Origin of the sequence: Streptomyces sp. NPDC056222 (assembly GCF_042264065.1) — a bacterium.
GTDB lineage: Bacteria > Actinomycetota > Actinomycetes > Streptomycetales > Streptomycetaceae > Streptomyces.
In genome coordinates, this window is record NZ_JBHJTL010000003.1 from 1 (window position 1) to 114,247 (window position 114,247).

At 71.7% G+C, this 114,247-nt stretch carries 97 protein-coding genes, 1 tRNA gene and 1 pseudogene (1 of these 99 cut by a window edge); 40 read left to right on the forward strand and 59 right to left on the reverse strand.

Going from position 1 to position 114,247, the window contains the following annotated elements; all coding sequences use genetic code 11:
• Positions 1-29 precede the first annotated feature (29 nt).
• Positions 30-114: transfer RNA gene (locus ACFC0D_RS02190), tRNA-Leu, on the reverse strand.
• Positions 115-369: 255 nt separating this feature from the next.
• Between ACFC0D_RS02190 and ACFC0D_RS02195 the strand changes: the two genes are divergently transcribed.
• On the forward strand, positions 370-1,638 hold the full coding sequence (locus tag ACFC0D_RS02195; protein ID WP_376430709.1) for a DUF2254 domain-containing protein: 1,269 nt from the start codon (positions 370-372) through the stop codon (positions 1,636-1,638).
• A gap of 10 nt (positions 1,639-1,648) precedes the next feature.
• On the opposite strand, the gene ACFC0D_RS02200 is transcribed toward ACFC0D_RS02195, so the two are convergent.
• From ACFC0D_RS02200 to sucC, 3 genes are all read right to left on the reverse strand, one after another.
• Positions 1,649-3,241, reverse strand: coding sequence for an aldehyde dehydrogenase family protein (locus tag ACFC0D_RS02200; protein ID WP_376430554.1), 1,593 nt, complete (start codon positions 3,239-3,241; stop codon positions 1,649-1,651).
• A 167-nt stretch (positions 3,242-3,408) separates the two neighbouring features.
• Positions 3,409-4,311, reverse strand: a complete 903-nt coding sequence (gene sucD, locus ACFC0D_RS02205) for a succinate--CoA ligase subunit alpha (protein WP_376430555.1) — start codon at positions 4,309-4,311, stop codon at positions 3,409-3,411.
• Between the two features lie 14 nt (positions 4,312-4,325).
• A complete protein-coding gene (gene sucC, locus ACFC0D_RS02210) occupies positions 4,326-5,462 on the reverse strand; it encodes an ADP-forming succinate--CoA ligase subunit beta (RefSeq protein WP_376430556.1) in 1,137 nt (378 codons plus the stop codon).
• A 145-nt stretch (positions 5,463-5,607) separates the two neighbouring features.
• Between sucC and ACFC0D_RS02215 the strand changes: the two genes are divergently transcribed.
• The 4 genes from ACFC0D_RS02215 (at position 5,608) to ACFC0D_RS02230 (ending at position 12,229) form a co-directional block, all read left to right on the forward strand.
• Positions 5,608-7,302, forward strand: coding sequence for a thiamine pyrophosphate-binding protein (locus tag ACFC0D_RS02215; protein ID WP_376430557.1), 1,695 nt, complete (start codon positions 5,608-5,610; stop codon positions 7,300-7,302).
• A gap of 13 nt (positions 7,303-7,315) precedes the next feature.
• The gene (gene frc, locus ACFC0D_RS02220; RefSeq protein ID WP_376430558.1) at positions 7,316-8,560 is read left to right on the forward strand and encodes a formyl-CoA transferase; all 1,245 of its coding nucleotides are present in this window, start codon (positions 7,316-7,318) and stop codon (positions 8,558-8,560) included.
• Positions 8,560-10,731, forward strand: a complete 2,172-nt coding sequence (locus ACFC0D_RS02225) for an acetate--CoA ligase family protein (protein ID WP_376430559.1) — start codon at positions 8,560-8,562, stop codon at positions 10,729-10,731. Before frc ends, ACFC0D_RS02225 begins: the two co-directional genes overlap by 1 nt.
• A gap of 112 nt (positions 10,732-10,843) precedes the next feature.
• Positions 10,844-12,229: an OFA family MFS transporter gene (locus ACFC0D_RS02230; RefSeq protein ID WP_376430560.1), complete on the forward strand. Its 1,386-nt coding sequence runs from the start codon at positions 10,844-10,846 to the stop codon at positions 12,227-12,229.
• Between the two features lie 18 nt (positions 12,230-12,247).
• Here ACFC0D_RS02230 and ACFC0D_RS02235 read toward each other — a convergent pair whose 3' ends face one another.
• The 19 genes from ACFC0D_RS02235 to ACFC0D_RS02325 form a co-directional block, all read right to left on the reverse strand.
• On the reverse strand, positions 12,248-13,312 hold the full coding sequence (locus ACFC0D_RS02235) for a sugar phosphate isomerase/epimerase family protein (RefSeq protein WP_376430561.1): 1,065 nt from the start codon (positions 13,310-13,312) through the stop codon (positions 12,248-12,250).
• 49 nt (positions 13,313-13,361) lie between these two features.
• Positions 13,362-14,759 carry a nucleotide pyrophosphatase/phosphodiesterase family protein gene (locus ACFC0D_RS02240; protein ID WP_376430562.1) on the reverse strand — a complete coding sequence of 466 codons (1,398 nt, stop codon included), beginning with the start codon at positions 14,757-14,759 and terminating at the stop codon, positions 13,362-13,364.
• Positions 14,756-15,925, reverse strand: a complete 1,170-nt coding sequence (gene eboE, locus ACFC0D_RS02245; protein ID WP_376430563.1) for a metabolite traffic protein EboE — start codon at positions 15,923-15,925, stop codon at positions 14,756-14,758. The genes ACFC0D_RS02240 and eboE overlap by 4 nt, the downstream gene beginning before the upstream one ends.
• A gap of 13 nt (positions 15,926-15,938) precedes the next feature.
• Positions 15,939-16,787, reverse strand: a complete 849-nt coding sequence (locus tag ACFC0D_RS02250; protein ID WP_376430564.1) for a TatD family hydrolase — start codon at positions 16,785-16,787, stop codon at positions 15,939-15,941.
• Entirely contained in the window at positions 16,787-17,341 is a 555-nt protein-coding gene (locus tag ACFC0D_RS02255) for an EboA domain-containing protein (protein WP_376430565.1), read from the reverse strand. The genes ACFC0D_RS02250 and ACFC0D_RS02255 overlap by 1 nt, the downstream gene beginning before the upstream one ends.
• Positions 17,335-18,225, reverse strand: coding sequence for a sugar phosphate isomerase/epimerase family protein (locus ACFC0D_RS02260; RefSeq protein WP_376430566.1), 891 nt, complete (start codon positions 18,223-18,225; stop codon positions 17,335-17,337). Before ACFC0D_RS02260 ends, ACFC0D_RS02255 begins: the two co-directional genes overlap by 7 nt.
• Positions 18,222-19,136, reverse strand: coding sequence for an SCO3242 family prenyltransferase (locus tag ACFC0D_RS02265; protein ID WP_376430567.1), 915 nt, complete (start codon positions 19,134-19,136; stop codon positions 18,222-18,224). Before ACFC0D_RS02265 ends, ACFC0D_RS02260 begins: the two co-directional genes overlap by 4 nt.
• Entirely contained in the window at positions 19,133-20,278 is a 1,146-nt protein-coding gene (locus tag ACFC0D_RS02270) for an inositol-3-phosphate synthase (RefSeq protein WP_376430568.1), read from the reverse strand. The genes ACFC0D_RS02265 and ACFC0D_RS02270 overlap by 4 nt, the downstream gene beginning before the upstream one ends.
• Before the next feature lie 83 nt (positions 20,279-20,361).
• Positions 20,362-24,045: a ThuA domain-containing protein gene (locus tag ACFC0D_RS02275; protein WP_376430569.1), complete on the reverse strand. Its 3,684-nt coding sequence runs from the start codon at positions 24,043-24,045 to the stop codon at positions 20,362-20,364.
• 268 nt (positions 24,046-24,313) lie between these two features.
• Positions 24,314-25,318, reverse strand: a complete 1,005-nt coding sequence (locus ACFC0D_RS02280) for a sugar phosphate isomerase/epimerase family protein (protein ID WP_376430570.1) — start codon at positions 25,316-25,318, stop codon at positions 24,314-24,316.
• Between the two features lie 13 nt (positions 25,319-25,331).
• Positions 25,332-26,540, reverse strand: a complete 1,209-nt coding sequence (locus ACFC0D_RS02285; RefSeq protein WP_376430571.1) for a Gfo/Idh/MocA family protein — start codon at positions 26,538-26,540, stop codon at positions 25,332-25,334.
• 47 nt (positions 26,541-26,587) lie between these two features.
• Positions 26,588-27,625 carry a substrate-binding domain-containing protein gene (locus ACFC0D_RS02290; protein ID WP_376430572.1) on the reverse strand — a complete coding sequence of 346 codons (1,038 nt, stop codon included), beginning with the start codon at positions 27,623-27,625 and terminating at the stop codon, positions 26,588-26,590.
• Positions 27,626-27,681: 56 nt separating this feature from the next.
• A complete protein-coding gene (locus ACFC0D_RS02295) occupies positions 27,682-28,689 on the reverse strand; it encodes an ABC transporter permease (protein ID WP_376430573.1) in 1,008 nt (335 codons plus the stop codon).
• Positions 28,686-30,221, reverse strand: coding sequence for a sugar ABC transporter ATP-binding protein (locus tag ACFC0D_RS02300; RefSeq protein ID WP_376430574.1), 1,536 nt, complete (start codon positions 30,219-30,221; stop codon positions 28,686-28,688). The genes ACFC0D_RS02295 and ACFC0D_RS02300 overlap by 4 nt, the downstream gene beginning before the upstream one ends.
• Positions 30,222-30,385: 164 nt before the next feature.
• Positions 30,386-31,567, reverse strand: coding sequence for an ROK family protein (locus ACFC0D_RS02305; RefSeq protein WP_376430575.1), 1,182 nt, complete (start codon positions 31,565-31,567; stop codon positions 30,386-30,388).
• 168 nt (positions 31,568-31,735) lie between these two features.
• Positions 31,736-32,344, reverse strand: a complete 609-nt coding sequence (locus tag ACFC0D_RS02310; RefSeq protein WP_376430576.1) for a class F sortase — start codon at positions 32,342-32,344, stop codon at positions 31,736-31,738.
• A 136-nt stretch (positions 32,345-32,480) separates the two neighbouring features.
• Positions 32,481-33,071 (reverse strand): hypothetical protein, encoded by a 591-nt coding sequence (locus tag ACFC0D_RS02315; RefSeq protein ID WP_376430577.1) that lies wholly within the window; start codon positions 33,069-33,071, stop codon positions 32,481-32,483.
• Positions 33,072-33,298: 227 nt separating this feature from the next.
• Positions 33,299-33,976, reverse strand: a complete 678-nt coding sequence (locus tag ACFC0D_RS02320) for a GntR family transcriptional regulator (RefSeq protein ID WP_376430578.1) — start codon at positions 33,974-33,976, stop codon at positions 33,299-33,301.
• A gap of 121 nt (positions 33,977-34,097) precedes the next feature.
• Positions 34,098-35,045 carry a beta-ketoacyl-ACP synthase III gene (locus ACFC0D_RS02325; RefSeq protein WP_376430579.1) on the reverse strand — a complete coding sequence of 316 codons (948 nt, stop codon included), beginning with the start codon at positions 35,043-35,045 and terminating at the stop codon, positions 34,098-34,100.
• Positions 35,046-35,307: 262 nt separating this feature from the next.
• Between ACFC0D_RS02325 and ACFC0D_RS02330 the strand changes: the two genes are divergently transcribed.
• The 6 genes from ACFC0D_RS02330 to ACFC0D_RS02355 all read left to right on the forward strand — a co-directional run bounded on the left by ACFC0D_RS02330 (position 35,308) and on the right by ACFC0D_RS02355 (position 44,055).
• Positions 35,308-36,285 (forward strand): 2-dehydropantoate 2-reductase, encoded by a 978-nt coding sequence (locus ACFC0D_RS02330; RefSeq protein WP_376430580.1) that lies wholly within the window; start codon positions 35,308-35,310, stop codon positions 36,283-36,285.
• A gap of 19 nt (positions 36,286-36,304) precedes the next feature.
• Positions 36,305-38,245, forward strand: a complete 1,941-nt coding sequence (locus ACFC0D_RS02335; RefSeq protein WP_376430581.1) for a molybdopterin oxidoreductase family protein — start codon at positions 36,305-36,307, stop codon at positions 38,243-38,245.
• Complete coding sequence (locus tag ACFC0D_RS02340; RefSeq protein ID WP_376430582.1) at positions 38,226-40,319, forward strand: NADH-ubiquinone oxidoreductase-F iron-sulfur binding region domain-containing protein; 2,094 nt, start codon at positions 38,226-38,228, stop codon at positions 40,317-40,319. The genes ACFC0D_RS02335 and ACFC0D_RS02340 overlap by 20 nt, the downstream gene beginning before the upstream one ends.
• Positions 40,316-41,176 carry a 2Fe-2S iron-sulfur cluster-binding protein gene (locus tag ACFC0D_RS02345; RefSeq protein ID WP_376430583.1) on the forward strand — a complete coding sequence of 287 codons (861 nt, stop codon included), beginning with the start codon at positions 40,316-40,318 and terminating at the stop codon, positions 41,174-41,176. The genes ACFC0D_RS02340 and ACFC0D_RS02345 overlap by 4 nt, the downstream gene beginning before the upstream one ends.
• A gap of 5 nt (positions 41,177-41,181) precedes the next feature.
• Positions 41,182-42,030: a formate dehydrogenase accessory sulfurtransferase FdhD gene (gene fdhD / locus ACFC0D_RS02350; protein WP_376430584.1), complete on the forward strand. Its 849-nt coding sequence runs from the start codon at positions 41,182-41,184 to the stop codon at positions 42,028-42,030.
• Positions 42,031-42,189: 159 nt separating this feature from the next.
• Entirely contained in the window at positions 42,190-44,055 is a 1,866-nt protein-coding gene (locus tag ACFC0D_RS02355; protein WP_376430585.1) for a hypothetical protein, read from the forward strand.
• 28 nt (positions 44,056-44,083) lie between these two features.
• On the opposite strand, the gene ACFC0D_RS02360 is transcribed toward ACFC0D_RS02355, so the two are convergent.
• From ACFC0D_RS02360 to ACFC0D_RS02370, 3 genes are all read right to left on the reverse strand, one after another.
• The gene (locus ACFC0D_RS02360) at positions 44,084-44,488 is read right to left on the reverse strand and encodes a (2Fe-2S) ferredoxin domain-containing protein (protein WP_376430586.1); all 405 of its coding nucleotides are present in this window, start codon (positions 44,486-44,488) and stop codon (positions 44,084-44,086) included.
• On the reverse strand, positions 44,485-45,006 hold the full coding sequence (locus ACFC0D_RS02365) for an isochorismatase family protein (RefSeq protein WP_376430587.1): 522 nt from the start codon (positions 45,004-45,006) through the stop codon (positions 44,485-44,487). The genes ACFC0D_RS02360 and ACFC0D_RS02365 overlap by 4 nt, the downstream gene beginning before the upstream one ends.
• A gap of 120 nt (positions 45,007-45,126) precedes the next feature.
• Positions 45,127-46,176, reverse strand: a complete 1,050-nt coding sequence (locus ACFC0D_RS02370; protein WP_376430588.1) for a bile acid:sodium symporter family protein — start codon at positions 46,174-46,176, stop codon at positions 45,127-45,129.
• Positions 46,177-46,300: 124 nt separating this feature from the next.
• Between ACFC0D_RS02370 and ACFC0D_RS02375 the strand changes: the two genes are divergently transcribed.
• The 7 genes from ACFC0D_RS02375 (at position 46,301) to ACFC0D_RS02405 (ending at position 55,889) form a co-directional block, all read left to right on the forward strand.
• On the forward strand, positions 46,301-47,176 hold the full coding sequence (locus ACFC0D_RS02375; RefSeq protein WP_376430589.1) for a LysR substrate-binding domain-containing protein: 876 nt from the start codon (positions 46,301-46,303) through the stop codon (positions 47,174-47,176).
• A 335-nt stretch (positions 47,177-47,511) separates the two neighbouring features.
• Positions 47,512-49,341 (forward strand): AMP-dependent synthetase/ligase, encoded by a 1,830-nt coding sequence (locus ACFC0D_RS02380; RefSeq protein ID WP_376430590.1) that lies wholly within the window; start codon positions 47,512-47,514, stop codon positions 49,339-49,341.
• A gap of 135 nt (positions 49,342-49,476) precedes the next feature.
• Positions 49,477-50,727 (forward strand): ABC transporter substrate-binding protein, encoded by a 1,251-nt coding sequence (locus tag ACFC0D_RS02385; RefSeq protein ID WP_376430591.1) that lies wholly within the window; start codon positions 49,477-49,479, stop codon positions 50,725-50,727.
• Positions 50,728-50,739: 12 nt separating this feature from the next.
• Positions 50,740-53,640, forward strand: coding sequence for an ATP-binding cassette domain-containing protein (locus tag ACFC0D_RS02390; RefSeq protein ID WP_376430592.1), 2,901 nt, complete (start codon positions 50,740-50,742; stop codon positions 53,638-53,640).
• A complete protein-coding gene (locus ACFC0D_RS02395; protein ID WP_376430593.1) occupies positions 53,637-54,434 on the forward strand; it encodes an ABC transporter ATP-binding protein in 798 nt (265 codons plus the stop codon). Before ACFC0D_RS02390 ends, ACFC0D_RS02395 begins: the two co-directional genes overlap by 4 nt.
• Before the next feature lie 100 nt (positions 54,435-54,534).
• Positions 54,535-55,329 carry an aldo/keto reductase gene (locus tag ACFC0D_RS02400; RefSeq protein WP_376430710.1) on the forward strand — a complete coding sequence of 265 codons (795 nt, stop codon included), beginning with the start codon at positions 54,535-54,537 and terminating at the stop codon, positions 55,327-55,329.
• 95 nt (positions 55,330-55,424) lie between these two features.
• Complete coding sequence (locus ACFC0D_RS02405; RefSeq protein ID WP_376430594.1) at positions 55,425-55,889, forward strand: RICIN domain-containing protein; 465 nt, start codon at positions 55,425-55,427, stop codon at positions 55,887-55,889.
• Positions 55,890-55,904: 15 nt separating this feature from the next.
• Here the strand turns inward: ACFC0D_RS02405 and ACFC0D_RS02410 are convergent, their stop codons facing one another.
• Positions 55,905-56,765: a class I SAM-dependent methyltransferase gene (locus ACFC0D_RS02410; protein WP_376430595.1), complete on the reverse strand. Its 861-nt coding sequence runs from the start codon at positions 56,763-56,765 to the stop codon at positions 55,905-55,907.
• Positions 56,766-56,826: 61 nt separating this feature from the next.
• Positions 56,827-57,759, reverse strand: coding sequence for an AraC family transcriptional regulator (locus ACFC0D_RS02415; RefSeq protein WP_376430596.1), 933 nt, complete (start codon positions 57,757-57,759; stop codon positions 56,827-56,829).
• Between the two features lie 83 nt (positions 57,760-57,842).
• Between ACFC0D_RS02415 and ACFC0D_RS02420 the strand changes: the two genes are divergently transcribed.
• Positions 57,843-58,676: an NmrA family NAD(P)-binding protein gene (locus ACFC0D_RS02420; protein WP_376430597.1), complete on the forward strand. Its 834-nt coding sequence runs from the start codon at positions 57,843-57,845 to the stop codon at positions 58,674-58,676.
• Between the two features lie 117 nt (positions 58,677-58,793).
• Here ACFC0D_RS02420 and ACFC0D_RS02425 read toward each other — a convergent pair whose 3' ends face one another.
• Entirely contained in the window at positions 58,794-59,537 is a 744-nt protein-coding gene (locus ACFC0D_RS02425; RefSeq protein ID WP_376430711.1) for a methyltransferase domain-containing protein, read from the reverse strand.
• A 37-nt stretch (positions 59,538-59,574) separates the two neighbouring features.
• Positions 59,575-59,880 carry a 4a-hydroxytetrahydrobiopterin dehydratase gene (locus ACFC0D_RS02430; RefSeq protein ID WP_376430598.1) on the reverse strand — a complete coding sequence of 102 codons (306 nt, stop codon included), beginning with the start codon at positions 59,878-59,880 and terminating at the stop codon, positions 59,575-59,577.
• A gap of 91 nt (positions 59,881-59,971) precedes the next feature.
• On the opposite strand from ACFC0D_RS02430, the gene ACFC0D_RS02435 reads away from it, so the two are divergent.
• Entirely contained in the window at positions 59,972-60,781 is an 810-nt protein-coding gene (locus ACFC0D_RS02435) for a helix-turn-helix domain-containing protein (protein WP_376430599.1), read from the forward strand.
• Here the strand turns inward: ACFC0D_RS02435 and ACFC0D_RS02440 are convergent.
• Together ACFC0D_RS02440 and ACFC0D_RS02445 are read right to left on the reverse strand one after the other, a co-directional pair.
• Entirely contained in the window at positions 60,771-61,187 is a 417-nt protein-coding gene (locus tag ACFC0D_RS02440; RefSeq protein WP_376430600.1) for a hypothetical protein, read from the reverse strand. The two genes, ACFC0D_RS02435 and ACFC0D_RS02440, sit on opposite strands and share 11 nt — an antisense overlap.
• 355 nt (positions 61,188-61,542) lie before the next feature.
• On the reverse strand, positions 61,543-61,716 hold the full coding sequence (locus ACFC0D_RS02445) for a hypothetical protein (RefSeq protein WP_376430601.1): 174 nt from the start codon (positions 61,714-61,716) through the stop codon (positions 61,543-61,545).
• Between the two features lie 215 nt (positions 61,717-61,931).
• On the opposite strand from ACFC0D_RS02445, the gene ACFC0D_RS02450 reads away from it, so the two are divergent.
• On the forward strand, positions 61,932-62,186 hold the full coding sequence (locus ACFC0D_RS02450) for a DUF6332 family protein (protein WP_376430602.1): 255 nt from the start codon (positions 61,932-61,934) through the stop codon (positions 62,184-62,186).
• Positions 62,187-62,548: 362 nt separating this feature from the next.
• Here ACFC0D_RS02450 and ACFC0D_RS02455 read toward each other — a convergent pair whose 3' ends face one another.
• Both ACFC0D_RS02455 and ACFC0D_RS02460 read right to left on the reverse strand, forming a co-directional pair.
• On the reverse strand, positions 62,549-62,692 hold the full coding sequence (locus ACFC0D_RS02455) for a hypothetical protein (protein WP_376430603.1): 144 nt from the start codon (positions 62,690-62,692) through the stop codon (positions 62,549-62,551).
• Positions 62,689-62,910 (reverse strand): hypothetical protein, encoded by a 222-nt coding sequence (locus ACFC0D_RS02460; RefSeq protein WP_376430604.1) that lies wholly within the window; start codon positions 62,908-62,910, stop codon positions 62,689-62,691. Before ACFC0D_RS02460 ends, ACFC0D_RS02455 begins: the two co-directional genes overlap by 4 nt.
• 722 nt (positions 62,911-63,632) lie before the next feature.
• Between ACFC0D_RS02460 and ACFC0D_RS02465 the strand changes: the two genes are divergently transcribed.
• Positions 63,633-64,844, forward strand: a complete 1,212-nt coding sequence (locus ACFC0D_RS02465) for a low temperature requirement protein A (RefSeq protein ID WP_376430605.1) — start codon at positions 63,633-63,635, stop codon at positions 64,842-64,844.
• 31 nt (positions 64,845-64,875) lie between these two features.
• On the opposite strand, the gene ACFC0D_RS02470 is transcribed toward ACFC0D_RS02465, so the two are convergent.
• The 6 genes from ACFC0D_RS02470 to ACFC0D_RS02495 all read right to left on the reverse strand — a co-directional run bounded on the left by ACFC0D_RS02470 (position 64,876) and on the right by ACFC0D_RS02495 (position 71,789).
• Positions 64,876-66,681 (reverse strand): alpha/beta hydrolase, encoded by a 1,806-nt coding sequence (locus ACFC0D_RS02470; RefSeq protein WP_376430606.1) that lies wholly within the window; start codon positions 66,679-66,681, stop codon positions 64,876-64,878.
• A 37-nt stretch (positions 66,682-66,718) separates the two neighbouring features.
• Positions 66,719-66,859, reverse strand: coding sequence for a hypothetical protein (locus ACFC0D_RS02475; protein ID WP_376430607.1), 141 nt, complete (start codon positions 66,857-66,859; stop codon positions 66,719-66,721).
• A gap of 52 nt (positions 66,860-66,911) precedes the next feature.
• Positions 66,912-67,319 carry a hypothetical protein gene (locus tag ACFC0D_RS02480; protein ID WP_376430608.1) on the reverse strand — a complete coding sequence of 136 codons (408 nt, stop codon included), beginning with the start codon at positions 67,317-67,319 and terminating at the stop codon, positions 66,912-66,914.
• Positions 67,320-67,637: 318 nt separating this feature from the next.
• Positions 67,638-69,089, reverse strand: coding sequence for an amino acid permease (locus ACFC0D_RS02485; RefSeq protein ID WP_376430609.1), 1,452 nt, complete (start codon positions 69,087-69,089; stop codon positions 67,638-67,640).
• A 65-nt stretch (positions 69,090-69,154) separates the two neighbouring features.
• Entirely contained in the window at positions 69,155-71,284 is a 2,130-nt protein-coding gene (locus tag ACFC0D_RS02490; protein WP_376430610.1) for a phage holin family protein, read from the reverse strand.
• Between the two features lie 100 nt (positions 71,285-71,384).
• Positions 71,385-71,789, reverse strand: a complete 405-nt coding sequence (locus ACFC0D_RS02495; RefSeq protein ID WP_376430611.1) for a recombinase family protein — start codon at positions 71,787-71,789, stop codon at positions 71,385-71,387.
• Positions 71,790-72,099: 310 nt separating this feature from the next.
• On the opposite strand from ACFC0D_RS02495, the gene ACFC0D_RS02500 reads away from it, so the two are divergent.
• Positions 72,100-72,873, forward strand: a complete 774-nt coding sequence (locus ACFC0D_RS02500; protein ID WP_376430612.1) for an MBL fold metallo-hydrolase — start codon at positions 72,100-72,102, stop codon at positions 72,871-72,873.
• An 8-nt stretch (positions 72,874-72,881) separates the two neighbouring features.
• Positions 72,882-73,520, forward strand: a complete 639-nt coding sequence (locus tag ACFC0D_RS02505; RefSeq protein WP_376430712.1) for a DedA family protein — start codon at positions 72,882-72,884, stop codon at positions 73,518-73,520.
• On the opposite strand, the gene ACFC0D_RS02510 is transcribed toward ACFC0D_RS02505, so the two are convergent.
• From ACFC0D_RS02510 to ACFC0D_RS02525, 4 genes are all read right to left on the reverse strand, one after another.
• Positions 73,500-74,669, reverse strand: coding sequence for an MBL fold metallo-hydrolase (locus ACFC0D_RS02510; RefSeq protein ID WP_376430613.1), 1,170 nt, complete (start codon positions 74,667-74,669; stop codon positions 73,500-73,502). The two genes, ACFC0D_RS02505 and ACFC0D_RS02510, sit on opposite strands and share 21 nt — an antisense overlap.
• 72 nt (positions 74,670-74,741) lie before the next feature.
• Positions 74,742-75,974: an aminotransferase class I/II-fold pyridoxal phosphate-dependent enzyme gene (locus tag ACFC0D_RS02515; protein WP_376430614.1), complete on the reverse strand. Its 1,233-nt coding sequence runs from the start codon at positions 75,972-75,974 to the stop codon at positions 74,742-74,744.
• An 84-nt stretch (positions 75,975-76,058) separates the two neighbouring features.
• Positions 76,059-77,255 carry a sulfite oxidase gene (locus ACFC0D_RS02520; protein WP_376430615.1) on the reverse strand — a complete coding sequence of 399 codons (1,197 nt, stop codon included), beginning with the start codon at positions 77,253-77,255 and terminating at the stop codon, positions 76,059-76,061.
• Positions 77,256-77,467: 212 nt separating this feature from the next.
• Positions 77,468-79,318, reverse strand: coding sequence for a transketolase (locus ACFC0D_RS02525; RefSeq protein ID WP_376430616.1), 1,851 nt, complete (start codon positions 79,316-79,318; stop codon positions 77,468-77,470).
• Between the two features lie 218 nt (positions 79,319-79,536).
• On the opposite strand from ACFC0D_RS02525, the gene ACFC0D_RS02530 reads away from it, so the two are divergent.
• Both ACFC0D_RS02530 and ACFC0D_RS02535 read left to right on the forward strand, forming a co-directional pair.
• Positions 79,537-80,373, forward strand: coding sequence for a methyltransferase domain-containing protein (locus ACFC0D_RS02530; RefSeq protein WP_376430617.1), 837 nt, complete (start codon positions 79,537-79,539; stop codon positions 80,371-80,373).
• A gap of 21 nt (positions 80,374-80,394) precedes the next feature.
• Positions 80,395-80,745 carry a VOC family protein gene (locus ACFC0D_RS02535; RefSeq protein WP_376430618.1) on the forward strand — a complete coding sequence of 117 codons (351 nt, stop codon included), beginning with the start codon at positions 80,395-80,397 and terminating at the stop codon, positions 80,743-80,745.
• Positions 80,746-80,772: 27 nt separating this feature from the next.
• Here ACFC0D_RS02535 and ACFC0D_RS02540 read toward each other — a convergent pair whose 3' ends face one another.
• Together ACFC0D_RS02540 and ACFC0D_RS02545 are read right to left on the reverse strand one after the other, a co-directional pair.
• Positions 80,773-82,746 (reverse strand): DUF5107 domain-containing protein, encoded by a 1,974-nt coding sequence (locus ACFC0D_RS02540; RefSeq protein WP_376430619.1) that lies wholly within the window; start codon positions 82,744-82,746, stop codon positions 80,773-80,775.
• A 40-nt stretch (positions 82,747-82,786) separates the two neighbouring features.
• Positions 82,787-83,692, reverse strand: a complete 906-nt coding sequence (locus ACFC0D_RS02545; protein WP_376430620.1) for an arginase family protein — start codon at positions 83,690-83,692, stop codon at positions 82,787-82,789.
• 69 nt (positions 83,693-83,761) lie between these two features.
• On the opposite strand from ACFC0D_RS02545, the gene ACFC0D_RS02550 reads away from it, so the two are divergent.
• A complete protein-coding gene (locus ACFC0D_RS02550) occupies positions 83,762-84,094 on the forward strand; it encodes a DUF6204 family protein (RefSeq protein ID WP_376430621.1) in 333 nt (110 codons plus the stop codon).
• A gap of 38 nt (positions 84,095-84,132) precedes the next feature.
• On the opposite strand, the gene ACFC0D_RS02555 is transcribed toward ACFC0D_RS02550, so the two are convergent.
• Both ACFC0D_RS02555 and ACFC0D_RS02560 read right to left on the reverse strand, forming a co-directional pair.
• Complete coding sequence (locus ACFC0D_RS02555) at positions 84,133-84,522, reverse strand: hypothetical protein (RefSeq protein WP_376430622.1); 390 nt, start codon at positions 84,520-84,522, stop codon at positions 84,133-84,135.
• Between the two features lie 141 nt (positions 84,523-84,663).
• A complete protein-coding gene (locus ACFC0D_RS02560; RefSeq protein WP_376430623.1) occupies positions 84,664-86,091 on the reverse strand; it encodes an MFS transporter in 1,428 nt (475 codons plus the stop codon).
• 154 nt (positions 86,092-86,245) lie between these two features.
• Between ACFC0D_RS02560 and ACFC0D_RS02565 the strand changes: the two genes are divergently transcribed.
• Positions 86,246-86,995 (forward strand): GntR family transcriptional regulator, encoded by a 750-nt coding sequence (locus tag ACFC0D_RS02565; RefSeq protein ID WP_376430624.1) that lies wholly within the window; start codon positions 86,246-86,248, stop codon positions 86,993-86,995.
• 77 nt (positions 86,996-87,072) lie between these two features.
• A complete protein-coding gene (locus tag ACFC0D_RS02570; RefSeq protein WP_376430625.1) occupies positions 87,073-88,173 on the forward strand; it encodes an adenosine deaminase in 1,101 nt (366 codons plus the stop codon).
• A 138-nt stretch (positions 88,174-88,311) separates the two neighbouring features.
• On the opposite strand, the gene ACFC0D_RS02575 is transcribed toward ACFC0D_RS02570, so the two are convergent.
• The 8 genes and pseudogenes from ACFC0D_RS02575 to ACFC0D_RS02610 form a co-directional block, all read right to left on the reverse strand.
• Entirely contained in the window at positions 88,312-89,076 is a 765-nt protein-coding gene (locus ACFC0D_RS02575) for a GNAT family N-acetyltransferase (protein ID WP_376430626.1), read from the reverse strand.
• Positions 89,077-89,227: 151 nt separating this feature from the next.
• On the reverse strand, positions 89,228-90,997 hold the full coding sequence (locus ACFC0D_RS02580) for a CocE/NonD family hydrolase (RefSeq protein WP_376430713.1): 1,770 nt from the start codon (positions 90,995-90,997) through the stop codon (positions 89,228-89,230).
• Between the two features lie 166 nt (positions 90,998-91,163).
• A complete protein-coding gene (locus ACFC0D_RS02585; protein ID WP_376430627.1) occupies positions 91,164-92,096 on the reverse strand; it encodes an LD-carboxypeptidase in 933 nt (310 codons plus the stop codon).
• Positions 92,093-94,084 (reverse strand): prolyl oligopeptidase family serine peptidase, encoded by a 1,992-nt coding sequence (locus ACFC0D_RS02590; RefSeq protein ID WP_376430628.1) that lies wholly within the window; start codon positions 94,082-94,084, stop codon positions 92,093-92,095. Before ACFC0D_RS02590 ends, ACFC0D_RS02585 begins: the two co-directional genes overlap by 4 nt.
• Positions 94,085-94,095: 11 nt before the next feature.
• A complete protein-coding gene (locus ACFC0D_RS02595; protein ID WP_376430629.1) occupies positions 94,096-95,430 on the reverse strand; it encodes a M20/M25/M40 family metallo-hydrolase in 1,335 nt (444 codons plus the stop codon).
• Positions 95,423-96,256 (reverse strand): M55 family metallopeptidase, encoded by an 834-nt coding sequence (locus ACFC0D_RS02600; protein WP_376430630.1) that lies wholly within the window; start codon positions 96,254-96,256, stop codon positions 95,423-95,425. The genes ACFC0D_RS02595 and ACFC0D_RS02600 overlap by 8 nt, the downstream gene beginning before the upstream one ends.
• Positions 96,257-96,357: 101 nt before the next feature.
• A pseudogene (locus ACFC0D_RS02605) lies at positions 96,358-96,795 on the reverse strand (MFS transporter); the annotation flags it as partial.
• Positions 96,796-96,856: 61 nt separating this feature from the next.
• Entirely contained in the window at positions 96,857-97,453 is a 597-nt protein-coding gene (locus ACFC0D_RS02610; RefSeq protein ID WP_376430631.1) for a TetR/AcrR family transcriptional regulator, read from the reverse strand.
• Between the two features lie 195 nt (positions 97,454-97,648).
• On the opposite strand from ACFC0D_RS02610, the gene ACFC0D_RS02615 reads away from it, so the two are divergent.
• Positions 97,649-98,686, forward strand: a complete 1,038-nt coding sequence (locus ACFC0D_RS02615) for a hypothetical protein (protein WP_376430714.1) — start codon at positions 97,649-97,651, stop codon at positions 98,684-98,686.
• 6 nt (positions 98,687-98,692) lie between these two features.
• On the opposite strand, the gene ACFC0D_RS02620 is transcribed toward ACFC0D_RS02615, so the two are convergent.
• Both ACFC0D_RS02620 and ACFC0D_RS02625 read right to left on the reverse strand, forming a co-directional pair.
• Complete coding sequence (locus ACFC0D_RS02620; protein WP_376430632.1) at positions 98,693-101,143, reverse strand: MFS transporter; 2,451 nt, start codon at positions 101,141-101,143, stop codon at positions 98,693-98,695.
• 237 nt (positions 101,144-101,380) lie between these two features.
• Entirely contained in the window at positions 101,381-101,824 is a 444-nt protein-coding gene (locus ACFC0D_RS02625; protein WP_376430633.1) for an SRPBCC family protein, read from the reverse strand.
• Positions 101,825-101,974: 150 nt separating this feature from the next.
• Between ACFC0D_RS02625 and ACFC0D_RS02630 the strand changes: the two genes are divergently transcribed.
• From ACFC0D_RS02630 to ACFC0D_RS02640, 3 genes are all read left to right on the forward strand, one after another.
• Positions 101,975-103,006, forward strand: a complete 1,032-nt coding sequence (locus tag ACFC0D_RS02630) for an Rv2578c family radical SAM protein (RefSeq protein WP_376430634.1) — start codon at positions 101,975-101,977, stop codon at positions 103,004-103,006.
• 71 nt (positions 103,007-103,077) lie between these two features.
• Positions 103,078-104,694, forward strand: coding sequence for an alpha/beta hydrolase (locus ACFC0D_RS02635; protein WP_376430635.1), 1,617 nt, complete (start codon positions 103,078-103,080; stop codon positions 104,692-104,694).
• A 51-nt stretch (positions 104,695-104,745) separates the two neighbouring features.
• Positions 104,746-105,159 carry a RidA family protein gene (locus tag ACFC0D_RS02640; RefSeq protein WP_376430636.1) on the forward strand — a complete coding sequence of 138 codons (414 nt, stop codon included), beginning with the start codon at positions 104,746-104,748 and terminating at the stop codon, positions 105,157-105,159.
• Here the strand turns inward: ACFC0D_RS02640 and ACFC0D_RS02645 are convergent.
• Positions 105,156-105,752, reverse strand: coding sequence for a HEAT repeat domain-containing protein (locus tag ACFC0D_RS02645; RefSeq protein ID WP_376430637.1), 597 nt, complete (start codon positions 105,750-105,752; stop codon positions 105,156-105,158). The two genes, ACFC0D_RS02640 and ACFC0D_RS02645, sit on opposite strands and share 4 nt — an antisense overlap.
• Before the next feature lie 312 nt (positions 105,753-106,064).
• Here ACFC0D_RS02645 and ACFC0D_RS02650 point away from each other — a divergent pair, with 312 nt between their 5' ends.
• The 7 genes from ACFC0D_RS02650 to ACFC0D_RS02680 form a co-directional block, all read left to right on the forward strand.
• Positions 106,065-107,846, forward strand: coding sequence for a 3-hydroxyacyl-CoA dehydrogenase family protein (locus tag ACFC0D_RS02650; RefSeq protein WP_376430638.1), 1,782 nt, complete (start codon positions 106,065-106,067; stop codon positions 107,844-107,846).
• A 109-nt stretch (positions 107,847-107,955) separates the two neighbouring features.
• The gene (locus ACFC0D_RS02655; RefSeq protein WP_376430639.1) at positions 107,956-108,801 is read left to right on the forward strand and encodes a TetR family transcriptional regulator; all 846 of its coding nucleotides are present in this window, start codon (positions 107,956-107,958) and stop codon (positions 108,799-108,801) included.
• A gap of 417 nt (positions 108,802-109,218) precedes the next feature.
• The gene (ccrA, locus tag ACFC0D_RS02660) at positions 109,219-110,556 is read left to right on the forward strand and encodes a crotonyl-CoA carboxylase/reductase (RefSeq protein ID WP_376430640.1); all 1,338 of its coding nucleotides are present in this window, start codon (positions 109,219-109,221) and stop codon (positions 110,554-110,556) included.
• Between the two features lie 14 nt (positions 110,557-110,570).
• A complete protein-coding gene (locus tag ACFC0D_RS02665) occupies positions 110,571-112,583 on the forward strand; it encodes a protein meaA (RefSeq protein ID WP_376430641.1) in 2,013 nt (670 codons plus the stop codon).
• Complete coding sequence (locus ACFC0D_RS02670; RefSeq protein WP_260226713.1) at positions 112,580-113,545, forward strand: CoA ester lyase; 966 nt, start codon at positions 112,580-112,582, stop codon at positions 113,543-113,545. Before ACFC0D_RS02665 ends, ACFC0D_RS02670 begins: the two co-directional genes overlap by 4 nt.
• Before the next feature lie 5 nt (positions 113,546-113,550).
• The gene (locus ACFC0D_RS02675) at positions 113,551-114,063 is read left to right on the forward strand and encodes a MaoC family dehydratase (protein ID WP_329114003.1); all 513 of its coding nucleotides are present in this window, start codon (positions 113,551-113,553) and stop codon (positions 114,061-114,063) included.
• A 2-nt stretch (positions 114,064-114,065) separates the two neighbouring features.
• Positions 114,066-114,247, forward strand: the 5' portion of a protein-coding gene (locus ACFC0D_RS02680; protein WP_329114005.1) for an acyl-CoA dehydrogenase family protein. The gene runs 1,024 nt beyond the window's last position; only the first 182 of its 1,206 coding nucleotides appear in the window; it begins with the start codon at positions 114,066-114,068; the stop codon falls past the right edge of the window.

Sequence of the window (114,247 nt, forward strand, 5' to 3'; positions counted from 1 at the left end):
AGCCACGACCCGCCTTCATATTTCTCCGGTGTCCGAGGGGGGACTTGAACCCCCACGCCCGATAAAGGGCACTAGCACCTCAAGCTAGCGCGTCTGCCATTCCGCCACCCGGACCAGGTGTTGTGTCGTTTTGGGGTGTTCCCCGCGGCGACATGGATAACTCTACCAGGGGTTCGAGGTGCCTTTCACCCACGTTTCCCGTGGTCAGTGGGGTGCGGTGGCCTGGATGTCCTTGATCCAGTCCGCGCCCGCCGAACGTCGCACAGAGTGTCGCCGTACGCATACGCGGAGTGGCGAGCCGTGCCGCCTAGCCTGCCCTGGGTGAGCAACCGATCCGAGAACCACAGGTCGACCCACCGCAGGCCCCGGATGCTGTCGCCGCTGCGGGAGCATCTGCGGGACACGTTCTGGTTCGCCCCGATCCTTTCGATGGTGGCGATCGTCGCGCTGTGGATGGGTGCGACGGCTCTGGACGAGGCGATCGTCGACTGGCTCCGCGAGGACGAGGCGTACGACGAGATCGCCGAACTCATCGGGATCGCCGACGACGCCAAGACGATCGTGACGACGATCTCCTCCGCGATGATGACCTTCATCGGTGTCGTCTTCTCCATCTCGCTGGTCGCGGTACAGATGGCGAGCGGCCAGTTCAGTCCCCGGATCGTGCGGATCTTCATCCGGAGCCGGATCACCAAGGCGACCTTCTCCGTCTTCCTGTCGACCTTCCTGCTCTCCCTGCTCGTCCTGGCCTCGTACGAGAGCGAGACCGATCCGCGGTACGTGAAGGTCGTGCCCTTGGTGCAGGCCGTACTGACGCTGATCATGGTGGCGCTGAGCCTGCTGCTCTTCGTCGCGTATGTGAGCACGACGCTGCAGCTGATGCGGGTGGGGCACGTGGTGGAACGGATCACGACCGAGGCCCTGTCCGTGCTCGTGAAGCAGCCGCTGTACGGGGACGAGGTCGGCGAGCTCGGGGAGCCCACGGCGTTCCTGGTGCACCGGGGCCGTGCCGGCGTGCTGCGGGATTTGAATGTGGCCTGGCTCGTCGGAGGCGCGCAACGGCACGGAGTGGTGTTGCGGTTGGTCCCCAAGATCGGGGACTTCGTGGTGCCCGGGACCCGCATCCTCGCCGTGCACGGAGGGCAGGTGCCGCGCCGGCTGGCCTCGGCGGTCTCCCTCGGGGTCGAGCGGACGTTCCACCAGGATCTCGGCTTCGGGCTGCGGCAGCTCGCCGACATCGCGCTGCGGGCTCTCTCCCCCGCCGTGAACGACCCGACGACGGCCGCGCAGTGTCTGGACCGGATCGTCCAGATCCTCGCGGTGCTGGCGAACCGGCCGCTGGGGTCCGTCCAGCACCGGGACCGCGCGGGCTCGGTCCGGCTGGTGCAGGACGGACCCGAGTGGACCGATCTGGTGGATCTGGGCTTCACCGAGGTCCGCGGCTGCGCCGCCGACAGCCCGCAGGTGTCCCGGCGGATGCTGGCGGGGATCGACGACCTCTTGTCGCTGGTCCCCGAGGAGCGCAGGGCACCCCTGCTCCGGCACCGCGCGCTGCTGACGCAGCTGGTGGAGCGCTCGGTGCCGGAGGCGGCCGACCGGACCTTCGCCCTGGAGCCGGACCGTCAGGGCATCGGGTGAACGGCCCCGGTCAGGGCATCAGGTGGTAGTCGGGGAAGTTGCCCGGCAGCCGCGCCCCGTCGGGTCCGTCCCGTCCTTCGGTGACGGCCTTGACCAGCAGGTCGCCGCCGACGAAGGCCCCGCGCCAGGAGGCGCCGAAGCCGCCGAAGAGCTCTTCGCGGTCCCCTCGCGAGCGGGGCTTTCCGTGACCGGTCTTGAACGCACGGATCTGCGGCGCGAGGCGGTCGTACGTCTCCTGGTCGTCCGTGGAGAGCGTGGCGACGAGGGCCCCGTTGGAGGCGTTCATCGCGGCGAGCAGCTCCGCCTCGGTGTCGACCAGGACGATCGTGTCGACCGGCCCGAAGGGTTCGGCGTGATGGAGAGGTGAGGAAGGGGGCGGGTTCAGGAGCGTGACGGGCGGTAGGTAGGCGGAGGTGTCCTGGCCCGGCAGGAAGCGGCCGTCCGCGAGCGAACCGTGGTGCAGCGGGACGGCGCCCCGGTCGACGGCCTCGGAGACCAGGTCGCCGAGCTCCTTGGCCTTGGCCGCGTTGATGAGGGGACCGAAGTCGAGGTCGGGGAGGTCGTCCTCCGGGTGTTCGACGGCGAGCGGGTGGCCGAACCGGATGGCGCGGACGGGTGGCAGGTAGGCGGCGAGGAAGTCGGCGAAGAGGGTGCGCTGGACGACGAAGCGCGGATAGGCGGTGCAGCGCTGCTTGCCGTAGTCGAAGAGTTTGGGGATCACGGAGGTGAGGGCGGGCCAGTCGGTGTGGTTCCAGACGCCCCAGGTGTTGAGTCCCTCCTGCTCCAGGATGTGGCGTTTCCCCAGGTCGGCGACCGCGGTGGCGATCCGGGCGCCGGTGTCGCGGCCCCCGACGAAGGAGACGCAGCCGATCTCGGGGGCGCGGACGAGTGCTTCCGAGAGTTCGCCGCCGCTGCCGCTGACCAGGGTGATCGGGATGCCCTCGCGGGCGGCGAGCGCCGAGGCGAGGGTGAGGCAGGCGAGGCCTCCGTCGGTCGGGGTCTTGGCGATGACCGCGTTGCCGGCCAGCGCCTGCACGAGCATGGCGTGGACCAGGACGGACATCGGGTAGTTCCAGCTGGCGATGTTGGATACCGGGCCGGGCAGCGGGGCACGGCCGGCCAGCATGGGGTCGATGCCGTCGACGTACCAGCGCACCCCGTCGATCGCGCGGTCGACGTCGGCCCGCGCCAGCCGCCAGGGCTTGCCGATCTCCCAGACCAGGAGGAGGGCGAGCAGCTCCCGATGCGCGGTGAGTGCGTCGAGGGTGGCGGAGACACGGGCCCGACGTTCGGGCAGCGGGATGTGCCGCCAGGCACGGTGCTGGTCGAGCGAGGCGCGTACCGCCTGGTGGGCGGTGGTGGCGTCGAGGCGCGGCGGGCCGGCGATGGGGCTGCCGTCCACGGGGCTGGTGCCGGGGAGCGGTCGGCCGTCGGACTGCCAGGCGCCGTTCCAGAGGTTGCGGACGCTGTCGTCGCGGAACGCCTCGGGGGCGGCGGTGAGGCAGCGCTGCCAGGCGTCGGACCAGGCGGTACCGGGCTTGAGTCGGAGGGTGGGGGTTGGGGTTGGGGTTGGGGTTGGGGAAGGGGCTGGGGTGGGTGCCATGGAGGGTTCTCCGCTCTCGGTGCACAGTCGGGCGGGAGGGTGCGATGGCTGGGGGCGCGACGCCTGGGGCGATCGCGCGGGCGGGTGGGCGCGATGGCTGGGGCGATCGCGCGGGCGGGTGGGGCCGGGCGGCCTGGCACCGGCGGGCTTGTGGCGCGGTGGCCGCGTCAATCGTGGGTGAGGGCGCCGGGGCTCGCCAGCCGGGCGAGGACGAGGCCGGCCGTTTCGGTGGGCGTGGAGCCGACCCGCACCCCGGCCGCTTCCAGGGCTTTCCGCTTCCCCTCGGCCGTCCCGGACGAACCGGAGACGATGGCGCCCGCGTGGCCCATCGTCTTGCCCTCGGGGGCGGTGAAGCCGGCGACGTAGGCGATGACGGGCTTGGTGATGTGCTCGGCGACGTGCTCGGCCGCGCGCTCTTCGGCGTCGCCTCCGATCTCGCCGATCATCACGATCAGATCGGTGTCGGGGTCGGCCTCGAAGGCGGTGAGGCAGTCGATGTGGGTCGTGCCGACGACCGGGTCGCCGCCGATCCCGACGGCCGAGGAGAACCCGTACTCCCTTAGCTCGTACATGAGTTGGTAGGTGAGCGTGCCGGACTTGGAGACGAGTCCGATGCGGCCGGGCTTGGCCGCGATGTCGGCGGGGATGATGCCCGCGTTGGACTGGCCGGGACTGATGAGGCCGGGGCAGTTGGGGCCGATGATCCTCGTGCCGTGGGCGCGGGCGTGTGCCTGGAACACGACGGTGTCGTGGACGGGTATGCCTTCGGTGATGACGACGGCGAGGGCGATGCCCGCGTCGACGGCTTCGATGACGGCCGCCTTCGCGAACGGCGGCGGGACGAAGACGACCGTGACGTCCGCGCCGGTAGCGTCCATCCCTTCGCGGACGGATCCGAAGACCGGGATCACGCGTCCGTCGAGGTCGACGGTGCTGCCGGCCTTGCGCGGGTTGACCCCGCCGACGATGTCGGTGCCGGCGGCGAGCATCCTGCGGGTGTGCTTCATGCCCTCGGCTCCCGTCATGCCCTGGACGAGGACCTTGCTCTCCTTGGTCAGAAAGACGGCCATGGCGTTGCTTCCCTTCAGCGGGTGGCGAGCTGGGCTGCGCGGGCGGCGGCGCCGTCCATCGTGGTGACCTGTTCGACCAGCGGGTGGGCGCGGGCGTCGAGGATGGCTCTGCCCCGTGCCGCGCTGTTGCCGTCGAGGCGCACGACGAGCGGCTTGGTCAGGTGGACGGATTCGAGGGCCTGGACGATGCCTTCGGCGACGGCGTCGCAGGCGGTGATGCCTCCGAAGACATTGACGAGTACGGCTCTGACCTCGGGGTCGGAGAGGATCACGTCGAGGCCGTCGGCCATGACCTGGGCGGAGGCGCCGCCGCCGATGTCGAGGAAGTTGGCGGGGCGGGCACCCCGGCCGGCGACGACGTCGAGGGTGGACATGACGAGTCCGGCGCCGTTGCCGATGATGCCGACCTCGCCGTCGAGTTTCACGTAGTTGAGGCCCCTGGCCCTGGCGGCGGCTTCCAGCGGGTCGGCCTCGGCCGCCGGTGCGTCCGGCGTCTCGCCCCAACGGGCCTGACGGAAGACGGCGTTGTCGTCGATGGTGACCTTGCCGTCGAGGGCGAGGATCGCGCCCTGGGCGGTACGGACGAGGGGGTTGACCTCGACGAGGAGGGCGTCCTCCCGGACGAGGACCTCCCAGAGACGGCGCAGTGCGCCGGCGGCCTCCGCGGGCAGACCCGCCGCGGCCGCGATCTCGGCGGCCTTGGCCTCGGTGACGCCTTCGGCCGGGTCGACGGGGATGCGGGCGACGGCTTCGGGGCGGGTGGCGGCGACCTCCTCGATGTCCATGCCACCCTCGGCGGAGGCGATGGCGAGGAAGGTGCCGGCAGCCCGGTCGAGGACGTAGCTCGCATAGAACTCGTCCTGGATGTCGACGGGTTGGGCGAGCATCACTCGCCGCACGGTATGGCCCTTGATGTCCATGCCGAGGATCTGACGTGCGGTGATCTCGGCGGCGGCGGGGTCGGCGGCGAGCTTGACACCACCCGCCTTGCCCCGGCCTCCGGTCTTCACCTGTGCCTTGACCACCACCCGTCCGCCGAGGAGTTCGGCGGCGTGCCGCGCCTCGCGGGGGTGGTCGACCACGGCGGCGTCGGGGACCGCGATGCCGTAGCCCTTGAAGAGTTCCCTTGCCTGGTGCTCGTACAGGTCCATCTCGGCTCCCTGTCTCGAAAGTGCCGCACACCCCCTGGACACCATCCGGGCGATGCGGGATAACAAGCTTCATACAGTATTCGTCGACTGTATGCAATCGACCGCGACAGCACCTCAACCCCCTACGAAGGGACAGGACTTCGCCATGCCCGACGACAGCCAGCAGGCCCAGCAGGAACGCATCTCCGGTGGACATCTGGTCGCCAAGGCCCTCAAGGCGGAGGGCGTCGACCGCATCTACACGCTCTGCGGCGGCCACATCATCGACATCTACGACGGCTGCGTCGACGAGGGCATCGAAGTCGTCGACGTACGCCACGAACAGGTGGCCGCACACGCCGCCGACGGCTATGCCCGGATCACCGGCAAGCCCGGCTGCGCGGTGGTCACCGCGGGGCCCGGAACCACCGACGCCGTCACCGGCGTCGCCAACGCCTTCCGCGCCGAGTCACCCATGCTTCTGATCGGTGGTCAGGGAGCGCACACCCAGCACAAGATGGGCTCGCTGCAGGACCTGCCGCACGTCGACATGATGACGCCCATCACCAAGTTCGCCGCGACCGTGCCGGACACCGCGCGAGCGGCGGACATGGTCTCCATGGCGTTCCGTGAGTGCTACCACGGCGCCCCTGGACCGTCCTTCCTGGAGATCCCGCGCGACGTCCTGGACGCCACCGTCCCGGTGGAGAAGGCACGCGTGCCCGAGGCCGGGCAGTACCGGGCGTCCACCCGCAGCGGCGGCGACCCCGAGGCGGTCGAGAAGCTCGCCGATCTGCTCGTGCACGCCGAGAAGCCGGCGATCCTGCTGGGCAGCCAGGTCTGGACGACCCGGGCCACGGACGCGGCCGTCGAGCTCGTACGGACCCTCAACATCCCCGCGTACATGAACGGCGCGGGGCGCGGCACACTGCCGCCCGGCGATCCGCACCACTTCCAGCTCTCGCGGCGTTACGCCTTCTCCAACGCGGACGTCATCGTCATCGTCGGCACCCCCTTCGACTTCCGGATGGGCTACGGCAAGCGGCTCTCCCCGGACGCCACCGTCGTCCAGATCGACCTGGACTACCGGACCGTCGGCAAGAACCGCGACATCGACCTCGGGATCGTCGGCGACGCGGGGCTGATCCTGAAGTCGGTGACAGAGGCGGCGAGCGGCCGGCTCAACGGCGGCGCCATCAAGCGCAAGGCATGGATGGAGGAGCTGCGCACCGCCGAGCAGACCGCCCTGGACAAGCGGCTGCCGCAGCTGCGCTCGGACTCCTCGCCGATCCACCCGTACCGCCTGGTCAGCGAGATCAACGACTTCCTGACCGAGGACTCGATCTACATCGGCGACGGCGGGGACATCGTCACCTTCTCCGGTCAGGTCGTCCAGCCCAAGTCACCCGGGCACTGGATGGACCCGGGGCCGCTGGGCACGCTCGGCGTCGGCATCCCCTTCGTCCTGGCGGCCAAGCAGGCGCGCCCCGACAAGGAAGTGGTGGCCCTCTTCGGTGACGGCGCGTTCTCCCTCACCGGCTGGGACTTCGAGACTCTCGTCCGCTACAACCTCCCCTTCGTCGGCATCGTCGGCAACAACTCCTCCATGAACCAGATCCGTTACGGCCAGGCCCAGAAGTACGGCCTGGAGCGCGAGCGGGTCGGCAACACCCTCGGCGACGTCCACTACGACAAGTTCGCGCAGATGCTGGGCGGTTACGGCGAGGAGGTGCGGGACCCCGCCGACATCGCCCCGGCGCTGCGACGGGCCCGCGAGTCCGGACTGCCGTCGCTGATCAACGTCTGGGTCGACCCCGACGCGTACGCCCCCGGAACCATGAACCAGACCATGTACAAGTGAGGAGGGCCCGGTCATGACCAAGGCACAGGGCACCAAGGCTCTTGAAGGCATCCGCGTCCTCGACATGACGCATGTGCAGTCCGGCCCGTCCGCCACCCAGCTGCTCGCCTGGCTCGGCGCGGACGTGGTGAAGCTGGAGGCCCCCTCCGGTGACATCACCCGCAAGCAGCTGCGGGACATCCCGGAGGTCGACTCGCTCTACTTCACGATGCTCAACTGCAACAAGCGGAGCATCACCCTCAACACGAAGACCGAGCGCGGCAAGGAGCTCCTCACCGAGCTCATCCGCCGCAGTGACGTGATGGTCGAGAACTTCGGCCCGGGAGCCGTCGACCGGATGGGCTTCACCTGGGAACGCATCCAGGAGATCAATCCACGAATCGTCTATGCCTCCATCAAGGGGTTCGGGGACGGGCCGTACACCAACTTCAAGGCGTACGAGGTGGTCGCTCAGGCCATGGGCGGCTCGATGGCCACCACCGGGTTCGAGGACGGGCCGCCGCTGGCGACGGGCGCCCAGATCGGTGACTCCGGCACCGGCGTCCATGCCGTGGCCGGCATTCTGGCGGCGCTCTTCCAGCGCGAGAACACCGGGCGGGGGCAGCGGGTGAACGTCGCGATGCAGCACGCGGTGCTGAATCTGTGCCGGGTGAAGCTGCGGGACCAGCAGAGGTTGTCCCACGGACCGCTCTCCGAGTATCCCAACGAGGATTTCGGCGAGGAAGTCCCTCGTTCGGGTAATGCTTCCGGCGGCGGCCAGCCCGGTTGGGCGGTGCGCTGCGCCCCCGGCGGTCCGAACGACTACGTGTACGTCATCGTCCAGCCCGTCGGCTGGTCCCCGATCTCGGAGCTGATCGGCCGGCCCGAGCTCGCCGAGGACCCGGAGTGGGCGACGCCGGAGGCCCGGCTGCCCAAGCTCCCCAAGATGTTCCAGCTCATCGAGGAGTGGTCCTCGACGCTGCCCAAGTGGCAGGTGTTGGAGCTGCTGAACGCACGCGGCATCCCGTGCGGTCCGATCCTGTCCACCAAGGAGATCATCGAGGACGCCTCGCTGGTCGCCAACGAGATGGTGGTCGAGGTCTCCCACCCCGAGCGCGGCAGCTTCACCACGGTCGGCTCCCCGCTCAAGCTCTCCGACTCCCCGGTCGACGTGATCACGTCGCCGCTGCTCGGCGAGCACAACGAAGAGGTGTACATCGGCGAGCTCGGTCTCGGCGACGAGGAGCTGCGGCTGCTGAAGACGAGTGGGGTGATCTAGTGGCGACGCACAGCTTCGACCGGCGGGCGGTACGCGAACTGCTCGACGCCGTAAGGGCGGACGGGCGCACGGCGCTCACCGCGCCCGAGGGGAAGACGATCGCCGACGCGTACGGCATCGCCGTGCCCGGTGAGGCGCTCGCCCGGGACGTCGACGAGGCGGTGGCGCAGGCCGACCGTCTCGGCGGCAGGGTGGTGCTGAAGATCGTCTCGCCCGACATCCTGCACAAGACCGACGCGGGTGGTGTCGTCGTCGGGGTGGAGGGGGCGGCCCAGGTCCGTGAGGCGTTCTGCCGGATCGTCGAGAACGCCAAGGCCTACGCGCCGGACGCACGCATCGACGGCGTGCAGGTGCAGCAGATGCTGCCACCGGGCCAGGAGGTCATCGTCGGCGCCGTCACCGACCCGGCCTTCGGGAAGGTGGTCGCCTTCGGGCTCGGCGGTGTGCTGGTGGAGGTACTGAAGGACGTCACCTTCCGGCTCGCTCCGGTCACCGCCGACGAGGCGGCGTCGATGCTCGACTCGATCCGGGCGGCGGAGATCCTGCGCGGAGTGCGCGGGGCGCCGGCCGTGGACCGGTGGGCGGTGGCCGAGCAGATCCGGCGCGTCTCCCAACTGGTCACCGACTTCCCGGAGATCGCCGAGGTCGATCTGAATCCGGTGATCGCCACGCCCGAGGGCGCCATGGCGGCCGACATCCGCGTCATTCTCGCCACCGAAGTCCCGGCTCCACGCCGGACGTTCGGCCGCGAGGAGATCCTGCGGTCGATGCGACGGCTGATGCAGCCGAATGCGGTGGCCGTCATCGGGGCCTCCAACGAGCAGGGCAAGATCGGCAATTCGGTGATGCGCAACCTCATCGACGGCGGATTCCCGGGCGAGATCCACCCGGTGAACCCCCGGGCCGATGACATTCTGGGCCGCAAGGCGTACAAGAGTGTCACGGACGTTCCCGGTGAGGTGGATGTGGCGGTCTTCGCGATCCCCGCTCCGTTCGTGGCGGCGGCGCTGGAGGAGGTGGGTCGCAAGGGCATTCCCAACGCGGTGCTCATTCCGTCCGGCTTCGCCGAGACCGGTGAGCACGCGCTCCAGGACGAGATCGTCGCCGTGGCCGAACGGTACGGAATCCGGCTCCTCGGCCCCAACATCTACGGGTACTACTCGACCTGGCAGGACCTGTGCGCCACCTTCTGCACACCGTACGACGTCAAGGGTGGCGTGGCGCTGACCTCGCAGTCGGGCGGGATCGGGATGGCCATCCTGGGCTTCGCCCGCACCACGAGGACGGGTGTGTCGGCGATCGTCGGGCTCGGCAACAAGTCGGACATCGACGAGGACGATCTGCTGACCTGGTTCGGCGAGGATCCCCGTACCGAGTGCATCGCGATGCACCTGGAGGACCTCAAGGACGGGCGGGCCTTCGTCGAAGCGGCCCGGCAGACCGTGCCCAAGAAGCCGGTGGTCGTCCTCAAGGCGGGCCGGACCAGCGCCGGGGCGAGGGCGGCCGGCTCCCACACGGGCGCACTCGCCGGTGACGACGCGGTGTACGACGACATCCTTCGGCAGGCGGGGGTCATCCGCGCACCGGGGCTCAGCGACATGCTGGAGTACGCCCGGGCGCTGCCCGTCCTGCCTGCCCCGCAGGGGGACAACGTCGTCGTCATCACCGGCGCCGGCGGGTCGGGGGTACTGCTGTCGGACGCGATCGTCGACAACGGGCTGCGGCTGATGGAGATCCCGGACGACCTGGACGCCGCCTTCAAGGCGTTCATCCCGCCCTTCGGGGCGTCGGGCAACCCCATCGACATCACGGGCGGCGAGCCGCCGTCGACGTACGAGGCCACCATCCGGCTCGGCCTGGAGGATCCCCGGATCCACGCACTCGTCCTGGGCTACTGGCACACCATCGTCACTCCCCCGATGGTCTTCGCCGAGCTCACCGCGCGCGTGGTGGCGGAGTTCCGCGAGCGGGGCATCGAGAAGCCGGTCGTGGCGTCGCTCGCGGGCGACGTCGAGGTCGAGGAGGCATGCCAGTACCTCTTCGAACGGGGTGTCGTGGCCTACCCGTACACGACCGAGCGGCCCGTGGCGGTGCTCGGTGCGAAGTACCGGTGGGCCCGGGCGGCGGGGCTGCTGGGCGAGGACGGCGTTGGGGGGCGGTCGATGAGCTGAGCGACAGCTCGAACCACGGGGCTCGCGGTGGCCGCTCGCCGCGGGCCCCGGTGCGAAGGGAACGGACAGGGGGCGCTGGCCAGACTTCTTCCACGCAAGGGGTTCGATCTCCATGACGACAACCGACATCACCACCACCCTCCCTTACAGGGAGGTGACGGACGCCAACGGCCGTACCTACCGGCTGGGCGAGACCGACATCGATCTGATGGGCCGCAAACGCAAGTGGATGGTCATCCTGCCCTGGGTGGGCATGATGGGCATCAGCTCGGCGGAGTACGCGTTCGCCTCCGCCGAGGAGACCCTGCACACCGCGCACAGCTGGAGCAGCGCACACATCTTCTGGATGCTCGGGGTCTGGGTGTTCTTCCAGGCAGCGGTCGCCTTCCCGGCGGGCAAGCTGCGCGAGAGCGGGAAACTGCCGGCCCGCTGGGCGATGATGCTCGGCGCCGTCGGAACCCTGCTCGGCTATGTCTCCCTCGCGTTCGCACCCCATGTGATCGTCGCGTACCTCGGCTTCGGCATGTTCAGCGGCATGGGCGCGGGCATGGTCTACGCGACCTGCGTCAACATGGTCGGCAAGTGGTACCCGGAGCGGAAGGGAGGAAAGACGGGGTTCGTCAACGGCGGCTTCGCGTACGGATCTGTGCCGTTCGTCTTCATCTTCACCGGCTACATGGATCTGACGAACTTCCGCTGGGTGCTGGTGGCCGTCGGGCTCTTCCTGGCCACGATGGTGGCCGTGGCCGGGTACTTCTTCCAGGACCCGCCGAAGAACTGGTGGCCGGACACCGTGGATCCGCTGCGGAAGCCGGACGACCCGCGGGCGCGCAGGGCTCTGGAGAAGAACCCGCCGGCTGTGAAGCAGTACACGCCGATCGAGGCCTGGAGGACCGGGCGGGTCGCGCTGATGTGGTTCTGTCTGCTGTGCACATCCGGCGTCAACATCTTCGGTATCGCCTTCCAGGTCCCGTTCGGTGACGAGGCGGGCTTCGCGGGCGGGATCGTGGCGACCGCGATGTCGCTGAAGGCCATCGTGAACGGCACCGGGCGCGGCGTGATCGGCTGGCTCTCCGACCGCTACGGCCGCAAGCAGTGCCTCATCTTCGTCTGCATCGTCCTCGGGCTGGCCCAGTACGGCATCCTCTGGTCCGGCACGATCCACAACCTGCCGCTGTTCCTGGTGTTCTCCAGCATCTCCGGCTTCGGTGGCGGCGCGATCTTCCCGATGTTCGCGGCGATGACGGCCGACTACTTCGGGGAGAACAACAACGCCTCCAACTACGGCCTGGTCTACAGCTCCAAGCTGGTGTCGGGGCTGCTCGGCTCGGGCATGGGCGCGGTCGTGGTCTCGGCCTGGGACTACTCGGGCGCGTTCCTGCTGGCCGGGTCGATCTCGCTGTTCGCCGGGTTCGTGGCGATCTTCCTGCATCCGCCGGGAAGGCCGCGGGCCCGCCGTGTGGCGGCGAACCCGCGGCCGATCAGCCGGGACGCGTGAGCAGGGTGGCCGTCCCGGTCAGCAGTCCTTCTCGCGCAGGGAGTGGAGGTGCGCGCCGGACTTGCGGGCGAACGCGAACGACTCGACCGGGTTGTCGTGTTCGGCCTGCCAGTGGTGGGAGCGGTAGCCGTGCTGGGTGCGGTTCACCGCCGAGATGAAGCGCCGATAGTCGATGTCTCCGTCCCCGACGTCCGCCATGCGGTAGCCGTCGCGGACGGAGTCGTCGCGTTCGCCGTCCTTGACGTGGAAGAGCGGATAGCGGTGCGGCTGGTCGAGTACGTAGTCCAGCGGGTCGAAGGGGGCCGGAGTGCCGTCGACGCGGCGGGAGAAGCGGAACTGGGCCGCGTACGCCCAGTAGATGTCCATTTCGAGGTGGACGAGATCGGGGTCCGTCTCGGCGAGCAGGACGTCGTAGAGGCGGACGTTCGGCCGGTCGGTGGCGAACGAGAACTCCTCGGCGTGGTTGTGCTGGTAGAACTTCATGCCGCGCTTCTTCGCCTCGGCGCCGTAGTGGTTGAACTCCTCGGCGCAGCGCTTCCAGCCGTCGACGGTGGCCCCGTAGCGCCACGGGCCCGAGGCGGTCCCGATGTGCGGGAGGCCGAGGGCCTGGGCGTCGTCGAGGACCTGGTCGAGGTTCTGGGCGAAGGTGTACGCGTTGGGGTCGGAGGAGTAGTAGCCGACGTGGCTTCCGATGCCGCGCAGGCCGTTGTCGCGGGTGAGCCTCTTCAGCTGGGCGAGGGTGATGGGGCCGGCCGAGCCCTGGCTGTAGCCGGCGAACTCGACCTCGTCGTAGCCGTACTTCTTCAGCTCGGCGAAGACGGTCGCGAAGCCGAGCGTGGCCACCTTGTCGCGCAGGGAGTAGAGCTGGATGCCGAGGCGGCCGGGAGGCAGCACGGGGCGGCCCCGGCCGTGGCCCCGGTCCGCGGCCGCGGTGTCGGCGCCCGCTTCGGCGGCCGCGGCTGTGGGGGCGGTCGCGCCGAGGAGTGCCGCGGCGGTGGCGCCTGCGGCGACGCCGAGCATGTTCCGTCTGCTGAGCTTGTGGGTGAGCTCCGGGTCGGCGGGTGTGCGGCGGGTGCGGCTCATCTGTGGATAACTCCTTGTTGTCGGTCGGGTCTGCTTCACTGGAGTCCGGTCAGTGAAGACCGGCCAGGTGGAGCAAGAGGGACTTCACATCGGTGGCCGCGACGCGGCCGCTTACAGCGCGGGGGGTGGAGCACAGAATGAGCGGACCTTCGTCATCGCTCGTGGGGAGGCGGCCATGGCTGCCGCGAATAGGTGAGGGGTCGAGGGGGACCACCGCCAGCCGGTAGCGCATACCGAGCTTCTTGCGGGCGATCGCCTTCGCCGCCTTGATCCGTACGTACGGGTCGAGCGGGTCCATGAACAGCTCGACGGGGTCGTAGCCGGGTTTGCGGTGGATCTCGACGAGCTGGGCGAAGTCGGGTGCCTTGGAGTCGTCGAGCCAGTAGTAGTACGTGAACCAGGCGTCGGGCTCGGCGAGGGCGACGAGCTCCCCGGAGCGGGGATGGTCGAGGCCGTGCTCCTTCTTGCCCTCGTCGTCGAGGAGTCGCTCGATGCCGGGCAGCCCGGCGAGGATCTCTCGGACGGCGTCCAGGTCTTCGGGGCGTCGGACGTAGACATGGGCGAGTTGGTGATCGGCGACCGCGAAGGCCCGGGAGGCCATCGGGTCGAGGTACTCCATGCCGTCCTGGGTGTGGACCTCGAGGAGGCCGGCTCGGCGCAGGGCCCGGTTGATGTCGACGGGCCGGTTCACGCGGGTGATGCCGTACTCGGAGAGGGCGACGACCGTCCGGCCTTCGGCGCGGGCGTCGTCGAGGAGGGGTGCGAGGGCGGTGTCGAGTTCGGCCGCGGCGCGGAAGGACCGCGGGTCGTCGGGGCCGTATCGCTGGAGGTCGTAGTCGAGGTGCGGAACGTAGCAGAGGGCGAGGTCGGGGCGGCGGGTGCGCAGGATGTGGCGGGTGGCGTCGATGATCCACCGGCTGGAGACCAGGTCCGCGCCAGGGCCCCAGAAGTGGAAGAGGGGGAAGGTGCCGAGTCTGTCGGTGAGTTCGTCGTGGAGGGCCGGGGGCCGGGTGTAGCAGTCGGGTTCCTTGCGGCCGTCGGCGTAGTAGACGGGACGGGGGGTGACGGTGATGTCGGTGTCGGCGCCCATGGCGTACCACCAGCAGATGTTGGCCACGGTGTAGCCGGGGTGGGCGCGTCGGGCTGCGTCCCAGAGTTTGTCGCCGGAGACGAGGCCGTTGTGCTGGCGCCAGAGGAGGACGTCGCCGAGGTCGCGGAAGTACCAGCCGTTGGCGACGATGCCGTGTTCGGAGGGGAGGGTGCCGGTGAGGAAGGTGGACTGGGCGGTGCAGGTGACGGCCGGCAGGACGGTGGAGAGAGCCGCCTGCGATCCGGTCCGACCGAGAGCCCGGAGGTGGGGCATGTGCTCCAGGAGGCGGGGGGTGAGACCGACGACGTCGAGGACCAGGAGGGGGGTGGGTCGGGTGTCGCTCCGGGGGCCGGTCATGGGAGTTCCTTGAGGCCGAGGTCGGTCAACAGGTCACGGGCCAGGGTGAGTTCGGAGGCGATTCCGTCGGCGAGGCGGGCGCGGGTGCGGGGGCGCCGGTCGGCCGGAAGCGCCTGCCACGTGTAGGTCTCGACCTCCAGGTGGTGGGTCCGCGGGCGGGGGCCGCCCACGAGCAGGGCGAGGGCGGACCTGAGCACGGGAAGGGTGGAGGTGAGCGGGAGCGCCGGTGGAGCGTGGAGCGGCACGTGGAAATGCGCGCGCCAGGGGGCGCCGTCAGGGAGCGAACGGCCCGCGAGGGCTTCGGGCAGATCGTCGGTGCCACGTAGACCGGCGGCGGTCCGGGTGCGGGTCTGGTGGAGGAAGCGGGGTTCGGCGAACTCGGCCAGTGCGGCGCGGACTTCGGGGAGATGGGGGTGCTCGGCGTGCAGGGCGGCGGAGAGCTGGGTCTTGACGACGGGGATGCCGGCGGCGCCGAGGGCGTCCAGGGCGGTGTGCGGGTCTTCGAAGGAGGTGGCGAGATGGCAGGTGTCGACGCAGACGCCGATGCGGGGGCTTGAGAGGGCGGTGAGCGGGGCGATGGCGTCCGCTGTGGTCTCGACGGTGCAGCCGGGTTCCGGCTCGAGGCCGATCCGGACGGACTTCCCGGTGAGTTCCTCAAGGGCGTCGAGGCGTTCGGCAAGAGTGGTCAGGGCGGTTCGGGCGGTGTCCGCGGCCCGGGAGTCGAAGGGCGTGCGCCAGGCGATCGGCAGTGTCGAGATGGTGCCCTCGGTGATGTCGTCGGGAAGGAGGGCGGCGAGCAGGCGGGCCAGGTCGGCGGTGTGGGCGAGGCGTTCGGGGCGGGTCCAGTCCGGCTGGTAGACGCGGTACTTGACCTCTTCGGCACCGAACCCCTCGTAGGGGAAGCCGTTGAGGGTGACGACCTCGAGGCCGCGGCGGTCGATCTCGGCGCGCAGTGCGCGCAGCGAGGCCGGGTCGGTGATCAGGGAGCGGGCGGCGTCCCTGGCGAGCCAGAGTCCGATGCCGAGCCGGTCCCGGCCGAGGCGGCGGCGTACGGGTTCGCAGTGGTCGCGGAGCTGGGCGAGAACGCCATCGAGGGTCTCCGCGGGATGGACGTTGGTGCAGTAGGCGAGGTGGACGGTGGAGCCGTCTGGGTGGCGGAAGCGCATCGGCGGGCCCGCCTCATTCCCCGCCGCGGAGGATGGAGTTGCCCTGGTGGGACGTGTCGGGTGAAGGGGGGTCGAGACGGAGACGGCCACTGAGGCCGTAGAAGGTGACGGGGTTGCGCCACAGCACCCGGTCGACGTCGTCGTCGGAGAATCCGGCGGCGAGCATGGCGTCGCCGACCCTGCGGGTCTTGAGCGGATCGCTCTTGCCCCAGTCGGCGGCCGAGTTCACGAGGACGCGCTCGAGCCCGTGGTCCTTGAGGACGGCGACCATGCGGTCCTCGTCCATCTTCGTGTCGGGGTAGATGGAGAAACCGAGCCAGGCGCCGCTGTCGGCGGCCTCCTTGACGGTGGTCTCGTTGAGGTGGTCGAGGAGGACGCGGTCGGGTGCGAGTGCGGACTCGCGGACGACGTCGAGCGTGCGACGCAGGCCGGCGAGCTTGTCACGGTGGGGGGTGTGGACGAGGGCGGGCAGGCCGTGATCGGCGGCGAGCTGGAGCTGGGCGGCGAGGGCGGTGTCCTCGGCCGGGGTCATGGAGTCGTAGCCGATCTCGCCGACGGCGACGACGTTGTCCTTGACGAGATAGCGGGGCAGGACATCGATGACGGGGGTGCAGCGGGGGTCGTTGGCCTCTTTGGGGTTGAGGGCCAGGGTGCAGTGGTGGGCGATGCCGTACTGGGCGGCTCGGAAGGGTTCCCAGCCGAGGAGGGAGTCGAAGTAGTCGAGGAAGGAGGCGGGTGAGGTGCGGGGCTGGCCGAGCCAGAAGGAGGGCTCGACCACGGCACGTACTCCGGCGTCGTACATCGCCCGGTAGTCGTCGGTGGTGCGCGAGGACATGTGGATGTGGGGGTCGAAGATGCGCATCAGGACTCCTCCGTGGGGGCGGTGAGGGCGAGGACGCGATGGAGGTCGGCGGGGACGGGGCGGTCGGCGGCGGTGCGTTCGGCGGCGTAGTCGGTGAGCATCCGGGCGAGTTCGCGGTCACCGCGCGCACGGCGGGGCAGGTCGGCGAGGACATCGACGGAGACGCCGGTGAAGAGGCACTTCAGGACCGCATGGCGCCAGGAGTGCGGGGCGAGATGGGAGCCGGCGTAGGGGCCGAGGGCGGCGGCCAACAGGGTGGTGTCGTTGGTACGCAGTGCGTCCTCGACGAGAGGCAGGGCCTCCGGCCCGGTGACGAGTGAGGGGAGGGCGAGGAGCACGGCACGCCGTTCGGCGGTGGAGCCCTGGTGGTAGAGGCGGGTGAGGGCGGCCGTGTCGGCGTGTGCCGCCTCGAGGAGGAGGACGCGTGCGGAGTCGGCGTGCTCGGGGCCGCAGTGTCGGCCGGCGGACGCGAAGCGCAGCTCCCAGAGGGCGGTGCGGGCCGCGGCGGCGGTGAGTGCCTCGTCGAGCCAGGCGCGGGCGGAGTCGGTCAACATACCGGGGCCTCCCGTGGAGTGGACTGGTCGCGCAGGAACGACAGGGAGGAGCGGGCGAGTTCGGGGCCGGCGTGGGAGTGGCGGGGCAGTTCGACGACGGTCAGGCCCGGGTAGCCGGCGGCGGTGAGCTCGGCGAGGGCCGTGAGGACGGGCGGGAAGTCGATCTCTCCGTCACCGAACGGCAGGTGTTCGTGGACGCCGCGTCGCGTGTCCTCGATCTGGATGTGGTGCAGCCACGGGGCCGCGGCACGGACGCAGTCGGCCGGGGACGCCGGCTCCAGGCATTGGCAGTGGCCGATGTCGAGGGTGAGGCCGAGGAGGCGGGGGTCCGGATCGCCGAGGAGACCGCGCAGGGTGTGGAAGTCGTCGAGGGTGGCGAGGAGGTGACCGGGTTCGGGTTCGACGGCGAGCGGGACGCCGGCGGAGTCCGCTGCTTCGAGGACGGGGCCGAGGGACGAGGCGAGACGCTTCCAGGCGGTCGGCTCGGAGGTGGCCGCGGGGGTGACGCCGCTGAAGCAGTGGACGGCGTGGGCGCCGAGGTCGGTGGCGACGCGGACGGCGCGGAGGAGGAGGTCGGTGCGGGCGGCGCGGGCGTCGGGGTCCGGGTCGAGGAGGGAGGGGCCGTGCTTGCGGCGGGGGTCGAGGACGTAGCGGGCGCCGGTCTCGACGGTGACCCCGAGGCCGAGTGATCCGAGGCGCCGGGCCAGGCGGGCGGTCCGGGCGGGAAGGTCGGGCGCCAGGGGGTCCAGGTGCATGTGGTCGAGGGTGAGACCGACGCCGTCGTAGCCGAGGTCTGCGAGGAGGGCGAGGGCGTCGTCGAGGCGGAGGTCGGTGAGGCCGTTCGTGCCGTAGCCGAGGCGCAGTCCGGGAGGTTGGTGGGTCATGTGGGGCTCACCTTCCGGGCAAGGGCGCGGGCGAGCGGGGCGAGGCAGAGGAGCGCGAGAGCGGTGCGGGGCGCACCGGCCCGGGCGGTGAGGGTGGCCTGGAGGGGGATCACGGCACGGATGCCGGCGCCGACAGACCGCTGGGTGAGCGGAGGTGACGGGTTGAGGGCCGCGTGAAGGAGCGGGGTGGCCGGGGTGTGGGCGTAGGCGGCGGCCAGCACGGCGGTCACGAGGGGGCGGGCCTTGGCGGTGCGGGTGGCTTCGGCGGCCAGTGCCAGGGTCGTGGTGAGGGCCAGCAGCGGGCTGCGGGTCGAACCTCCCTGAGCCTCATGGCGGGAGACCGTGGTGACCGCGTAGATGTGCGCGCCCAGGAGCGCAGCCGAGCGCAGCGCCTCCCTCGGCGGGCGGCGGGAGGGGCGGAGGGGAGGGTGGGGGGAGGGGGAGGGGGAGGGCCCCCCGGTGGTGGTCGCGACCGTGCCGAGGAGGAGGTCCAGCGCCCGTGCCCCCGCCATCGCCGCAGGCCCCGCCGGGGTGTGCTTGAGGTGGAGGTCGTAGGCCCAGACGGTGGCGGCGAGGGCGGTGGCGACCGTGAGCGCCGGGCGGCCCGCGCGGGCGGCGAGGCCGAGGCCGGCGGCGGTCAGGGCGGCCGAGGCGGTCAGGGCCGCGCGGGGGGTGATGCGGCCGGAGGGGATCGGGCGGTGGGGGCGGTCGACGGCGTCCTCGGCTCGGTCGGCCCAGTCGTTGAGCGCCATCCCCGCCTCGTACAGGCAGAGGGAGGAACCGATGGCCAGCAGAGTGGACCGGTTCGGTCGCAGGCCCGTGGTGGCCGCGCCCGCGAGGGCGTCCCCGGGCACGGTGAACAGTGCGGAGACGCGCAGCAGTTCCGCCCAGGAGGCGAGGTGTCCGCTCATCGGGCCTCTCCCAGGCGGGAGCCGAAGGCCAGCAGCCGGGCGTACTGCTCCGCCAGCGCGGCGGGAGCCTCGCCCTCCGGGTCCTTGAAGTAGAAGGCCAGGTCCTCCAGCGGCCCGGACAGGCCTCTCTCGTGGGCGCGGGCCGTCAGCCGGGCCAGGTCGAGCACCAGCGGGGCGGCGAGGGCGGAGTCGCAGCCCTGCCAGGTGGTCTGGAGGGTCATGCGGGAGCCGAGGAAGCCGTCGAAGGCGATGTGGTCCCAGGCGGTCTTCCACTCCCCCAGGGCCGGGACGTCGTCGATGTGGACTTCGCCTTCCGGGGCTCGGCCGAGGATGTCGGCGAGGACGCGTTCCTTGCCCGCGTTCTTGGCCGCCGCGGCGGCCGGGTCGGCGAGGGCGGCGCCGTCGCCGCCGCCGAGGAGGTTGGTGCCGGACCAGGCCCGTACGGTCAGGGCGCGTTGGAGGAACATCGGGGCGAGGACGGAGCGCAGGAGCGTCTGGCCGGTCTTGCCGTCGCGTCCCGCGTGGGGAAGGCCGCTCGCCTCGACGGTGTCGGTGAGGGCGGGGTGGCGCAGCCCGGTGGAGGGAGTGAAGTTGATGTAGGGGCAGCCGGCGCGCAGTGCGGCGGCGGCGTAGAGGGAGCTCGGCGGGAGTCCGGCGCCCCCCGGCGCCGGCTCCGTCGAGGCCACATTGACGACGATGACTCGATCCAATGCCAGCCGCTGCCGGAAGTCTGTCATGTCAGCGGCGAAGGAGGTGATGAGTTCCTGCTCGTCGCGCGTGTCGCCGGGCGCGGGTCCGCCGGGGCGGATCTCCGTGTCGGCGGCGGTGAGTTCGGCTGCGACGGCGGTGGCGAGGCCGTGCGGGAGGACGCCGGCGGCGGTGAGTGCCTCGGCCCGTTTGGGGAGCGGACACGCCGCCGTGTCGTGTCCGCCGAAGACGAGGGAGGCGAGCGGCGGGAGGCCGACCGTGGTGAAGGCGTCGGTCTCGGTCATCATGCCGGTCGGTGGGTGCAGGCCGGCCGTGGTCGCGGCGCAGCCGGCCACCGCGGTGGTGGCCACGGAGCCTCTCGCTCCGATGAACCAGACTCCCGTGCGCGTTCCGGCTCCGTGTGTTCCGGCTCCCGTGTGTGTTGTCGGGGTCACGACCCTGCCTCCCTGGACGGTGGTGGAGACGGCGGGCGGGGGGTACGGCGCCTCCCCGCCCGCCGCCGGCTGTGGTGGGGGCTCTACGGGGCGAGCTCCCTGAGCTGGATGTTGCGGAAGGACACCTGGTCGTCGGCCCCGTGGTTCTGGATGCCGATGTGGCCGTCCTTCAGGCTGCGGGCCGGGTCGGTGTTGGTGAAGTCGTTGATCTTCACCCCGTTGAGGAACACCTGGAGCCGCTCGCCCTGCACGCGGATCTCGTAGTTGTTCCACTGGCCGGGCGGCCGGAGCACGGCGTCGCGTGCCTTGAGGTCGGCGGACTTGAAGCCGTAGACGGCTCCGGTGGTCCGGTCGGCGGCGTCGGTCGCGTCGATCTGGATCTCGTAGCCCTTGTTGACGGCCGACCAGGGGTCGTCGGAGGCGGGGAAGCCCACGAAGATCCCGGAGTTGTCGTCACCGGCCGTCTTCCAGTCGAGCTTGAGGGAGTAGGAGGAGAACTCCTTGGCCTGGTACCAGAGCATTCCCATGCCGCCGACGGAGCGCAGTTCGCCGTCGGCGACGTCGAAGCTGCCGGGTCCCGCCTGCTTCCAGCCCTCGCGGGTCTCTCCGTTGAAGAGGTCGCGGTAGCCGGTCTGGGGCCGGCAGTCGGCGGTGACCTGGCCGGCGGCGTAGCGCAGTCCGCCGATCAGGTGTTGGCGGAAGGCGGACTCGGCGTAGGACTCCTTGGTGTGGCCGCCGCCGGTGTAGAAGGAGCGGCCGCCGCCGTAGGACTTGCACCAGGCGATGGGGTGGTCGCCCTTCATGGTGCCGCCCTGGTAGGTGGTTTCGTCGAGGGTGGCGAGGATGCGGGCCTGGCCGCGCGGGTTGGTGCGGTAGTTGTACCACTCGTCGGTGCGCTGCCAGGGGCCGTCGAGGTGTGCGGTGGCCGGGTGGTCGTGGTCCTCGACGCGGACGGTGGCGGGCTGGATCTGCGGGTGTGAGGCGAAGTGGGCGCCGACGAGTCCGCCGTAGAACTCCCAGTCGTACTCGGTGTCGGCGGCCGCGTGGATGCCCATGTAGCCGCCGCCGGTGGAGACGTAGTTCTCGAAGGCGGTCTGCTGTTCGGCGTTGAGGACGTCGCCGGTGGTGGAGAGGAAGACGACGGCGTCGTAGCGGGCGAGGTTGTTGGTGGTGAACTGGCGGGGTTCCTCGGTGGCGTCGACGGTGATGTTGCTGCCGGCGCCGAGTTCCTTGAGTGCGGTGATGCCGGTGGCGATGGAGTCGTGCCGGAAGCCGGCGGTGCGGGAGAAGACGAGGACGCGCTTGGCGGTCCGGTCCACGGGGCTGTTCGAGAGGGTGAAGTCGTCGACGTCGTAGAGGGCGCCTGCGCCGCCCTTGAAGACGAGGAAGAGTTCGGTGGTCTTGCGGGGGACGCTCCGCAGGGGTACGTCGATGTCCTGGAAGGTCTCCCAGCCGCCGGTGACGGGAACGGGTGCGGAGCCGAGGAGGGTGCCGGTGGGTGATCCGGTGCGGACTTCGAGGAAGCCGCCGGCGCCGCCGGAGGAGACGCGGGCGGTGAGCTTGGTGGATCCGCTCAGGTTGTAGGGCTTGAAGGAGATCCAGTCGCCGTCGTTGATGTCGCCGACGGTCCGTCCGCCGTTCGCGGGGGCCTTGTCGATGACGGCGACGCCGTTCTGGGCGTCGAAGTGCTCGGCCTGGCGGTGGCGGGGCTGGAGCTTGGCCTGGTCGTGGGTGGTGAGGGCGGCCTGGCCGCCGCCTCCGCCGTCGGTGTATTCGGCGTCGAAGACGGCGAAGATGTTGGCGTCGTCGTCATGGCCGCCGTCTGCGGAGGTCTTGATGGTGCCGGTGCAGCCGTTGGCGGAGGTGATGGGGTGGCCGTGGCTGTCGTGGCCGAGGATGTAGGTGACCTTGACCTTGGTGCAGTCGATGGTGCCGTCCTCGGGGTCGGTGACGGTCACCTTGAAGGGGATTTCGTCGCCGAAGCCGAAGAGGGCTCCCTCCGCGGGGAGTTCGAGGGTCACCTTGGGGGCGGTGTTGCCGACGACGACGTGGACGGATGCGGAGCCGGTGCGGCCGCTCGCGTCCTTCGCGGTCACGGTCGCCGTGTAGGTGCCGTTCTTGCGGTAGGTGTACGTGGGGTTGGTGGCGGTCGAGGTGCCGCCGTCGCCGAAGTCCCAGCTGTAGGTGAGGGCGTCTCCGTCGGCGTCGGTGGTTCCGGCGGAGGAGAAGGCGACCCTGAGAGGCGCCTTGCCGGAGGTCTTGTCGACGCTCGCCTCGGCGACGGGGGAGCGTCCGCCGGTGGCGTTCTCGATGCGGTAGAGGCCGGAGTTGTGGTCGCCGCCGAACCAGGCGGTGCCGTAGTCGAGGACGTACAGCGCGCCGTCCGGGCCGAAGGCCATGTCCATGACCTGGGTGCCGGTCCAGGGTACGGAGTTGATGGACTGGACGGCGCCGTCGGCGCCTTGTTCGATGCGCTTGATCCAGCGGCGGCCGAACTCACCGGCGAAGAAGTCTCCGTCGTACGACTCGGGGAACTTCACCGGGGAGGTGGAGGCGGCGTCGTAGCGGTAGACGGGTCCGCCCATCGGTGATTCGGATCCGGTGCCGAACTCGGGGACCGAGCCGCCGTTGTAGGGGATCCAGGCGGGCTCGGCGGGCGGAAGGTCGACGAGGCCGGTGTTGTACGGCGAGTCGTTCTTGGGCGCGGCGCAGTCGAAGGTCGCGCCGGAGACCTTGGTGGCGAAGTCGTAGTCGACGTAGGCGTCGTTCTTGCCGGTGCAGAAGGGCCAGCCGAAGTTGCCGGGCCTGGTGATGCGGGCGAACTCGACCTGGCCGGCGGGACCGCGCGTGGGGTCGGCGGCGCCGGCGTCGGGGCCGTAGTCGCCGACGTACAGTACGCCCGTCGCCTTGTCGACGCTGAAGCGGAAGGGGTTGCGGAAGCCCATCGCGTAGATCTCGGGGCGGGTCTTCTCGGTGCCGGGTGCGAAGAGGTTGCCGTCGGGGACGGTGTAGGAGCCGTCGTCTGCGACCTTGATGCGCAGGATCTTGCCGCGGAGGTCGTTGGTGTTGCCGGACGTCCGTCGGGCGTCGAACGCGGGGTTGCGGCCGGGGCGTTCGTCGATGGGGGTGAAGCCGTCGGAGGCGAAGGGGTTGGAGTCGTCGCCGGTCGACAGGTAGAGGTTGCCCTGGGCGTCGAAGTCGATGTCGCCGCCGACGTGGCAGCAGATGCCGCGGGTGGCGGGGATGTCGATGACCTTCTTCTCGCTGGCGTTGTCGAGCGTACCGTCGGCCTTCAGCGTGAAGCGGGAGAGTCGGTTGACGCCGTCGTACTTGGCGAAGTCGGCGGCGGTGCCGTTCTCGGGGGCGTCTCCGGCGGGGGTGTCGAGCGGTGGGGCGTAGTAGAGGTAGATGGCGTTGTTCCGGGCGAAGTCGGGGTCGAGCCCGATGCCTTGGAGGCCTTCCTCGTCGTGGGAGTAGACGGGGATGGTGCCGATGACGTCGGTGTTGCCGGCGGCGTCGGTGCGGCGCAGCTCGCCGCCTCGCGAGGTGTGCAGGACGCTGCGGTCGGGGAGTACGGCGAGCGACATGGGTTCGCCGACTTCTTCGCCGCCCTTGGCGAGGGTGACCTGCTGGAATTCTTCCGCTGCGGCGGTGGCGCCGGCGGGGTCGTCCGCTTCGGCGGCGAGGACCTGGGGGGTGCCGAGGGCGAGCAGTCCGACGGTCAGTAGGGCGAGTGACTTCCTGGTTCGGAGTCGTTTTCTGTGCACGGGGTGTCCTCCGGAGTAGGGCCGGGTGTGCGGGTTGTCCGGGGACCGGCGTGCGCCGTCACGCTGGTCGCGTATTCCACAGTTACGTCATGTACACATCAGCCACACAGGGGACCGTAGCGGGGTTCGTCCACGCCCGAAAGCCCTTGTGCGCCGGTGCTGTCGAACTTTTCACCGCGAGAGGACAAAGCCGCTCGCGGGCAGGGCGGACCGGCCCGGTGGCGTTGCCGCCACCAGGCGCCGACCTGCGTGCATGAAGCCCGGAGGGCTACCGATCGCCGCCGAACGCGGCGTCGAAGGACGCCGCCGGAGGGTCGAAGTCGAACCGCTTCAGATGGGAGAGCGCTTCCGGAGCTCCGGTGAGCCGGTCCATCCCGGCGTCCTCCCACTCCACCGAGACGGGCCCGGCGTAGCCGATCGAGCGGAGCATCCGGAACACGTCCTCCCAGGGCACGTCGCCGTGCCCGGCCGAGACGAAGTCCCAGCCGCGGCGGGGGTCGCCCCAGGGAAGGTGCGAGCCGAGCCGCCCGTTGCGGCCGTCGAGGCGCTTGCGGGCCTCCTTGCAGTCCACGTGGTAGATCCGGTCGCGGAAGTCCCACAGGAAGCCGACCGGGTCCAGGTCCTGCCAGACGAAGTGGCTCGGGTCGAAGTTGAGCCCGAAGGCCGGCCGGTGGTCCACCGCCTCCAGGGCGCGCTGGGTGGTCCAGTAGTCGTACGCGATCTCGCTCGGATGGACCTCGTGGGCGAAGCGCACGCCCTCGGCGTCGAAGACATCGAGGATCGGGTTCCAGCGCTCCGCGAAGTCCTGGAAGCCGCGCTCGACCATCCGTTCCGGAACCGGCGGGAACATCGCCACCAGATGCCAGATCGACGAGCCGGTGAAGCCGATGACGGTGTCGACGCCCAGGGCCCCGGCGGCCCGCGCGGTGTCGGCCAGTTCGCGCGCCGCCCGCTGCCGTACGCCCTCGGGCTCGCCGTCGCCCCAGATCCGGGCCGGCACGATCGCCTGATGGCGTTCGTCGATCGGATGGTCGCAGACGGCCTGGCCCACCAGATGGTTGGAGATCGCCCAGCACTTCAGGCCGTACTTCTCCAGAAGGGCGCGGCGGCCGTCGACGTACGACGGATCGGCAAGGGCCTTGTCGACCTCGAAGTGGTCGCCCCAGCAGGCGAGTTCGAGGCCGTCGTAGCCGAAGTCACGGGCGAGCCGGCAGACCTCCTCCAGCGGCAGATCGGCCCACTGGCCGGTGAAGAGGGTGAAGGGACGGGTCACGATTCACGGCCTCCTAGAGCTGTACGGGGGTGTAGACGGCGTTCTTCTCGGCGCTCTCCTCCACCGCGGCGAGGACCCGCTGCACCTGGAGCCCGTCGGCGAAGGACGGCGCGGGGCCGGCTCCGGACGCGATGGCGTGGACCAGGTCGCGGGCCTGGTGGACGAAGGTGTGCTCGTAGCCGAGCGCGTGACCGGGTGGCCACCAGCCCTCCAGGTACGGGTGGTCCGGCTCGGTCACGAGGATGCGGCGGAATCCGGCGGAGGCGGCCGGCTCGGTGTGGTCGTGGAAGGAGAGTTCGTTGAGCCGCTCCAGGTCGAAGGCGAGCGAGCCCTTCTCTCCGTTGATCTCAAGCCGCAGGGCGTTCTTGCGGCCGGCGGCCATCCGGGTCGCCTCGAAGGAGGCGAGCGCCCCGGAGGCGAGCCGCCCGGTGAACAGCGCCGCGTCGTCCACCGTCACCGTCCCGTACGTCGCGCCCGCGGGAGCCCCGGCGAGCCCGGCCGACACTCCGGCGAGCAGCGGCCGCTCCCGTACGAAGGTCTCGGTGAGCGCCGACACCCCGACCAGGAGCTCCCCCGCGAGGTACTGGGCGAGGTCGACGGCGTGTGCGCCGAGGTCCCCGAGGGCTCCCGATCCCGCGTGCTCGCGCTCGAGGCGCCAGGTCAGTGGGAAGCCCGGGTCGACGAGCCAGTCCTGCAGATAGGTGACCCGTACGTGCCGGAGCGCGCCGAGCCTGTCCTCGGCGATGAGCCGGCGGGCGTACGCGATCGCCGGGACCCGCCGGTAGTTGAAGCCGACCATGGCGACCTGGCCGCGGGCGGCCGCCGCCGTGGCGGCGGCGACCATGGCCTCGGCCTCGGCGACCGAGTTGGCGAGCGGCTTCTCGCACAGGACGTGCTTGCCGGCCTCCAGCGCGGCGACGGCGATCTCCGCATGGCTGTCGCCCGGGGTGCAGACGTCCACGAGCTGGACGTCGTCGCGGGCGACGAGGGCGCGCCAGTCGGTCTCCGTCGCCGCCCAGCCGTGCTGCGCGGCGGCGGCCCGGACGGCGGTCGCGTCACGGCCGGCGACGGCGGCGAGGACCGGCCGCATCGGCAGGTCGAAGACGCGTCCCGCGGTGCGCCACCCCTGGGAGTGGGCGGCGCCCATGAACGCGTACCCGACCATGCCGATGCCGAGTGTCGGCGGCGTGGCCTCGCCGGCCTCGCTGTCCCTCTGTTCCATACGGATTCCTCCTCGTCGGTTGCGCGGTGGGGGCGGCCGGAGGCCGGTCAGCTGAAGCCGGTGGGCAGGTACTCGTCGACGTTCTCCTTGGTCACGACGGCCGAGTAGAGGGTGATGGAGGCCGGGATCTCGAGCTCGGCCATGCCGCCGACGCCCTTCTTCTGGCCGAGGGCGCGGGCCAGGTCGATGGCGGAGGCGGCCATGGTCGGCGGGTAGAGGACGGTGGCCTTGAGGACGCTGTCGTCGGCCTTGATGGCGTCCATGGCGGACTTGGCGCCGGCGCCGCCGACCATCAGGAAGTCCTTGCGGCCGGCCTGGGCGATGGCGCGCAGCGCACCGACGCCCTGGTCGTCGTCGTGGTTCCACAGGGCGTCGAACTTCGGCTGTGCCTGGAGGAGTTGGGCCATCTTGGCCTGGCCGGACTCGACGGTGAAGTCGGCGGCCTGGCGGGCCACCTTGCGGATGTTGGGGTAGTTCTTGAGGGCGTCGTCGAAGCCCTGGGTGCGCTGCTTGGTCAGCTCCAGGCTGTCCATGCCGGCGAGCTCGATGACCGTGGCGTTGGGCTTGTCCTTGAGCTGCTCGCCGATGTAGCGGCCGGCGTTGAGGCCCATGCCGTAGTTGTCGCCGCCGATCCAGCAGCGGTAGGCCTGCGGGGAGGCGAAGATGCGGTCCAGGTTGATGACGGGGATGCCGGCCTTCATCGCCTGGAGACCGACCTGGGTGAGCGCCTTGCCGTCGGCCGGCAGGATGACCAGGACGTCGACCTTCTTGTTGATGAGGGTCTGGATCTGGCCGATCTGGGTGGCGGTGTCGTTGGAGCCCTCGGTGATCTCCAGCGTGACCTCGGAGTACTTCTTCGCGCGCTCCTTGGCGTTCTGGTTGATGGCGTTGAGCCAGCCGTGGTCGGCCTGCGGGCCGGCGAAGCCGATGGTGACGGGGGTGCCGGGCTTGTCGTCGGCGGCCGGGACGTTGCTCGCGGCCGGGGCCTGGTTCTTGGGCTCGTTGCTGGTGCAGGCGGTGAGCAGCGCTCCGGCGGAGACGGCCGCGGTGCCGAACAGCAGTCCTCTGCGGCTGGTTTCTGGCATGGCGATGGATCCCTTCGGGGGTGAGGGAGATGCAGGGGCGTTGTGGGGGTCGGGGGTCAGGCCTCGCCGTGGCGGGCTGTGCGGCGCTGGACCAGGACGGCGGCGACGATGATCGCGCCCTTGGCGATCTGCTGGACGTCGCTCTGCAGATTGTTGAGCGCGAAGATGTTGGTGATCGTGGTGAAGACCAGGACGCCGAGGACGGAGCCGACGATGGTGCCGCGGCCGCCCGAGAGCAGGGTTCCGCCGATGATCGCGGCGGCGATGGCGTCGAGTTCGTACAGGTTGCCGTTGGTGTTCTGGCCGGAGCCGGACAGGATGATCAGCAGGAAGGCCGCGATGCCGCAGCACAGGCCGGAGAGCAGATAGAGGTAGAGGCGCTGTCGGCGTACGTCGATGCCGGCGAGGCGGGCGGCTTCGGCGTTGCCGCCGACGGCGACCGTGCGGCGGCCGAAGGTGGTCCGGTTGAGGATCAGCCAGCCCACGACGGTGACGGCCGCGAAGACGAGGACGAGCGGCGGGATGCCCAGGATGTAGGCGTCGGGGATGCCGAGGTCGAGGACGGAGTCGACGGTGACGATCTGGGTCCTGCCGTCGGTGATCTGGAGGGCGAGTCCGCGGGCCGAGGCGAGCATGGCGAGGGTCGCGATGAACGGCACCATCCCGCCGTACGCGATGAGCAGCCCGTTCACCAGTCCGCAGCCGAGTCCGACGACGACGGCCGTGAAGAGGATGCCGGCGAAGCCGTACTCCTGGGTGGCGAGCGTCGTCGCCCAGACGGAGGCGAGGGCGACGATCGCGCCGACGGAGAGGTCGATGCCGCCGCTGGTGATGACGAAGGTCATGCCGACGGTGACGACCCCGATGACGGAGGCCTGGGTGAGGACGAGCTGGAGGTTGGAGGTGGCGAGGAACTCGTCGGGCTTGGTGAAGCCGCCGACCGCGATCAGGACGGCGAGCACGCCGAGCAGGGAGAGGTTGCGGACATCGGCCTTCAGCCCGAGCGAGCGCCAACCACCCCCTTGCGCAGGCGCCTTGGTGCTCTTGGCGGTGGACAGCGTCATGACGTGGGGCTCCCTTCCATCACGAGGTCGAGTACGCGGTGTTCGTCGAGCTCACGGGCGGCTGCCGTGTGGACGACACGGCCCTCCTTGAGCACCAGGACACGGTCGGCGAGGCCCAGGACCTCGGGCACCTCGCTCGACACGAGAAGGACGGCGAGGCCGTCGTCGGCGAGGCGGCGGATGACGGCGTAGAGCTCGGCGCGGGCTCCGACGTCGACGCCCCGGGTCGGCTCGTCGAGCAGCAGGACACGACAGCCGCGCAGCAGCCACCGCGCGAGGACGGCCTTCTGCTGGTTTCCGCCGGAGAGGGTACGGATCCGGGCGTCGGGGTTGTCGGGTCGCAGCGAGAGCTCCCGGGTGGCCGTGCGGGCGGCTTCGCGTTCGGCGTCACGGTCGATCCAGCCGGCGCGCGAGAAGCGGGCGAGCGTGGAGACGGACACGTTGCGGGTGACGGACTCCAGCATCAGCAGCCCCTGGGCCTTGCGCTCCTCGGGAGCGAGGCCGAGGCCGGCACGGACGGCGTCGCGGACGCTGCCGGGGCGCAGGGTGCGCCCGTCGACGACGACCCGTCCGGTGGTGGCCTTCCGGGCGCCGTAGATCGTCTCCAGGATCTCGGAGCGGCCCGATCCCACGAGTCCGGCGAGGCCGACGATCTCGCCGGGCCGCAGTTCGAGGTCGACGGGGTCGAACTCGCCTTCCCTGGCGAGCCCGTGGACCTGGAGGACGGGTGCGGAGGCCGGGGGTTCGGCGGGGCGGGGCGGGAAGACGTACTCGACATTCCGACCGGTCATCATGGCAACGATGTCTCGGGTGGGTGTGGAGGCCGCGGGCAGCCCACCGGCCACGGCACGGCCGTCCTTGAGGACGGTGACCCGGTCGCCGATGCGGCGGATCTCCTCCAGGCGGTGGGAGATGTAGACGACAGCGACGCCCGCCGCGGTGAGGTCGGCGACGATACGGAAGAGGTTGTCGACCTCGTCGGGGTCGAGGGCGGCCGACGGCTCGTCCATGACGATGAGGCGGACGTCGTGGGAGAGGGCACGGGCCATCGAGACGATCTGCTGCTGGGCGGCGGAGAGGTCGCCGACGAGGCGGGCCGGGTCGATCTCGGGGTGGCCGAGCCGTTGGAGAAGCGCGGCCGTGGCCGTCCTGGCTTCGCGGCCGCGGACGACGAATCCGGCGGTGGTCGGTTCGTGGCCGAGGTGGACGTTCTCGGCGACGGACAGCCCTTCGACCAGGTCGAGTTCCTGGTAGATGGTGGCGATGCCGAGCCGCATGGCGGCGATCGGGGAGCGGAGCTGGACGGGTGCGCCGCGCCAGGTGATCCGGCCGCCGTCGGGCTGGTGGGCACCGGCGAGGACCTTGATGAGGGTGGACTTGCCGGCGCCGTTCTGGCCGAGGAGGCAGTGGACCTCGCCGGGCGCGACCTCGAGGTCGACGCCGTCGAGGGCGCGGACGCCGGGGAACGACTTGGTGATGGCGGACATGGTGAGCAGGGGTGTTTCAAGGCGTGCCGACGGTGGCGATGGCATGGGTGATCCCCTCGGCGGGTGCGGGTGGCGCCTGAGCGAGTGGGTGCTGAGGTGGTTCCGGCGGGATGGGGGCCGGTGGATGGCGTGTGCCCACCCGTTCCGCCGGGGCCCCGGACGGAGTCCGGGGGGAGGAACGCGTGTCCACACCCCACCCGTGGGCGGGGTTACGCCGGGGAGAAGAGGTGGTCGCTGATGAGGCGGGCCGCGCCGATGACTCCGGCTGTCGGGCCCAACTCACCCAGCACGATGGGGAGGTTGCCGGTGGCCAGAGGCAGGGACTGCCGGTAGACCTGGGTGCGGACACTGGCAAGGAGGTTGTGACCGAGGCCGGTGACCCCGCCGCCGATCACCACCAGACCGGGATTGAAGAAGCTGACGAGTCCGGCGATGACCTGCCCGACCCGGTTGCCGCCCTCGCGGATGAGCGTGAGTGCGGTGGCGTCGCCCGCGGCGGCCGCGGCGGCGACGTCGATCGCCGTGAGCCGGCCGGCCGCCGCGAGGCGTCCGGCGAGCTCGTCCGACCTGCCCGCGCGCGCCGCGTCCTCGGCGTCGCGGGCCAGGGCGGCGCCGCTGAAGTGGGCTTCCAGGCAGCCCTTGTTGCCGCACGCGCAGGCGCGGCCGTCCGGTTCGACCTGGATGTGCCCGATGTCGCCCGCGCTGCCCGTCGTACCGCGGTAGACGTCACCGCCGACGACGATGCCGCAGCCGATGCCCGTACCGATCTTGACGCAGAGGAAGTCGCCGACGGAGCGGGCGACGCCCGCGTGCTGCTCCCCCATGGCCATCAGGTTCACGTCGTTGTCGACCATGACCGGGCAGCCGAGCTCCTGGCTGAGCGCCTCCCGTACGGGGAAGCCGTCCCAGCCGGGCATGATCGGGGGTGCGACGGGGATGCCCTCGGGGAAGCGGACCGGGCCCGGGACGCCGATACCGGCTCCGTCGAATCCTTCGGCGAGCCCGGAGGCCCGCAGTTTGGCCGCCATCGACAGGGCCTGCTCGAAGACGGCGACGGGACCCTCACGGACGTCCATCGGGTGGTTGAGATGCCCGAGCACCTCCAACTCGGCGTTGGTGACGGCCACATCGATGGATGTGGCGCCGATGTCGATGCCGAGGAAGCGGAGTTCGGGGGCGAGCCTGATGTTGTGCGAACGGCGTCCGCCGCGGGAGGCGGCGAGGCCGTCCGCGACGACGAGACCGGTCTCCAGGAGCCGGTCGACCTCGACGGCGAGCTTGGAGCGGGAGAGGTCGATCTGATCGCCCAGCTGGGCGCGGGAGTTGGGTCCTCCGTCGCGCAGCAGCCGGAGCAGACGCGCCTGGTGCGCGTTGGCAGGTCGTGCCGTCATGCGTCTCACGCGCCCCTCCCCTGGTGCCGTGTGGCGGGCTCTCCGTCGTGCTTTCGAGGGGAACGTAGCAGCGGTGTCCCGGGGTGGGAAGAAGTCGCGCAGGAATCCGAGCAGACTTTTTCCTGAACGAGGACAAAGCCGGGTGGGGCTACGGAACGGGGGCGCCGGTCAGCGCACGGCGACCAGGCGGGCGGAGACGACGACGTTGCCTTCGTACCCCTGCCGCTTCGAGAAGTCTCCGCCGCAGGTGAGGACGCGCAGCTCGGGCAGGGCACCCCGCTTGTAGACCCGCTCGGCCGGGAAGTCCTCCTTCGGGACGACCTCGACGCCGTACACGGAGAAGACCGCCGTCCGCCCGTCCTCGCGGGCGATCTCGATGCGGTGGCCCTTGCTCAGCGCGCCGAGGTCGTAGAAGACGGCCCGCCCGTCCGGGGTGTCGACATGGCCGACGACGACGGCCGTGCCCCGCTCGCCCGGGGTGACGGCGCCGGTGTACCAGCCGGTGAGGTTCTTCTCGTACGCGGGCGGGGTGTCGATCCATCCCTCGGCGTCGCGGCCGACGTCCGTGACGGGGGCGTCGACGCGTACGGCCGGGATGCGGACGCGTACGGGGCGGGAGGTGGGCAGCGGGTCGGGGGCGGTCGCGTGGTCCGGGGCGACGGCGGCGCTCGTACGGTCCGGTGCCGCGGCGGCGACCGGCTGCGGGGGGCCTCCGGCGCGCCATTCCTCCGTGCCGCCCCGGACGAGATGGATCCCCACCAGCAGGACGACGGCCACGACTCCCCACGCGCCGCGCCTCGACGATCCGTTCGACCCCTGCACGATCCGCTCTCTTCGTGTACGCGGTGGCGCCCCTCCGCCCCGGACCTCGTCATCCGGGGCGGAGGAGCCGTCGGCCCCGCCGACCCCGCCGTCAGTCGTGGCTGTCGGTGCGGCGGCGCATCAGCAGCATCCCGGCACCGCCGAGCGCGCCCGCGATCAGAGCGGTGCCGGCGACCACCTCGGTGGTGCCGAGCTCCCCGGCGCCGCCACCGAAGCCCGCCTTGACGCCCTTGTGCGCGCCGGTGTCGTGGGCGGCCGTCGCGTCGCCGCCCGTGGACTGGCCATCTGTGGAGTCGCCGCCCGTGGACTGGCCGCCCGTGGACTGGTCCGTGGGTGCTCCGGCGATGGTGAGGGGGGCGGTGCCCTTCTCACCCTTGCAGTCGAAGGTCACCTGGTACTCCGCACCGGCCTTGGCCTCGACGTCGACGGTGGCGGTGCCCGCGCCGCCCTCGTCGAGAGTGACGGTGTCGAAGACACCGGACGAGACGGTGACGGACGGGACCTCGCAGCTGTCGGACTTCAGCGTGACCGTGCCGCCGGGAGCGACCGTCGTGGGTGAGACGGAGAAGCCGAACGACGTGACGTTGCTTCCGGTGCCGTCGTCGGCCATGGCCGTCGGCGTGGCGAGGGCGAAGGCGGCGGTGGCGAGCAGGGCCGCGGAAGCGACACGTATCGCGCGCATGGCGATCCTCCAGATCACGCGAGGGGCGGGCGCGGACGGTTTCCGCGTACGGCCGGAAATGCCCCTCGACGCGATCGAAGCTAGGGCCGCCCGGGCCCCCTCGCCACCGGGCTCCGCCGAACGGGGCCCCTGGAACGGGGCGCACCTGAACGGAAACGGCGTGCGGCCGAGGCGCCGGCCTGCGGCCGCCGCCGGCGTGCGGCGGGCGACAGGCCCGCTCGACCCCGTCAGCCCTGGCTGTGTTCGCGGTAGGTCGCGCGGGTGTGTTCCGTGTGGGCACGCATGATCGTGGTCGCGCGGGCCTCGTCGCGGGCCGCGATCGCGTCGATCAGTTGCCGGTGTTCCTTCCAGGACTGCTTGCCGCGCTGCCGTGCGACCGGCGTGTAGTACCAGCGGACCCGGCGGTCGACCTGGCCCGCCAGCTCGGAGAGGACGAGGTTTCCGGCCAGCTCCATGACCTTGGCGTGGAAGGCCGCGTTGGTCGCGACGGCGAGATCGACGTCGTCGTCCGCGACCGCCTGCTCGCCCCGCGCGCACAGCTCCTCCAGCGCGGCGATCCCGGCCGAGCCGGAGTTCGCGGCGGCGAGCCGTGCCGCCTCGGCCTCCAGGAGCGTACGGACCGAGAGGAGCTGGTCGGCCTCCTCGTCGGTGGGTTCGTGGACGAAGGCCCCCTGCGCCGGACGCAGATCCACCCAGCCCTCGGTGTTCAGCCGCTGGAGCGCCTCGCGCACCGGCTGCCGGGAGACACCGAGGTGTCCGGCGAGTTCGCTCTCGACCAGGTGCTGACCGGGACGCAGGGCGCGGGTGGTGATCAGTTCGAGCAGCGCTTCGTAGACCCGGTCGCGCAGCGGCCCGGGCCGCTCCAGCCTGGGCACGGCTCCTTGCGGCAGTCCTGCGGACAACATCGCGGCCCCCTCGATTCGCCGTGAGCGATCAACGCGGATTGGCTATCGTCTACAGTCTACCGGCGCCAATGTCCAGCCGTGCGGCCCGTCCCGATCTCGGCCGGAACGCTCCCACGTCCGGCTACGGCACCCGTACGACCTGCCCCGCGTACGAGAGGTTGCCGCCGAAGCCGAAGAGCAGGGTCGGCGCCCCGGAGGGGAGTTCGCCCCGCTCGACCAGCTTCGCCAGCGCCAGCGGGATCGAGGCGGCCGAGGTGTTTCCGGAATCGACGACATCGCGGGCGACGACCGCGTTGACCGCGCCGATCTTCGCGGCGAGCGGCTCGATGATCCTCAGATTGGCCTGGTGCAGTACGACGCCGGCGAGCTCCTCCGGCGCCAGCCCCGAACGCTCGCAGACCTGGCGGGCGAGGGCGGGCAGCCGCTGGGTGGCCCAGCGGTAGACGGACTGGCCCTCCTGCGCGAAACGCGGCGGGGTGCCCTCGATCCGTACGGCGTTGCCCATCTCCGGGACCGAGCCCCACAGCACGGGACCGATGCAGGGCTCGTCGCCCTCCTCGACCGCCTCGACGACCGCCGCGCCCGCACCGTCGCCGACGAGGACGCAGGTCGTGCGGTCGGTCCAGTCCGCCACCTCGGTCATCTTGTCCGCGCCGATGACCAGCGCGCGCCGGGCGCCGCCGGCACGGATCGCGTGGTCGGCGGTGGCGAGCGCGTGGGTGAAGCCGGCGCAGACCACATTGAGGTCCATGGTGGCGGGCGAGCCCATCCCGAGCCGGGCGGCGACGCGGGCCGCGGTGTTGGGCGAGCGGTCGATCGCCGTGGAGGTCGCGACGAGGACCAGGTCGATGTCGGCGGGGCCGAGCCCGGCGGCGGCGAGGGCCTTGCCCGCGGCGTGCGCGGCGAGTTCGTCGACCGGCTCGTCCGGGCCGGCCACGTGGCGCGTCCTGATCCCGACCCGGCTGCTGATCCATTCGTCGCTGGTGTCGACGAGTGCGGCCAGGTCGCCGTTGGTGAGCACCTTGGCGGGCTGGTAGTGCCCGAGCGCGGCGATACGAGTGCCCGTCATGCCCGGGACCCCCTTGGGTTCAATGTGGCGCGTGGTGAAGCGGAAGCAGGAACCACCCAGTCTTGCCAGCGACTGATCGGTAACCAGGCACGTAAACCACCAAGATTCGCCCGTAGGTGTTGGGAGACCGCGACAACGGGGACAACAGGGCGTTCCGCGACCCCTTGTCGACCCTCCTTCCATACTGTAGACAATATTTCGTCGACACAGTGAACTCCCGCCCGGTCCCTCGCGGTTCCCTCAACCGAACGGAGACCCGCACGTGAAGGTCGCAGTCCTCGGCGCCGGTGCGATCGGCGCCTACGTCGGAGCCGCGCTCGACCGCGCCGGCGCCGATGTCCATCTGATCGCCCGTGGACCGCATCTCGCGGCCATGAGGCAGCACGGCGTACGGGTCGAGAGCCCGCGCGGCGATTTCACCGCCCGGGTGCACGCCACCGACGACCCGAACGAGGTCGGCCCCGTCGACTACGTCTTCCTGGGTCTGAAGGCGAACGCGTACGCGGCGTGCGGGCCGCTCATCGCGCCGCTCCTGCACGACACCACGGCGGTCGTGGCCGCCCAGAACGGAATCCCCTGGTGGTACTTCCACCGGCACGGCGGCCCGCACGACGGCCATCGTGTCGAGAGCGTCGACCCGGCCGGCGCCGTCTCCGCCGTCCTCGCCCCCGAGCGGGCCATCGGCTGCGTCGTCTACGCCGCGACCGAGCTCAGCGGCCCCGGGGTCGTCCGCCATCTGGAGGGCACCCGGTTCTCCATCGGCGAGCCCGACCGCTCGGCGTCCAAGCGCTGCGAGGTGTTCGCCGACGCGATGCGCGCCGGGGGCCTGAAGTGCCCGGTCGAGCCGGAGCTGCGCCACGACATCTGGATCAAGCTGCTCGGCAACATCTCCTTCAACCCCATCAGCGCGCTCGCCCGGGCGACGATGCGCGAGATGTGTCTGCACGGCGGCACGCGGCAGGTCGTCGAGCTGATGATGCACGAGACCCTGGCCGTCGCCGCGGCCCTCGGCTGCCGCCCCGACATCTCCGTCGAACGGCGCCTCGCCGGGGCGGAACGGGTCGGCGACCACCGCACCTCCACCCTCCAGGACCTGGAGCGGGGCAAGCCGCTGGAGCTGGACGTGCTCCTCGCGGCCGTGGTGGAGCTCGCGGCCGTCACCGACGTGCCGGTGCCGACGCTCCGAACCGTCCACGCCCTGTCGGATCTGCTCGCGACCCAGTCCAGGAGCACGGCATGACCCAGTCCAGGAGCACCGCATGACGAACACGAGGAAGCGGGACCGCGGCCCCAAGACGTACACCCGGCTCACCCACCCGCTCGTACGGGACGAGAAGGGCGGGCCGCTGCGGCCGGCCGGCTGGGACGAGGCGCTGGAACGGGCGGCGGCCGGATTCCGGGCGGCCCGGGGCGCGTTCGGGATGTTCTCCTGCGCCCGCGCGACCAACGAGATGAACTACGTGGCGCAGAAGTTCGCGCGGGTGGTGATGGGCACCAACGACGTCGACTCCTGCAACCGGACCTGTCACGCGCCGAGCGTCGCCGGGCTGTCGGCGGTCTTCGGCTCGGGCGGCGGCACCTCCTCGTACGAGGAGATCGAGCACACCGATGTGATCGTGATGTGGGGCTCCAACGCCCGCTTCGCGCACCCCATCTTCTTCCAGCACGTCCTGAAGGGGATACGGAACGGGGCGCGGATGTACGCGGTGGATCCGCGCCGCACCTCGACCGCCGAGTGGGCCGAGAGCTGGCTCGGGCTCGACGTCGGCACCGACATCCCGCTGGCGCACGCCATCGGCCGCGAGATCATCCACGAGGGCCTGTACAACCGGGCGTTCGTGGAGCGGGCGACGAGCGGCTTCGAGGAGTACCGGGCCCTGGTCGAGCCGTGGACACCGACGGCAGCGTCGAAGGTGACGGGCGTACCGGTCGCCGCGATACGGGAGCTGGCGCACGCCTTCGCCCGGGCGGAGCGGGCGCAGCTGTGCTGGACGCTCGGTATCACCGAACACCACAACGGCACCGACAACGTCCGCGCGCTGATCAACCTGGCGCTGCTGACGGGGCACGTGGGGCGTTACGGCTCCGGGGTGCAGCCGCTGCGCGGGCAGAACAACGTGCAGGGTGGCGGGGACATGGGCGCGATCCCGAACCGGCTGCCCGGATTCCAGGACATCCTCGACGCGGGGGTGCGGGAGAAGTTCGAGTCCTTCTGGGGTGTGGGCATCCAGCCGCGGTACGGGCGGACGCTGACCGAGATGTTCGAGGCGATGGAGAGCGGCGACCTGCGGGCCGTGTACTGCATCGGCGAGAACCCGGCGCAGTCGGAGGCGGACAGCGGGCAGGCGATGGAGCGGCTCGCGAAGCTGGACTGCCTGGTGGTGCAGGACATCTTCCTCACCAGGACCGCCGAGTTCGCGGACGTGGTGCTCCCGGCGACGGCGGCGTGGTGCGAGACGGAGGGCACCACCACCAACAGCGAGCGGCGGGTGCAGCGGGTCCGCAGGGCGGTGCTGCCGCCGGGTGAGGCCCGCGAGGACATCGACATCATCTGCGAGCTCGCGCGCCGGCTCGGCCACGAGGAATGGAAGTACGCGGACTCGGAGGCCGTCTGGAACGAGTTGCGGGCGCTGTCTCCGGATCACTGGGGCATGACGTACGACCGTCTGGAGGAGCATCAGGGCATCCAGTGGCCGTGCCCGGACCTGGAGCGCCTCGAACCGTCGTTCCTGCACGGCCGGTTGTGGGAGAGGGATCCGGAGCTGCTGGGCAGGCGGGCGCCGTTCGGGATCGTCCGGCACGATCCGCCGGTCGATCTCACCGACGAGGAGTATCCGATCCGGCTCACGACCGGGCGACGGCTCGACTCGTACAACACGGGTGTGCAGAGCGGGAGTTACGCCTCCCCTTTGCGGCGCGGCGAGTTCGTGGAGCTGTGCCCGGAGGACGCGGAGCGGTACGGGGTCGCGGTGGGCCAGCGGGTGCGGGTGAAGTCGCGGCGGGGGTCGGTGGTGGCGCCGGTGTGGGTGGATCCCGCGCTGCGGCCGGGGCTGGCCTTCATGACGATGCACTTTCCGGACGAGGTCGACACCAACCAGCTGACGATCGAGGCGAACTGTCCGATCGCGGGAACGGCGGAGTTCAAGGCGTCGGCGATACGGATCGAGAGGGTGGCGGACGATGGATCTGCGCTTCGGTGACAGCAAGCCGACGGACGACGAGCGGGAGGCCGTGGACGCGGTACTCGGCCCGCCGGAGTCGGCGTGGGAGGGCGCGGACGACCGCTCGGCGGCGGATCTGCGATGGGCGCGGGGCGGCCGGGAGGCCAGGGAGCGCCGGGACCTGCTGCTGCCGGGGCTGCACGCGCTCAACGACCGGGTGGGGTGGATCAGTGAGGGCGGCCTGGACTATCTCTGCCGCCGGCTGACGGTGCCGCCGGCGGAGGCGTACGGGGTGGCGACGTTCTATGCGATGTTCGCGGTACGTCCCCGCCCGGCGCAGGTCCTCCACGTCTGCACGGACCTGACCTGCGCGGCCCGGGGGTCGGCGGCGGTCACGGCGGGCCTGGAGGCCGAGGGTGTCGCCTTCGAACCGAGCCCGTGCCTGGGCCTGTGCGAGCGAGCTCCGGCGGCGCTGCTGGTACGGGCGGGGGCGGACGCGGCAGGCGCCGGGGCCGGCGGGACGTCGAGGCCCGCGCCCGGTACGTCGGGGCCCGCGCCCGGGACGTCGGGGCCTGCCCTGGGTCCGACGGGGCCAGCGTCCGATCCGCCGACGTCACCCCCCGGCCCGTCAGGGCCCTCCCCCGGTCCGTCGTCACCCGCCGGCCCCGGCACCTCGCTGCTCGGCGCGCTCAGCGGGCAGGAGCCGACAGCGGCCGGCACCCGGAACTCCGTCGCCCCGGGAGGCACGACCCGGGGCGACGGGCCCGCCGCCCCTGTTGTGCCCACGCACCGCACCCGTCTCTCCGTCGTCGTCGCTCCCGCCACGACCGTCGCGCTCGCCCGGGCGGCCCGGCACCCGGAGGCCGCCCCGTCCGAGCCGCCCGCCGTCATGGCCGTTCCACAGGCCGGGCATCCCGGGCTCACGCTCCTCGGGCGGGTCGGGGTCGTCGATCCGGGCAGCGTGGACGACTACCGGGCGCACGGCGGGTACGCGGCGCTGCGGCGGGCGTTCGCGCTCGGGCCCGCCGGGGTGATCCGGGAGGTCATGGAGTCAGGGCTCGTCGGACGGGGAGGGGCCGCGTTCCCGACGGGGCGGAAGTGGCAGGCGACGGCCTCGCAGCCCGATTCCCCCCACTACGTCGTGTGCAACGCCGACGAGTCCGAGCCAGGCACCTTCAAGGACCGCGTCGTGATGGAGGGCGACCCGTACGCGCTCGTCGAGGCGATGACCGTCGCCGGGTACGCCGTCGGGGCCCACCGGGGCTATCTGTACATCCGGGGTGAGTACCCCCGCGCGTACGAGAGACTCACCCACGCGATCGACGAGGCGCGCGCCCGTGGACTGCTCGGCGACGACATCCTCGGCAGCGGCTTCGCCTTCGACATCGAGATGCGGCGCGGCGCCGGCGCGTACATCTGCGGCGAGGAGACCGCCCTCTTCAACTCCATCGAGGGACATCGGGGCGAGCCCCGCTCCAAGCCGCCCTTTCCCGTCGAGAAGGGCCTGTTCGGCAAGCCGACGGCCGCGAACAACGTCGAGACGCTCGTCAACGTCCTGCCGATCCTCACCCAAGGCGCCGAGGCGTTCCGCGCCACCGAGACCAAGCTGTTCTGCGTCTCGGGCGACGTCGACCGGCCCGGGGTGTACGAGCTCCCGTTCGGGGCGACCCTCGACGAGCTCCTCGACCTCGCCGGAAGGCCGGACACGTTGCGGGCGGTGCTGCTCGGCGGGGCGGCGGGAGGGTTCGTCCGCCCGGACGAGCTGGACATCCCGCTCACGTTCGAGGGCACCCGGGCCGCCGGCACCACGCTCGGCTCCGGCGTGGTCCTCGTCCTCGACGAGTCCGTGGACCTGCCGCGGATCCTGCTGCGCATCGCCGAGTTCTTCCGCGACGAGTCCTGCGGCCAGTGCGTGCCCTGCCGGGTCGGCACGGTCCGCCAGGAGGAGGCGCTGCACCGCATCAAGGACCGTACGGGCGAGGCGGCGGCCGGTGACATCGCCCTGCTGCGCGAGGTCGGGCAGACCCTGCGCGACGCATCGATCTGCGGTCTCGGCCAGACCGCGTGGAACGCCGTCGAGTCCGCCATCGACCGTCTGGGGGTCTACAAGTGACCACGGTTCCCCTCGCCCCGCCCCGCCGCCTGCTGGAGTTCACGCTCGACGACACGCCCGTGCGTGTTCCCGAGGGCGCGACGATCCTCGACGCCTGCCGTACCGCCGGGAAGGAGGTGCCGACCCTGTGCCACGGCGACACGCTCACCCCGAAGAACGCCTGCCGGGTGTGCGTGGTCGAGGTCGAGGGCGCGCGGACCCTCGCCCCGGCCTGCTCGCGCCTCGCGGAGCCCGGGATGGTCGTCCGTACCGACACCGAGCGCACCCGGCACAGCCGGAAGGTCGTCCTGGAGCTGCTCGCCTCCTCGGTGGATCTCTCCACCACCCCGCGCGCCGCCGAGTGGATCAAGGAGTACGGGGCGGAGCCCGACCGCTTCGGCCCGGAGGCCCGCAGGCTCGGCGAGGAGCCGCGCGTCGACAACGACCTCTATGTGCGGGACTACGACAAGTGCATCCTCTGCTACAAGTGCGTCGACGCCTGCGGCGACCAGTGGCAGAACTCGTTCGCGATCTCCGTCACGGGCCGCGGCTTCGACGCCCGGATCGCCGTCGAGCACGACGGGCCGCTCACCGAGTCCGCCTGCGTGTACTGCGGGAACTGCATCGAGGTGTGTCCGACGGGCGCGCTGAGCTTCAAGCGCGAGTTCGACATGCGGGCGGACGGCTCCTGGGACGAGGAGGCGCAGACGGAGACGACGACGGTGTGCGCCTACTGCGGAGTGGGCTGCAACCTCACGCTGCACGTGCAGGACAATGAGATCGTCAAGGTCACCTCCCCGCACGACAACCCGGTGACCCACGGCAACCTCTGCATCAAGGGCCGCTTCGGCTTCCAGCACGTACAGAATCGGGTGTAGCGATCATGGGACGGGTGACCGAGCGACGACGGGTCCTGCGGATCCGCGGCGAGGCCGTGAACGAGCGCCCGGACACGCTGGTGGCCGAGGAGCCGCTGGAGATCCGGCTGAACGGCAAGCCGCTCGCGATCACGATGCGCACGCCCGGCGACGACTTCGCGCTCGCCGTCGGGTTCCTCGTCAGCGAGGGGGTGCTCGGCGCCGCGTCGGACGTACGGAACATCGTGTACTGCGCGGGCGCCAAGGACGACGGCACGAACACGTACAACGTGGTGGACGTGCAGCTGGCTCCCGGTGTCCCCGTCCCGGACATCACCCTGGAGCGGAACGTGTACACGACGTCGTCGTGCGGGCTGTGCGGCAAGGCCAGCCTGGACGCCGTAAGGACCACGGCGCGCTTCCCGATCGCCGACACTCCCCCGGTGCGGCTGGCCCCGGAGCTGCTGGCCCGCCTCCCCGACCGGTTGCGCGCGGCCCAGCGGGTCTTCGACCGGACCGGGGGCCTGCACGCGGCCGCGCTGTTCTCGGAGGACGGCGAGCTGCTCGACGTACGGGAGGACGTGGGCCGCCACAACGCGGTGGACAAGCTGGTGGGACGCGCCCTGACCGACGGGCGGCTGCCGCTGGACCGGGCGGTCCTGCTGGTCTCGGGCCGGGCCTCGTTCGAGCTGGCGCAGAAGGCCGTGATGGCGGGTATTCCGGTCCTCGCGGCGGTCTCGGCGCCGTCCTCGCTCGCCGTGGACCTGGCGGTCGAGACGGGCCTGACGCTGGTGGGTTTCCTTCGCGGGCCGGACATGAACGTGTACGCGGGCGAGCACCGGATCGCCCTCGGGGCGGCAGCCTCCCACGGCTGACCCCGGGGCCCGCCCGCCGCACGGGTCGGGCCACCGGCCGGCGGGGAGCGCCCCCTGCGCCGGCCGGCCCCGCGCCCCCCTGCACTCGCGCAGAACGATCGGGAGACAAGTGTCCACCCCCTCCTTATGGTGTAACTGCGCACCAGCGAGGGGGAACTGATGACGCAACAGATCTCTGTGGAATTACCGCGGTACCACAACGACGAGGCGACTCGGCTGCTCTGCGGGTACACGTATCTGAGCACGGAGTTCGCCGGGTCCGTGATCCAGGACCTCGTCGCCGAACGGCTCAGGGCGCACGGCCTCCCGCTCGGCGTCGATCTCGTGGCACTCGTCCGGCACGCCAGGGTGGCACGGCGTCTGCACGCGATCCGGGACGGCCTGCTGACGGTCTGCTGGCTCGTCCTGTGCTTCGCCCTGGTCGCCGCGGTCGTCGCGCTGACCGAACCGCTGGCTGTGCGGGGCGAGCGGCTGGGCGACTGTCTGCAGCTGGCAGGCTGCGGACTCCTCTCCGCGGTCGTGGTGGTCTTCGCCGCCGGTCTCGTCTGCCGGCGCGCGGCGCGCCGGATCCACCGGGGCGAGGTCTCGCCGCGCGAGGGGGCGGCGGCGGTCGCGTCCCGGGTCGAGGAGGAGCTCGACGGACCCGACGAGACGAACGTGGTGCCGTACGGGACGTCCGGCAAGGAGGAGCTCCCCTTCGTCGGCAGCGGCGTACGGATCAGCGAGACCGTGTGGCCGGGCATCGAGGTCGGCCGGCCCGCCAAGGACGACCAGGGTGCCGCGCTGCCGATGACCCCGTTCGACGCGGTCGAGCTGCACGCCTGTCTCATCGAGCGGCTGGCCGACGTCTCGGGGATCGAGGAACTGCGCGCTCGCAACCGTCTGTACGTCCAAGGGCATCAGGCACACGACCTCGGGGCCGAACTCCTGCCGGATCCGCTCCGGCGGCCACGGACCCGCATCGACCCCGGGCTGGTGGAGGCGGGCATCACGGAGAAGGAACGGGTGATGCGCACCTACCTCGCTCTGGACGTCGTCGGTGCCGGGGGTGCGTACGTCGTGACGATGTTCGTACGGGCCCGGCTCAGCCGGTCGCTGCTGTCCTGGGAGGTCTCGGCCTACGTCCTGCCGCCGTTGCACGCACTCTTCGACCAGGTGGCGAACCTGCCCCGGGGCCGGGTGGAGGAGGTCTGGCGGCTGATCGGGATCACCCTGTCGCAGCTCTGGAAGCTGCTGTCGCGGGCCCCGGTCCGGCTGCTGCGCCGGGTGAAGCAGCGCGTGCGCAACGCCTGGCGGTTGTGGTGGGACCGGCAGCGGATCCTGCACCGCAAGGGGCACTTCGACTACGGGACGGTCGGCAGTGTCCGGTCCTGGGCGGCGGACCTGGAACGGCTCGACTACCTCCAGCGGATGGACGTGCTGGACACCTTCCAGCGTCTCGAACAGGGGGTGCTGCTCACGACGGAGCAGTTCCTGAGGGAGCACAACGTGGACACGTCCGATTTCGAGCGGGCCCAGACCCTCATCACGCACCACTCGTACACCTTCAAGGGTGCGGTCGTGGGGCAGAACGTCTTCGGGAACTACGGGTCCAACATCGCCTCGGGGCCGGTCTCCGGGACTGCGAACGGCATCGGCCCGGCGGCCGGCGTCGGTGTCGGCCCGATGCCCACGCCGGCGCCCAGGCCCGGCGGCACCACACCATCACGCGGACGACAGGGGGACGCATGGGTACGTACAACTTCCACGGACCGGTCAGCGGACAGAACGTCTTCGGCGACCACGGACGCAATCAGGTCTTCCAGCGGGGCCCCTCGCCCGCCGACGCGATCCGGCTGGCCGCCGAGCTCGTGGCCCTGCTGCGTGCCGAGGGGGTGGGGCGGGAGGATGCCGCCGTGCTGCTCCACGGGGAGCTGGCGCGGGCCGCAGAGGAGGGCCGGCCCGTGGACGAGGGCCGGGCCCGCACCTGGCTGGGCACGATCCGGGACGGAGCCGCCGCGGGGAGCGGGGCGATCGGCCTGGTGACGTCGCTGGCTCAGGCGCTGGGGCTCTCCTAGCGGACTCGACGGCCGGTCGTCTCGGCCGGGGGGTCGATCATCTGGAGGGCCAGGGTGGGCGGGGGTTCGGCGATGCCCGGGCCGCCCGCCGTCGTCCAGGCGAGGATGTCGTCGAGGCAGTCGTCGTCCACGGTGAAGCCGATCCACGCGGCCCGGCCGCCGCGTCGGCGGCCCTCGGTGGAGGGCTGGACCACGACGATGTTGGCCTGCGCGCACGGGCCGAGGCAGTCGCTCGTACGGACCGACAGCCGGCCACCGGACTCGGCCGCGGCGCTGCGGAGCCTGGCGAGCTGGCCGGCGTGGTCGATGCCGGGGTTCTTGCGGGCGTCGCCGCAGCAGCAGCCCCGGCAGACGACGAGGGAGCAGGGGCGGGCGCCGTAGCGTATCGGGACGGGCGTCACGCGGGTCCCTCCAGGGTGATCGCGGCGACGGGGGCGACCGTGCCGAGACGTGGGAAGTCGAGCGCCACCGAGGCACGGTGCTCGTCGGCGGTGAACGCGGTCATGGCGTCCTCGGCGAAGACGGGTTCGTAGCCGAGGTCGCAGGCGGCGCGGGCGGTGGACTCGACGCCCAGGTTGGTGGCGATGCCGCCGAACACGACGGTGGTGACCGAGTGTTCGGCGAGGAGTTCGTGGAGCCCGGTGTCCTGGAAGCCGCCGATCGTCCGCTTGACGACGACATGGTCGCCGGCCTGGACGAGGGAGGGGACCAGCTCGCTGCCGGGCGGCTGGGTCCCGACGTTCGGCCGCTCGACCCTGATGTGGACGACGGGCGCGCCGGCGGCCCGGAACGTCCGGGCGAGCCGGGCGGCCGCGGCGACGACGTCGGTGCCGGAGCGGGGTGCGAGGGGCAGCGCGACGATGCGTTCCATCAGGTCGACGAGGACGAGCGCGGTGCGGCCGGGATCGAGTGCGGGCATGGGAGCACGGTAGCGGGCGCGGTGATCTTCACGGTGGGGGTGGGGATGTGATCCCGCCAACGGGAGGGGAGGTCGCGGGGCCCCTCGGCGGTGGCGTGGGCGGCGGGCCCGGCCGTCGCCTCAGCCCCTCGCCCCGGCGGCTTCCGCCGTCCTCGCGCCGTCCGCCGCCGGATCCGAGCTCGGGGCCACGTCCGGTGCCTGCTCCCGGGCCCGCCGCTTGGCGAGGACCGCGCAGACCATCAACTGCATCTGGTGAAAGAGCATCAGCGGCAGCACGGCGAGCGACGCCTGCGGCCCGAACAGCACGCTCGCCATCGGGAGCCCCGCTGCCAGGCTCTTCTTCGAGCCCGCGAACTGGATGGCGATCCGGTCGGCCCGGTCGAATCCCAGCCGCTTCGCCCCGTACCAGCTCAGCGTGAGCATCAGCGCGAGCAGGACCGCCTCGACGGCCAGCAGGAGTCCGAGCCGGTCGGGGGTGACCAGGTGCCAGATTCCGGCGACCATGCCGTGGCTGAAGGCCGTGTACACGACGAGCAGGATCGAGCCCCGGTCGACGTATCCGAGCGCCTTCTTGTTCCTGGTCAGGAACGGGCCCACCCAGCGGCGCAGCAGCTGGCCCGCCACGAACGGCACGAGGAGCTGGAGCACGATCTTCATCAGCGAGTCGCCGGAGAAGCCGGCCGCGCCGCCCCCGATCAGCGCCCCGGCGAGCAGCGGGGTCAGCACGATCCCGGCGAGGGAGGAGAAGGAGCCCGCGCAGATCGCCGCGGGCACATTGCCGCGTGCGATCGAGGTGAAGGCGATCGAGGACTGGATGGTGGAGGGCACCAGGCACAGGAAGAGGAGGCCGCTGTAGAGAGGGGGCGTGAGAACGGCCGGTACCAGTCCCTTCGCCGCGAGTCCGAGGAGCGGGAAGAGGAGGAAGGTGCAGGCGAGGACCGTGAGCTGGAGCCGCCAGTGCTTGATTCCGTCGAGCGCCTCGCGGGTGGAGAGCCGGGCGCCGTAGAGGAAGAACAGCAGGGCGATGGCCGCCGTCGAGGCCCCGTCGGCGGCCGTGGCCGCGGCGCCGGAGGCGGGCAGCAGGGCTGCGAGGCCGACCGTTCCGAGCATCGCCAGGATGAACGGGTCGATCGGCAACCAGGACGGGAGGAGGGTCGTGCGGCGGCTCATGTGCTCCACTGCCTTCGGACGGGGTCGTTCCCTCCCCATCCTGCTCCCTCGCGCGGACATCGGGAATCCCGTACAGCGCTCTGACTGCCATCGCGAATCGTGATGACCGCGCTACGGTGGACGGGTGTACGACCCCTCACAGCTGCGGACCTTTCTCGCGGTCGCCCAGACGCTGAGCTTCACGCAGGCCGCGCGCCGGCTCGGCGTGCGGCAGTCGACCGTGAGCCAGCACGTTCGGCGCCTGGAGGAGGCGACCGGGCGTCCGCTCTTCACCCGGGACACCCACAGCGTGGAGTTGACGGAGGACGGCGAGGCGATGCTCGGCTTCGCCCGGACGATCCTCCAGGCCCATGAGCGGGCCGCGGCCTTCTTCACCGGGACCCGGCTACGGGGCCGGCTGCGCTTCGGCGCCTCGGAGGACTTCGTCGTGACGCGGCTGCCCGAGATCCTGGAGTCCTTCCGGCGCGAGCACCCCGAGGTGGATCTGGAGCTGACGGTCGAGCTGTCGGGGACGCTGAACGCCCGGCTCGAGGCGGGACGCCTCGATCTCATCCTCGCCAAGCGGCGCGCCGAGGAGAGCGGGGGCGAGCTGGTCTGGCAGGACTCGCTGATCTGGATCGGCTCCCCGCGGCTGCGCCTGGACCCGGACCGGCCTGTTCCGCTGATCGTCTTCCCGCCGCCCGGGATCACCCGCTCCCGGGCCCTCGAAGCGCTGGAGGCGCACGGCCGGGCGTGGCGGATCGCTTGTACGAGCAGCAGCCTGAGCGCGAACATCGCGGCGGCCCGCGCCGGGCTCGGCGTCATGGCCCACACGCGTGGCCTGGTTCCGCCCGGCCTGACCAGGCTCCCGGCCCGGGCGGATCTGCCGGAGCTCGGCGATGTCGACTTCGTCCTGCGCAAGGGCCGGCGGCGCGGGCCGTCCCAGGAGGCGGCCGACGCCCTGGCCGCGGCGATCCTGGCGGGCGGCGACCGCCTGCACCGGCCGCACACGCCGAGCTGACGACGTGCGGGAAAAGCGGTCAGGGGCGGCCCTTGATCTTCTTCGTCGTGCGAGGGGATCCGGTCCGGAGCCACCCGGGCTTCCGCCCGGATCGTGGGTGGCCGGTACAGATTCCGTGTGCCCGGTACAGATTCCGTGGAGATTCGGGACCGCCCTGCTTACTCGCCAGTCAGTAACCCGCCCCGATCACCCGCCACTTACCCGCTCCCCCTCGCCTGACCTGTGAGAACACCCAATGTCCCGGCTTGGTGAAGGCCCTCCCGCCCGCCAGTCGGGTGGGGTACCGTCACCCGCGCCGTACGGAGAGCGACAACGAGCGGGCGAGGAGCAGGTCATTGCGCGAGTTCACCGTGCCGCCCGTCGAGGCGGCGCCTCAGGTCGGTGGTCTGGCGGACGCGGTGTTCGATCACGCCGAGCGGACCCCGGACCGGGTCACGTTCGGGCGCAAGGACGCCGCGGGGCAGTGGCAGGACGTGACGGCGGCGCAGTTCAGGGACGAGGTGCTCGCTCTCGCGAAGGGGCTGATCGCGCACGGCGTACGGTTCGGCGACCGGGTCGCCATCATGGCCAGGACCCGCTACGAATGGACCCTGTTCGACTTCGCGCTGTGGACGCTGGGCGCGCAGTCGGTGCCGATCTATCCCACGTCCTCCGCCGACCAGGTCTACTGGATGCTGCACGACGCCGAGGTCACCGCCTGCGTCGTGGAGCACGAGGACCACGCCATGACGATCGGTTCGGTGATCGACCGGCTGCCGCGGCTCCAGCGGCTGTGGCAGCTGGACGCGGGTGAGGGTGCGGTCGCCGAACTGGTCGCGGCCGGCGCGGAGATCGACGAGGACATCGTGCAGCGCCACCGGCGGGCGGTGACGCCTGAGTCCGTGGCGACGATCATCTACACCTCGGGCACCACGGGCCGCCCCAAGGGCTGCATCATCACGCACTCCAACTTCATGTTCGAGACGGACATGCTGGTCGGGCGCTGGGAGCCGGTCTTCCATTCCAAGCCGGGCGACGAGGCCACGACCCTGCTCTTCCTCCCGCTCGCCCATGTCTTCGGGCGGATGGTGGAGGTCGCGGCGGTGCAGAGCGGGGTGAAGCTGGGCCACCAGCCGGTGCTCGCGGCGTCCGAGCTGCTGCCCGACCTCGCCGCGTTCCGGCCGTCGTTCATCCTGGCCGTGCCCTACGTCTTCGAGAAGGTCTTCCACGCGGCCCGCCGCAAGGCGGAGAGCGAGGGGAAGCTGGGCCCCTTCGACAAGGCCGTGGACGTGGCGGTCAAGTACGCCGAGGCGATGGAGCAGAAGGCGTTCGGGCTCGGCCCCGGCCCGTCCGCGGGGCTGCGGATGCAGCACCAGTTCTTCGAGAAGATGGTGTACGGGAAGGTCCGCGACGCGATGGGCGGGCGGGTCCGGCACGCGATGTCGGGCGGCTCGGGCATGGACCGTCGGCTCGGGCTCTTCTTCGAGGGTGCGGGGGTGACGGTGTTCGAGGGGTACGGCCTGACCGAGTCCTCGGCGGCCGCGACCGCGAATCCGCCCGAGCGCACGAAGTACGGGACGGTGGGGCAGCCGGTCCCGGGCACGACGGTGCACATCGCGGAGGACGGGGAGGTGTGGCTGCACGGCGGCCAGATCTTCTCCGGGTACCTCAACAATCCGCAGGCCACCTCCGCCGTCCTCAACGACGGATGGCTGGCCACCGGGGATCTGGGGATGCTCGACGAGGAGGGCTATCTGACGATCACCGGGCGGAAGAAGGAGATCCTGGTGACCTCGGGCGGCAAGAGCGTGTCGCCGGCCGGCCTCGAGGAGCGGGTGCGGTCGCACCCGCTGATCGCGCAGTGCATCGTGGTGGGCAACGACCGGCCTTACATCGCCGCGCTGGTGACGATGGATCAGGAGGCGGTGGAGCACTGGCTGGCGATGCAGGGGCGGCCGCCGCTGCCGCCGGCCGAGCTGGTGCGCGACCCGAGCCTGGAGACCGAGATCCGGCGGGCGGTGGTGGCGGCCAACACACTGGTCTCGCAGGCCGAGTCCATCCGGACCTTCCGGATACTGGCGCACCCGTTCAGCGAGGAGCACGGGCTGCTCACGCCCTCCCTCAAGCTGAAGCGCAAGGCGATCGAGAAGGTGTACGCGACGGAGGTCGAGGCGCTGTACGGCTGATCGCGGCGCACGGACCCGGCGACCGTCCGGTCCGCGCCAAACCTGGCTGACGCATCATCAATTGACGGTGCATCAGTTATTGACGGTTCATCAGCACGGTCACAGAATGCGGTCACCCCGACGGAGGGATCGCCCGTGCCTCGACCGTTGCGCACCATCGCCGCCGCCTTCGCCCTGCTTCTCGTCACCGCCTGCAACTCCGCTTCCAGCGGCGGGAGTACGCCCACCTCCTCCGCACGCGGAGTCACCGCCGACACGATCAAGGTCGGCGGCATCGTCTCCATGACCACCGCGAGCGGCTACTCCAAGAAGGACACCGACCTCGGCGCCAAGGCGCGCTACGACCGGGCCAACGCCGAGGGCGGTGTCAACGGGCGGAGGATCGACTACCTGGGCGCCGAGGACGACGGCCAGGACCCCGCCCGGAACCTGGCGGCGGCCCGCAAACTCGTCCAGCAGGACAAGGTGTTCGCCGTCTCCCCCATGAGCTCGGTCACCTTCGCCGGAGCGGACTTCCTCAACGGCCAGAAGGTGCCCACCGTGGGCTGGGGCACGCTCCCCTCGTTCTGCGGTCCGGCGTACATCTACGGCTTCAACGGCTGCCTCGTACCGACCCCGGGCGGCACCCTCAACCAGACCTGGCCCGAGGGGCTCGCCACCGTCCTCGGCGGGGCGCGCGGCAAGTCGGTGGCGCTGATCGCCGGCGACAACGACGCCGGAAAGTTCGGCATCCGTACCTTCACCCAGGGCTTCAGGGCGGCCGGCTTCCAGGTCTCGTACGCCAAGGCCGCGGTGCCCGCGACCTCGATGCCCAGCGACTGGTCCGCGTACACGAAGGAGATCCTGCGCTCGGGCCCCGGCGGCGGCGCGCCCGACGCCGTCGTCTCCGTGATGCAGACCCCGTACAACATCGGCCTGTTCACCGCGCTCAAGCGGTCCGGCTACAAGGGTGTCATCTCCGACCCGACCGACTACGACCCGGGGCTGCTGGCCAAGGACGCGACGCGGCAGGCGCTCGACGGGGTGCACGTACTGCTGCAGTTCCAGCCGTTCGAGGCGGACAGTCCCGCGATGCGCCGGTTCAAGGAGGACATCGGGAAGGCCGCGGGAGGGAAGGACGTACCGCTCAACATGCACATGCTGACCGGCTACATGAGCGCCGATCTCTTCCTCTCGATCGCCGAGAAGGCTGGCAAGGACCTGACCGTCGAGTCCTTCCAGAAGGCGGCGAACGGCTTCTCCGACACCGGGACGCTCGTGGGCGACCGCGCCGAGCCCAAGGGGCAGAAGGAGAGCTTCGGCTGCGGGGCGCTGGTGCGGCTGAAGAACGGGCGGTACGAGGTGGCCGTGCCCTTCAAGTGCTATCCGCCGATCCCCTTCGGCTGAGGGGCGCCTCGCGTGGGTGACCTGCTGGGCTTCGTGCTGAGCGGTCTGGTCTCGGGCGCGCTGTACGCGCTGCTCGCGACCGGGCTCGTGCTGTCGTACTCCGCCTCCGGACTCTTCAACTTCGCGCACGGCGCCACCGCCTATCTGTGCGCGCTGACCTTCTACGAGCTCCACTCCGGCTTCGGCTGGCCCGCCGTACCGACGGCGCTGCTGCTCGTCTGCGTCGTCGCGCCCGCACTGGGCTGGGGACTGGACCGGCTGATGTTCCGGAAGCTGGCCCGGGTCGGCGAGACGGCACAGATCGTGGCCACGATCGGTCTGCTGGTCGCGCTGCCGGCGGCCGGTCTCTGGGTCGTCGAGCTCCTGGAGCGGGCCGGCGCCCCGGTCCAGCCCGCCGAGAACCAGTTCGGGCTGCCCGGTGTCGGCCCGAGCCCGGCGGTGTCCTGGCAGCCCCTCGACGGCGTCGGCATCGACTCCGACCAGCTGATCACCTGGATCGCGACGGCGCTGGTCGCGGCCGGGCTGTGGGTGCTGATGCGGCACACCCGGCTCGGGCTCCGGCTGAGGGCCGCCGTCGACAACCGCTCCCTGACCGAGCTGCGGGGCATCAGCGCGGACCGGCTGTCCTCGATCGCGTGGATGCTGTCGTCGGGCCTCGCGGGCCTCGCCGGGGTCCTGGCGACCCCGCTCCTCGGGCTCTCCGCCCACGACTACACGCTGTTCCTGTTCGTCTCCGCGACCGCGGCGGTGCTCGGGCGCTTCGTATCGGTGCCGCTCGCGTTCGCGGGCGGCCTCGGGCTCGGGGTGCTGCAGAACCTCGTGGCCGGGTACGCGTCGTTCGCCGAGGACATCACCGGGTTCCGTACCGCGGTGCCGTTCCTGATCCTCTTCGGCGGCCTCGTCGTCCTGGCGCGGCGCCGGCGCGCGGCGGGCACCGCCGCCGCGGATCCGCCACCGGTCGACTATCTCGCCGGAAAGGGCCGGGGCCGCCGGTGGGGCGTGTGGGTCGTCGCCGGCGGGCTGCTCGCCACGGCGTTCTACACGGTGACCACACCGTTCTGGAGCGGAATCCTGGCCCAGGGTCTCGCGATCGGGCTGGTCTTCATGTCGTTCACGGTGGTCACGGGCCTCGGTGCGATGGTGTCGCTCGCCCAGGCGACGTTCGTGACGGGCGCGGCACTGGTGGCGGGGCTACTGATGAGCCGTGGCTGGCCCTTCGTGGCCGCGGCGGCGGTCGGCACGGCCGCGGCCGCGCTGCTCGGCGCGGTGGTCGCGCTGCCCGCTCTGCGGCTGGGGGGCCGGTCGCTGGCGCTGGCCACGCTGGCCCTCGCGTTCCTGGCGGACCAGGTGCTGTTCCAGGTGGGGTGGTTGCGGAACGGGGACACGGGCTGGGAGATCCCGCGCCCCGTCCTCGGCCCGGTGGACCTCGGCGACGACCGGGCGCTGGGGGTGGCTCTGGTCCTGCTGTGCGCGGCGGTCGTGTGGCTGCTCACCTGGCTGCGCGGCTCCCGGTGGGGCCGGGCGGTCCTGGCGGTCCGCTCGGCACCGGAGGCCGCGTCCGCGTCGGGGGTTTCGGTGGTGCGGACGAAGCTCCTGGTCTTCACGGTGTCGGCGGCCCTCGCGGGCTTCGGTGGCGTGCTGTACGCCTCGTACAACACCCGGATCACGGCGACGGACTTCACGGCGATGACCGGTCTGGTGTGGCTGGCGGTGGTGGTCGCGGCGGGGGTGCGGCGGCCGCAGTTCGCGGTGGTGGCCGGGCTGGTCTTCGCGGTGGTCCCGCATCTCATGGCGACGTACGTGACGGAGTCCGCGCACCTGCCGGTGATCCTCTTCGGCCTGGCGGGCCTGGCCCTCGCGAACGACCCGGACGGGTACTGCGCGGCCCTGCCGTCCCGTCGAGCCGCCCGCCGGGACGGCAGGGCACGGGGAGGCTCCCGTCGGCCGGAGAGCACGGGCCTCACGCCGGGCGGGCTGCCCGCCCCGCGCGCGGGGCGGGCGGCCGGGACGACGGGACCACCGGCTCGCGCGGCGCGGGCCGGGGGTGCCGCAGGGACGGCGGCGGCCGGGCTTGCGACGGGCGCCGGGCTGACGACGGACGCACCGCCTCGCGCGCCGCGGGCCGGCGACTCAGAGGGGGCGGAGGCCACCGCGCGGGCCGCGGAGCCGTCCGGCGTCGGCGCCAAGGTGACGACCCCGGCAGCCGCCGCGTCGCCGCCCGCGCTCGAACTGCGCGGCATCCACGCAGGCTACGGCGGCGCTGCCGTGCTGCACGGGGTGGATCTCGGGGTGCGCGCCGGGGAGACGCTGGTGCTGCTCGGACCGAACGGGGCCGGGAAGTCCACCGTGTGCCGCCTGGCCGCGGGCCTCCTGCGGCCCACCGAAGGGCATGTACATGTACGAGGGGAGGACGCCGACCGCGACACGGCGGTCGCCCGTGCCCGGCGCGGGGTGCGGCTCGCACCCGAGGGGCGGGGGATCTTCGCCGGGCTCTCCATCGAGGAGAACCTGGCCCTCCAGCTACCCGCGCCCGAGGACCGCGACGCGGTCTACACCCGCTTCCCAGCCCTCGCCGCCCGTCGCTCCGTCGCCGCCGGCTCCCTCTCCGGCGGCGAGCAGCAGCTCCTCGCGCTCGCCCCGCTCCTCCACCGCCCGCCCGCCGTCCTCGTCGCCGACGAACCCTCCCTCGGGCTCGCGCCCCGCCTCGTGGACGAGGTCTTCCGCCTCCTCACCGAGCTGCGGGCGAGCGGCACGGCGCTGCTCCTGGTCGAGGAGAAGGCGGCCGAGGTGCTCGGCATCGCCGACACCGTCGCCTATCTCGCGCAGGGCGGGATCGCCTGGTACGGGCCGCGCTCCGAGGTGGACACGGACCGGCTCGCCGACGCCTACCTGGGAACGGGGGTCCGCCGATGACAGGTGCGGTGCTCCACGCGGCCGGGATCGACGTCCGCTTCGGCGGCGTCCACGCCCTGCGCGACGTGACGATCTCCGTACGCCCCGGTGAGGTCTGCGGCCTCATCGGGCCGAACGGCGCCGGCAAGACCACGCTCTTCGACGTCCTGTCCGGGATCCGGCGGCCGGACGGCGGATCCATCGCGTTCGCGGGAGAGGACATCACCCGCCGCTCCCCCGTGTGGCGGGCCCGCCACGGCATCCGCCGGACCTTCCAGCGCCAGCAGCTCTTCGGACAGTTGACGGTGACCGACAACCTGGTGGTGGCCCAGGACTGGCGGCCGGGCGGGACGCGCCGCCATCGGGAGCGGGCCGCCGCCGTGCTCCGTGAGTGCGGGCTCGACGCGCTCGCGGAGTCGTATGCCGGGGCGCTGCCCGTCGGGCAGGCCCGCATGGTCGAGCTCGCCCGGGCGCTCGCCGACCCGCCCCGCGTACTCCTCCTCGACGAGCCGGCCTCCGGCACGACCGCCGAGGAGCGCCGTCAACTCGCCGCCGTCGTCCGGCACATGGCCGAGGAGGAGAACTGCGCGGTGCTGCTGGTCGAGCACAACGTGGCCTTCGTGATGGAGCTGTGCGCACGCGTGGTGGTCCTGGACCTCGGCCGGGTCCTCGCCGAGGGGACGGCCGCCGAGGTGCGTGCGGACCCGGCCGTGCGGGAGGCCTATCTCGGCGCGGCGCCCGGCATGGTTCCCGACGCCGTTCCCGGGGTACATCCGCAGACGCCTCCGGGCTCCGAGGAATGCCATGGGGTCTGAGATGGTTGACCGTGGGAGTACCACCCGACGACGTTAGGATCGACCGCACGTGAGCACGGACAACAAGGTCCCTTCCCTCACCCTGAACAACGGCGTGGAGATGCCGCAGCTCGGATTCGGTGTCTGGCAGGTGCCGGACGACGAGGCGACGCGCGCGGTGACCACGGCTCTGGAGGCGGGCTACCGCTCCATCGACACCGCCGCGATCTACCAGAACGAGACGGGCACCGGAAAGGCGATCGCCGCGTCCGGCGTCGCTCGCGAGGAGCTTTTCGTCACCACGAAGCTCTGGAACAGCGAGCAGGGCCACGACTCGACCCTGCGCGCCTTCGACGCCTCCCTCGACAAGCTGGGTCTGGACTACGTCGACCTGTACCTGATCCACTGGCCGGTGCCCACGAAGGACGCGTACGTCGACACGTACCGCGCGTTCGAGAAGATCTACGCCGACGGCCGGGCGAAGGCGATCGGTGTCTCCAACTTCCTTCCGGAGCACCTGGAGCGGCTGATCGGCGAGACCTCGATCGTCCCCGCCGTCAACCAGATCGAGCTGCACCCGCACCTCCAGCAGGCGGCGTCGCGCGAGGCCCACGCCGCGCACGGCATCGCCACCGAGGCCTGGTCGCCGCTGGGGCAGGGCAAGGGCCTCCTGGAGGTTCCGGCGATCGTCGCCGTCGCGCAGAAGCACGGCCGCACCCCGGCCCAGGTGGTGCTGCGCTGGCACCTGCAGGTGGGGAACGTGGTGATCCCGAAGTCGGTGACCCCGTCCCGTATCCAGGAGAACATCGACGTGTTCGGCTTCGAGCTGGACGCCGAGGACATGGCCGCGATCGCCGTCCTCGACGAGAACCGGCGTCTCGGGCCGAACCCGGCCGAGTTCAACGTCGGCGCCTGAGCGCGCGGAGGGCCGGCCCGGTATCGGGCCGGCCCTCTCCCATGCCCCGGTGGTCGACCGCCCCGGTGGCCGGCCACGGACAAGGAGTACGGACAGTGAGCGGTTCGCCCGCACCGGTCGAAGAGGGCCTCTACCGGGTACGGAACGTGGCCAGCGGGCTGCTCCTGGAGGTGTACCAGGGCTCGACCCGCAGCGGCGCGAACGTCCAGCAGGGCAAGGAGAACGGTTCACCCGGCCAGCACTGGCACATCACGGCCGTCCCGAACGGCAGCGGCCTCTACCACCTGGTCAACGTGGCCGGCGGCAAGCGGCTCGACGTGGCGAACGCCTCGACGGAGAACGGCGCCAACGTCCAGCAGTGGAAGGCGAACAACTTCGGCGCGCAGGAGTGGATCATCGAGCAGGACCTCCAGTCGCCCGGGACGGTCGCGCTGGTGAGTTTCATCAGCGGACTGCTCCTGGAGGTCGAGGACGGCTCGATGGACGACGGCGCCAATGTCCGGCAGTGGGAGGACACCGACTCGCCGTCCCAGTGGTGGCGTTTGGAGCCGGTGTCCTGACCCTCGGGGCGCCGCTCAGCCCTTGCGGGCGGTGTGGACGGTCGAGGCCGACAGATGGAAGAGGTCCGTGCGCCGGTGCAGGGAGAGCGGGTCCGCCGGGTCGAGCAGCCGGTCGAGGGCGGCCGCGTCCACGGCGTCGACCCGCTCACCGATCGGGTGCCGAAGGCGCGTGAAGTGGGCGACGACCCCCTCACGTACGACGGCGGGCACGGGGGCCGGGACGTCGGTGAGGAACGAACGGGTGCCGCTGGGGGTGAGGCCCGCGGCCCCGAGCAGCGCCCGCCAGTCGTCCGGCTCGTCCTTGCTGTCCGGCAGTTCGGCCCGCATCTCGGCGAACCAGTCGGCGTGCGCGGCCTCGATCCGGGTCTCCAGGCCGGACCGGCCGAAGCCTATGTTCGCGGGCAGATGACGGGCGTAGAGCCCGCCCTCGACGAGGGCGATCAGACCTCCGGGCCGCAGCAGGCCGGCGAAGGCGGCGAGGGCGGCCCGCTGGTCGCCGATGTGGTGGGTGGAGTTGCCGGCCCAGATCAGGTCGGCATCGCCCAAGGAGTCGAAGTCCGCCGGGAGTTCGGCGCGCAGGGTGGTGACCCGGCCTGCCAGGCCGCGGGCCTCGGCGCGGCCACGGGCGATCTCCAGGAGCTCCGGGGACGCGTCCACGGCGACCACTTCCGCGGCCGGGAAGGCCTCGGCGAGCAGGGTGGACACGACACCGGGGCCGCTGCCGACGTCGAGGATCCGGCGGACGCCGACGGCCGGGACGAGCTCGCCGAGCCACGCGGCGGCCCGGGTGTAGAGGGGGCTGTGGAGTTCGGCCTGGCGCTCCATGAGCGGTGCCATCGCGGCCCAGTCGAGGTGCGTGCTGTGGTGGTGAGTCATGGTGCCAGCCTGCGTCCGGCCCCCGGGAAACGCGAGAAAAGTTGCCGTTCCGGCAACGGATTCACTCCCGTCGGCGGTGCTCCTGCGGGCTGACCCCCCGTACCCGCTTGAACGAGGCACTGAGCGCGAACGCGCTGCTGTAGCCCACCTGCCGGGCCACGGACTCGATGGTCGCGTCCGTCTCGCGCAGCAGATCGGCGGCGAGCGCGAGGCGCCAGCCGGTGAGGTACGCCATCGGCGGCTCGCCGACGAGCTCGGTGAACCGGCGCGCGAGTCCGGCCCGCGACGCGCCCGCCCCGGCCGCCAGCGAGGCAACGGTCCAGGGGTGGGCCGGGTCGTTCTGGAGCAGCCTCAGGGCCGGGCCGACGACGGGGTCGGCCATGGCGCGGTACCAGGCGGGGGCCTGTGCCCCCGGCCGGGAGAACCAGGCCCGGACCGCGGCGATCAGGAGCAGGTCGAGGACCCTGTCCAGAACGACGCTCTGCCCGGGTTCGTCGCGGGAGATCTCCTCGTCCAGGAACGGCATGAGGGGGCAGTTCCACACGTCGGCGGGCAGGTGCAGCAGCTCCGGCAGCGCGTCGAGCAGCCGCCGGCTGACCTCGCCGTCCATCTGGTAGGTGCCGACGAGCACGGTGGTGGAGCCGTCGAGGGCGTTGCCCCAGCTCCGTACGCCGAGGTGCATGGCTTCGGCGAGCGGTTCCCCCCTCAGGGTGGTGCAGACGCCGCCGGGGCCGATCACCGCCCGCGGCGGGGCGTCCGGGGCGTCGGCGACGATGTACGGCTCGGGGCCACGGGCGATGGCGATGTCGCCGGGCCGCAGCAGGACGGGCTCGCTCCGCGCGGGAACGATCCAGGCCTCGCCCTCGGTGACGCACATCAGGCAGAGCGGTGCGCGGTCCTCGATCCGTACCGACCACGGCGGCTCCATGATCATCCGGAGCAGGAAGGCCCCTTTGGCCCGCGGTCCGTCGAGGAGTCCGGCGAGAGCGTCCATGAACGCCAAGCCTAGACGGACGCGTATGGGAGTGAGTCTGTGGAGCATGGGAAAGAGGCCGCGGGCCCGCGAGTCTTGAGGACATGACGACGAACACGAACGACACGCAGACGGTTCTGGTGACGAGCGCGACCGGCAAGACGGGCCGGCGGGTGGCGGAGCTCCTCGCGGCCCGCGGCGCGACCGTCCGGGCGGGCTCGCGCTCCGGTACGACCCGCTTCGACTGGGAGGACGTGAGCACCTGGGCTCCGGCGCTGCGGGGCGCGGACGCCGCGTACGTGAGCTACTACCCGGACCTCGCCGCGCCGGGCGCGGTGGAGGCGATGCGGACCCTCGGCGAACTGGCCGTGGCGAACGGGGTGCGGCGGCTGACGCTGCTGTCCGGGCGCGGCGAGCCCGAGGCGGTCCACGCGGAGGAGGCGCTGCGCGAGTCCGGGGCGGAACTGACCGTCGTACGGGCCTCGTTCTTCGCGCAGAACTTCAACGAGGGCGCGATGGCGGAGGGCGTCGCGGCGGGCACCATCGCGTTCCCGGCGGGCGACACGGCCGAGCCGTTCATCCACGCCGACGACCTGGCGGAGGTGATCGTCGAGACCCTGGACGGCGACGGCCACGCGGGGCTGGTCCATGAGGTGACCGGTCCGCGGCTGCTGACCTTCGCGGAGGCGGCCGCGGAGATATCCCGCGCCTCGGGCCGTGAGGTCACGTACGTCCCGATGAGCGAGAGCGAATACGCCTCCCTGCTCCAGCGGTTCGGGCTGCCCGAGCCGGACGCGCAGTGGCTCTCGGGGCTCTTCTCGATGCTGCTCGACGGCCACAACGCGTCGGTGACGGACGGGGTGAAGCGGGTCCTGGGCCGCGAGCCGCGCGACTTCGCGGCCTTCGCGACGGAGGCGTGGCAGGCGCCGGGGGCGTAGCTCCGTGGCGGGCCGCCACGGCCACACCATGGGGCGGTGGCGTTCGCGCTCGACGGCGGCGGGCCGTGGGTCACGAACCGGGGTGCCGAACTGGGGTGACGCGCCGGGTGAGGGACTTCAGTCGCGTCCGAGAGGCCGCCGGTAGGACACCAGCCGGTATTCGGGGTCGTCACGGGGGCGGTCCTGGTCCGGCAGCGCGGCGAGTTCGGCCATGAGCGCGGCCGTCGTGTCCGGGGCGCCGCCGAACCACGAGGCGAAGTAGCCGCGGCGCAGCTTCTCCACGGTGCCGCGAGGGGTGTTGCCCTGGTCGTGGCCGGTGAAGCGGGTGGCGCCGGCCGCTTCGAGGCCGAGCGCGGACGCGTGGGCCGCGACCCGGTCGGCCCGGTCGGAGCTCTTCTCGTACGAACGGTGAGGGGCGAGGACGGCGTCGATGTCGCTGCCGACGTCGTGGGCGGCGTCCTTGTCGACCGTGGCTATCAGGACGCCGCCTGGCCGCAGCACACGGGCGGCCTCGGCGACGATCGCGTCCGAGAACGGGACCAGGTGCAGCAGCCACACGGCGCTGACCGCGTCGACGGAGGCGTCCGGGAGAGGCAGCCGCCGGGCGTCGGCGAGAACGACCCCGCCCGGTAGGCGCCGCCCTGCCTTGTGGGCCATCCCGGGCGCGGCGTCGGCGCCGTACACGCGCAGGCCCGGCCGGGTGAGCCGCTCGGTGACGAGACCGGTGCCGCAGGCGAGGTCCAGCAGCGTGCCGGCGCCGGGCGGGACCAGGCGCAGGACGGCGTCCGCCGCCGCCCGCGCGCGGGGCACACCGCCGCGCGTCTCGTCGTAGCGGTCCGCCTCGGCGTCGTAGTCCAGCAAGGTCTCCCCCATGCCGGAGAGCCTAATTGGTGGAGGGTCAGCTCGCCCCGTGCCCGGGAGCGATGGTCTCGACCCGGGTGGCCAGCTCGAAGTCCTTCTCCGTGACGGCGGGTCCGGCGGAGTGGGTGTTCACGGACACGGCGACGGTGTTGTAACCCAGCGTCAGATCGGAGTGGTGGTCGAGCTCCTGCTGGATCTGCGCCACGTGGACGACCATCGCGGTGGCCGCGAAGTGGTCGCCGAGACGGTAGGTGCGGGTGATCCGGTCCTCCGTCAGGGACCAGCCGGGGAGCTCTCGCAGGCGGTCCTCGATCTCCTTCTGCGACAGCGGCTCTGTGGGCATGTCCGTACTCCCTCCGGTCGGGGTTGCTGACCGTGACGATACGGTCCCGGGGACTCGATACCCGGGCCGACACCTGGGATACCGTCGGGGCATGACAACAGTCGCGACGGACCGGGGAGTAGGGCCGCTGTTGCGCGGCTGGCGCGAACAGCGGCGGCTGAGCCAGTTGGAGCTGGCGCTGCGGGCGGATTCCTCGGCCCGCCACATCTCCTTCATCGAGACGGGTCGCGCCCGGCCGAGCGAGGAGATGATCCTGCGCCTCGCCGAGCACCTGGACGTGCCGGTCCGGGAGCGCAACGCGCTGCTGCTCGCGGCCGGGTACGCCCCGCGGTACCAGGAGTCGACGCTCGACGACCCGCGGCTGGAAACCCTGCGGGAAGGGATCGAACAGCTGCTGCGCGGGTACGACCCGTATCCGGCGCTCGTCGTGGACGGCGCGTACACGGTGGTGGCGGCGAACGAGAGCATCGGCGTGCTGCTGTCCGGCGTGGCGGAGCATCTGCTCACCCCGCCGCTGAACGCGATGCGGATCACGCTGCATCCGGACGGGCTCGCGCCGCGGATCAGGAACCTCCGGGAGTGGCGGGGCCATCTGCTGGCTCAGATGGAGCGGCAGATCGCCCTGTCCCGCTCGGAGCCGCTGCGGAGGCTGTACGAGGAGGTGGCGGCTTACCCGCTGCCGTCGGGCACCACGGACCCCGACGACCGGGAGGACCCGGAGTCGTACCCGTACTTCGCGTTGCCGCTGCGGATCGAACACGACGGGCGGGTGCTGTCGTTCGTGTCGTCGATCTCGACCTTCAACACCCCGATGGACGTGACGGTCGCCGAGCTGGCCATCGAGACGCTGCTCCCGGCCGACCCGGCGACGGTCTCGTACCTGCGGTCGCTCAGGGGGTAGTGGCGCGCAGGGCCGACCACTGGAGTCCGGCGAACCCGGCGACGACGGCGGCCTGCATCGGGACCCAGACCAGCCCGGCGGTGGAGGGCTCCAGCCAGGCGACGAGGGCGACGACGCTCAGGACGGCCCAGAGGGCGTTGATGTCGATCACGAGCTTGACGCCGAGGGCGGGCGGCTGCGCGCGGCCCGCGAGCCAGGCGACACCCGCCGCGTACAGGGTGAGGAGAAGGCCGAGTTCGAGCAGCAGTCCGGAGTCGATACCGAGCAGCTCGCCCAACGGCCCGGAGGCGGCGAGGTAGGCGAGGCCGTTGCCGCCGGTGACGACGGCGTCGAGCGCGAGGAACCGGCGCACCATCGACTGCGGCTGGGTGGTGCGGGAGAGACCGGCGAGCAGGGCCTGGGACATGACGGATCACCCTCCGTGGGGATGGGTCTGCGGGTAGGTGGGACCGGAACTCGGCCGGAGTGCGCCGCCCGAGTCCCGATGAACACCACGATGCCGCCGCGCTCGGCGCGGGTCGATTACGTGGGAGGTAATGCGGGGCGTCCTGGGGCCTCGGCCGGGAGCCCGGTCGCCCCTGCTCCGGGGAGCCACGGCGTCCGCCGAAGTTCGCCTACGTTCGCTGGATGTCGCCCTGGGTGGCGCCCTGTTCGATGCGCTGTCTCATGACGTCGTCGGCAAGGTCCCGTACCGCAGAACGACGACCGCCGGCGGCCGGTTCATGGCGGACGCGCCGGGTGTCCAGGTGTCCGACGGGTGCTCACCAGGAGTGGTCTGGGCCGTCCTCGGACTCCGGGTGGTAGCGCAGGGTCGGGCCGGGCCGGTAGCGCCCCAGGAAGGGCGGGCGGTGCAGGCCTTCGACGCAGCTCAGGAGGAACTCGGTGAAGGGGCCGGGGGCCTCGTGCCACTCCCCTTCCTCCGTCTCGACCACCACGCGCCAGTGGTCGGGGTCCTCCGCCGGTCCGCGTCGTCGGCAGCGGTGGCGAAACCCGTCGTAGCGCAAGTCACCGTGAATCTACCCGGCGATGTCAGCGCCCGCCCCTGCCGTCGGAGTTGAGCATCTCAATGGGTTCGCGTGCCTGGGCGAGGGAGAGCTCGGGGGCTGCTCGGTCTGAGTTCCAGGCTTGACCGTGATGTGAGACTTGCGGCATGGACATGGGGCGCGAGTCGCGGTGGGAGAAGGACGCAATGACGGTGGAGATCGTTTTCGCTCTGGTGACTGCCGTTGCTCTGGCTGCGGCGGTCTTTGCCATCGCTCTGGCACCCGCGCTGGCTCTTGGCATCTCTGGTCCAGCGGGAAAGGGCACATTGACGGGGGGTGCGCTGCTCGGAGCGGCGGCCGGAGTGTGGCGTTTGGTGCGGGTACTGCGTCGCTTCGACGCCCAGCGCCGTAAGGGTCGCTGACTGCGGGCCTCCTTCTTGGGGTCGACAGCCTGCCGACGTGGGGATCGTTGTGCGGGTGTGCCGGATGAGTTGTGGGACTCGCTCAAGACCCCCGCATTGTCACGCCGGAGGGGCTCCCCCGCGCCGCACCGACAACCTGTCCCCTGGGCCTAGACCTAGAAGCTGTTCGGTGGCTCCCCGTTTGGCCCCCTGCCCACCGGTCACGATCCCCACGGGGCTTCACCTGCTGGGACGATGCGGCCAGGAGCATGGTGTCGGTGCGAGGCAATGCCGAGGCTTCCCGGCCGACAGGGCCGCCCCGTGACAGGGGCAGTACGGCCGGCCCCGCTCCACCGTCGCCGGAAGCGGGGGTAGCCGCGCGGTCAGCCGACGGTGCGATCCGAGTCGAAGGTGTGCGCTTCGGCGAACGTGCCGTAGTCGGTGGAGCGGTTGAGCAGGGTGAAGTCCGTGTCGTCGGCGGTGAAACGGCTTGTGGCGTCGTGCCCGGCGCCGCCCGTGCGCCTCACGCAGGCGTTTCGCAGACCGAGTACCAAGTTACGTCGAGGGGGACGGGGAAGTTGTTCGTCACGCTGGTGGTCCAGCCGTTGGCGTCCGCATTCGGGTACGACTGGCCGATCACCGTCGCTGTAGTACCCGACTGCGCGCCGCCCGAGACGGGCTCCAGCCCCTCCGGGCATACCGGAGTACGAGTGAGGCCGCCGCCCACGGCAATGCCTTCGGTCAAGGTGACCACCTCGCGCTCACCCGCCGAACCGGCCGGGCCCGTGTCGCCAGTTGCTCCTGTGGCACCGGCAGGGCCCGTCGCGCCTGGCGTACCCGGGTCTCCCTGCGGGCCTGTCGGCCCGGTCGCCCCTGTGGGCCCAGTGGCTCCGGCCGGACCGGTCGGTCCCGCAGGCCCGGTAGGGCCGACAGCGTGGCCCCACTCCTCGCACCTGTCGTGCCAGTGCTTCTCGCAGTCCTCGGGTTCCGGGCCCGCCTGGCTCACCGAGGCCGCCGGCAGGTGCGCAGCGGTCGCCGGCGCAGGGCTGCTGAAGCCCAGCATCACGAGAACCAGTGACGCCATCGCGCCGCCGGCAGCCCACTTCCCCCTTCTTGGGAGCGGACCGAGCGTCGACCTGTGCCCGCGATCAGGAATCATGCTTCCTCCTTGAGGAACCGAAAGCGTGTGTGCTTCCGGAACGGTCTTCATTCCCTTGCGGCATCGACCCGCAGATCATCGAGCTTGAGAGACGCGCGGCAAGATCAACCTACTGGCGTATCAAAGGGCCGCATCGTACGTACCTCCCGCGCTGCCGCATGGGGCGCCCGCGGGAACGCCCGGCACCGCCACCGGTCGGCCAGGTCGCCGGAGGTGCCCAATCCCGGAGATCGCTTCGCCGCCGTCGGGGCGTGGGTATTGTTCGCGCCGTGGCGGCGGGGGCCGCACCGAGGACGCGGGGAGTTCACATGGCACGGCGCAAGGACCGGGCGCGGATGGTCGCGGCCGGGGACGACCACCGGGTGACGCCCGCGGAACTCTTCTTCGACCTGGTGTTCGTCTACGCGATCACTCAGGTCACGGCGCTGATGGCGGCCGATCCCTCGGCGATGCGGGTGGTCGGCGCGATGATCGTGCTCGCGCTGCTGTGGTGGTGCTGGTGCTGCTTCGCCTGGCTCGGCAATGTCGTACGGGCCGACTCCGGCGCGTTGTTCGCGGTGCTCGTCGTCGTGATGGCCGTCGTCTTCATCGTGTCGCTCGTGGTGCCCGAGGTGTTCGCGGACGCACCCGGCGGACTCTCGGCCCCGCTCCTCTTCGTGCTCTGTTACGGCGCAGTGCGCACGCTCCATCTGGTCTCGTACTGGATCTCCAGCCCCGACGACACCGCCCTGCGGGCCACCCTGCGCCGCACGGCACTGCTGTCCGTGGCGCCGCCGCTGGTGCTGCTGCTGATCGGCTCCGCGTACACGGGCAAGGTCCAACTCCTGCTGTGGCTGGGCGCGGTGGTCATCGACTACGGCGGGATCTACGTCACGGGAGCCTCCGGCTGGCGGGTCCAGTCCCCCGGGCACTTCTCCGAGCGGCACGGGCTGATCGTCATCATCGCGCTCGGCGAGTCCATCGTGGCGATGGGCGTGGGAGTGTCCGGGTTCCCGATCACGGTCGCGGTCCTGGGCGCCGCCGCGGCCGGGCTGCTGCTCTCGGCCGCGCTCTGGGCGCTGTACTTCCGGCGCCTCGCGGAGGGCGCGGAGCATCGGCTGGAGGCGCTGGAGGGCGACGAGCGGACCCGGTTCGCCCGGGACGTGTACACCTTCCTGCATCTTCCGCTGGTCGCAGGTGTGGTGCTGTGCGCGCTGGGGATGAAGAAGGTCCTTCAACAGGTCGCGGACACCGGCCACTACGGTCTCTCCGAACCGCTGCACGGCGTCGTGGCCTGGTCGCTGACGGGCGGTGTCGGCGTCTTCCTGCTCGGCGGCGCCGCGATCGTGATGCGCACCTCCGGCCGCCGGCCGACGGTCCTCGCCGTGGGCGGGGTGTGCGCGTTGGCGGCCGGCGCTCTCGTCGGTCTGGTCCCGGCCCTGGTGGCACTGGTCCTCCTCGCCGCCGGTCTGACGACGCTGGTCACCCTGCACGGCAGGGGCACCGGCACCGCGGGTAAGAGCGTCCAGGAAGCCGGCTGAAGGCGGGCGGATCAGCCCTCCTCCCCCGGAATCAGTACGCGGCCTTGCGGTGCTGGATGAAGGTGCGCAGCCGGGTGGTGTCTTCGGCCGTCCAGCCCTCGGGCGGTGCGATCGCCGCCCAGCCGTCGACGGCGCCCGCGCCGTAGCGGTGGCCGTGCGGGGCCTGCACCCCGTACGAGACGGCCATGTCGATCGAGGTCTGCCAGAAGGCGACGAAGGGGAACCAGTGGATCTCGGGCGTGATGTCCGGGCCGAGCGGGTGGTCGAGCCACTCGGGACGCTCCAGGAGGAGGTCCGGCGACCACCAGACGATCGGGTCCGAGGCGTTCTGCAGATAGACCGCACGGGGCCACTCCCAGCGGGCCGGGGGCCGGGCGAGGTCCGCCCGCGGGAACTGCGCGAACCGCACCTGCGCACCGCCCTCGTACTGAGGGCGCCACACCGGGCTGCCGGGGTCGCGGTCGCGGCGGATCTCCTGGGACGTCGGGGAGAAGTTGGGGGTACCGAGGAGCAGTGCCCCGTCGGTCCGGGCGAGCAGGTCGTCGGGGCCGTCGAAGGAGGCCTCGACGGCGTAGGCGCCGAGACTCTCGCCGGTCACGAGGAGCTTGGGCCGGGCTTCGGCGGGGAGCGCGTCGAGGCGGGCGCGCACGGCCAGGACGAGTTCCCGGGTGGCCCGGCCCGCCTTCTCCTTGTCGACGAGGAAGGAGACCCAGCTGGGCAGGTACGAGTACTGGACGGCGACGATCGCGGTGTCGCCGCCGTACATGTACTCCAGAGGCTCGGCCACGTTCGGGTTCACCCAGCCGGTGCCGGTGGTGCCGGCGATGACGAGCACCCGGCGGTCGAAGGCGCCGGTGCGTTCCAGCTCGCGTACGGCGAGTGAGGCCTGGGCCCTGAAGGGGCTCTCGTCCTCGAAGGCGGCGGGCACCGCCGAGGGGATGTAGACGCGGACCGGGTCGAGGGCGGGGCGCCCGCTCCAGGCGGTGATCCGGTCGCGGGTCGGTACGGCGCCGGTGAAGTTGCGGCCCTGGTTGCCGAGGTTCTGCCAGCGGAGCAGGGAGCCCGGGCCGCCGGAGACGTACCGCGAGACGGGTGGGTGGATACCGTCCTTCGTGCCGCCGTTGGTGGCCTCGGCGATCCGGTCGGCGACGTCGATGATCCCCCGGTCGAAGACCACGTCCCGGACGCCGACGAGTACGACGAGGGTGGAGAGCACCGCCCCCACCGCGAAGGCGACGGGCTTGGGCAGGAGCCGGCCCAGCAGGCGGATCAGCCTGGCGGAGCCGAGGCGGACGGCGCGGGCGACGAGGAGGAGCGCGAGCCAGAGCCCGATCGCCATCAGCGCGATCATCGGGGTGTGCCAGGTGAGGGCGGGCGGCAGACCTTGCAGGACCCGGAGCTGACGCTGCATCCGGGCGCTCTCGGAGATCAGCCAGATCGAGACGACGGGGGCGACGACCCAGTACACCTGCCAGCACCTGCTCCGCGCACGCTCCCCCGGGCGCCGACGCACGAGCGCCCGGAACAGCCAGGCGAGGACGGAGCCGAGTGCGTAGCCGATGGCGGCGGTGATGCCGCCGACGAGCCCCTGGAGGTGCCAGGGGCGCGGGACGAGCGAGGGCGTGAGGGAGGACCAGAAGAAGAACGTGGCGACGCAGAGCGCGGTGAGATCGGGCCAGCGGCGGATCAGGTACGAGGGATCGGGGCGGTCCCAGTAGGGGTGTTGGGCGGCGGCGAGGAGCGGTATGCCGAACGGCTTCAGCCGGTCGGCGGGGCCGGCGGGCCGATCGGGGGCGGTGTGCCGGTCGGCCGAGATCATCGGGTGATCCTCGTCCACGGCGCACCGCTCCGCAACTCCGCCCGCCGGCCCGGTCCTAGCGGGCGGGACGCTCCTCGCGGGCGGGTTCCGGCCCGCGGGCCGGGGCGCGTTCCGGCTCGGCGGCCGCGCCGCGTGCGTTGCGGGCGGCCTCGGCACGCAGCAGGGCGCGGAGGACGGCGAAGGGGTCGACGGGCATGGCGAAGCTCCTTGCGGTGGGGGGTTGAGGGGCTGCGAGAGGTACGGGCCTCTCAGCAGCGCATCACCACACAGCGCAAGGCGTCGTCGCGCGGGCTCGGTACGGGTACGGGTGCGGGTGCCCCGACGGCGATGCCGGAATCTGTCGGTCCGCGACGCCTACCGATGTCGCGGGGTGCGGCCCCGTGGCGCGAGCGGTTCCGGGAGGCCGGGGCGGCGGCCTCGACCTCGCCCGCCTCGTGGGTCTCCGCGCCGGGGTCGGCCGCACCGGAAACGGCGGGCAGGACCTCGGTGGCTCCGGGGCCTCCGCCGCCGTACGCCCCGAAGAGGGCGGCCAGCACGAGCAGCACCGGAACCACGACCCGCCCCAGGGCTGCTGCTCCGGAGCGCTGTCGCCTGCGGGCGGTCGGCCCGGCCGAGACGTCTGCACAGGCTGCGCCGTGTCCGGCGGGGACGCCCACGCAGGGTGCGCCGGGTCCAGGAACTGCACCCGCGCAGGGCGCGCCGGGTCCGGGAACGGCGCCCACACAGGGTGCGCCGGGTCCGCCAGGGGCGCCCACGCAAGGTGCGCCGTGTCCGGGAACGGCACCCACGCGAGGTGCGCCGGGTCCGGCAGCGGCGCACACGCGGGGTGCGCCGTTCTCGGCCGTGTCGCGCACCGGCTCGCCCGCCGGGACGGCGGGTTCGGTGGGCGGCACGGGAGCAGGGCTCACGGAGATGCGTACTGCCCCGTGCCGGGCCGGACGTGCCGGGGCGGGTGGCGATTCCGCCCGGGCGGCCTACGCGGAGGCGCCGGAATTCACGCGCTCGGACGCGCCGTCGGCGGCCTGCGTCGGGCCCGGCACGGAGACGGAGTCGGGACTCGGCACCGGCGCCGTCGGCTCGGTCCCCCTCCGTACCTTGCGGGCCGACATCCACGCGTACACAAGCACACCCGCGAAGAGGAACAGCACGCCCTGGTACACCGCCGCGTATCCCGAGCCCGCGACGAGCCATATGGAGAAGCCGAAGGCGGCCGCGGCCAGGACACCGTCGCGGATCAGCCGGGCGCGGTCGACGCGCTCGGACCGGCCGGAGAGCAGGAAGTAGATCTGGGCGGCGGTGGACAGCAGGTACGGGACGGTGGCGGTGAAGGTGGTGACGAGGACGAGGATCTCGAAGACGCCCTCGGTGCCGACCGTGTAGTTGTAGACCGTCAGCAGCGAGGCGAGGACGACGGTGACGAGGACGCCGACGGTCGGGACGCCGCGCCGCTTCCGGGCGAAGACCTGTGGGAAGAGCCCGTCGCGCGCGGCCGCGTAAGGGGTCTGGGCGCTCAGCAGGGTCCAGCCGTTGAGCGCGCCGAGCATGGAGACGAGGGCCATGCAGGCGATGGCGGTGCCGCCCCACGAGCCTCCGAACATGGCGTTCACGGCGTCCGAGAACGGCGCGGAGGATTCGACGAGTCGGTCGTGGGCGACCGTGCCGAAGACGGCGAGCGTGCCGAGGAGGTAGATCGCGGCGGCGCCCAGGGTGCCGAGGACGGTGGCGCGGCCGACGTTGCGCCGGGGGTCGCGGACCTCGCCCGCGCTCACGGCCGCCGACTCGACGCCGAGGTAGCTGAAGAGCAGGATCGCGGCGGACGCGGAGACCGCGCCGAGCGCGCCGCCCTCGCCGGCCTGGAACGGTCCGAGGTTGGCGCTGTCGAAGAAGAACAGTCCGCCGACGGCGACCAGCAGGAGCGGGACGAACTTGAGGACGGTCGCGACGAGCTGCACCGCCCCCACGTACCGTGTCCCGGCGAGGTTGGCGAGCGCCGGCAGCCACTGGAGCGTGAGCGCCGCGGCGATGGTGGCGAGCTTCGACTCGTGGACGGGGATCAGCACGTCGAGGTAGCCGACGGCGGCCACGGCGAGGGCCGCGTTGGAGACCCAGGCGGTGATCCAGTACGACCAGGCCGCGAGGAAGCCGGCGAAGTCGCCGAAGGCGGCGCGGGCGTAGACGTACGGGCCGCCGGTCTGCGGGTGGCGGTGGGCGAGCCGGCCGAAGACGAGGGCGAGCGCGATCGCGCCGAGGGTGAGGACCCCGAAGGCGACCAGGCTGATCGTGCCGAAGGGGGCGACGGAGGCGGGAAGCAGGAAGATTCCGCCGCCGATGATGTTGCCCATGACCAGGGCGGTGGCGATCGGTAGTCCGAATCGCCGGGCGTACTTGGTCTCTTCCGCGGACTGTTCGGACATGGCCGTGCTCATGGGGGTGGTGCGCCTCTCGTCGTGCAAACCCGACCATGGTCCGGCAGGTGAGACGCCCCACCAAATCAGTTGTTTTTGTCCGGTGCGACGGCATCCTCTACCGGAAGAAATGCTTCCGCATCGCTTGTGGGCGGGGAAATCTCCAGCGGCACCTGCGGCCCCACGCACTCCCGCAGCCAGCGGCGCAGCACCTGGTGGACCTGCTCCGCGCCCACGAGTTCGGCCCCGGCCCCGACCGGCGCCGAGAAGTCCACGGGCGAGAGCAGGAAGGGGCGCGACTGCTCGCCGCCGAGCCCGCCGTGCGAACCGATCTGCTCCTCGAAGGCGTGCACGGTGCCCGTCACCGGGTCGTACATCGAGTTGACCATGATGTCGGCGACGTGCGGGAACCCGTCCGTGCGCCGTACCGCGTCCGCCGCGCCCCGCCCGAAGACCGCGAGCGGCCCCTCATCGGCGAGTTCGGCGACCGGCACCTCAGCGCCGTCCCGGCCGAGCACGACCGAACCGTGCTCGGCGCTCGCGACCAGCAGGAAGCCGATGCCGGGGTGGTTGGCGAGGGTGCGCAGCAGCGCGGGGTGACGGCGCTCTATCTCCTCGCGGGTCATCCGGTGCGGCACCCCGGGGAAGGAGATCAGGCCCAGGTTGCCGGAGGCGAGCACGACCGGCCCGGCCTTGTCGGGCACCACTCCCCCGTCCTCGTCCACCGGCCGGTGCAGCGCGCTGCGCAGCGCGTCGCGAGCGGCGTCCCTGGCCTCCGAGCCGCTGCGCGTGCGCCGGACCCGGCGCGGCACGGGCAGCCCGCATCCGGCGCGTACGAGATCCCGCAGGGTGAGCCCGTAGGCGCCCTCGAAGGTCTCGCCGGGGCTCTGGCCGTGGTCGGAGAGGAGCACGATCCGGTACGGGCGGGGCGCGTGCTCGGCGACCTTGGCGATCAGCGCGAGCGTGCGGTCGAGCCGGGCGAGGACGCGGTCGGTGTCGTGGCCGTGCGGGCCGGAGTGGTGGGCCACCTCGTCGTAGGCGACGAGGTCGGCGTAGACGGCGGTCCGTCCGGCCAGCATGTCCCCGATGACCGAGGCGACGACGACATCGCGCTCCACGACGGTGGCGAAGGCCCGGATGAAGGGGTAGGTGCCGCCGCGCGAGACCCTCGGGGTCTCCTTGCGCAGCCGTGCCCGGATCGACTGGACCACCTCGCGCGCGGCCTCGGCGACGAACGAGCCGGCCGTACGGACGGCATTGGCGGGGTCGGAGAAGTAGGTGAAGTAGCCGGCGCGCGAGCGGTTGCGGCGACCGCGGCGGGCGGCCATCGACAGGACGAGGGCGAGCTGGTCGGCGCCGCCGCTGAAGAGGTTGCCGCGGGAGGCGCCGTCGACGGTGAGCAGCCCGCCGTCCCCGGTCCGCTCGATGGCACGCCGCTGGAGTTCGACGGCGCTCGCGGGGCGGTTGGAGACCATCAGCCGGCCGGTCTCCTTCTCGTACCAGCGGAAGGCGGGCACGTCCTCGTTGGAGCCGTGCAGGATGCCGAGCTGGCTGGCGCCGGTCTGGCTGGACCAGTCGGTCCGCCAGGGGGTGAGCCGGTGGGAGCTGTCGAGCCAGTCGGCGACGGTGGGCATCAGCCCGTCCGCGACGGCGTCGCGGAGCACCCGGTGCCCGACGCCGTCGAGTTGCAGGAAGAGCGTGCCGGGGACGGGTTCAGGACCCTCGGTCACGGCCCGAGGGCGCTTGCGGTCGGCGAGCCGGTAGAGACGGCGGCGGTAGGCGTCGTCGTCGCGGACCGCGAGGCCGGTGGAGGTGGCCGAGGCGACGGCCGACATCACGGCGGCGACCACGACGGCGGTCTCCGGGTCGGCGGCGCCGCGGCCGTCGGGGATGAGCCAGAGCGCGATCAGCAGCAGGGAGCCGTTGAGGAAGAACACCAACAGGCCGAGGACCAGGGCCGGTACGAGCAACAGCGCCCGGACGATCACGGGCCACACCAGTGCGCCGAGCAGACCGAACGCGCCGGCGCCCCAGGCGGCGGTGAGCGCGGTGCGGGTGACGCTGTCGCCGTCGTCGGACTGGAGTTGGAAGTCGGGCAGCAGTCCGGCCAGGGCGAGCATCGTCAGGGTCGACACCGCCCAGACCACGACCACCCGCACCAGCGCGCTCCCCGCGGTCCGCCAGCGGCCGGCGGTACGCCATCGCCCGTCACCCACGCGTGGTTCACCTTTCGCCCGTTTCCTGCCTCAAGCGTGGCACATCACCCGAGGGCGCGGTCAGGGCGGGAAAGGGCGCGCGTGACAGCGGAGGACGGCGCTAACAGCCGTCGTATCCGGCGGTGGGCATGGAGAGGCGGCGGTGGACATCGGCCTTGGCCGCGGCGTCGTACACGGGCTCGTCGAGGCCCGCGGTCTCCAGTCGTACGCCCCGTCGCTCGCACTCCGCGAAGAACGCCGGCACATCGGTCAACGCCCGTGCGAGCACCCGTTCGTTCGGGGCGACGAAGAGGTCGACGTGTCCGGCGTCCACGTCGGCCCAGAGCGCGGCGTGGTCGGGCCGGATCCCGTAACAGAGCAGCTGTCTCGACACGACGTAGCCCTTGTGATGGGCCCAACGGCCGCACATCTCGTGCTGGCTGCGTGTGTCGACCAGGAAGGGGTCGCTGTCGAGTTCCTCGAGCGGGGTGAGGCTGGCGATCGCCGCCACCCGAACGTCGTCCATGGACCGACCCTACTCCGAACCGGCTCGGGCGAGGAGGGCGTCCCTTCCCAGCTCCCCCGGGCCTCACGGTGGCGAGGAATAGCCACAGGTGTGACAGATCTGCCAGCCGTCCTGGGTCACGGCCAGCACGCCCCCGCAGCGCGGACACTGCGTCGAATGGCAGGTCGTCCCCATCGTGCTCACCACGGCTCCCATCGCCTTGCTCCACGATGGCTACCCCCGCGACCGGCATCGGACGCCCCGCGTCGCCCGCTGGGGACATCTACCCTCGGTATCAGCGCATCGACTCGGGCGGAAGGGCGGCGTACCGGTGGAGGTCACCTGGTGGGGTCATGCCACCTGCACGGTCGAGGACTCGGGGGTCCGGTTCCTCACCGACCCGCTGTTCGCCCGCCGGCTCGCGCATCTGCGGCGGCGCCGCGGTGCGCTGCCGCCGCCCGAGGCCGCGGCCGCCGAGGCGGTACTCGTCTCCCATCTGCACGCCGACCATCTGCATCTGCCCTCGCTGGCCCGGCTCGCGCCCGGGACGAGGCTGATCGTTCCGCGCGGCGCACCGAGCGCCGTGGCGGGTCTGCGGAGGCTCGACGGCCGGGGGCTTCGGCTGACGGAGCTGGAGCCGGGCGACGCGGTGAGGGTGGAGGGCGTGACCGTACGGGCCGTCCCGGCGCTGCACGACGGACGGCGGCTTCCGGTGGGGCCGCACCGCTCCCCCGCGCTCGGGTATGTCGTCGAGGGTGAGGTGCGGACGTACTTCGCCGGCGACACCGGTCTCTTCGACGGGATGGCCGAGGCGGTCGGCCCGGTGGACGTGGCGCTGCTGCCGGTCGGCGGATGGGGGCCGTATCTGGGGCACGGACACCTCGACGCGGGGCGGGCGGCGCAGGCGCTCGCCGCGCTCTCCCCCGCGGCGGCGGTGCCGGTGCACTACGGCACGTACTGGCCGATCGGGATGGACGCGATCCGGCCGCACGAGTTCCACGCGCCCGGCGACGAGTTCGTGCGGCACGCGGCGCGTCTGGCGCCGAAGGTGGCGGTGCATCTGCTCGGCCACGGCGAACGGGTGCGGCCCGAGGTCGCCCGGTGATCGATCTGATGGGGGCGGTACGGGACCTGCCGCCCGAGTCGACGCAGCAGGCGGTCGGCTATCCCACGCTGTTCGCACTGGTGGCGCTGGGGTCGCTGGTGCCGGTGGTACCGACGGGGGCGATCGTCAGCTCGGCGGCCGTGGTCGCCTTCCATCAGACGTCTCCGCTGTCGCTGCTCTTCGTGTTCCTGGTTGCCGCCTCCGCGGCGCTGCTGGGCGATGTGACGCTGTACTGGCTGGGGCAGCGCGGGGTGCGGTCGCGGAACGGTTCGCGGTGGCTGGAGGTGCTGCGCGGCAGGGCGGCTCCCGACCGGCTCGCGCAGGCGCAGGCGAAGCTGGAGACCCACCAGGTGTCGGTGCTCGTGCTGTCGCGGCTGGTGCCGGCCGGGCGGATTCCGGTGATGCTGGCATGTCTGCTGGCGCGGGTGCCGCTGCGCCGGTTCGTCCGTGGGGACGTGCCGGCCTGTCTGGCGTGGGCGGCGACGTATCAGCTGATCGGGATTCTGGGCGGTTCGCTGTTCCCCGAGCCGTGGCAGGGCGTGCTGGCGGCGGTGGCGCTGACGGTGCTGATCAGCGCGGCTCCCGCGCTGTGGCGGCGGGTACGGGGAAGGGGGCGCGGCAGCAGTTCAGGGCGCGAGCACACGTGAGGCGCCGACGGGGAGGTCCCAGAGGTCCTCGCGGCGCAGGCCGGCCCGCGCCCAGGCGGCTCTGACCCGGGTGAGGGGTTCGAGGACCGGCTCCGAGGAGAGGACGAAGGTCGCCCAGTGCATCGGCGCCATCCGCCGTGCCCCGAGGTCCTGGAAGGCGCGGACGGCCTCCTCGGGGTCGGTGTGGACGTCGCTGAGCCACCAGCGCGGGTCGTAGGCGCCGATCGGGAGCAGCGCGAGGTCGATCCCGGGGTGGCGGCGCCCGATCTCGGCGAACCAGTGGCCGTAGCCGGTGTCGCCGGCGAAGTGGACCCGGCGGCCGCAGGGGTCGATGAGGACCCAGCCGCCCCACAGCGAGCGACAGGTGTCGAGGAGGGTCCGCTTGGACCAGTGGTGGGAGGGGACGAACTCGAAGCGCACACCGTCGAGTTCGGCCGCCTCCCACCAGTCGAGTTCGGTGACCCGGTGGAATCTGCGGCGGGTGAACCAGCGGCCGAGACCGGCGGGGACGAAGACCGGGGTGTCCCGGGGCAGCCGCTTGAGGGTGGGGGCGTCGAGGTGGTCGAAGTGGTTGTGGCTGATGACGACGGCGTCCACCGGCGGCAGGTCCTCCCAGCGCACCCCGACGGGGGTGATCCGGGTCGGGGTGCCGAAGATCCTGCGGGACCAGACGGGGTCGGTGAGGACGGTCAGGCCGCCGACGCGCAGGATCCAGCTGGCGTGGCCGGCCCAGGTGACGGCGAGTGTGTCGGGCCCGGCGGCGGGCAGCGGTCCTGGGGCGAACGGCAGCAGCGGGATGTCGCGCAGACCGTCGGCGCCGGGGCGCACGGCGCCTTCGCGGGCGAGCCGGGCCATGGCGCGGACGCCGGGCAGCGGCGCGGTGAGCCGGTCGGCGAAGGAGCGCGGCCAGTCGCTCCTGGTCCGGCCGAGGGGCTGGAGGACGGGGGTGGGGAGCGCGGGGGCGGTCCGGCCGTCGTGAACGGGCAAGCCGGCGGGTGCTGCTGGACCGTCGGGGGTGGCCAGACCGTCGGGGGCAGTCCGGCCGTCGTGGGCGGGCAGGCCGCCTGGGGCGGTCCGGCCGTCGGGAGTCGTCCGGTCGTCGGTGGTGGTCCGCGGGGCCTGCGCCGGCCGTGCCGTCTGTTCCGTCATCTGCGAGCTCCGTTCTGCGCAGTTCGTCGAGGACGCGTTACGGGCGTACAGGGGTGCGAAATACGCCCGCCGTCACCGGAGTTCCTCCAGCGCTGCTCCGAAGGCGCTCAACGCGTGGGCCACATGCGGCAATTCCACCGGGTCCGCCGATGCGAGGGACTCCATCCGCTCCTCGTCGGTCGTTCCCAGGAACGCGCCGGTGTCGAACCGCACACGCAGGGCGCCGAGTTCGTCGCCGAAGCGGTGACCGCCGGGGACCGGTGTGCCGAGCCGCTCGCTGAGGTGGTTCTCCAGCTCCATGGAGTCGGTGACGCCTCGGGCGGAGAGCCCCGCCCGGAGCGGCCCCAGGTCGGCGTAGAGGTGACGGCCGGCCTGCGGGGGCCGGGCCAGGGCGCCGGCGGTGAGGACCGCCCGGTGCACGGCGGTGGCCACGCGCGCGTGGAGGGTGGCGGAGAGGGCGGCGCGTACGGTGACGTCCTCCGGCTCGTCGAGGGCGTGCGCGGCGGCGGGGGCGACCGGGCCCGCGACGAAGGCGCCGAGTGCGGTGAGGATGTCGAGGGTACGGGCGCGGGGGTCGGTGTAGCGGTCGCCCCGTGAGGGGTCGGTGGGCGGGAAGCGGGCCACGGCGCAGGGCCAGGCGGCCGGGGCGAGGGCGCCGGCCAGGTCGTACAGGACGGTCACGTCGTCCGGGCACATCTCGGCGGGGCTGAGGAGGACGGTGTCGTGGCGCCGGTGCAGCGTGTCGCGCCAGGTCTCGTCGCTGATGATGTGCAGCCCCTCGGCGACGGCCGCCTCGCACGCCTCACGGACCAGCTCGGGCGGGGCGACGGTGGCGGTGGGGTCGTCGGCGACGGAGAGCAGCAGCAGGCGGGGGTGGCCGCCCTCGGCGCGGACCCGCCGGACGGTTTCGAGCAGGGCGAACGGGTCGGGGACGCCGCCGCACTCGGCCGGGGTGGGCACGTGGTAGGCGGGACGGCCCAGGAGGCGGGCCTGCGGGGTCCACCAGGCGGGGCAGGGCCGGGGCATCAGCACATCGCCGCCGTGGGCGGCGATCAGGGCGAGCAGCAGGGGCTGCGCGCCCGGGGCCGCGACCACGTCCTCGCCGTGGGTGCGCAGGCCTCGCCGCCACCAGTATCCGCTCGCGGCCTCGCGGAGCACGGGCCCGCCGCCGGGCGGTTCGACGGCGGTGCGGTCGGCGGCGGCGGCGAGGATCGCGGCGAGTCCGGGGAGCACGGGCAGACCCGGTTCCGGGGCCGGAGGGCCGTAGCGCACCGGTCCGCGGCCTTCCGGAGCCGTCCGCCTCATCTCCCGCACCTCCTGAAGCACCGGGTCGCGCCCGCACGGCGCCCACAGTGCCCTTTATACGAAGGTTCGGGTCGGTTCGCCGCCTCAGACGACGGCGACCGGGTGTCGCACCACCGCGTTGAAGAGGTAGCCCTGGGTGTTGTGGACGGCCCGCTCGGGCTGGACGTTCCCTGCCGCGTCGGTGGTGCGGGAGAGCAGGGTCGCCGGGCCGGTGCGGCGCGGGCGCCACGGCACGGTCCAGCGGACCCAGCCGTCGCGCCGGGGGGCGTCGAGGAGCCGGGCGGGGCGCCAGAGGGCGCCGCCGTCGGTCGAGACCTCCACCCTGCGCACGGGTGCGTGTGCGGACCAGGCGCGGCCCGTGAGGTGGTGGACGCGGCCGGCCTCCAGCGTGGCGCCGAAGGGGAGCTCGTACCCGGACTTGAGGGTCTGGCGGGTGATCGGCGCGCTGCCGCCGGGGGGATGTGCGGCACCGAAGAGCCGGTAGTAGTCGGTGGACCAGGGCGAGGAGAGCGGGGTGGTGGAGACCTGGATGTCGCCGAGCCATTTGATGGAGGCGATGCCGACCCAGGACGGCACGACGAGGCGGACCGGGTAACCGTGGTCGTACGGAAGGGGCTCGCCGTTCATCTCGTACGCGAGGATCACGTCGTCGAGTGCCTTGGCCACCGGCAGCGGCCGGCGGACCCGGCCGAGGTTCACGCCCCCGGTGACGTACTCGTCGTCGAGGCCGCTCGGCTGTACGTCCACGGCGTCCGCGGCGATCCCGGCGCGGCGCAGCACGTCGGAGAGGCGGGCCCCGCGCCAGCGGGCGGCGCCGACCGCGCCGAGGGTCCACGCGGTGCCGCTGACGGTCTCGCCCTGCTGGGTGGCGTAGAGGCTGCGGCCGTTTCCGGCGCACTCGACCAGGGCCGTCCGGGTGACGGAGGGGAGGTCCCGCAGCTGCCCGTAGGTGAAGTGGACGGGGCCACGGCCGTGCAGTCCGTCTCCCCAGAGGGTGAGCCGCCAGGTGGCGGCGTCGAGGACGGGGGTGGAGGTGTGGTTGCGGACGAAGAAGCGGTCCGTGGGGGTGAGGAGGCCGGTGTTCGCGAAGGAGTCGAAGCGGGACTCGGCGTTGGTCCCGCGGATCGTGAACAGCTCGGGCGGCAGCTGTTTGACGATGCCCGGCCCGGAGGCTGCCGTCGCGGGGGCCGCGGCGGCCGGGCCGCCGAGCATGGAGGCCGCGGGAGCGGCGGCGAGTACCTTCAGCAGGGACCGGCGGTCCGGCACGGACACGTGGGGCACGTTTCTCCTCGGGTGCGACGGCGGATGCGGGAGCGGGGTGCGGCGGAGGGCGGGGTACGACGGCGTGCAGGGGTACGACGGCGTGCGGGGGCACGGCGGCGGCGCGCAGGGGTACGACGAAGGTGGCGGCGGGCCCGATGCTAGGTGGGCAAATGCCTTCGGAACGGTCTGTTCACGGGTTCGTCATATGAGGGACCGTCAGGTCCGTCGGTCTAGCGCACCAGCACGCGCTCCAGCATCAGTTCGACCGCCGAGACGATCGCGTCCGCGTCGATGCCGGCCTCGTGGAGCTGTTCCTCCGGGGTCGCGGAGAGGGGCATGGAGCGTACGGCGAGTCGTGCCAGCCGAGGCATCCCGCCGTGCCCGTTGGCGTACGCCTCGGCGACGGCGTCGCCGAGCCCTCCCTCGGGATGGTGGTCCTCCACCGTGAGGACGCAACCGGTCGTCCCTGCCGCCTGGTCGAGGGTCGCGGTGTCCACCGGCTTGACCGAGTAGAGGTCGATCACCCGGATCGGCAGGCCGTGCTCCGCGAGCCGGTCGGCCGCCTCGATCGCCTCGTGGACGGTCACCCCGGCCGCGACGACGGTCGCCCGGTCGTCCTCGCCGTGGCTGCGGAGCACCTTGCTCCCGCCGACCGGGAACTCCTCCTCGGGCCCGTACACGACGGGGGTGCCGCCGCGGGTGGTACGCAGGTAGCGGACGCCCTCGAGGCCGGCCATGGCCACCACGAGCTTCGCCGTCTGGTTGGCGTCGCAGGGGTAGAGCACGGTGCTGCCGTGCACGGCACGCAGCATCGCCAGATCCTCCAGGCCCATCTGGCTGGGCCCGTCCTGGCCGATGGAGACCCCGGCGTGCGAACCGACGAGGTTGATCCCGGCCCGGCTCACGGCCGCCATCCGGACGAAGTCGTAGGCGCGGGTGAGGAACGCGGCGAAGGTCGAGGCGTACGGGACGTAGCCGCGCGCCTGGAGCCCGACGGCGGCACCGACGAGCTGCTGCTCGGCGATCCAGCACTCGAAGTAGCGTTCGGGATGGGCCTTCGCGAAGTACTCGGTACGGGTGGAGTCGCCGACCTCGCCGTCGAGCGCGACGATGTCGCCGCGGACCTCGCCGAGGGCGGCGAGGGCGTGCCCGTACGCGTCGCGGGTGGCGACCTTCTCGCCCCTGGTGTACCTCGGGAGCCGCAGCGCGCCGTCTGCGGCCGGACGGGGCACCAGGGCGGCGGGCGGCTCGGTCACCTGGACCCGCAGATCGCTCGGGCCGCCCAGTTCGGCGATGGCGGCCTCGGCATCCGGGAGCGGTTTGCCGTGCATCCCCTCGCGGTTCTCCACGGCGGCCACGCCCCGGCCCTTGCGGGTGGCGGCGAGGATCGCGGTGGGCCGGCGGACGGTCGCGCGCGCCTCGCGAAGGGCCGCGTCCACGGCTTCGACGTCGTGGCCGTCGATCCGCAGGGTGTGCCAGCCGAAGGCTTCGAGGCGGGCGGCGTAGGCGCCCAGGTCGTGCTGGTGGCGGGTGGGGCCGCGCTGGCCGAGCCGGTTGACGTCGACGATCAGGGTGAGGTTGTCCAGTCGGCAGTACGCGGCGTGCTCCACGGCCTCCCAGACGGACCCCTCGGCCATCTCGCTGTCACCGCTGACGACCCATACCTGGTACGGGACGCGGTCGAGGAACTTCCCGGCCAGTGCCATCCCGACCCCGATGGGCAGGCCCTGGCCCAGTGAGCCGGTGGCCACGTCGACCCAGGGCAGCCGGGGTGTGGGGTGGCCTTCGAGGAGGCTTCCCTTGCCGCGGAAGGTGAGCAGCTCGCTCTCGCCGACGACGCCCGCGGCCCGGTACATGGCGTACAGCAGGGGCGAGGCGTGTCCCTTGGAGAGGACGAGCCGGTCGTTGCCCGGGTGGTCCGGGCGGTCGAAGTCGTACCGCAGGTGCCGGGCGAGGAGCACGGCGCCGATCTCGGCGGCCGACATGGAGGACGTCGGATGCCCGGAGCCGGCCGCGTCGGCGGCGCGTACGGCATCCACGCGGAGCTGCCGGGCGAGCGAGGACATCGTTTCGTACCGCATCACGATCCTTCCTCCACGACCCTGCGCGGCGGCCGGACGGGGTCCACCGATGCGCGTACCCAGGGCGGCGGGGCGTATGCCCCGCGATCCGCGCCGCGTGGCGGGGTGCGGGGCCCGCGATTCCCCTCAACGCGATGCCCACATGGCGAGATTGACATCTCACCATGCGGCGCGAGCGCGTACCGTGGCCGTACCCACCCAGACGAGGGAGTCCGGTCATGACCCATGCCTCGGAGCACACCGCGCCGCACGAGACCGCCGTCTACACCCATGGGCACCACGAGTCGGTGCTGCGCTCGCACAGCTGGCGCACCGCCGCCAACTCCGCGGCCTATCTGATCCCCGAGCTGCGCCCCGGCATGGACGTCCTGGACGTGGGCTGCGGACCCGGCACCATCACCGCCGACCTGGCCGCTCTGGTGGCCCCCGGTCGGGTGACCGCGGTGGACGCGGCCGAGGACGTCCTGGAGAAGGCGCGGGCCACGGCCGCCGAACGGGGCCTGGAGAACGTGGAGTTCACGGTCGCCGACGTCCACGACCTGGACTTCCCGGACGACTCCTTCGATGTCGTCCACGCCCACCAGGTGCTGCAGCACGTCGGCGACCCGGTGCGCGCGCTGCGCGAGATGCGGCGGGTCTGTCGCCCGGGGGGTGTGGTCGCCGCCCGGGACAGCGACTACGGGTCCTTCGCGTGGTACCCGGAGCCGCCGGCCATGAAGGCGTGGCAGGAGCTGTACCGACGGGTCGCCCGGGCCAACGGCGGCGAACCCGACGCCGGGCGGCGGCTGTTCGCCTGGGCGCGGCGGGCGGGGTTCACGGACGTGACGACGACGGCCGCCGCGTGGTGCTTCGCGACGCCGGACGAGCGGGCGTGGTGGAGCGGCCTGTGGGCGGACCGGACGACGGAGTCCGTGTACGCGAAGCTGGCGGTGGACGGCGGCCACACGACGCCCGACGTGCTGGCCGACGTCTCCGAGGCGTGGCGGGAGTGGGGCCGGCAGGAGGACGCCTGGTTCATGGTCCCCCACGGGGAGATCCTCTGCCGCGTCTCCTGAACCTCAACTAGGCTCGTTCGCATGGAGATTCTGGGAACCACGCTACGTGTCTGCGTCGACGATCTCGAGCCGGCGGTGGAGTTCTACGAGCGTCTCACCGGCGCTTCGGCCCTGCGCTTCGACCGCGGCGGGGTCTCGGTCGCGGCCATCGGCTGCTTCCTGCTGATGAGTGGACCCGAGTCGGAGCTGGAGGTTCTGCGGAAGGTCGCCGCGACCATCTCCGTCCAGGATGTGGACGCGGCGTTCACCTCGCTGACGGAGGCCGGCGCCAAGATTCTGGCCGGCCCGGTCCCGACCCCGGTGGGCCGCAATCTGATCGCGGTCCACCCGGACGGATCGGTCTTCGAGTACGTGGACCGCCGGACCGCCTGAGACGGCCCGGGGGTCCCACGGGACGCCTCAGGGACGCATCCGGAACTCGTAGGAGTCCGGGAGCGGTTCGTCGGTCACGGCCGACCACACGTCGCCCAGGATCTCGGCACCCTCCCGCAGGTCGGGCACTTCGAAGCCCGCGTCGAAGACGGCGCGGGCCTCGGGCTTCCTGCCCTCGGCGAGCAGGAGACGGGCCTCGACGAAGCGGAACGCGCCGCGTGCGCGGACCAGGGCCGGCAGGCGCTCCCAGAGCGCACGGGCCGGAGCCACTCGGCCGACGGCCAGGAGCGCGGTGACGGCCTCGCGGCCCAGTGCCGCGGTCACCACGGGGTCCACGTCGCCGGGCAGTGTGCCGAAGGCCTCGACGAAGCGCTCGGCCGCCCGCTCCGGGTGGCCGCCCTCCTCGTCGGCGACCGCCAGGCAGTACAGCAACGGCCAGCACACACCCGCCTGTTGGAGTCCACGCTCCCAGCTGCGCGCCGCCTGGGCCAGGTCGCCCGCATGCCACTGCGCGATCCCGAGGTGGTACTCGGTGAGCGGTTCCGCGGGCGCGGTCTCCAGCATGTCGCGCCAGTGGGCCGCGACCAGCGACGGCCCAGGGGCGGCCCCGTCCTCGCGAGGCGGCAGGACTCCGGTGCGGAGCAGCTCCAGCCAGGGATTCTGCTCCTCGCCCAGGGTCGAAGCGGGGAACGGGGTCCCCGGCAGCTCGTGCCCTCCGGCGAGCACCTCCAGCGCGCCCCAGCCCGAGCCCGCCGCGAGGACGGTCACCGGTTCGGCGTCGGCCGCGCCGTCACGCCACGCCTCGTACGCGGCATCGACGGCGGCGCGCGGCAGGGCCTCCTCCAGGCGCCCCTCCACGACCGCGCGGGCCGCCGCCCAGTCCTCGCCGTGCACCACCGCGGGCTCGGCGGACAGGGGCCCGTACGTCTCCAGCCAGCTGAACTCCGTGCCGCCCTCCAGCTTCAGATGCTCCAGCTGGGTGCGGGCGAGTCCGGCCTGGATCTCGGCGTAGCCGGGCGCACCGGGTTCGGTGAGCCACTCCTGCCAGCGCCGTCCTCCCCGGGCCGAGCCCCAGAGGAAGAGCTTGCGCCCGCGCAGCAGGTCCGTGGACGTCTGGACGAGTCCCGTGCCGGTCTCGTCGAGGGCTGCGATCCAGCGCCGTCGTTCCTCGGGAATGTCGTAGAAGTAGTCGGCGGGAAGGGTGCTGCGCAGTGGGTACGTGCGGTCCGCCGCCGTGCCCGTCTCGTCCTGGGTGACCGGGACGGGGACGCGGCGCAGGCCGTTCTCGTAGCCGTGGAGCCAGGCCTCGTCGGCGGGGGCGAGGACCCGGCGGTCCTCGGGGACGGCGGTGTTGGACCACCAGTAGACCGGGACGGTCCGCTCGTGCGGGTTGCGGATGCGGACGCCGACGTGGAGGAAGTCGGAGTCCTCGGGCAGCCACAGGTCGACCTGGAAGGGCAGGTCGCGCAGCCGCTCCCACTCCCACAGCCGGAGCATCTCGCCGCCGTCGGGGGCCGGGACGATCGCGGCGTGGACCGGGGAGCAGGAGAGCGTGGTGTGGCCGGTGGCGCCGATGTTCCATTCGATGCCACCGGCGAACCAGGCGCCGTTGAGGGCGAAGGCGGCGGGCTGGAACACCGGGTTGCGGTGCACCAGTTCGCGTCCGGTGGGCTTGTGGTGCAGGGAGTGGACGCGGCCGCCGAGGCCCGGGAGCACGGTCGCCCGCAGCCGGTCGTTCTCGATGACGATCGCGTCGAGGGCGGTGGGGGTGCGTTCGCGTCCGTAGCCGTCGCGGACCGGGACGGGCAGCAGGCTGCGCAGCGGTGCGTACCCCAACTGGCGTGCCATGTCGCGCGGCAGGCCCTCCCTGACGCGTGCGTCGAGGCCGTCGGCCTCGTGCGCCGCGCCGGGGTTCCGCAGGGCGGGCAACGGGTTGTCCGGGCCCAACGGCGCTGCGGGCAGGGTCAGTACGGCACGTCGTACGGTCGTCATGTCGACCATGGAACACGTCGGGCTCGCTCCTGACCAGGGGCGCCGCTCGTCAGGCTTCGGTCAGCGCGGCCACCACAAGGTCCGTGAGCAGCGCTCCGGCGGTGCCGTCCGGGTCGAGATCGGGGTCGTAGATCGTGACGTTGAGCCCCACGCAGCGTTCGGAGCGGACCAAGGTGCCCAGCAGCGGCACCAGTTCGTCGGGAAGCAGTCCGTCGGGGTCGGGGCTGTCGACGGCCGGCATCACGGACGGGTCGAGGACGTCGGCGTCGAGGTGGACCCAGAAGCCGTCGAGGGCCGGGGTCTCGAAGGCGGTCACCGTGGCGGCGGCGAGCTCGGCCGGGTCCCAGGCGCGCAGGTCGGAGACGGTGACGACGGGCACCTTCAGGGCGCGCAGATCGACGAGTTCGGGATCGTCGTGGTAGGCGTCGCGGATGCCGAAGAGCCGGGCGTCCTCCTCGCGGAGGTAGGGCCCGAGGCCCTCCAGGTCGGTGAGGTCCCGCTGGCCCCGGCCGGTGGCGAGGGCCAGTTCCTCGCCGCCGGCGGCGCCCACCCGATCGGAGTTGCCGGTGTGGCGGAAGTCCGGGGAGGCGTCGATCGCGGCGAGCCCGTAGCGGCCGAGGCGGCGCAGGGCGAGCGAGGCGCCGAGCTGGATGGAGCAGTCGCCGCCGAGGACGAGCGGGAAGTCCCCGGCCCGTACGTGCCCCTCGATCCGGTCCGCGAGCGTTCGGGTGTACGTGGCGAGGGCGGCCGCGTTGAAGACTCCGTCGCCCTCCTGCCAGTCGCCCCGGTCGTAGCGCGGCGGGACGACCACGCCGCCCTCGAGCGCACCGAGTCTCTGCACGATCCGGTTCTCGCGCAGGGCGCCGGCGAGCTTGTAGCAGCCGGGAACGGTGCCGGGGGCCGGTGGACGCAGGCCGAGGTTGGACGGGGCGTCGAGGGCCACGATATTCCGCATGCGCCTCATCCTCGCCGCCGTAGTCTGGATCTTCAATCGACTTCGGTGAACAACGTGAGGACCAGGGGAATGAGCACCCAGCACACCTACCGGGTGATCGTGCGCGGCACGTTCGAGGGTCTGTCGGAGGAGGGCCGGGCGCGGCTGCTCGCCGAGGTCGACGCGCACGGGATGTCGGCGATGAGGTTCACCGCCGAGGGCTCGCTCGCCTACGACAGGACGCTGAAGCACTTCTCGTACCGGCTGATCGTGGTCTCGGACGCGGCGGACGGCGAGGAGATGGCGGCGGCGATCGCCGAGGACCGGGTGGAGACGGCTCTGAAGGAGCTCGGGCACGTTCACGGTGAACTCAGGGCGTCCGTCACGGACATGGACACCATGAAGATCAACTACAAGCGCTGACCTCCCACCGCGGCCCGCCTCCTTCAGCGGGCGGCCGGTCAGCGGCGGGCCGAGCGGACCTTCCGGGGACAGGTCTCGCCCTTCCTCACCACACCGATCACGACCGTGGTGCCGCCGTCGAGCGCCACGCCCTCGGCCGGATGCTGGGTGCACACCGTCCAGTTCGAGGGCCAGAGCACCCTCCGGTCGGTGCCGCCGACATCATGGACGTCGATGCGGGTGCGATGGTCGAGCGCAGTGAAGACCTGCCACAGCCCCTTGCCGAGGAGGCCGGGCATCGGCGGGGCGTCCTCCTCGGCCACCGCCTCCTCCCCCGTCGTGAAGGCCACCACCGCGAGCGCGAGGACGGCGCCGGTGGCGATCCGGCCGATCGTGAGGGGCCCGGTGCGGCGGGGCCGGCCCGTGCTCGACGTCTCCTTGGGCCTCATCCCCGGACCTCTCCTCCTCGTACGCGTCCGCCCCCGTGGGACCAGGATGAGGGGATCCGGTCCGCACGGGGGCGGTGGGAGGGGCCGTACGGGTGAGGGTGCGGCCTCGCCCGGGGGCCCGGTCGGTGGTGGGTGGCCCGGTCAGTGGTGGGCGAGTACCGGCTGCGGTGCTTCGGCGGGCGCTTCGGCCGGGTCCGGTCGCTGGATGAGGAAGGCCGTGAGGACGCCGATGCCGAGCAGCGCGAGCGCCGTGTACATCGCGTGCTGGTAGCCCGCCTCGGTGGGGCCGCCCGCGTCACTGCCCGCCGTGATCATCGCGGAGGCCAGGGCGATACCGAGCGAGGCCCCGATGCCGAAGCACGCGCCGTTGAGGCCGGAGAGCGAGCCGGGCTTGTCCTTCGGGGCGGTGGTGACGGCGAGACCGTTGAGGCCGGTCAGCATGAATCCGCCGTACGTGACGCCGAGTGCCGCGAGCGAGGCGACCAGGATCCACTCGTTGTGCAGGAAGAACGTCGCGAAGAGGAAGATCGCGAAGTTGGCGACCGCGCCGGTGACGACGATGGTCCGCCAGCCGATCTTCGGACCGAGCCGGCCGGTCAGCGGGGCGGAGATCACGCCGATCAGCTGGATCGGGGTGAGGAAGAGGACGGCTGCGGTGACGGCGGAGAGGCCGAGGCCGACCCTGGCGTCCTGCGAGAAGAGCGGGATCGTGAGCGCGATGGCGCCGAAGGCACCGCCCAGGGTGCAGACCGTGGTGAGCAGCAGCGGCCAGGCGCGGCGCGAGGCGAGCACCTCGATGTCGATGACCGGGTTGGCCGCGGTCTTCTGCGAGACGACGAAGAAGACGAGCGAGGCGAGGCCGCCGAGCAGGAAGCCGAGGGTGAGGACGGAGGTCCAGCCCCAGGCGGCACCCTGGGCGAGGCCGACCAGGATGCCGGTGAGGCCGAGCGCGAGGGCGGCGATGCCGCGGGAGTCGAAGCGGCCGTCGACCGCGGTCGCCGGGACGTCGGGGACGTATGTGCGTACGCCGATCAGGCCCGCGACGGCGATCAGGGTGGAGCAGACGAAGATGCCGCGGAAGCCGATGGTGTCGGCGATCTGGCCGCCGGCGATGGCGTCGACACCTGCGAGGCCGCCGTTGACGGCGGTGATGATGCCCGCGGCCTTGCCGAAGCCGGCCGGGGTCAGCAGCTGGTTGAGGGTGAGGAAGGCGAGGGTGAACATCGCGGCGGAGATGCCCTGGAGGACGCGGCCGGCGATGAAGATCTCGATGTTCGGCGCGAAGACGCAGAGCAGGTTGCCGGCGATCAGGACGAAGGCGCAGACGATCATCATCGGCTTGCGGCCGCGCTGGTCGCTGAGACGGGCGAGGGTGACCTGACCGATGGCCGCCATCAGGAAGAAGAGGGTCTGGGAGAGACCGGCGGCGGCCGTGGTGGTGCCGAGGCGCTCGATGACATCCGGCAGCGCGGGGCTGAGCATGGTGGCGTTGATCTGGTAGCCGAGGACGGCGAGCACCATCGCCAGCAGCATGGGCCCACGGCCCTTGAGGTCGGATGTTGCTGACATGTGGGCCCCTTTGCCGTGGATGTCATGACGATGAACTTTGCTTGTCTGACAAGCAGCGCCCAGACAGAGTGAGTTCTACGCGCGTCACGCGTCAAGTCCCTTTGACCTGTGATTCCGGATACCGTTCACTTGCCGACAAGCAGGAGGAGGGGCAGTGGCAGTCAGCGGACAGCAGCGGCGACCGGTCGTGGTGCTCTACGAGCGGATCGCGGACGCCATCCACGACGGCACCTATCCCCCGGGCTCGACCCTCCCCTCCGAGCCCAAGCTCGCCGGCGAGCTGGGGGTGAGCCGCCCCGCCCTGCGCGAGGCACTGCTGCTGCTCCAGGAGGACGGCCTGCTGTCCGTACGGCGCGGGGTCGGCCGGACCGTCAACGACCACCCGCCCCGACGCGGCTTCGAGCACATCCAGCCCCTGGAGGAGCTGATCGGCGCGGGCGCCCCGCTGCGGGTACGGGCGCTGCTGCGGGCGGTCGAGGAGCCGACCGACTTCACCACCCAGCACCTGCTCGCACCGGCCCGGGCTGAGCTGCGCTTCTGGGAGTCCCTGCTGGCCGGAGAGGGCGCGGCGGCGGCACTCAGCCAGGAGTGGGCGGCGGCCGACGACGTACTGGACCGGGCCCACCCGGCCTTCGCGGAAGCGCTGCGCGGCCAGTCGGCACCTGAGCGGACCTCGATGCTGGCGGTGCTCACCGGGGCCTCGCGCGGAGTGCCGCTGGGGGCGCACAGCAGTGTGACCGCGACACTGCTCGGCCAGCGCCGGGGGGAGCAGCTCGGCCGCCCCGCCGACACCCCGGCGGTCCTGGTCACCCAGGTCGTACGGGTCGGGGACACCCCCGTCCTCGCGGCCAAGCACATGCTTCCGACGGGCGCCCCGGCGCTCCCGGTCCTCCAGTCGAACTGAGCGGGCGCCCCTCCGGAACCAGGCGGGCGATCACCGTCACAGCGTCGTGCCGCCGTCGTGGCGTACACTTCCGCGCCATGCACTTGTCTGACAACCCTGCCGCCCCGCTCAGCACCCCGGCCGCCACGCCCGTCGCCGAGTGGATCCGCCGCGCGCCGAAGGCCGTCCTCCACGACCACCTGGACGGCGGCCTGCGCCCCGCCACCATCGTCGAACTGGCCCGGGAGTGCGGCTACACCGCGCTGCCGACCGAGGACCCGGCCGCGCTCGCGGTCTGGTTCCGGGACGCCGCCGACTCCGGTTCGCTGGAGCGGTACCTGGAGACCTTCGCCCACACCTGCGCGGTGATGCAGACCCGCGAGGCGCTGCACCGCATCGCGGCCGAGTGCGCCGAGGACCTGGCCGCGGACGGGGTCGTCTACGCCGAGATCCGCTACGCCCCCGAGCAGCACCTGGAGGCCGGGCTGAGCCTCGACGAGGTCGTCGAGGCCGTGAACGACGGCTTCCGCGAGGGCGAACGCCGCACCGGCGGCCGGATCACGGTCCGCGCCCTCCTCACCGGAATGCGCCACACCGACCGTTCCCTGGAGATCGCGCAGCTCACGGTCGCCCACCGCGAGGAGGGCGTGGCCGGTTTCGACATCGCCGGCGGCGAGATCGGCAACCCGCCGGCCCGCCACCTCCCCGCCTTCCAGCACCTCAAGCGGCACAACTGCCACTTCACGATTCACGCGGGCGAGGCCGTCGGCGCGGAGTCGATCCACGAGGCCGTGCAGGTCTGCGGCGCCGAGCGGATCGGCCACGGCGTGCGGATCACGGACGACATCGCCGAGGACGGCACGCTCGGCCACCTGGCCGCGTATGTCCGCGACAACCGGATCGCCCTGGAGGTCTGCCCGACCTCCAACCTCCAGACCGGTGCGGCCAAGGACTACGCCTCGCACCCCATCGACGAGCTGCGCCGCCTCGGCTTTCGCATCACGCTGAACACGGACAACCGGCTGGTCTCCGGCACCACCATGAGCGAGGAGTTCCAGCACATGGCGGACGCCTTCGGCTACGGCCCGGAGGTCTTCGAGGAGTTCACCGTCGCCGCGCTCGACGCCGCGTTCCTGGCGCTGCCGGAGCGGCAGCGGCTGATCGACGAGGTCGTGCGCCCGGGGTACGCCGCGCTGTAGCGCGCCGGGTGTACGCAGCGGCCCCGCACGGTCATGGTCGACCGGGCGGGGCCGTCCGCCGTGCCGCGCCGGCCCTGGGCGCGACGCCCCAGGGCCGGGACGCTCTGGGCCCCGCGACGCCCCTGGGCCGGCCCGCTCCTACGCCGGTACGAGCGGGCCGCGCGGCGCCACCGCGTCGAGCCGAGCCGCACCGTCGAGCACGGGCGGTCCGGCCGGCCGAGCCGCACCGTCCGGCCGGGTCGCGCCGTCGAGCCGCGGCCCGCGGTCGATCCTGGCCTCGATGACCGCCCGGACGGCCGGCCACTCCTCGTCGAGGATCGAGTAGAAGGCGGTGCTGCGCACGGCTCCGTCGAGCCCGCGCGAATGCGCCCGCCGGACCCCTTCGCAGGTCGCTCCGAGGCGTTCGATGGCGGCCCGCGACCGCAGGTTCCGGGCGTCGGCACGCATCGAGACGCGCCGTACGCCCCACACCTCGAAGGCGTGCCGGAGCATCAGCAGCTTGGCCTCGGTGTTGATCCCGGTGCCCTGGGCCTGCGGCGCGAGCCAGGTGTTGCCGATCTCCGCGGCGTCCGGCACCGCGGTGGCCGGATCGCCGTACGGCATCCCGGGCACGGAGGGCCAGACCAGCGGCCCCTGCCAGTAGTCGAGCTCGAGAAACCTCGTCGCGCCCACCACCTGACCGTCTGCGGTACTGACGACGGCGAAGGGAAGCGCCCGGCCCGCGGCCTGTTCGGCCAGGGCACGTTCGAGATAGATCTCCGCCGCGTCCAGATTGTGGGGGACGGGCGTGAACGCGTACGTCGTACGGTCCTCGGAGCCGGCCGCGGCGATCGCGGCGGCGTGCTGTGGTGCGAGGGGTTCCAGCCGTACGGTGCGGCCGGACAGCACAACGGGAAGTGGCACGGGGCCTTCGGTCCTTCTGCGAGTGGGGAGCTGCCCCGCGCCGACGTCACGGCGCGAAGGCGGTGGCACAGTCTCCGTCCCGCTGCCCGCAGAGTGGGAAAAGAACAGGTAAAGAACGACCGAAGGTCGCGTGAATCCACCCTTATGGCTGCTACCCCACCTGGCCCTTGACAACGGGCAGCTCCAGGGTGCCGGTGTCCTCGGGTGCGGCGGTGACGGTCACCGGCTTGATGCCCCGGTTCCCGGAGTACGCGTCGTCACTGGCGGCGATCACGAATTCGAGCCGGTGACCCGTCTCGTAGCGGTGCACGATGCCCGGCAGCTCCACCGTGAAGGGGCGGGTCGCGTCCGGTACCCGTACCGGCGCCACGAGCCGGTTGACCAGGGTCTTCGTTCCGTCCGGGGCGATGTCGTAGACCTTGGCGAAGAGCACGAGCTTGTCGGCGGCGTCACCGGAGTCCTGGACGCGCTCGGTCTTCGGGGAGACGACCCGCAGCGTGGCCTTCGGCGAGCCGACGACGTCGACGGGGGCGGTCAGCGGGGCACTGGTCCAGCCGAGATACGTGCCCTTGATGTCGTACGGCCGGGGGTCGGGCAGGCCGACGAGTCCGGTGAGCGAGGACTCCGAATGGCTCGTGGGGATCAGCCAGTTGCTGTACTCACGCGCACCACGGGCGACCTCGGCCCGGTTGTCGACGAGCTTTCCGTCCCCGGAGAGGTAGAGCTTCCGGCTGAGTGCGGGGACCCGGGCAGCGGTGCCGTAGCCACTCGCCCAGGAGCGGTAGTAGGCGAACTCGGCGCCGGTGTCGGCCCTGCCGTTGCCCCGCAGATAGCGGTCGAACCAGGCGAGGACGCGCTGTCCGACGTAGCTGCTCTCCAGATTGCCCTGGCCGAGGTCGAGTTCACCCGGTGCCTGCCCGCCGCTGTGTCCCCACGACTGCCAGATCATCTTGGTCTCGACGCCCCGTGCCTGGAGCCGCTCGTAGGTGTCCTGGGCCTCGTTGAGGTTGAAGAGACTGTCGGCCTGACCCTGGACGATCAACGTGGGCGCCTTGACGCGGTCGAGGTACGAGACCGGGGAGACGCTCCGGGCGAAGTCGAGCATCTTCTTGGTGTCCGCGTCACGGTAGCGGCCGGAGTTGAGCAGCCGGACGGTGTCGCAGGCGTCGGTGACGAAGTGCAGACAGCCGAGGCGGTTGATCCGGGAAGGGTCGAGGGAGGGAACGAGCAGGGGCTGCCCCTCCCCCATCAGATAGAAGCCGTTGGCCCACTGCCATTTGAAGACACCGGGGGTCGCGCGGTCGGCGCCGTTCGGGGCGAGGGAGTAGGCGAGGTCGTTCCAGGTGATGAGAGGGACGAGCGCGTCGAGCCGGGGGTCGACGGAGGCGGTGGCGAGCTGGATGGCGCCTCCGTAGGAGCCGCCGACCATGCCGACGCGCGGGTCGCCGGCGCCGTCCTTGACGACGAAGTCGGCGCGGGTGCCGTCGTCGGCGGCCCGGGTGCCGCCGAGGAAGTCGACGAGCCGGGTGGCGGCCTGTCCGTCGATGCGGGGGTCGTCGAGGGAGATCAGACAGCCGGACTTCCCGAAGCCGAGCCCGGAGTAGACGAGCCCGACGTAGCCCCGGGCGGCGAACGCCTTGCCGATGGCGTCGGTGGACCCGTCCGCCTTGCTCCCGCCGAACCCGTTGGTGGCGAGCACGGCGGGCGCCGGATGCTGGGCGTCCACCCCGGCGGGCCGGTAGAGATCGGCGTCGACGACGCAACTGCGGCCGCCCGCCTCGACCGTGAAGGTCAGCGGGGTGACGGTGTACGGGCCCGATTCGGCCGCACTCGCCGGACCGGCGAGTGCGAGGGGTACGGCCAGCGCCGAACTCGTGGCCAGAGCAAGGAGCTTGCGGGACAGCGGTAGCGCACGGGACACGGACACGGGGCCTCCACGCTGAGGATACCGACTGGTAAGTATCGATCCGGGCTCATCGTGTGACACGTGTCAGATCTCCGTCAACGCGTCTGACAGGGGTTGTTGACGGAGATTCAGTGAAGGTCGGGAAGCACCCCTGCATGCAGGCGCGCCCGGCGAGGCCGGCTCACCGCAGCGCCGGCACGTCCATCGTCAGTGTCCCCGCCTCCGCGTCCAGGACGCCCGGCACGCCGAGGGGGAAGGTCAGCGCCGTCTCGCTGTGACCGAAGCCCATCTCCTCGACCACCGGGACTCCGAGGCCGCCGAGCCGGTCGGCGAGGACCGCCCGGACCTCCTCGTAGGGGCCGCACTCCTCCCACGAGCCGAGGCCGATGCCCGCGACGCCGTCCAGCCAACCGGAGCGCAGCAGTTGGGTGAGGATGCGGTCCAGCCGGTACGGCTCCTCGCCCACGTCCTCCAGGAGCAGCAGGCCCCCGCGGGCCGAGGGACGGGCGTGCGGGGTGGCGAGGTCGGCGGCGAGGAGGCTCACACAGCCGCCGAGGGTGACGCCGTGCGCCCGGCCCGGGATCATGGCCCTGGCGGTGTCCAGGCCGAGGGTCCGCACGGACTCGGGCTCGAAGAGGGTGGAGCGCAGGGACTCCTGGGTGCGGGGGTCCTTGAGGAAGGCGGCCGCCGCGACCATCGGTCCGTGGAGCGTCGCGAGCCCCGCGCGGACGGCGAACGCCTCGTGCAGGGCGGTGACATCGCTGTAGCCGACGAACACCTTGGGCCCCGCGGCCCGTATCGCCGACCAGTCGATCAGGTCCACCATCCGCTGGACGCCGTAGCCGCCGCGCGCACAGATCACGGCGGAGACCGTGGGATCGCACCAGGCCTCCTGGAGATCCCGGGCGCGGTTCTCGTCCGCACCGGCGAGGTACCCCAACTCGCGGTGTGTGTCCAGGACATGGGGTGCGACGACGGGCTCCAGTTCCCAGCCGCGCAGCAGGTCGAGCCCGGCCGCGAGCCGCTCCTCGGGGATCGGTCCGCTGGGGGCGACGACGGCGACCCGTGAGCCCGGACGGAGGCGCCGGGGCCGGGTCGGTGGAGTGACGGTCACTTCTTCAGCTCCAGGACGGGGACGTCGGGTCGGGGGATGCCGAAGGTCTGGGCGTACAGGGAGAGTTCGGCCTCGAGCGCGCGGATCATCGTCTCGGCGCGGCGGAAGCCGTGGCTCTCGCCCTCGAAGGCGATGTACGCGTGCGGGACCCCGCGTCCCGCCATCCGTCCCAGGAACCGTTCGGCCTGCGCGGGCGGGCAGATCACGTCGTCGAGGCCCTGGAGCAGCAGGAAGGGCGCGGAGATCCGCTCGACGTGGTCGAGCGGCGAGCGTTCCCGGTAACGGGCGGGCACCTCGGCGAGCGGGCCGATGAGCGACTCCAGGTACTGGGATTCGAAGTCGTGGGTCTCGTCGGTGGCCCAGCCGAGCAGATCGAGGATGGGGTAGATAATCGTGCCGCAGGCGTACACCTCGGAGGTGACGAGCGAGGCGGCGGTGGTCCAGCCGCCGGCGCTGCCGCCCCGGATCGCCAGCCGCGCCGGATCGGCGGTCCCCTCGGCGGCGAGCGCCTCGGCGACGGCAGCGCAGTCCTCGACGTCGACGACGCCCCACTGTTCGCGCAGCCGCTCGCGGTACTCCCGTCCGTAGCCGGTGGACCCGCCGTAGTTGACCTCGGCGACGCCGATGCCCCGGGAGGTGAAGTAGGCGATCTCCAGGTCGAGGACGAGCGGAGCGTGCCCGGTCGGCCCGCCGTGCGCCCAGACCACGTAGGGCGGCAGCTCCAGGTCGGGGGCGATCCGGTCGGGGTTGTGCGGCGGGTAGACGTGGGCGTGGATCTCGCGGTCGTCGGGGCCGGTGAAGGTGCGGATCTGGGGTTCGGGGTAGTACGCCGGGTCGACGGGGTCGTCGTGGGCCGCTCCGATGACGCGGGCCCGGCCGGTACCGGTGTCCAGCTCCACGACCTCGTAGGCGCTGCGTGGGCTGGCGGCGACGCCGACGACCCTGCTGCCGTGCACGGCGAGGGTGGCGGCCCACTCGGTCCAGGGGCCCGCGGCGTCGACGAGTTCGCCGCTCTCGGGGTCGAGTATCCCGAGAGCGGTGGCGCCCTTGCCGTGGATGACGGCGACGAGGCCGTTCTCCAGCGGGTGGAACCAGCTGAGGCCGATCTTCCACAGCGGTCCGCCGAACTCCTCGGGGCGCGGGCAGAGGGCGACCGGCTCGCCGTCGCCGCCCTCCGCGGGCCGGTAGAGGTTCCACCAGCCGCTGCGGTCGCCGGCGTACAGGAGCTGTCCGTCGGCGGTCCAGCCGACCTGCGGCACCGATTCCTCCGGCCCGCCGGCGACGGTCCGCGCGCCGTGGAGGGTGCCGTCGTCCGTGATCCCGGCGACGAGTACCTCGGTGCCGTCCCAGGGCATCCGTGGGTGGTCCCAGCCGATCCAGGCGGCCTGTCGTCCGTCCGGGGAGAGCCGGGGGCCGGTGACGAACCGGTGGCGTCCGTCGGAGAGTTCGCGTACGGCGCCGCGGTCCTCGGTCGCGGAGCCGTCGAGGGGGACGGCGGCGAGGACGCGGCGTACGTCGGTGGGCGCGGGTCCGGTGAACTCCTCCAGGACGCACCAGACTTCGCCGCGATCGGGGTGGATCACCGGGTCGGCCCAGCGCAGTCCGCCGCCGACGGTGGAGACGGGGGTGAGGGGCCGTGGCTCGGCTCCGGGAGCGGCGTCGGGTGCGTATGCGTAGAGACGCTGGTCGGGGAAGTGGCTGAACACCACGAGCGGTCCGTCGTCCGCGCGGGCCAGGGCCGCCCAGGGCTGTCCGCCGTACTCGACGACCCTGCTGCGGACGTTCCACGGGGCGGGGAGCACCGACTCCTCGGTGCCGTCGGCGCGTCGGCGGACGAGCGCACGCCGACCGCCCTCGGTGGGCCGTGGCGCCGTCCACCACACCTCGTCGCCGACGACGCCGACGTACTCGGGGCGCCCGTCGTGCCGGGCGGCGAGCGCCGCGTCGATCGGGGAGGGCCAGGTGCCGTAGGCGCCTGTCGGTACCATCTCGACTCCCCTTACGCGGACTTCAGGTAGTGGTCGAGGACGCGGACGCCGAAGTGCAGGGCGTCGACGGGAACGCGCTCGTCGACTCCGTGGAACAGCGCCGCGTAGTCCAGGTCGGGGGGCAGCTTCAGCGGGGAGAAGCCGTAGCCGGTGATGCCGAGCCGGGAGAACTGCTTGGCGTCGGTGCCGCCGGACATGGCGAACGGGACGACGTGGCCTTCCGGGTCGAAGTGCTCCACGGCGGCGCGCAGTCGGGCGAAGGTGGGTGAGTCGACGGGGGCTTCCAGGGGGACCTCGCGGTGGTGGAACTCCCACTCGACGTCCGGTCCGGTGAGGCGGTCCATGGTCTCGGTGAACTCCGCCTCGCCGCCCGGCAGCATCCGGCCGTCGACATAGGCGACGGCGTTCCCGGGAATCACGTTGACCTTGTAACCCGCGTCCAGCATCGTCGGGTTGGCGCTGTTGCGGACCGTCGGTTCCACCAGCGCCGCGGCCGGGCCCAGCTTCTCCAGCAGCAGATCGACGTCGGAGCCGGCCGCGTCGACGTCGGTCTCGATGCCGTACAGCGCGGCGAGTTCGGTGAGCGCGGCCCGTACGGTCGAGGTCAGGCGGACGGGCCAGGGGTGGGCGCCGATGCGGGCGACGGCTCCGGCGAGGCGGGTGACGGCGTTGGCCGTGTTCACCTTCGAGCCGTGTCCGGCCCGGCCGTGTGCCGTGAGTTTGACCCAGGCGGTGCCGCGTTCGCCGGCGGCGATCGGGTAGAGGGTCATGCCCGGGGTCGGGTGGAAGCTGAACGCCCCGGATTCGCTGATGCCTTCGGTGCAGCCCTCGAAGAGCCCGGGGTGTTCGTCGGCGAGGAAGCCCGAGCCGTCCTCGGCGCTCGCCTCCTCGTCGGCGGTGTAGGCGAGGACGATGTCGCGGCGCGGCCGGATCCCCTGGCGGGCCCAGGAGCGGACGACGGCGAGAACCATCGCGTCCATGTTCTTCATGTCGACGGCGCCGCGCCCCCAGACCACGCCGTCGCGGACCTCTCCGGAGAAGGGGTGCACGGCCCAGTCGGCGGGCTCCGCCGGGACGACGTCGAGGTGGCCGTGGACGAGCAGCGCGTCGGCGGAGGGGTCGGTGCCCTCGATGCGCGCCACCACGTTGGTGCGGCCGGGGGTCCGTTCCAGCAGGGTGGGTTCCAGGCCGGCGGCGGCGAGGCGTTCGGCGACGTACTCGGCGGCGGGCCGCTCGCGGCAGTCGCCGCCGCCGCGGTTGGTGGTGTCGATGCGGATGAGTTCGGAGGTGAAGGTCACCACCTCGTCGAGTGCCGTGGCGTCCGGCTCTCGGCCCTGCTCAGCCATACTGCTCCTCCACCGCCGCGGAGACGATCGTGGTGACCGCCTTGAACGTGCGAATGCACTCGTACATCGTGCCGCTGGTGTACGCGACCCGGCGCTCACCGTTCCGCGCCACGCCGGGCACGACGGTGGCGGAGCCGGACAGATGCTCGGCGTCGAACTCCAGCTCCACGGTGAACGGTCCACCCCGCACCGGCTCGTGCCGTACGGCGAGGGCGGCCGCGGACTTGGCGGCGGCCCGGATCTCGCTCGCCGTACGCTTCGGCGTCCGGCACACCGCCGCGTACCGCGAGACGTAGTCCTTGACGGCGACCTTGCGTGCCTCGGGCGCGTATCCGAGGGCGTCGTCGCAGGTGAGGTCGTCGCCGGTGACGAGGACGACGGGCACGCCGTACTCCGCGACGACATGGGCGTTCAGCAGTCCCTCGCTCGCCCGCTCGCCGTCGAGCCACACGCCGGTGATGGAGTTGGCGAGGTAGGTGTGCGCGAGGACGCCTTCGGTTCCGGCGCCGGTGTGGTAGCCGACGAACGCGATGCCGTCGACGTCCCCGTGCTGCACCCCTTCGACCATGGAGAGGGTCTTGTGCCGCCCGGTGATCATCTCGGCCCGCTCGTCGAGCTGTTCGAGCAGCAGGTTCCGCATGCTCCAGTGGGCCTCGTTGATCAGCACCTGGTCGGCGCCGCCGTCGAAGAATCCGAGGACCGCCGCGTTGACGTCCGAGGTGAACATGGACCGGCACCGTTCCCACTGGGGTGTCCCGGGGAGGACGTCGCCGGGCCAGGTGACGCCGGTGGCGCCTTCCATGTCGGCGCTGATCAGGATCTTCACGAAACCCCTGTCCCCTCACGTGCGGTGACGACGACGCTCATGCGGCGTCACGTTACGCCCCGGGGAAGGGCCAGGCCAGGACCTCGGAAAGGAATAATGGTCTAGACCTCTACCGAGGCGCGACGGCGTCCCGACTCGGGCAGGAGCGACACCAGTCCGAGGACGGCCAGCACGGCGCCCAGCCAGAGCGGCGAGCGCAGCCCGTACGCGCCGACGAGTATCCCTCCGAAGGAGGAACCGATGATGACGCCGAGGGTGATGAACGAGGAGTGCACGGTGTTCACGAGCGGTCCCGCGTTGCCCGCCCGCTGGACGCGGGTCACCATGGCCGGGTTCATGGTGACACCCACCAGACCGATACCCGTCATGAGGACCACGGCGGCCGCACCGACATCGGCCAGCAGGGCGAAGCCGGTCAGGAACAGGACGTTGAGGGCGAGACCGGCCACCTGCACGCCGACGGTGCGACGGTCCGCGAGGCGGCCGACGACCGTGTTGCCGATCACCGTGGCGGCGCCGTAGGCGATGAGCAGGACGGGTGAGGGCGCGCGCAGCCACGACGGGGCGTTCGACCACGAAGAGGGCCTGGCGGGCGGCAGCTCAGACGGTCAGGGCGTCCAGCGCGATGGCGGCGATGGACTCGATGACGGCGCGGTCGGCGCCGTTCTGCGCGGAGACGCGCATCCCGGCGACGGCGGCGTTGAAGAACCGCGCGAGCTCGTCGGCGCGGCGGTCCCGCGAGAGCACGCCGACACTCTGACCGGCGGCGATGGTCGCGGCGAGCGCCGCGAGCCGGCGCTCCTGGTCCCGCCCGAGGAGCGCGGCGGCCTGGGGGTCGCGACCGGAGAGTTCGACCGTGCTGTTGACACCGAGGCAGCCGATGCCGATGCCCGCCCGCCGATGGGTCTCCTCCATCTCGACGACCGACGCCATGACGCCCTTCAGGCGGTCGACGGGCGAGAGGGTCTCGTCCTCCAGGAGTGCGAGCTGACCGCTCGTGGTCATCTCGGTGTAGCGCGCGAGCGCCCGCAGGAACAGCGCGTGTTTGCTCGCGAAGGTGTTGTAGATACTGCTGCGGCCCAGGCCGGTCGCCTCGCACAGATCCTGGGTGGAGGTGGCTTCGTAGCCCTTCTCCCAGAACAGGTGCATCGCGGCGTCCAGGGCGCGCGCCTCGTCGAACATCCTCGGGCGTGCCATGGCAGCACCGTAGCAGGTATTGGACCGATCGGTTCAAAATCGAATTCGGGCGATACCCCGCCAACAGGCGCGTATAGGCTTGCGGGCGCAGTTCTCCCTCCCCGAACCGCCCGACCGTCAGGAGACCTCTCGGTGACCACCGCGTTCGCCCCTTCCGAGCCCGCCGACGCCACCGCCGGCGCCACCGCCGGGACCATCGAGGTCCCCGAGGCCCGCGAGGCGGCCGACTTCGTCGTCCGGGACGTACCCGACGCGGTCGTCCGGGACGCCCGGGAGTTCGGGGTCTACGCCCGCACCGGCGGTTGGGCCTTCGCGTTGAAGGTGGCCCGGAGCGTGCGCCCGGGCGGGCAGGCGGCGGAGGACTCGCCCAAGGTGTCGGCGAAGGCCTTCGCCGAGCTGGCCGAGTGCTCCCCCGAGCGGGTCATGCGGTACTACAAGGCCTGGGACATGGCCGCCGACGACGGGCTCGTCCCGCAGTTCGAGGTGCTGGTGCCCGGTGAGGACATCGAGCTGCCGGAGGCCGACGTCTGGCTGTCGTACTACTCCTCCCGCTCCAGCGCCTCCTCGGTGCGCGGACACGCGATCACCGCCGCGGCTGAGGCCGAGGGCATCCGGCCGACGAAGGCGCTCGAGGTCGCGGAGAACCCGACCGCCCTGCGTGCCGCGATCCTCGCCGACCCCGGCACGGCCGAGGCGGCGCGCAGCGCGCTGCTCGACCGGATGAAGGAGGATCCGGTGCTGCAGACGGGGATGGCCCGCGCCATCGCGCGGACCGACGAGCTGAAGAAGGCCGTGGCCGGCGAGGCCAAGGCGGCCGACCGGATCGGCTACGTCCGGCAGATCGTCGAGAAGGGCCAGGTCCGCACCCCCGCCGGACAGACCGTGGAGGCACCCGCCGCGGTGCGCGCCGAGGCGGAGCGGCACCTCTCCCTCATCGACGAGCTCGACGACTCCGAGGAGACGGGCGAGTGGGCCGGCGAGGCCTACGACGCCGTGAAGGGCATGGTCGCGGAGGCCGTGGAGGCGGACCCGGCGCTGCGCGTCCAGGAGCGGCGTACGAAGTTCTACAACAGTCTGCAGAAGGCCACGAAGGTCTTCGAGGAGCTGACCCTCGACGAGGTCCTGGAGGAGGACGTCCTCGAGGACGACATGCTCCAGCGCCTCGAAGCCCTCCAGGAGGCGATCGGCACCTGCATCAGCGCGCTGCGCAAGGCGACCGACGCCTCCTCCTGATTCCGTTCAGTCCTCGTGGCCGAGCTGGAGGTCGCGTTCGGTGCGTCCGCCGCCCGCGACCTGGAGAACGGTGGCGACGGGCGGATAGCCCGCCGCGATGACCGTGTACTCCCCCGAGGACAGATCCACGAAGCGGAAGGTGCCGTCGAGGCCCGTGGTCAGGGTGTCGACCACGTTGCCGGCCGCGTCGAGGAGCGTCACGCGCGCGTCCTCGACCGGCTTCCCCCACCCTTCGGGCGGGGGGACCCCCATCTCGCTGCGCTCGCCGCCCGCGCGCACCGTCCCGCGCAGCATCGCGCCGCCCGCCAGCTCGATGTCCTGCCGGGTCTCGCGGGAGGCCTGCACGCTCACCGGCAGCGCGGCGGGCCGGAAGGCGGGGGCACTCGCGGCCAGTGTGTACTCGCCGGCCACCAGCTCCGTGATGACGTAGCCGCCCTCGCGCCCGCTGCGGGTGGAGGCGACGACGTCGCCGCGTACGTCGGTGAGGGTGACCGCCGCGTCCCGTACGGGAGTTCCGTCGGCGGTCAGCACGGTGCCGGCCAGCCGGCCCGCGCCGCCGAGGACCACGTCGAGCTCCACCGGCCGTTCGCCGACGGTGACGGAGACGGCCTGCGGCTGATGTCCGCCGGCGGCCGCGATCAGGACGTACGAGCCGGGGCCGGGGACGCTGAGCGCGTAGCGCCCGTCCTCGCCGCTGCCGCCGCGGCCGATCTGCTGTCCCTGGACGTCGATGAGGGTGAGGGCCGCGCGCGGTACGCGGCTGCCGTCGTGGTGCTGGACGGTTCCGCACACCGGGAGGCCCGCGGTGGCGGAAACCGGTGGCCGCGGGGCGCCCGCCGTACGGGCCCGGGGGACGGCGGTGGGGGCCTCGGTGGTGGGGGTGTGGTGGGACACCAGCGGTTTCTCCTTGAGGAAGAAGGCGAGGACGAGGCCGAGCACGAGGACCGGCACGAGGTAGAGGAAGATCCGCGGCATCGCGTCCGCGTACGCCTGGATGTAGGCGTCGCGCAGCACGGGCGGGAGGGCGTGCACCGCATGCGGAGTGATCGATTCGGCGGCGGGCAGCGGGGTCCCCGCCGTACGGGGCAGGGAATCGGCGAGGGCGGCGTCGAGCCGGGCGGCAAAGAGGGTGCCGAAGACGGCGGCGCCGACGCTGCCGCCGATCTGGCGGAAGTAGTTGTGGGCGCTGGTGGCGGTGCCGAGGTCGGTGGGGCGCACGGAGTTCTGCACGGCGAGGATCAGGACCGGCATGACCAGGCCGATGCCGAGTCCCAGGACGGCCTGCCAGATGCTGTGGTGCAGGCGCGGGGTGTCCGTCTCCATCCGGGAGAGCAGCCACATGCCGACGACGGAGACGGCGCCGCCGAGGACCGGGTAGACCTTGTAGTGGCCGGTGCGGGTGATGAGCTGCCCCGAGACGACCGAGGCGAGGACGATCCCGCCCATCAGGGGCAGCATGAGAAGGCCGGACTCGGTGGCGGTGGCGCCCTCGACCATCTGGAGGAAGGTCGGCAGATAGCTGGCGGCGCCGAAGAGCGCGATGCCGACCACCGCGCCGACGAGGCTCGTGACCGTGAAGACCGAGTCGCGGAACAGTCGCAGAGGAATGAGGGGTTCGGGCGCGAAGTGCTCGACGATCAGGAAGAGCAGGGTGGTTGCGGCGGCGCCGCAGCCGAGGCCGATGACGACCTCGGAATCCCAGTCGTACTCGGTCCCGCCCCAACTGGTCAGCAGCACAAGGCAGGTGGAGGCGGCGGCGAGCAGGATCGAGCCGAGGACGTCGAGCCTGGCCCGTGTGCGCGGCTTGGGGAGCTTGAGCACGACGGCGACGACGGCGAGGGTGACGAGCCCGAAGGGGACGTTGAAGTAGAAGCACCAGCGCCAGGAGACGTGGTCGGTGAAGAAGCCGCCGAGCAGCGGGCCGGCGACGGAGGCGAGGCCGAAGGCCGCACCCATGAGGCCCATGTAGCGGCCTCGCTCCCGGGCGGGGACGATGTCCGCGATGATCGCCTGGACGCCGATCATCAAGCCGCCCGCGCCGACGCCCTGGACGGCACGGAAGGCGATGAGCTCGTCCATGGACCGTGACCAGCCGGCCAGGGCGGAGCCGACGACGAAGACCACGATGGCGAAGAGGAACACGCCCTTGCGGCCGAAGAGGTCACCGAGTTTGCCGTAGATCGGCAGACCGATGGTGGCGGTGAGCAGATAGGCGGTGATCGCCCAGGACATCCGGTCCAGGCCCTGCAGTTCACCGACGATCTTCGGCAGGGCGGTGGCGACGATCATCTGCTCCAGCGCGGCGAGCAGCAGCGCGAGCATGAGCCCGAAGAAGACGAGTCGGACACGACGGGGGTCGAGGGTGGTCTCCCCGTCGACGGGCGGCGGCGGCCGGTCGGAGGGCGGACCGTCCTCGGCGAGCGGTACGTCGCTCTTCGCCAGCGTGATCGCACCCACGTGCTGCTCCCCTCGTCACGACGTCAGCGCCGCGCCATTCTTCGCATTGGGCGCGAAGCGGGAGCAAGTCGGACGGTACGGGAGGCCGATGGGGTCAGCGGTGCCGAACAGCCCTGCACGGGGTGGCACTTGGGGCGCTCATCAGCGCGTTTACGAATGCCCCCGCGCCCCCTCGGCGCCTGGGGCGCTCTTGTGGGGGCGGCGGGGAAACCACTCGAATCGGTGACCGAGGAGGCGTTACTTCTCCACCTCGGTGGCCAGGTTGGCCAGTACGGCGTCGTAGATGCGGCCGAGCCCCTTGGGCGCGAACGTCTTCTCGAAGAATCCGCCGATGCCGCCGGCGCCGTTCCACACGGTGGAGACGACGGCCTTGGACTTCCCCTCGCCCGCGGGCGTCACGGTCCAGGTGGTGACCATGGAGGAGTTGCGGTCCTTCTCGACGAGCTGTCCGTCGGTGGGCTCGGTGACCTCCAGGAGGCAGTCGCGGATGCGCTTGCTGGTGGCCTGGAGCTTCCAGTGGACGAGGGTTCCCTCGCCGTCGCCGCCCTCGCGCACCTCGTACTCGCTGAAGTGCTCCGGCAGCAGCTTCGCGCGCGTGCCGCTGTAGTCGGCCAGAGCGTCGAACACCTTCTCCGGGTCCGCCGAGATGATCCGCTCCGTCGTGGCCTCGACCTGCGCCATTGCACTTCCTCCAACACGTGGTTCTTCAGGGGTGTGGCGCCCAGCCAACCACCTGGGCCCGAGCCCCCCAAATCCGGGTTGCGACGATCAAGGGAACATGTGTTCTATTCTGTGCGCACGGCTGAGGACACGGCTACCGAGGAGGCGTCCATGCGCTGGGACAATCTGGGCGACAATCCCGCCACCGCCGCGGAGACGGCCCTGTTCGGTGCGGACGCGGTCACCACCCGCACGTTCGACACGCCCGAGTTCCGCGGGATCACCTTCCACGAGGTGCGGGCCCGCTCGATCGTGAACCGGGTGCCCGGCGCCTCACGGATGCCGTTCGAATGGACGGTCAACCCGTACCGGGGCTGCACGCACGCGTGCGTGTACTGCTTCGCCCGCAAGACCCACAGCTATCTGGACCTGGACACCGGCCTCGGCTTCGACTCCCAGATCGTGGTGAAGATCAACGCGCCGGAGCTGCTGCGCCGCCAGCTCGCCTCCCGACGCTGGCAGGGCTCCCACATCGCGATGGGCACCAACGTCGACTGCTACCAGCGGGCCGAAGGGCGCTATCGCCTGATGCCGGGGATCATCGCGGCCCTGCGCGACCACGCCAACCCCTTCTCCATCCTCACCAAGGGGACGCTGATCCTGCGCGACCTCGACCTGATCGTCCAGGCGGCCGAGGTGACCGAGGTCGGCATCTCCGTCTCCGTCGGCTTCACCGACCAGGAGCTGTGGCGCACGGTCGAGCCCGGCACGCCCTCCCCCCAGCGGCGCCTCGACGTCGTCCGGACGCTCGGCGAGCACGGCATCGGCTGCGGGGTGCTGATGGCCCCGGTCGTCCCCTTCCTCGGCGACCGCCCCGAGCAGCTGCGCGACACGGTGCGCGCCATCGCCGAGGCCGGCGCGACCTCCGTGACCCCGCTCGTGCTGCATCTGAGGCCGGGGGCCCGAGAGTGGTTCTTCACCTGGCTGCGGCAGCACCACCCGCATCTGGTGGGGCGGTACGAGCGGATGTACGCGGACGGGGCCTACGCACCGACCTGGTACCAGCGTCGGATCACCCGTCAGGTGCACGAATTCGCCGCCGAGTTCGGGATCGGGCCCTCCCGTCGGGGAGCGCCGCGCCGGATTCCCGTACCGGAGGAGCCGGCGCTCGCGGGGGCTCCCGAACAGCTCACCTTCCTCTGACTGATCCTCTGTTCGGGTCAACTCTGAGCGGAACAGGTCCTTCCGGGTACCGATCGGGGCACGGACGCCCTATGACCACACGCGCAGGAATGCTGATCGCCACTGGGGCACTGGTCGCAGGGACGGTCACCGCCCTGCCCGCGTCCGCGACACCCCGCCCCGAGCCGACCCCCCGCCCCATCGCGCCGCTCCTGTGGAGCGACTGCGCCACCAAGGCGTATCCCAAGCTCCAGTGCGCCACGCTCAAGGTGCCGCTGAACCACGACGACCCGGCCGGCCGGTCGATCAGCCTGGCCCTGACCCGGGTCGCGCACACCGTGAAGGACGCCAAGGAGTACCAGGGTCCGCTGCTCGTCAACCCGGGAGGACCGGGCGGCAGCGGACGGACCATGGCCGGGTTCGTGGCCGCCTCGCTGCCCGCGAAGGTGGCGGCGCAGTACGACGTCATCGGCTTCGACCCGCGCGGGGTCGGCAAGAGCGAGCCCGCGCTCGACTGCAAGCCCGGCCACTTCGACCCGGTGCGGCCGGACTCCGTGCCGCTCGGCGCCGAGGGCGAGCGGACAGGCGTCGAGCGGGCCCGGTCCTTCGCGACGGCCTGCGGGAAGAAGCACGGCGACGTCCTGCCGTACATCGACACGGTCAGCACGGCCCGGGACCTGGACGCGATCCGCGCGGCGCTCGGCGCGCCGCAGCTCAACTACCTGGGGTACTCCTACGGCACGTACCTCGGCGCCGTGTACGCGCGGCTGTACCCGGAGCGGGTGCGCCGCCTCGTACTGGACTCCGTCGTCAATCCGCAGGGCGTCTGGTACGAGGACAACATCGCGCAGGACTACGCCTTCGACACCCGCCACAAGGACTTCATGGCCTGGGTGGCCCGCCAGAACGCCACGTACAAGCTGGGCACGGATCCGGCGGCGGTGGAAGCGGCCTGGTACGGGATGCGGGAGGCGCTGGGGAAGAGTCCGGCGGGCGGCAAGGTCGGTCCGGGCGAGCTGGAGGACACCTACCTGCCGGGCGGGTACTACGACGGCTACTGGCCGAGCCTGGCGGCGGCGTTCTCGTCGTACGTCAACGACAAGGACGCGGTCCCGCTGACCCGGGCGTACGAGGCCTACGGGGCGGCGGACGCGGCGGCCGACAACGGCTACTCGGTCTACACGAGCGTGCAGTGCCGGGACGCCAAGTGGCCGCGGGACTGGAACACCTGGCGCACGGACAACTGGGACGTGCACGCCAAGGCACCCTTCGCCGCCTGGAACAACGCCTGGTACAACGCTCCGTGCGCGTTCTGGCCGGTGGACTCGCTCACTCCGCCCGACGTCACCAACGACGAGGTGGGGCCGGTACTGATCCTCCAGGCCTCGAACGACGCGGCGACCCCGTACGAGGGCGGTGTGGCGCTGCACCGGATGGTGCGCGGCTCCAGCCTGGTGGTCGAGGAGGGCGGCGGGAACCACGGGGTGTCGCTGGCCGGCAACGCGTGCATGGACGAGCACCTGGTGACGTATCTCGCCACGGGACAGGTGCCGCGCGGCGACGGCCAGGCGGAGGCGGACGCGGTCTGCGAAGCGCTCCCGGAGCCGAAGCCGGAGCCGATGAAGGCCACCTCGTCCCGCAACGGATCCGCGCGGCCCGACACGAAGGGCGGCACGGTGCTGCACGGTCTCCTCGGCCACGTGCGCTGAGACACCCCCGCGGTCGGGGCACTGTCAGTGGCGTGCGCGAGGATGTCGGGCATGACGACGCACCTCACCCACGTCCCCGCTCCCGAGGGGATCGCCCCCAGCCCCCAGTACAGCCACGTCGTGTGGGGCACCGGCCGGTTCGTCGCGATATCCGGCCAGTGCTCCCTCGACGCTTCCGGGGCGGTGGTCGGGGCGGACGACGCCGGGGCGCAGGCCCGTCAGGTCTTCGCGAACCTGCGCCGCTGCCTGGCCGCGGCGGGCGCGGGGTTCGAGGACGTGGTGAAGCTGACGTATTTCGTCACCGACGTCGCCCATCTGCCCGCGGTCCGGACGGCGCGGGACGAGGCCTTCGGTACGGCCCCGCTTCCCGCGAGTTCGGCGGTCCAGGTCGCCGCCCTGGTCCGCCCGGAACTCCTGATCGAGATCGAGGCCTTCGCCCTGGTCCCGGAGAGCGTCGCGGGCTAGCCGGCGAGCCGGGCGAGCGCTTCCGCGGCCGCCCGGCCGAGTCGGGGGTGCGGCAGGGCGGCCTCGATCGCCGCCAGGGCGCGCGGGTCGCCGAGGGCGCCGAGTCCCTCGACGCAGGCGATGCCGACCCGCCAGTGCGGGTCGTCGGCCGCCAGGCGCCGTTCGAGGACGGCGAGGAGGGCCGGCAGGGACTCGGGGGCGCGCAGGTCGGCGAGCAGCCGGACCGGCAACAGGGCGTAGGCGACGCGGAGTTCGTTGGTGGCGAGGGCGGCGGCCGCCCGTGCGGTGCGCGGGTCGCCAAGACGTGTCAGGGCGTAGGCGGCGGAGACGCAGCGTTCAGGGTCGCGGTGGTTGAGGAGCAGGACCAGGGCTTCGAAGGCGCGTGGATCGCCGGCGAGGCCGAGCCGGAAGGCGGCGATCTCGCGAGCCCAGAGGGGTTGGCCAGGTGCGGTCAGCACGCGGGCGAACTCTTCGGGATCGTCGGTGGCGACGAGTTCTTCGAATGGCTTTCGATCGACTTCCGCGCCGTGGTGGATCTCGTCCCGCAATCGATCGATCATCGAGCAGAATTCGGGGTCCTGGGCGATATCCATGGCCGTCAGCGTATCCGCGATCCAGATCACATTTTCCGAACTCCCGGGGACTGGCGCGCTCGTTACTCGCCGGTTAATCTCAGGTGAGCGGGTCACCCCCCGCACACTCACAACGGCCTGGTGACGCAGCCGTCGTGAGATCGAGTTTGTCGGTTCGGCAGTTTTCGATGTGACTCCGGGACAGAGTCCGTCGCCTTTTCCACGCGATCTCTTCGCGCTTCCGTCGCGAACTTCTCGCGCTTTCCGTTCGCGATCCGTTCGCGCCCGCATTGCCGCCTTCAGTCGTCACTCTTCCCTCCCTGGAGTCCCCTGATGGACACCCCTCTCTCCACCATCGCCGTCATCGGTCTCGGCACGATGGGCACGGGCATCGCCGATGTCCTCGCCCGGGCCGGCCGTGAGGTCATCGGCGTCGACATCAGCGAAGCCGCCGCCACCCAGGCCGTCGCCGCCCTGGAGGCCTCCACCGCCCGCGCGGTGACCCGTGAGCGGATCACGGAGGAGGAGCGGCAGGACGTCCTCGCCCGCTTCCGTACCTTCTCCGACCTCCAGGCCGCGGCGGACGCCGACCTCGTGATCGAGGTCGTCCCCGAGTCGTACGAGGCCAAGCAGGAGGTCTTCCGGGCCCTGGACGCCATCGTCCGCCCCGACGCGATCATCGCCACCGGCACCAACGCGCTCTCCGTGACGCGGCTGGCCGCCGACTCGGCGCACCCCGAGCGCGTGCTCGGCCTGCACTTCTTCACCCCGGTCCAGGCGATGAAGCTGGTGGAGATCGTCTCCTCCGTCCTCACCGCCCCGCAGGCCGTCGAGGCCGTCACCGCCCTCGCGCACGACCTCGGCAAGGAGCCGGTCGCCGTCGGCGACCGTCCCGGCTTCGTCGCCGACGGGCTGCTCTTCGGCTACCTCAACCAGGCCGCCGCCATGTACGAGGCCAAGTACGCCTCCCGCGAGGACATCGACGCCGCCATGAAGCTCGGCTGCGGTCTTCCGATGGGCCCGCTGGCGCTGCTCGACCTGATCGGCGTCGACACCGCCCGTACGGTCCTGGAGGCGATGTACAGCGAGTCGCGCGACCGGCTGCACGCTCCCGCCCCGATCCTCAAGCAGCTCAGCGAGGCCGGTCTGACGGGCCGCAAGTCGGGCCGCGGCTTCTACACGTACGACGCCCCGGGCTCGGCCACCGTGGTCCGCGACGCGCTCACCCCGCTGGAGAGCGCGGCCACCGCCGAGGGCCGTGAGGTCCGTTCGGTCGGTGTCGCCGGCTCCGGCACGATGGCATCCGGCATCGCCGAGGTCTTCGCCAAGGCGGGTTACACGGTCGTGCTGGCCGCCCGCTCCCAGGAGAAGGCCGACACCGCCAAGGCCCGGATCGCGAAGTCCCTCGCCCGTTCGGTCGACAAGGGCCGGATGACCGGTGAGGCCCGGGACGAGACGCTGGCCCTGATCACCCCGGCCGGTTCGCTCGACGCCTTCGCCGAGGTCGACCTGGCCGTCGAGGCGGTCGCCGAGGACCTGACGATCAAGCAGGAGCTGTTCGCGCGGCTCGACAAGATCTGCAAGCCCGGCGCGGTGCTCGCCACCACGACCTCCTCGCTGCCGGTCGTCGCCTGCGCCCGCGCCACCTCGCGCCCGCAGGACGTCATCGGGATGCACTTCTTCAACCCGGCGCCCGCGATGAAGCTGGTGGAGATCGTCCGTACGGTCCTGACCGCCGACGACGTCCACGCCACGGTCCGCGAGGTCACGGCGAAGATCAGGAAGCACCCGGTGGACTGCGGCGACCGCGCCGGGTTCATCGTGAACGCGCTGCTCTTCCCGTACCTGAACAACGCGATCAAGATGGTCCAGGAGCACTACGCGACGCTGGACGACATCGACGCCGCCATGAAGCTGGGCGGCGGCTACCCGATGGGTCCGTTCGAGCTCCTCGACGTCGTCGGCCTCGATGTCTCGCTCGCCATCGAGCAGGTGCTGCACCGCGAGTTCCGCGACCCGGGCCTGGCCCCGGCGCCGCTCCTGGAGCACCTGGTGGCGGCCGGCTGCCTGGGCCGCAAGACGGGGCGCGGCTTCCGCGAATATGCCCGACGCTGAGCCCTACGCGGGCTGGGGAGGGTTGCTGAGTCCCGGGGGTGCCTCCGGCACCCCGGGCGACCCTCCCCCACCTGGGCACACTCCCGCGCTGATGCAGTACGTTCAGGACATGTCCAAGGCCGCGAAGTCACCCCGTGCCACGTCCACGTCCCCGTCCTCCTCCGACACGCAGGAGAGCCCGGCGGGCACCCGCGCGGCCGCGCAGCGGCTGAAGATGCGCCGCGAGCTGGCGGCGGCGGCGATGGAGCTCTTCGCCACCAAGGGGTACGAGGCCACGACGGTCGACGAGATCGCCGCCCAGGCCGGGGTCGCGCGCCGGACCTTCTTCCGCCACTTCCGCTCCAAGGAAGAGGCGATCTTCCCCGACCACGACGACACCCTGGTGCGGGCGGAGGCGGTGCTGAACGCCGCACCGCCGCACGAGCACCCGCTGGACACGGTCTGCCGGGGCATCAAGGAAGTCATGAAGATGTACGCGGGGTCCCCTGCGGTCTCCGTGGAGCGCTACCGGCTCACCCGTGAGGTGCCGACCCTGCGGGAGCGCGAGATCGCCTCGGTGGCCCGCTACGAGCGGCTGTTCACCCGCTATCTGCTGGGCCATTTCGACGAGCGCGACCACCACGACGGCAACGACGACCCGCTGCTGGCCGAGGTGGCCGCCTCCGCGGTCGTCACCGCCCACAACCACGTGCTGCGCCGCTGGCTGCGTGCGGGCGGCCAGGGCGACGTGGAGGCCCAGCTGGACCACGCCTTCGCGATCGTGCGGGAGACCTTCGGTACGGGCATAGGCGCCCGTCCGGCCGCGGCTCCGCAGGCGCAGCCGGCCCCCACGGGTCCTGCGGGCCCCGCGGCCGTGGCATCCACCCAGGGGGACGTGGTGGTCGCCGTGGCCCGTACGGACGCCCCGCTGGACGAGGTCATGCGCACGATCCAGCAGGCGCTGAGGAAGAACTGACGACGCACCGCCCCCGTCCCACGGCGAAGGCCGCCCCGCATTTCCGGGGCGGCCTTCGTCCGTTCCCCGGCGCCGCCTTCGTCCGTTTTTGACCCCCGACTCGATCGATCATCGCTCATGTGTGACCAGGGGATTGCATCTGAGTGAAATTGTTGGCACGCAGTGCCTTGTCAGGTGACACGCGGTGCCATACGTTGATGTTGTCCGGGCGGCCGGCGCGCAGAGATCAGCTCGTGCGTCGGCTGTCCCCACAAGCGATTGTGCGCCCGGACGCCTGCGTCACAGGCAACCCTCAGCGCCGTACCCGGCGCAGCCAGCGCACCACCCCGCCGAACCGACGGCACACCTCCACAGCAGCACTCCAAGACGTAACCCTCAGCGCGTCCCCCTCAGACGCCGCACCGCCGGAGGCACCCCGTGAAGGACATCCTGGACGCGATCCAGTCCCCGGACTCCACGTCCTCGGACTTCGCCAACATCAAGCTCCCCGAGTCGTACCGCGCCGTCACCGTCCACAAGGACGAGGCCGAGATGTTCAACGGTCTCGCGAGCCGCGACAAGGACCCGCGCAAGTCGCTCCACCTCGACGACGTGCCGCTCCCCGAGCTCGGCCCGGGCGAGGCCCTGGTCGCCGTGATGGCCAGCTCCGTGAACTACAACTCGGTCTGGACCTCGATCTTCGAGCCGGTGTCCACGTTCAGCTTCCTGGAGCGCTACGGACGCCTGTCGGAGCTCTCCAAGCGCCACGACCTGCCGTACCACATCATCGGCTCCGACCTCGCGGGCGTCGTCCTGCGCACCGGCCCCGGCGTCAACGCCTGGAACCCCGGTGACGAGGTCGTCGCCCACTGCCTCTCGGTCGAGCTGGAGTCCTCGGACGGCCACAACGACACGATGCTCGACCCCGAGCAGCGCATCTGGGGCTTCGAGACCAACTTCGGCGGCCTGGCGGAGATCGCGCTCGTCAAGTCCAACCAGCTGATGCCGAAGCCGGACCACCTGAGCTGGGAGGAGGCCGCCTCCCCCGGCCTGGTGAACTCCACCGCGTACCGCCAGCTGGTCTCCCGCAACGGCGCCGGCATGAAGCAGGGCGACAACGTCCTGATCTGGGGCGCCAGCGGCGGCCTCGGCTCGTACGCCACCCAGTTCGCGCTGGCCGGCGGCGCCAACCCGATCTGTGTCGTCTCCTCCCCCGAGAAGGCCGACATCTGCCGGGCGATGGGCGCGGAGGCGGTCATCGACCGCAACGCCGAGGGCTACAAGTTCTGGAAGGACGAGCACACCCAGGACCCGAAGGAGTGGAAGCGCTTCGGCAAGCGCATCCGCGAGCTGACCGGCGGCGAGGACATCGACATCGTCTTCGAGCACCCCGGCCGCGAGACCTTCGGCGCGAGCGTCTACGTCACCCGCAAGGGCGGCACCATCACCACCTGCGCGTCCACCTCGGGCTACATGCACGAGTACGACAACCGCTACCTGTGGATGTCGCTGAAGCGGATCATCGGCTCGCACTTCGCCAACTACCGCGAGGCGTGGGAGGCCAACCGCCTGATCGCCAAGGGCAAGATCCACCCGACGCTCTCCAAGGTCTACTCCCTGGAGGAGACCGGGCAGGCCGCCTACGACGTCCACCGCAACCTGCACCAGGGCAAGGTCGGCGTTCTCGCCCTCGCCCCGCAGGAGGGCCTGGGCGTGCGCGACCCGGAGATGCGCGCGAAGCACATCGACGCCATCAACCGCTTCCGTAACATCTGATCCCGGGACCGTACATGACTGAGCGTCAGAAGGACCGGCCGTGGCTCATGCGGACGTACGCCGGTCACTCGACCGCCGAGGCGTCCAACGAGCTGTACCGGCGCAACCTCGCCAAGGGTCAGACCGGCCTCTCGGTCGCGTTCGACCTGCCGACGCAGACCGGCTACGACCCCGACCACATCCTCGCCCGCGGCGAGGTCGGTCGGGTCGGGGTCCCGGTCTCGCACCTCGGTGACATGCGCCGGCTGTTCCAGGACATCCCCCTGGAGCAGATGAACACCTCGATGACCATCAACGCCACGGCGATGTGGCTCCTGGCGCTCTACCAGGTGGTCGCTGAGGAGCAGGGCGCGGACGTCACCAGGCTCCAGGGCACCACCCAGAACGACATCGTGAAGGAGTACCTGTCGCGCGGGACGCACGTCTTCCCGCCCGGCCCGTCGCTCCGCCTCACGACGGACATGATCACCTACACGGTGAACAACATCCCGAAGTGGAACCCGATCAACATCTGCAGCTACCACCTGCAGGAGGCGGGGGCCACTCCGGTCCAGGAGATCTCGTACGCGATGTCCACCGCGATCGCGGTGCTCGACGCGGTCCGGGACTCCGGCCAGGTCCCGGCGGACCGCTTCGGCGAGGTGGTCGCCCGCATCTCGTTCTTCGTGAACGCGGGCGTCCGCTTCATCGAGGAGATGTGCAAGATGCGCGCCTTCGGCCGCATCTGGGACAAGGTCACGCGTGAGCGGTACGGCATCGAGAACGACAAGCAGCGCCGGTTCCGTTACGGCGTGCAGGTCAACTCGCTCGGCCTGACCGAGGCCCAGCCGGAGAACAACGTCCAGCGGATCGTGCTCGAGATGCTGGCCGTGACGCTCTCCAAGGACGCACGCGCGCGTGCCGTCCAGCTGCCCGCGTGGAACGAGGCGCTCGGCCTGCCCCGCCCGTGGGACCAGCAGTGGTCGCTCCGCATCCAGCAGGTGCTCGCCCACGAGTCCGACCTGCTGGAGTACGAGGACATCTTCGCCGGGTCGCACGTGATCGAGGCCAAGGTCGACTCGCTCGTCGAGGAGTGCCTGGCCGAGATCGACCGGATCCAGGAGATGGGCGGCGCGATGGCCGCCGTCGAGTCCGGCTACCTCAAGTCGCAGCTGGTCTCCTCGCACGCCGAGCGGCGCGCCCGGATCGAGGCCGGCGACGAGAAGATCATCGGTGTCAACATCTTCCAGTCGACCGAGGAGAACCCGCTCACCGCGGACCTCGACACGGCGATCATGACGGTCGACCCGGCCAACGAGGCCAAGGTCGTCGCGAAGCTCCACGAGTGGCGCGACAACCGTGACGAGAACCGCGCCCAGGAGTCGCTGGCGGCTCTCAAGGCGACGGCCGCCGGGGAGGGCAACCTGTTCGCCGCCACCCTGGAGTGCGCGCGTGCGGGCGTCACCACCGGCGAGTGGTCCTGGGCGCTGCGGGACGTCTTCGGCGAGTTCCGCGCCCCCACGGGCGTCTCCTCCGCCCCCGTGGCGGTGACTGCCGAGGCGGGCACCCCGCTGGCCCTCGTACGCGAGAAGGTGGCGCGGACGGCCACGGAGCTGGGCGCAGGGCGACTGCGGCTCCTGGTCGGCAAGCCCGGCCTGGACGGGCACTCCAACGGGGCCGAGCAGATCGCGGTACGCGCGCGTGACGCCGGTTTCGAGGTGGTCTACCAGGGGATCCGGCTGACGCCCGAGCAGATCGTCAACGCGGCACTCGCCGAGGACGTGCACTGCGTGGGCCTGTCGATCCTCTCCGGCTCGCACGCCGAGCTGGTCCCGGACGTCCTCGACCGCCTCCGCGAGGCGGGGGCGAACGACGTCCCGGTCATCGTCGGCGGGATCATCCCGAACGCCGACGCCGCAGAACTGAAGCGCGCGGGTGTGGCCGCCGTCTTCACACCGAAGGACTTCGGTATCACGGAGATCATCGGCCGTATCGTCGACGAGATCCGGAAAGCGAACAAGCTCGACCCCCTGGAGGTCCCCGCATGACCAGCCCCGTGAACCGACTCCGCCCGCGTCGCTCGTGCCTGGCGGTCCCCGGCTCCAACCCCCGCTTCCTGGAGAAGGCCCAGGGGCTCGCCGCCGATCAGGTCTTCCTGGACCTGGAGGACGCCTGCGCGCCGCTCGCCAAGCCCGAGGCCCGTCACACCATCGTCAAGTTCCTGAACGAGGGCGACTGGACCGGCAAGACCCGGGTCGTGCGGGTCAACGACTGGACGACCCACTGGACGTACCGTGACGTCGTCACCGTCGTCGAGGGCGCCGGCCAGAACCTCGACTGCATCATGCTGCCGAAGGTCCAGGACGCCCAGCAGATCGTGGCGCTCGACCTCCTGCTGACGCAGATCGAGAAGACCATGGGCTTCGAGGTCGGCAAGATCGGCATCGAGGCGCAGATCGAGAACGCCCAGGGCCTGAACAACGTCAACGCGATCGCGACCGCCTCGCAGCGCGTCGAGACGATCATCTTCGGCCCGGCCGACTTCATGGCCTCCATCAACATGAAGTCCCTGGTCGTCGGCGAGCAGCCGCCCGGCTACGACGCCGACGCCTACCACTACATCCTGATGAAGATCCTGATGGCCGCCCGCGCCAACAATCTCCAGGCGATCGACGGCCCCTACCTGCAGATCCGCAACCCCGAGGGCTACCAGGCGGTCGCCCGCCGCGCCGCCGCCCTGGGCTTCGACGGCAAGTGGGTGCTCCACCCGGACCAGGTCGCCGCCGCGAACGAGATCTTCTCCCCCTCGCAGGAGGACTTCGACCACGCCGAGCTGATCCTCGACGCGTACGACTACTACACCTCCGAGGCCGGCGGCAAGAAGGGCTCGGCCATGCTCGGCGACGAGATGATCGACGAGGCCTCCCGCAAGATGGCCCTGGTCATCTCCGGCAAGGGCCGCGCCGCCGGCATGGAGCGCACCACCAAGTTCGAGATCCCGGAGGCCTGAGTCCGATGCAGTTCGGCCGCACCTACGAAGAGTTCGAGATCGGCGCCGTCTACAAGCACTGGCCCGGAAAAACGGTCACCGAGTACGACGACCACCTCTTCTGTCTGCTGACGATGAACCACCACCCGCTTCACATGGACGTGAATTACGCGGAGAACACGACGGACTTCGGCAAGAACGTCGTCGTCGGCAACTACATCTACTCGCTGCTGCTCGGCATGTCCGTGCCGGACGTCTCGGGCAAGGCGATCGCCAACCTGGAGATCGAGTCGCTGCGCCACGTCGCGCCGACCTTCCACGGCGACACCATCTACGGCGAGACCACGGTCCTCGACAAGACCCCGTCGAAGTCGAAGAACGACCGCGGCATCGTCTACGTCGAGACCAAGGGCTACAAGCAGGACGGCACGCTCGTGTGCGTCTTCCGCCGCAAGGTGATGGTTCCCACCGAGACGTACATCAAGGAGCGCGGCGGCGAGCAGCCCGGCCGCCCCGAGCTCAAGGAACAGGGGAAGTAGCCATGGCCCGACTCGCCCAGACCGCCGGGCTCACGGACGTCCAGCAGGAGATCCTCAAGACCGTCCGGGAGTTCGTCGACAAGGAGATCATCCCGGTCGCGACCGAGCTGGAGCACCGCGACGAGTACCCCCAGCAGATCGTCGACGGGCTCAAGGAGCTCGGCCTCTTCGGTCTGATGATCCC

What these genes read in the sequence shown, in the direction of transcription:
- ACFC0D_RS02195 (WP_376430709.1), top strand. Translation starts at nt 370, where the DNA reads ATGCTGTCGCCGCTGCGGGAGCATCTGCGGGACACGTTCTGGTTCGCC.
- ACFC0D_RS02200 (WP_376430554.1), bottom strand. Translation starts at nt 3,241, where the DNA reads ATGGCACCCACCCCAGCCCCTTCCCCAACCCCAACCCCAACCCCAACC.
- sucD (WP_376430555.1), bottom strand. Translation starts at nt 4,311, where the DNA reads ATGGCCGTCTTTCTGACCAAGGAGAGCAAGGTCCTCGTCCAGGGCATG.
- sucC (WP_376430556.1), bottom strand. Translation starts at nt 5,462, where the DNA reads ATGGACCTGTACGAGCACCAGGCAAGGGAACTCTTCAAGGGCTACGGC.
- ACFC0D_RS02215 (WP_376430557.1), top strand. Translation starts at nt 5,608, where the DNA reads ATGCCCGACGACAGCCAGCAGGCCCAGCAGGAACGCATCTCCGGTGGA.
- frc (WP_376430558.1), top strand. Translation starts at nt 7,316, where the DNA reads ATGACCAAGGCACAGGGCACCAAGGCTCTTGAAGGCATCCGCGTCCTC.
- ACFC0D_RS02230 (WP_376430560.1), top strand. Translation starts at nt 10,844, where the DNA reads ATGACGACAACCGACATCACCACCACCCTCCCTTACAGGGAGGTGACG.
- ACFC0D_RS02235 (WP_376430561.1), bottom strand. Translation starts at nt 13,312, where the DNA reads ATGAGCCGCACCCGCCGCACACCCGCCGACCCGGAGCTCACCCACAAG.
- ACFC0D_RS02240 (WP_376430562.1), bottom strand. Translation starts at nt 14,759, where the DNA reads ATGACCGGCCCCCGGAGCGACACCCGACCCACCCCCCTCCTGGTCCTC.
- eboE (WP_376430563.1), bottom strand. Translation starts at nt 15,925, where the DNA reads ATGCGCTTCCGCCACCCAGACGGCTCCACCGTCCACCTCGCCTACTGC.
- ACFC0D_RS02250 (WP_376430564.1), bottom strand. Translation starts at nt 16,787, where the DNA reads ATGCGCATCTTCGACCCCCACATCCACATGTCCTCGCGCACCACCGAC.
- ACFC0D_RS02255 (WP_376430565.1), bottom strand. Translation starts at nt 17,341, where the DNA reads ATGTTGACCGACTCCGCCCGCGCCTGGCTCGACGAGGCACTCACCGCC.
- ACFC0D_RS02260 (WP_376430566.1), bottom strand. Translation starts at nt 18,225, where the DNA reads ATGACCCACCAACCTCCCGGACTGCGCCTCGGCTACGGCACGAACGGC.
- ACFC0D_RS02265 (WP_376430567.1), bottom strand. Translation starts at nt 19,136, where the DNA reads ATGAGCGGACACCTCGCCTCCTGGGCGGAACTGCTGCGCGTCTCCGCA.
- ACFC0D_RS02285 (WP_376430571.1), bottom strand. Translation starts at nt 26,540, where the DNA reads ATGGAACAGAGGGACAGCGAGGCCGGCGAGGCCACGCCGCCGACACTC.
- ACFC0D_RS02290 (WP_376430572.1), bottom strand. Translation starts at nt 27,625, where the DNA reads ATGCCAGAAACCAGCCGCAGAGGACTGCTGTTCGGCACCGCGGCCGTC.
- ACFC0D_RS02295 (WP_376430573.1), bottom strand. Translation starts at nt 28,689, where the DNA reads ATGACGCTGTCCACCGCCAAGAGCACCAAGGCGCCTGCGCAAGGGGGT.
- ACFC0D_RS02300 (WP_376430574.1), bottom strand. Translation starts at nt 30,221, where the DNA reads ATGCCATCGCCACCGTCGGCACGCCTTGAAACACCCCTGCTCACCATG.
- ACFC0D_RS02305 (WP_376430575.1), bottom strand. Translation starts at nt 31,567, where the DNA reads ATGACGGCACGACCTGCCAACGCGCACCAGGCGCGTCTGCTCCGGCTG.
- ACFC0D_RS02315 (WP_376430577.1), bottom strand. Translation starts at nt 33,071, where the DNA reads ATGCGCGCGATACGTGTCGCTTCCGCGGCCCTGCTCGCCACCGCCGCC.
- ACFC0D_RS02320 (WP_376430578.1), bottom strand. Translation starts at nt 33,976, where the DNA reads ATGTTGTCCGCAGGACTGCCGCAAGGAGCCGTGCCCAGGCTGGAGCGG.
- ACFC0D_RS02325 (WP_376430579.1), bottom strand. Translation starts at nt 35,045, where the DNA reads ATGACGGGCACTCGTATCGCCGCGCTCGGGCACTACCAGCCCGCCAAG.
- ACFC0D_RS02335 (WP_376430581.1), top strand. Translation starts at nt 36,305, where the DNA reads ATGACGAACACGAGGAAGCGGGACCGCGGCCCCAAGACGTACACCCGG.
- ACFC0D_RS02340 (WP_376430582.1), top strand. Translation starts at nt 38,226, where the DNA reads ATGGATCTGCGCTTCGGTGACAGCAAGCCGACGGACGACGAGCGGGAG.
- fdhD (WP_376430584.1), top strand. Translation starts at nt 41,182, where the DNA reads ATGGGACGGGTGACCGAGCGACGACGGGTCCTGCGGATCCGCGGCGAG.
- ACFC0D_RS02355 (WP_376430585.1), top strand. Translation starts at nt 42,190, where the DNA reads ATGACGCAACAGATCTCTGTGGAATTACCGCGGTACCACAACGACGAG.
- ACFC0D_RS02365 (WP_376430587.1), bottom strand. Translation starts at nt 45,006, where the DNA reads ATGCCCGCACTCGATCCCGGCCGCACCGCGCTCGTCCTCGTCGACCTG.
- ACFC0D_RS02370 (WP_376430588.1), bottom strand. Translation starts at nt 46,176, where the DNA reads ATGAGCCGCCGCACGACCCTCCTCCCGTCCTGGTTGCCGATCGACCCG.
- ACFC0D_RS02395 (WP_376430593.1), top strand. Translation starts at nt 53,637, where the DNA reads ATGACAGGTGCGGTGCTCCACGCGGCCGGGATCGACGTCCGCTTCGGC.
- ACFC0D_RS02400 (WP_376430710.1), top strand. Translation starts at nt 54,535, where the DNA reads ATGCCGCAGCTCGGATTCGGTGTCTGGCAGGTGCCGGACGACGAGGCG.
- ACFC0D_RS02410 (WP_376430595.1), bottom strand. Translation starts at nt 56,765, where the DNA reads ATGACTCACCACCACAGCACGCACCTCGACTGGGCCGCGATGGCACCG.
- ACFC0D_RS02415 (WP_376430596.1), bottom strand. Translation starts at nt 57,759, where the DNA reads ATGGACGCTCTCGCCGGACTCCTCGACGGACCGCGGGCCAAAGGGGCC.
- ACFC0D_RS02420 (WP_376430597.1), top strand. Translation starts at nt 57,843, where the DNA reads ATGACGACGAACACGAACGACACGCAGACGGTTCTGGTGACGAGCGCG.
- ACFC0D_RS02430 (WP_376430598.1), bottom strand. Translation starts at nt 59,880, where the DNA reads ATGCCCACAGAGCCGCTGTCGCAGAAGGAGATCGAGGACCGCCTGCGA.
- ACFC0D_RS02435 (WP_376430599.1), top strand. Translation starts at nt 59,972, where the DNA reads ATGACAACAGTCGCGACGGACCGGGGAGTAGGGCCGCTGTTGCGCGGC.
- ACFC0D_RS02440 (WP_376430600.1), bottom strand. Translation starts at nt 61,187, where the DNA reads ATGTCCCAGGCCCTGCTCGCCGGTCTCTCCCGCACCACCCAGCCGCAG.
- ACFC0D_RS02450 (WP_376430602.1), top strand. Translation starts at nt 61,932, where the DNA reads ATGGACATGGGGCGCGAGTCGCGGTGGGAGAAGGACGCAATGACGGTG.
- ACFC0D_RS02465 (WP_376430605.1), top strand. Translation starts at nt 63,633, where the DNA reads ATGGCACGGCGCAAGGACCGGGCGCGGATGGTCGCGGCCGGGGACGAC.
- ACFC0D_RS02475 (WP_376430607.1), bottom strand. Translation starts at nt 66,859, where the DNA reads ATGCCCGTCGACCCCTTCGCCGTCCTCCGCGCCCTGCTGCGTGCCGAG.
- ACFC0D_RS02485 (WP_376430609.1), bottom strand. Translation starts at nt 69,089, where the DNA reads ATGAGCACGGCCATGTCCGAACAGTCCGCGGAAGAGACCAAGTACGCC.
- ACFC0D_RS02495 (WP_376430611.1), bottom strand. Translation starts at nt 71,789, where the DNA reads ATGGACGACGTTCGGGTGGCGGCGATCGCCAGCCTCACCCCGCTCGAG.
- ACFC0D_RS02505 (WP_376430712.1), top strand. Translation starts at nt 72,882, where the DNA reads ATGGGGGCGGTACGGGACCTGCCGCCCGAGTCGACGCAGCAGGCGGTC.
- ACFC0D_RS02510 (WP_376430613.1), bottom strand. Translation starts at nt 74,669, where the DNA reads ATGACGGAACAGACGGCACGGCCGGCGCAGGCCCCGCGGACCACCACC.
- ACFC0D_RS02515 (WP_376430614.1), bottom strand. Translation starts at nt 75,974, where the DNA reads ATGAGGCGGACGGCTCCGGAAGGCCGCGGACCGGTGCGCTACGGCCCT.
- ACFC0D_RS02525 (WP_376430616.1), bottom strand. Translation starts at nt 79,318, where the DNA reads ATGCGGTACGAAACGATGTCCTCGCTCGCCCGGCAGCTCCGCGTGGAT.
- ACFC0D_RS02530 (WP_376430617.1), top strand. Translation starts at nt 79,537, where the DNA reads ATGACCCATGCCTCGGAGCACACCGCGCCGCACGAGACCGCCGTCTAC.
- ACFC0D_RS02535 (WP_376430618.1), top strand. Translation starts at nt 80,395, where the DNA reads ATGGAGATTCTGGGAACCACGCTACGTGTCTGCGTCGACGATCTCGAG.
- ACFC0D_RS02540 (WP_376430619.1), bottom strand. Translation starts at nt 82,746, where the DNA reads ATGGTCGACATGACGACCGTACGACGTGCCGTACTGACCCTGCCCGCA.
- ACFC0D_RS02545 (WP_376430620.1), bottom strand. Translation starts at nt 83,692, where the DNA reads ATGCGGAATATCGTGGCCCTCGACGCCCCGTCCAACCTCGGCCTGCGT.
- ACFC0D_RS02550 (WP_376430621.1), top strand. Translation starts at nt 83,762, where the DNA reads ATGAGCACCCAGCACACCTACCGGGTGATCGTGCGCGGCACGTTCGAG.
- ACFC0D_RS02555 (WP_376430622.1), bottom strand. Translation starts at nt 84,522, where the DNA reads ATGAGGCCCAAGGAGACGTCGAGCACGGGCCGGCCCCGCCGCACCGGG.
- ACFC0D_RS02560 (WP_376430623.1), bottom strand. Translation starts at nt 86,091, where the DNA reads ATGTCAGCAACATCCGACCTCAAGGGCCGTGGGCCCATGCTGCTGGCG.
- ACFC0D_RS02570 (WP_376430625.1), top strand. Translation starts at nt 87,073, where the DNA reads ATGCACTTGTCTGACAACCCTGCCGCCCCGCTCAGCACCCCGGCCGCC.
- ACFC0D_RS02590 (WP_376430628.1), bottom strand. Translation starts at nt 94,084, where the DNA reads ATGGTACCGACAGGCGCCTACGGCACCTGGCCCTCCCCGATCGACGCG.
- ACFC0D_RS02595 (WP_376430629.1), bottom strand. Translation starts at nt 95,430, where the DNA reads ATGGCTGAGCAGGGCCGAGAGCCGGACGCCACGGCACTCGACGAGGTG.
- ACFC0D_RS02610 (WP_376430631.1), bottom strand. Translation starts at nt 97,453, where the DNA reads ATGGCACGCCCGAGGATGTTCGACGAGGCGCGCGCCCTGGACGCCGCG.
- ACFC0D_RS02625 (WP_376430633.1), bottom strand. Translation starts at nt 101,824, where the DNA reads ATGGCGCAGGTCGAGGCCACGACGGAGCGGATCATCTCGGCGGACCCG.
- ACFC0D_RS02630 (WP_376430634.1), top strand. Translation starts at nt 101,975, where the DNA reads ATGCGCTGGGACAATCTGGGCGACAATCCCGCCACCGCCGCGGAGACG.
- ACFC0D_RS02635 (WP_376430635.1), top strand. Translation starts at nt 103,078, where the DNA reads ATGACCACACGCGCAGGAATGCTGATCGCCACTGGGGCACTGGTCGCA.
- ACFC0D_RS02640 (WP_376430636.1), top strand. Translation starts at nt 104,746, where the DNA reads ATGACGACGCACCTCACCCACGTCCCCGCTCCCGAGGGGATCGCCCCC.
- ACFC0D_RS02645 (WP_376430637.1), bottom strand. Translation starts at nt 105,752, where the DNA reads ATGGATATCGCCCAGGACCCCGAATTCTGCTCGATGATCGATCGATTG.
- ACFC0D_RS02650 (WP_376430638.1), top strand. Translation starts at nt 106,065, where the DNA reads ATGGACACCCCTCTCTCCACCATCGCCGTCATCGGTCTCGGCACGATG.
- ACFC0D_RS02655 (WP_376430639.1), top strand. Translation starts at nt 107,956, where the DNA reads ATGTCCAAGGCCGCGAAGTCACCCCGTGCCACGTCCACGTCCCCGTCC.
- ACFC0D_RS02665 (WP_376430641.1), top strand. Translation starts at nt 110,571, where the DNA reads ATGACTGAGCGTCAGAAGGACCGGCCGTGGCTCATGCGGACGTACGCC.
- ACFC0D_RS02670 (WP_260226713.1), top strand. Translation starts at nt 112,580, where the DNA reads ATGACCAGCCCCGTGAACCGACTCCGCCCGCGTCGCTCGTGCCTGGCG.
- ACFC0D_RS02675 (WP_329114003.1), top strand. Translation starts at nt 113,551, where the DNA reads ATGCAGTTCGGCCGCACCTACGAAGAGTTCGAGATCGGCGCCGTCTAC.